The organism is Pandoraea anapnoica, assembly GCF_902459765.1.
Classification (GTDB): Bacteria; Pseudomonadota; Gammaproteobacteria; order Burkholderiales; family Burkholderiaceae; genus Pandoraea; species Pandoraea anapnoica.
The window spans coordinates 283,193-394,022 of the sequence record NZ_CABPSP010000001.1; the positions used below are offsets into that span (position 1 = coordinate 283,193).

Sequence of the window (110,830 nt, forward strand, 5' to 3'; positions counted from 1 at the left end):
CGCGTTCTCTTCTTCGAGGCGGCGCAGTTCTTCCAGACGGCGAGCTTCGCGTGCGTCGATTTCCTTCTGCTCGTCAGGCGTTTGCGTATTGTGCAGGTGGTTCTGGTAATCGATTTCGCGCGTGACCAGCACGTCGTCCGGATCGCCCTTCGGATTCTGGTCGACCGGCACGTCCGGCTTGATGCCGATGGACTGGATCGAGCGGCCGCTCGGCGTGTAGTAGTACGCCGTGGTCAGACGCAGAGCCGTGTCCGGGCCCATCTGGCGCACGGTCTGGACTGAGCCCTTGCCGAACGTCGTCTTGCCCATGATGATGGCGCGCTTCGAATCTTGCAGTGCGCCGGCCACGATTTCCGACGCGGATGCCGAGTAAGCGTTCACCAGCACGACCATCGGCACCGTCTTCCAGATCGGAGCTTCGCCCTTGAGCGGATCTTCCGGGCTGGCCGACAGACGGTAGTTGTCGAAGGTCGCCTTGTACGTCTGCTTGGCGTCTTCGATCTGACCGTTGGTGGACACGACCACCGCGCCTTCCTTCAGGAACGCAGCGGACACGCCGACAGCCGACTGGAGAATGCCGCCGCCGTTGTTACGCAGGTCGAGGATCAGGCCCTTGAGCGGCTGGTCCTTGGCCAGTTCCTGGAGCTTCTTGGCCAGATCCGGCACGGTGCGTTCCTGGAAGCTGGTGATGCGCACGTAACCGATACCCGGTTCGAGCAGCTTGCCCTTGATGCTCTGGACACGAATCTCGGCGCGCACGATCGAGACCGGGAACGTGCGCTCTTCCGACTTGCGGAAGATCGTCAGCGTGACCTTGCTGCCCGGGGCGCCGCGCATGCGTTTGACCGCCTGATCGAGCGTCATGCCGCGCACGGGCTTGTCGTCGATACGGGTGATCAGGTCGCCCGGCTTAAGGCCAGCCTTGAACGCGGGGCTGTCTTCGATCGGGGAAATCACCTTCACGAGGCCGTCTTCCTGCGAGATCTCGATACCGAGACCCGCGAAACGGCCACGCGTCTGTTCCTGGAGTTCTTTGTACTCTTCCTTGTCGAGATACGACGAATGCGGATCGAGGCTCGACACCATCCCCTTGATGGCAGCGGTCAGCAACTTCTTGTCGTCGACCGGCTGCACATATTCGCGCTTGATCTGGCCGAACACTTCAGCCAGCAGACGAAGCTGTTCGAGCGGCAACGGCGTGGTAGCGCTTTGGGCGGATGCCTGCGAGAACGCGAGGGTGGCAGCCGCACCGGTCGCGAGGCCCAGCACGATCAGGCCGATGTGTTTGAGGGTTTGGCGCATATAGGCGTGGAATTCCCGGAATTTTGGGGCGCACGCCAATGGGCGCGCGCACTTTGGCGAAGTATAACCGTTTGCCCGCGGGCGGGACATTGCCCATTCGACAGGGACTTTTCCGGAGTGGTTCTACGAAAAGTTCCGTTCCGGGCGATGTTGTACGGCGAATTTCGTCGAACGTCGCCCGATAGTGTGTCGCTTTCGCCGGTGGGACGTGCCCGAGCCAAGGATCGCCTGACCGCGTGCAGACGCAGGAAGCGTGCGGAAATCGTGTTACCGCGTATTACGGAAGCCGACGAACGCGGGGGAAAACCGGCGGCAACGCGCGGGGATTCTCCCAAGCGATTGGCGATGTCGGAACGTGTGCCCGCAGAAAGCGGAGATTGCAGTGAGCGCGGAGACCGTCTGCGTGGCGCGTGCGGAGTGATGCGTGTGAAGCGAGCGGGCGTGCGGCGAGATGGCAGGAAGATGGCGAGAATGCCAGGGAGTGGGCTGCGACGCCCGCCCGAAAGCGTGCGTCGCAGCCGTCAGCACGTTAGCCGGGACTTACTTCGACTTGCCCTGCGCCGCGACGGCAGCCAGTGCGCCGGCGATCTTGTCCTGATCGCCCAGATAGTAATGACGGATCGGCTTGAGATCGGCGTCCAGTTCATACACGAGCGGCGTGCCGTTCGGGATGTTCAGGCCCGCGATGTCGTCGTCCGAAATATTGTCGAGGTGCTTGATGAGGGCACGCAGCGAGTTGCCATGCGCGGCAACCAGCACTTGCTTGCCTGCGCGCACGGCCGGAGCGATCGACTCGTTCCACAGCGGCAGCACGCGCGCCACGGTGTCCTTCAGGCACTCGGTGAGCGGAATCTCTTCACGCTTGAGCTTGGCGTAACGCGGATCGTTGTACGAGCTGCGTTCGTCATCTGCTGCCAGCGGCGGCGGCGGCGTGTCGTAGCTGCGACGCCACACGTGTACCTGATCGTCGCCGTACTTCGCGGCCGTCTCAGCTTTGTTCAGGCCAGCGAGCGCACCGTAGTGACGTTCATTCAGACGCCAGCTGTGCACCACTGGAATCCACATCTGGTCCATTGCGTCCTGCACGTGCCAGAGCGTGCGGATCGCGCGCTTGAGCACAGACGTGTAGGCGAGATCGAATTTGAAACCGGCTTCGGCGAGCAGATTGCCGGCCTGGCTGGCTTCGGCGACGCCCTTTTCGGTCAGGTCGACGTCGACCCATCCCGTGAAGCGGTTTTCTTTGTTCCACGTCGATTCGCCGTGGCGGATGAGAACGAGCTTGTACATGAGCAAACTTCAGTCAGAGTAGGAAAGCGGGGGCAGCCGAAGGGGGCGGGGCAGTTCGTCGCATCGGGTGGAGCCAGGCCCAGTAAGGGTTTGGCGTCACTTCGCGGTGACATTCGGGGCTCCGCAAAGGGAGCTGACGACGCCCGGCGCAACGATTGGCAACGAGACCCGTCGGCGCAATCACGGAATATTTTATAATGATCGGATTCTTTTGATATTTTTCAGGTGGTTTGTGAAGTTCTTTGCCGATTACACCAACCTCGCGCTGATCGCCATCGCCCTCGTTTCGGGCGGCATGCTGGCCTGGCCGGTATTCAAGCGCGGCGGTCGCGGTCTGTCGACCGTGGAAGCAACCCAGCTCATTAACCGTAAGGGCGCAGTGGTGCTCGACGTGCGCACGGCTGAGGAATTTGCCGCTGGCCACCTGCCGTCTGCACGTAACGTGCCGCTCGACGACGTGGAGCAAAAGGTCGCGGGCGTCATCAAGAACAAGGCGGCTCCGGTTCTGATCGTATGCAAGAGCGGCCAACGCTCGGCGCGCGCTCAGACGCTCCTTCGCAATCTTGGTTATGCTGAGGCGTTCAGCCTTCAGGGCGGTGTCGCCGCCTGGCAGGAAGCCGGTTTGCCGGTGATCAAGTAATCAAGGAGTTGCAGTCATGCCGAAGATCGTGATGTACAGCACGCAAGTGTGCCCGTATTGCCAGATGGCCGAGCGCCTGCTGCGTCAGCGCGGTGTTCAGGAGATCGAGAAGATCCTGATCGACAAAGAGCCGGCTCGCCGCGAAGAAATGATGTCGCGTACGGGGCGTCGCACCGTGCCGCAAATTTACATCGACGAGCGTCATATTGGCGGTTACGACGATCTGTCGGCACTCGATCGTGCCGGTGGTCTCGCTCCGCTCTTGCAAGCTGCCTGATACCGCCTGCAAAATAGTCGCCCAGCCGCGTGATTGCGCGGCTGTCTCAATTCCAAGGAAATGAAATGTCCGACCAGAATCAGCCGTTTTTCAGCATCCAGCGCGCCTACCTGAAAGATCTGTCGCTCGAGCAGCCGAATTCGCCCGCGATCTTCCTCGAGCAGGAGATGCCGACCGTTGAAGTGCAGTTGGACGTCGCCGCCGAGCGCCTGGCCGAGGAAATCTTCGAAGTCGCCGTGATCGCCACGGTGACGGCCAAGATCAAGGACAAGGTGGCCTTCCTGGTCGAAGGTAAGCAAGCCGGGATTTTCGAAATCCGCAACGTGCCGGTCGAGCAGCTCGATCCGCTCATCGGCATCGCCTGCCCGACGATCGTCTACCCGTACCTGCGCGCCAATGTGGCCGACACCATCAGCCGCGCTGGCTTCCAGCCGATCCATCTGGCCGAAGTGAACTTCCAGGCGCTGTACGAGCAACGTCTGGCACAACTGGCCGAGCAGCAAGCGGCCAACGGCGAGACGCCGGCCCCGGGCATTGTGATGCCTGACGGCTCGTCCGCCCAGACCCACTAAGCGTTTGCGCTGCTTCGACGCCGTGGCCGGTACACGCTGACCGGCCGCTGCGTCGAGATTTCCACATGAAAATTGCAGTATTCGGTGCAGGTGCCTGGGGCACCGCGATGGCGAGTCATATGGCAACACGCCATGACGTCGTCCTGTGGGCGCGCGACGCCGCGCTCGTGACGCAACTGGCCGCCACGCACGAGAATTCCGCTTACCTTCCCGGTTCCCCGTTGACTCCCCGTCTGCGTTTCGAAAGCGATTTCGAGACGGCGATGGCGCATGGCTGCGGCGAGCATGCGTTGTGCGTGGCCGCCGTCCCGGTCGCCGGGTTGCGCGCACTGGCCGGCCATATGGCCAAGGCCATCGATGCGCCGAAAAACCTCATCTGGCTGTGCAAGGGTTTTGAAGCGGACACCGGCCTGCTGCCGCACCAGATTGTGTCAGACGTTTTTCCTGCCGTTGCTGGCGGTTCGCTCTCCGGGCCGAGTTTCGCGCGTGAAGTCGCCAAGGGCTTGCCCGCCGCGCTGACGATTGCGAGCACCGTCCCGTCCCTTTGCGAATTGACGATCGCGGCGTGCCACTTCGGTGCGTTGCGTATTTATTCGAGTGACGATCTTGTCGGCGTCGAAGTCGGTGGAGCCGTAAAAAACGTACTCGCGATTGCGACGGGCGTGAGCGATGGGCTCGGTCTGGGTCTTAACGCCCGCGCGGCGCTGATTACACGCGGTCTGGCTGAAATGACCCGGCTGGGCGTTGCGCTGGGTGGCAAGCCCGAGACGTTCATGGGGCTGACCGGCATGGGCGACCTGATTCTGACCGCTACCGGCGATCTGTCACGTAACCGCACTGTGGGTTTGCAGCTCGCGTCGGGCAAGTCGCTGGATGAGGTGTTGGCCGCGTTGGGCCATGTTGCCGAAGGCGTACGATGTGCGCGTGCGGTGCGCGATCTTGCCCGTGCGCATGGCGTCGAAATGCCGATTACGGACGCCGTTTGTGCGACGCTGTTCGATGGGCTTCCCGCGCGTGCTGCGGTGGAAGCGTTGCTACGTCGCGACGCCCGCGCAGAGCGCGAAGACGACGCCTCGCAGGACTGAGCGCAGCATTCGCAGCACATCGAAGTTTTGCCGGACTTTCCGGTCGTTCGTCTGAGCGCGAACCGCCGGAAGGTCGTTCCCCTGCCACGGCCTTTGGCCGTCGGCCCTCGCTACAAGGGAGAGATACCCATGTCGCAAGTTGCCCGCCCTCATCGTCACCTGCACGCTTCGCAGGGCGACATCACGCAATCCACGCTCGATGCCATCGTCAATGCCGCGAACGAATCGCTGCTGGGCGGCGGTGGCGTCGACGGTGCAATTCACCGCGCCGCAGGTCCGGAACTTCTGGACGCTTGCCGCATGCTTCACGGTTGCCTGACCGGTCAAGCGAAGCTCACGCCGGGTTTTCGTCTCAAGGCAAAGTTCGTGATTCACACCGTGGGCCCGGTGTGGCATGGCGGCGCGGACGACGAACCCGCACAACTCGCGAGTTGCTACCGTGAAAGCTTGCGTCTGGCGGCCGAGCAAGGGTGCCGAAGCGTGGCGTTCCCCGCGATCAGTTGTGGCGTCTACGGCTACCCGCCGGAGCTTGCGGTGCCGCTCGCGGTCTTCACTGTGAGCGACGCGTTGCCCCATTTCCCCGGCATCGAACACGTTGAATTCGTGTGCTTCGACGCGGCGATGTTCGCGCTGTATCGGCGCGAACTCGAGAATCAGGACCCGCCAGCGTAATCCTGCTGACGCCACGCTTCGAAAACGACGACAGCGACGGTATTCGAGAGATTGAGACTCCGGTTGCCGGGACGCATCGGCAGACGCACACGTTGCGTCATGGCAAACGTGTCGAGCAGGGCCGGGTCCAGTCCCCGTGTTTCGGAACCGAAGACGAACCAGTCGCCCGGCGCAAACGACAACTCGCCGAAGGGACGCGATCCGCGTGTGGTCAGTGCGAACATGCGCGCCGGGTCGGGCGCTTCGGCGGCGAGAAAAGCGGCCCAATCCCGATGCACTTTCATCTCTGCGTACTCGTGATAGTCGAGCCCGGCGCGTCGCATGCGTGCGTCGTCGAGCGGAAATCCGAGCGGCTCGATCAGATGCAGCCGGGCACCCGTATTGGCGCACAGACGGATGACGTTGCCGGTGTTCGGCGGGATTTCAGGCGAGACGAGAACGACGTTGAACATGAGCTTGGGGACTAATTTATTGAGTGAGCTGAAGGCGGCGTGCGCAACACAACCGCTGCGAGGACGTGTGCGGCACCCGCACGCTTGAGCGCTGCGGCCGCGGCGTGGCAGGTGGCACCGGTGGTCATCACGTCGTCGATCAGCACGACGTGGCGGCCCTCAATGCGCTCGCTGGCGACAAAGACGTCACGCAGATTGCGCTGGCGTGCGTCACGCGACAACCGACGCTGCGCCAGTGTTGTTCGCTCCCGGTGAAGCATCCCGACGCAGGCTGGCAGACGTGCCCGCCGCGCCGCAACGCGCGCCAACTCCCATGCCTGATTGAAGCCGCGCGAGGCCAGCCGCGAGGGTGCCAGGGGTACGGGCACAACAAGTGGCTTGGCGTCCCGATGACGGTTTGCCGGGACGACGTCTTTCAAAGCATCGCCGAGGCGTTCGCCGAATTCCCGTGCAAGCGGCAGGGCTCCGCGGTATTTCAGACGAATCATCAGCATATCGAGCGGCGGAACGTAGTCTGCGAGCGTCAGCGTGGCGTCGAACGCGGGCCGGTCGTGCACGCATTGTCCGCAGAGGGCGGATGTTGGGGTGCGACAAATTGTCGCATCATCCGCCGTTGGTGCAACCGTTCCGTCCAATGCCAGCACTGGGGGCAACAAAGCGACAGCACATCGTGCGCAGCGTGGTCTGGCGTCGGGTTGGCTCGCGTCGAATGCCGTCGCGCAAGCGTCGCAGATCTGCCTCGGCGCTCGTCGCCGACAAATCGCGCAATGATCGGGCAACGCAATGCGCAGCAACCCGCTCGCTAGCCGAGCCGGCGTCAGGAGGAGCGAAGAGAGGATGGGCACGGCGAATATCCGAGATGAAAAGCAGAGGGCGATGGACCGATATAGCTGATTTAACAGGCGCGTGGAGTGGATGTGGTGCGGGCGATGGCGTCGACGACGCTCGCGGCACAGCGTGGATGAGAACAACGTTCCGCAGCATCCACCTGGCACCCACCGTGGCCAAACGACCGTGTCCGATGCGTTCCGACAGCAGCGAGTATACTGCCGACTCGCCTTTTCGCCTGTTCCATGAAGCCTTCCGACGCCCCCCAAAACCCGTCCTCTGCGTTCTCCGCACGCTTTTTGCGCACTGCGTTCGACCGTCGCGCGCCGAACTGGCAGGACGCCGATTTCCTGATGCGGGAGGTGGCGTCGCGACTCGCGAGCCGGCTCGATTACATCAAGCTCAAACCCAAGCGTGTCCTGGACGTGGGGTGTGGCACCGGCGGTGATCTGCAAAGCTTCGGCGAACGATATCCCGATGCATACCGTGTGGGCCTAGACGCCTCGTTCGGCATGGCGAAGGCTGCTTCGGCGGCTGGCGCGACAACCGGCTGGCGACGTCTGCTGCGTAGCGCTCCCCCCTACGGGGTCGTTCAGGCCGATTTTGCTGCGCTGCCGTTTGCGTCGCGTACCTTCGATCTCGTGTGGTCGAACCTTGCGCTCCATTGGTACCGTGAACCGCATCGCGTGATCCCCGAGTGGCACCGCGTGCTGACGACGGACGGATTGCTGATGTTCTCGGCTTACGGTCCCGACACGCTGCGCGAGTTGCGTGCCGCATGGGCGGAAGTCGATGGCCTTCCGCACGCGCTGGAACCGACGGATATGCACGATCTGGGCGACATGATGGTGGCGAGCGGATTCGATACGCCCGTGACCGACATGGAGCGTCTGACGCTGACGTTCGAATCGCCGGAGACGTTGCTGCGCGACGTTCGCCTGCTTGGGGTGAATCCGCAGCCCGAGCGTCGTCAGGGATTGACGGGGCGGGCGCGACTTGCGGCATTGCGAGCGGCGCTGGAGCGCCAGCGTGGCCCCGACGGCACGATCGCACTGACGTTCGAACTCGTTTACGGTCACGCCTGGAAGATCCCCGAGAAGACCGACGCCGCAGGCAATGCTGTCGTGCGTCTTCAGGATATCGGTCGCGGCGGCCGTCCTCGCTAAGCGCCTTTTCGTTCCTCTCGTCAGCACCGCATCGGCGGCGTTCCGCCGATGCCGAAGTCTCTCCCACGCCCTTGCATCACGCCACGTGATATGTCGCGTGATGCACCGCCGCAGCTTGCGTCCTACACGACTTTGCAGGTGTTCTGCGCTCGTCCGGTTCGCTTAAATGACGCTTCACGGCGTGATTGAGCGCAGGGCATAGAAGGCATCCCTCCCTGCGCCTCTTCACGCACAAGCGTTGCTTGCGGGCGAATACTCGGGAGGTGGGCGGTGGGCTTTCAACACGAAACGTTATCGGTACGGCAAGACGTCGAACGTACGCAATGCGACGGGTCGCGTCATGCAGCCGCGTCCAAGGCGCTTCGTATCGATGGCGAGTTCCTTCGCCCGACCGTCCCCGTCTTCACGGCCATCGATGGCTTGTGCGCGGCCACTGTTCACCTGAAGCTGGAGGGGTTGAACGCCGCAGGTTCCGTCAAGCTCAAGACGGCGCTGCAACTTATCGACGACCTTGAAACTACCCATCGGATTCGGCCCGGCACTCAGATCGTGGAGTCTTCATCGGGCAATCTCGGCGTGGCGCTGGCGATGGTCTGTGCCAATCGCGGCTACCGATTCACGTGCGTGACAGACCCCAACACGTCGCGGCAGGCCATCCGGGCGATGCAGGCGGTCGGTGCGCGAGTCGTGCGCGTCGACCTCCGCGACGCACAGGGTGGCTATCTCGCAACGCGCATCGCGTGGATTCGGGAGCAAGTCGCGCGCGATCCGCAGTGCATCTGGGTCAATCAGTATGCGAATCCAGCCAACTGGCGCGCGCACTTCCGGTGGACAGCGCCGGAAATTTTCTCGGCCTACCCGGACGTCGATCACCTGTTCATCGGCGCCGGGACGACCGGCACGTTGATGGGCTGTCTTCACTATGTCCGCGCACGTCGGTTACGAACGCGCGTGGTCGCCGTCGATGCAGTGGGGTCCGTCACGTTTGGTGGCCCCCCTGGGCCGCGCTTTATTCCGGGGCTTGGCACCAGTTGCAGGCCACCGCTCAGCGAGCTTTCGGACTCGGGACCGCCGGACGCCATCGTCCATGTTCGCGAATCCGACGCCTTGCGCATGTGCCACACGCTGGCGCGACGAGGGCTGCTGGCTGGCGGGTCGACGGGGAGCGTGCTCCATGCCGTTCAGGCTTCGATCGCAGACATCGCTGCGAGCGATACCGTCGTCGCCATCGCGCCCGACATGGGGGAGAAGTATCTCGACACGCTTTACGACGGTGACTGGGCTGCGGCGTGTTTCGGCGACATGCCGGGCGTATCCGGCGTATCCGGCACTACCGCCGCTTCCATCGAAACCGTTGCACCGTCGCTGTCATGAACGCACGCCCCATTCCGCAATTCCGCGTGTTCACGGGCGAGCAGATCGACACGGCCGTTCGCCACGGAAGGCGCGCCATTCTCGACACCGTCGAAGCTGCGTATCGCGCGCATCACGAGGGCCATACCGTGAACCCGGAAAGCCAGTTTCTCCGGTTTCCCGACGCGCAGCGCAATCGCATCATCGCGCTGCCGGCGCACATTCGCGGGCGTGGCGAAGACCGCGAGAGCGTGACCGGTATCAAATGGATTTCGAGTTTCCCGGAAAACATCGAGCGCGGCATGCCGAGGGCGTCTGCGGTGCTGATCCTCAACGATGCAGCGACGGGATACCCGATGGCCTGCATGGAGGCGAGCATCATCAGCGCGGCACGCACGGCGGCGAGCGCCATCAGCGCGCTTCGATGTCTCGCGCGCGATGACTTCTCTCGTCCGCGGCGAGTGGCGCTCATCGGGGCAGGGGTGATTGCGCGTCATGTCGCCGAGTGTTTGCCATTGGCGGAACTGAGCATCGGAGACGTCACGGTCCATGACCTGAACATCGGATATGCCGAGGCGCTTTCCCGCCGAATCGAAAAGCAAATCGGGTTGAACGCTCGCGCCGAAGTGTCGCTGGAAATTGCGATACGCGATTCGGACGTGATCGTTTTAACGACCACGGCGGCGTCTCCGCATATTGAAGACCCCGGATGGTTTGCACACTGTCCGATCGTGTTGCATCTGTCGTTGCGGGATCTCGCGCCATCGATTGTCATGGCGTCGCACAACGTGGTCGACGACATCGACCATTGCTTGCGCGCCTCGACGTCGCTTCATCTCACCGAAATCGCGACCGGCCATCGGCGCTTCGTCACGACATCACTGCCGCACCTGCTGTGCGGCGGTGAGCCGCCGATGCGTAATCGGCCCATCGTGTTTTCTCCTTTCGGACTTGGCATTCTCGACATCGCCGTCGGTCGCTGGGTCTACGAGTGCCTGGCTGCCGAGCAGGCCCCCGTCCCCCGTTTCTTCTTTGACTTGCACCGCGCATGACCATAGCTTCCACCGCCTCCTTTAGTTCCTCGTCATCACCGGATCAACACGCTTCGCTCGCTGCCGAAGGGTTCGCGGACGTCCTCGTCGGACTGCAATATGGCGACGAGGGTAAGGCGAAAATCATCGACGCCCTCGCACCGGGGTACGACGTCGTTGCCCGCTTCAACGGTGGAGCCAACGCGGGCCACACCATCGACACACCGCAAGGACGCATCGCGCTGAAGCAGTTGCCGTCCGGTGTATTTCATCCTCATACCACGCTGTATATCGGGTCGGGTTGTGCCATCAATCCGTGGAAGTTGGCGGATGAGATTGGGCTACTGCGCGAGATGGGTATCGCCCTCGAAGGGCGGCTTCATATCAGCGCACGCGCGGCATTGGTGCAGCCGCATCACATTGCGATGGATCGCCGCAATGGCGACACGATTGGCACGACCGGCAACGGTATTGGCCCGTGCTACGCAGACCGCGCCTTGCGGGTTCGTAACGATATGCGCGTCAATCTGATGCTCGGCGACCTGATCGCGAACGAGTCCGAGGCTGTGGGTTCGATGCGAAACATTTTCACGCACATGGTCAACGCGGAGGGCGGCACCTCGCCGTGGATGGCCGAAATGTCCGATCTGTTAAGGGACCTGCCTCGGGTGGCAGCGTCTTTGCGGCCTTACATCCAGGTGGATCGTGGATGGCTTACGAATCGTGTCAGGGCGGGCGCGAGCGTGTTGTTTGAAGGCGCGCAGTCGGTGCTGCTCGACGTGGTCGAGGGAAGTCAGCCCTATGTCACATCGAGCCACACGGTGCCAGCCTACGCGTATGTGGGGGGCGATCTTTCGCCGAAGTACCACCGGCAGACAATCGGCGTGGCCAAAGCCATCATGTCGCGCGTAGGGCGTGGGCCATTTCCTTCGGAGCTTGGCGGAGAGCGCTCCGCAAAGTACTGTCACGATGCGTCGCAGTCCCGCATCGGAAAAGCAGAGGAGCAGTCATGTTTCTCCGCCGACACGTTGCTTCGCTCCAGCGATCCATTCGACGTGGGCACGGCGCTTCGCATGCTCACAGCAGAGTACGGAACAGGCACGGGGCGGCCGCGGCGTATCGGCATGCTCGATCTCGCTCAGTTGAGAGACGTCATCCGAACACACGCCGTGGACTGCGTGTATCTCAATAAGGTGGACTGTCTCGCGCACTTCGCAAAGTCGACGTATCAAGGCGTGCCGATGCGGGTGCATCGCGATGTCCTGACAGTGGATGCCATGCCGGATGTACTGATCTATCCCGGGCTGACGGAGCAATCGCTCGATCAGGCACGGAAAGGGACGCTGGATGCCACGATGCACGGCTTTGTCGACTTCGTCGAGCGTCACATCGGGGCACCTTTGGCCGGGCTCGGGCTCGGGCCTGAGCGCGCCAGTCTCGTGCCGCTGGCGCCGCATCCAATAGCACCCGTCGCGTCATCGATGCCACATGACGCCTAAGCAGGCCGGCATCGGCGCATATGGTGTCTCGGGCGGACACGGTGCAGTCGCATTCGAGCGCAAACCCTGGCGAGACGTTGCGGCAGTCACTCGCTGTGCTACGGAGTTGCCGTTTCCGCCGTTGCTCCCCGGACATCTGTTTTTCAATGTGTCGCTCATGCCATATGCGACGCATCCGTTGGTCTGCGCGCAAGGTCAGGCGGCGCGGCAGCGGTTGAGTGCACTGCGTCTCGAAGACTATCTGAACAAAACGGAGCGTGTCGAGTTGTTCATCGTCAACCGGGCCATTGAGCAGATGCTCGATAGGGATGACATCACGGCGGTGAGTCGCGACGATTTGCTGGCGATCTACACGGACGAAGGCTTTCACACCTGGATGATGGAGCGCTTCCGTTTGCAGATGCTACGCGTGGCGGGGCATGTCATGGAGAAGGGGAGCTCTCGGGGCGTCGGGCGAGTACTGGCTTTATGCGAATCGGTTTCGCCCGCGTATGCGGGCATCGCAAGCATTGCCGCTGCGACCGTGACGGAGACGCTGATCACCGGAACGTTGCGTCAGGCGGGCGCGGGCGACGAGATCTACCCGCCGGTGCGCACGTTGCTGTCGGAGCATGGTGCGGATGAGATGCGGCATCAGGCAGCGTTCGTTCGTTTTGCGAGCGAGTGGGTGCCTGGGCTTTCGATCGACGAGCGCGAATGCCTCGATCAACTGTTGCCGGAGCTGATGATGGCATTTCTCGCGCCCGAGATCGAGACGTGGCGCGAACACCTCTGTGTCATTGGGCTCGGCGAAATTGAGGCCGATCAGGTGCTGCTCGATAGCGTCGATCCGTTGGCGGTTGGCGTGCAGATGATGGAGGCCGCGCGGGTACCACGTCGTCTTTTCGAGCGCCTGGGACTGTCATGCGCAGAACGGTTTGCACAACAGGCGAGCCGGTGGCGGCCACCTTGACGGTGTGGAACCAGGGGTCGTAAGCGCGAAGTCTGCGCAGTGCGAATGCGAAGGTGGAAGCAGGGTTGAATCACGGCTAAATCTCGATTGAAGGACGGCGATCAGGAGGGACATGTGACGTGTCATTGGCTTGCGCCCGATTTGACGATGAGTGCCCCGGACTACCGGGCGTTGCTGAGTGCGGCGCTGTCGTTCAAGCGTCGATATCCCCTGCACACCGAGGGGGCGCTTCGTGACAGGACGATCTACTTTCTCTTCTACAACGCGTCGCTGCGCACGCGTAGCAGCTTCCAGACGGGACTGGCGAGATTGGGGGGGAACGCCATCGTCCTGGATCCACACACGGGGATTTATACGCCGGCGCTTCCTGACGCGGAGATCCCCTACACGACGGAGCGTGTGGCCGACGTCGCGCGGGTGCTGTCGTCTTACGGCGACGCGATAGCGATTCGCATGTACGGCGCCCCCGCTGGCTGGGTGTACGGCGCGGCGCACCGGCATCTCGAAGCGTTCGCCGAGTGGAGCAAGGTGCCGGTCATCAACATGGAGTGCGACCGGTTTCATCCGTGTCAGGCGCTCGCGGATGTCATGACGCTACGTGAACAACTGGACGGACTCACCGGGCGCAAGCTGTGTATCAGCTGGGCTTATTCGGGAAGTTGGCATAAACCTGTGGCGGTGCCGCAAAGTCTGTTGCTCGCCGCCGTCAAGACAGGGATGGACGTGACGCTCGCCTATCCACCGCCGTTCGCACTCGACTCTCAGGTCATGGCGGCCGCCGCGCAGTTTGCCGGGCAGACGGGGGCGCGAGTTCGCGTGACGCATGATTTGCGCGATGGCGTGACCGACGCGCACGCCGTCTACGCCAAGTCGTGGTGCAGCCTCAATCACTTGCCGAAACACTCGGGAGAGGGCGTCGACGAAACGGGCATGCGGGCGGCCTTCGAACGGCATCGAGATTGGTGCGTGGACACAGACATCATGCGGCTGGCCGAGCCGAATGCTGGCTATCTCCACTGCTTGCCGGTGGACCGGGGACAGGAGGTGTCGGATGACGTCGTGGAAAGCCCGGCGTCGTGGGTGTTCCAACAAGCAGCCAACCGGCTGCATGCGCAAAACGCCGTAATGGCGCATCTGTTGAATCCGGGGAGTCTAACTTGACGCCGTCGTTCTCTTATCGCTATACCTGCGTGCGCTGCGCGACCCCGCAGGCATGGGGGGCGATTCGCTATCGATGCCACGTGTGTGGTCAGAACTTGCGAATCCAGCGCAAGGCGGATGCAGACTCGCCGTCGGCGATGGATATCGTGACGATGTTCCGGGAAAGTGAAACGGAAGGCATGTGGCGGTACGTCGCCTTGTTACCCGTCGAAGCGCATTGGGGCAGCCGCCTACGTGTCGGCGGAACCCCCTTGATCGATTGCGGGGACGACGGCGGCGTCCTGCTTCGGATCAAGGACGAAGCGCGCAATCCCAGCGGCTCGCTCAAGGACCGGGCCACCGAGCTGGTGCTGGCTGTCGCAAAACGCGCCGGGTGCGAGGGGGCGGTGACGGCCTCGACCGGCAACGCCGGGGCGTCGCTTGCGTGCATCGCCGCCGCGCAGGCAATGGCGGCAACGGTCGTGGTGCCCGCCAGTACGCCCTTCGCGAAGCTTGCGCAGATTCGAGCGTACGGCGCGAACGTCTGCGAGATCGGGGGCACTTATGACGACGCCTTTGAGATTGCCGAACGCATGGCCGACGACGCACTCGTGTGTTGTCGGAACACTGGCGTGAATCCGTTCACGCGTGAGGGCAAGAAGACATGTGCCTACGAGATCGCCGAAGCGATGGCCTGGCGTGTCCCCGACTGGGTCATCGTACCGACGGGCGACGGCAATATTCTGTCGGGCATCGCGGCGGGATTTCTCGACTTGTTTGCGCTGGGTATCACCTCGGCAATTCCGCGCCTGATGGCCGCACAGGCCAACAGCGCCGACAGCATCTCGCGCGACTGGACGACGCACGACGAGACCGCGGCGTTGCCGGTGTCGCCCACTGCCGTTACGCCGAACACGGTGGCCGACAGTCTTTCGGTCAGCCGACCGCGGGACCACTTTGCTGCGCTGCACGCCCTCAGAGCCACGCGCGGCACCTGTGTGGTGGTGAACGATGAGTGCATCGCTGCCGCGTCGCGTACGCTCGCACAGCGTTTCGGTCTTTGGTATGAACCGTCGACGGCGGCAGGCTACGCCGCGTTGCAAGCGAGTCTCACCAGTGGGCGTATCCATAAGGGGGCGGAAGTGGTGTTGCTTGGCACCGGCAGCGGACTGAAATCACCGCAATGCTTCGATGACGTGACCCGGCCACCGGCTTGCACGTTGGCGGTGCTGCCGGAGGGACATGCGCCGGGCGACCACGGTCCGTTGCATCGTGGGGCATGCCCATGAGCGCGATGCCGGGCATGGACGTCATCGTCGTAGGCGCGGGTGTGAGCGGCCTGACGACGGCAGTGGCGATGTCACTCGCAGGTCGTCGCGTCGCCATTTTCGCGGCTGAGGGGCCATCGCAAACGACGTCGGCGTTGGCGGCGGCGATCTGGCATCCGTTCTATCAGGCCCCGGATCTCGTCTATCTCTCTCGCGCGCGGCACACGTATGCAGCGATGCATCGATTGTCGTCGGATGCATCGTCCGGGGTGAGCATGAGGCCATTGACCGAATATTTTCGACGCGACGCTGGCGTGCCCTGGTGGGCAGAATGCGCCAGCGGTCTGTGTCGGGTACCCCAGGCGCGTGTGCCATCGCGCTTCGCCTGCGCGTACCGCATGGACGTGCCGGTCGCCGTCGCCACGACTTACCTGCGTTATCTGATGAACATGTTCCTTGAACTTGGTGGCCGGTTCGTGCTGCGCCGCATCGAGGATCCTGCTGCGTTGCTCGACGAGGTAGAGATCGTAGTGAATTGCTGCGGCTTCGGCAGCCGCCAATTCGGCGACAACGCCCTGTCGCTGTCGCGGGCCGTTGTGTTGCGTGCCGCGCGTGACGACGCTGTGCAAGGATGTTTCATCGATGACTCGGATCCTTTCGCGCCGACGTACATCGTCGAGCGCGACGACGACATCGTACTCGGCGGTACGGCAGAACCCGACCTGACATCCACGGTCATCGGGCAACACCAGATCGATGACGTCGTTCATCGCTGCACACGACTTTGCGAGGGCGTTGCGGCCCTGCGTGTCATCGATGCGCGCGTCGGGTTTCGACCGATGCGTCATTCTCCACGAGTTGTCAGGGACGAGCGTAACGCGCGCTTACTGCACAACTATGGACACGGAGGTGGAGGCTTCACCTTGTCATGGGGATGCGCGAACGACATCGTTCGACTCGCGGGCGAGGTGCCGAGCGAAGCGTGAGCACTCTCGCACCGTGCTTGTCACGCACGATTCAATGCAACCGTGTAAGGAGACCCGATGGAACTGGATCCGGCGACGCTGGACGAGGCGCGCATCTACAACTTCATGATGAGCACGATTCTCCCGCGTCCGATTGCGTGGGTGAGTACGGTCGATGCGCTGGGGCGATCGAACCTCGCGCCGTACGCGTACTTCATGGGCGTGTGCTGTGTGCCGATGACGGTGCTGTTCTGTCCTGTGGTGCCGCCGCAGCCGAGACGAAAGAAAGATACGCTGCACAACGTCGAGGCGGTGCCGGAGTTCGTCGTGAATGTGGCGAGCACCTCTTGCATCGATGCCGTGAATCTCTCGGCCGCGCCTTTGCCACCCGGGGAGTCGGAATTCGACCTCACGGGCATGACGCCGGTGCCGTCTGCGCGTGTGCGGCCCCCGCGCGTTCGGGAGGCGTCCGTCGCCTTCGAGTGCGAGGTGCGCGACATCATCGAGATCAGCGCTGCCCCCGGCGGCGGATGGGTTGTGCTCGGCACGGTACTCGCCGCGCACGTAGACGACGCGCTGCTCGATCCCGTCACCTGTCATGTCGACCTGCATGCCCTCAGCCCGGTGGGGCGTCTTGGCGGTGGCTCGTTCGTGAATGCCGCTACCGATACGTTCACGTTGACACGCTACAAGACGCTTGCCGATCTTGCGTCGCGAAAGTGATCTCCCTGACCTTCGCGTGCTGCGGCAACGCGACATCGTCGAGTAGTCCGTAGTCGCTTGCCATCTTCGCGGCGCGATGGCGGCTCGATACGTCGAACTTGCGCATGGCGCTACGCAGATGGAAGACGACGCCATGTTCGGAGAGCGTGAGGATGCGACCAATTTCCCACGACGTCTTGCCGCACGCCACCCATCTCAAGCACTCGCGCTCGCGCGGCGTCAGTGCTGGCGCATAGAGACGGGCCGCATCGCACTGCACGATACGCCACACGGCTTCGTGCACATGGGCCGCGAGCACGACGCCGGCATGCGACGCCCACACATGTGCGCTCGAATCGCCGACGTCATGCGTTGGCCGCGCGTAGTAGCGTGCATCGTGGCGACCCTGAGGCTGTGCGTGATGCTGTGCCGACGGGCGAGCGCAATGCGCGGGGCGTCTCGGTGACGACAGACTCAATGTGCCAGATGCCCCCGATGGCGTGAAGACCGGATACGTGATGCCGAAGCGCAACCCGGCGGCGCGCTGTTCGTCGAGCAATTGTCGGGCCTCGGCGGACGCGTACAACCCGGCCGTCCATTCCACCGGTGTGAGCTGCCGGGCAGCGAGCGAGAGGACAGGGTCGACGGCGTCGTAGCGTTGCGCGTCATAACGTTGCTGCCACACACGGGGCAGATTGCCGAGGCGCGGTGTTGCGAAACGGCCATCGGGCAATGCGAAGTGGCCGCGATAGCTGAAGTAGCGCTGGCCGAGCGCGCTGCAAAGCGAGGGGAGCAGCGTGTGGAGGGCGTCGAAGCCGGTGGCGTCCTGCAGGGCGCTCAGACCGTCGGCAAACGAGCGAGGAGAGAGAAGGCGCGTGGCTCGCATGGCAAAGCGATGTAGGGAACATGTTTCGCTTGTAGCATGCGTCTGATGGCAGTGCGCATCGCGCTTCGCTGCAACGTGCGTGGTCCGTGAGTCGCGATGCCAAAGCGACACCGGGTGAAAGCTCGGGGCAAAGTCCCTTGATGACGCGGTGTCGCCACAGTATCGAGGCCTCGGACGAGGGCGCGACATAACGTCGCACGCGAAATCCGGCACAGCGCCTACTGTTGATGGATATCGGACGAATCCCGCATCGCAACGAAGCCCTCGATGCGAAGACGAGGTGGTGACGAGTCGCTGACGTGTCGTTCGAATGTGTCGGTTGGCAGGGTATTCAGGACACCGCAACGAGTCGCCGTGTGTTGCAATGTGTCAAACGTGCGACGCATAGGGAGTATCCCGTAGTCGCTCGGCCGTTGGGATTTTCGGCTAGGGGAATAACCGGATTTCCCTTTTGCATCAATGAGTTCAGGAGGATGCTATGGCGCGCCAAATACTCGGTATCAATGTTGTCGCTTCGAGAATGCGCGTTCTATAATGCGGCAGTTTGTCGCGGCCCGGACGCAACTAGTTCCCGGCCGTCGGACATGAAAGACCCAAAATGCCCCACGGGTGACGGCGATGCTCGCAGCCTCTTCTTCCGAGACCGGAAACGGTTCGGCGATGAAGGAATGGACGCATAAGCGCAACTGCGCGATATCGCCGCGCCAGTTTGTCCTGTTCTACCTGTCGTTGGCCGCCGTCTCACTGGGTGTTGCCTTGATTGCGGCGTGGCGCGGTGGGTGGTTGGTCTTGCCGTTCACAGGCCTGGACTTGCTCGTGGTGGGCGTTGCGTTCGTCATTCATGCCCGGCATGCCACAGATTACGAGGTCATTCGGTTGTCGCCCGTGAGCCTTGTGGTCGAGCAACGTTCAGCACAGAGGTTGACGCAGTTCGAGTTCAATCCCCGCTGGGTACGCATCGACATCGAGAAGCCGCCGCGAATGCGCATCGTCTTGCGCTCGGGTAGTCGCTCGGTCACTGTCGGTGCCTATCTTGCGCCGCATCGCCGCGAAACGTTTGCGCGCGAGCTGCGCCGTTGTCTTGCCCAACAGGCCTGAGAGAGATGGAGACGATCTCGGGCGACCGCCAGGGAGGATTTGGATGGTAATTTTGGGTAAGGAAGCTATGAAAAAAACGAAACACGCCTTGGCGGCTTTCCTTGCGGGCGCCTCACTGCTCGCCGGTGCTCCGGCTATCGCGGCGGGCGTCACAGACATGCCGGGGGGGCCGGCCGTCAACGAGCTCAACTTCCAGCCGCCGGTCACGAAACTCGCGCAAGAGCTTCACAGCCTGCACACCATGATGCTGATCATCTGTCTGGTGATCTTCATCGCTGTGTTCGGCGTGATGTTCTACTCGATCATCAAGCACCGCAAATCCAAGGGCCATCAGCCTGCGAATTTCCATGAAAGCACCACGGTCGAGGTGATCTGGACGGTCGTGCCGTTCATCATTGTGATTCTGATGGCGTTGCCCGCGACAAAGACCGTCGTGGCCATGAAGGACACCACCAACGCCGATATCACCATCAAGGTGACCGGCTATCAGTGGAAGTGGGGCTACGACTACCTGAAAGGCGAAGGCGAGGGCATCAAGTTCCTCTCGACGCTCACCACGCCGCGCAGCCAGATCGACGGCACGGCGCCGAAGAGCAACACGTACTTGCAGGAAGTCGACAACCCGATGGTCGTGCCGGTCAATAAGAAGGTGCGTCTGATCACCACGGCCAACGATGTCATCCACTCGTTCTACGTGCCTGCGTTCGGTATCAAGCAGGACGCCATTCCGGGCTTCGTGCGCGACACGTGGTTCAAGGCGGAGAAGGTTGGCGAGTACCGTGGCTTCTGTACCGAGCTGTGCGGTAAGGAGCACGCGTTCATGCCGGTCGTGGTGAAGGTGGTCTCGGAAGACGATTACAACAAGTGGGTCGACACGCAGAAGAAGCAGATGGCGGCCTCGGCGGACGATCCGAACAAGACCTACACCGTGCAGGAACTGATGGAGCGCGGCCAGAAGGTCTACGCCTCGAATTGCGCGGTGTGCCACCAGCCGAACGGCAAGGGCGGCGGTGCATTCCCGGCGCTTGATGGCGGCAAGATCGTGACGGGCCCGGTGGCCGATCACATCAGCATCGTGCTGCATGGCAAGAATGCGATGCCGAACTGGTCGCATCTGAACGATGTGGAGCTTGCGGCCGTCATCACGTTCGAGCGCAACTCGTGGAGCAACAAGACCGGCGACGTGATTCAGCCGGCACAGGTGCGCGAAGCACGCGGTAACAAGTCGGCGAATGCCGCCGGTGCCGCCGCCGACGCAGCGAAGAACAGTTAAGTCGTTCGACCAGTTCGAAGCAAGGAGATTGGGTATGAGTTCCATCGCTCACGATCACGTGGCGGGTCACGACGATCACGCGCACGACCATCCGCACGGATGGCGTCGCTGGCTATTCGCGACGAATCACAAGGACATCGGCACGTTGTACATGATCTTCTCGTTCGTCATGCTGCTCTCAGGCGGCGTGATGGCGTTGATGATCCGTGCGGAATTGTTCGAACCGGGCCTGCAGTTCATTCGTCCGGAGTTCTTCAATCAGCTCACCACCATGCACGGGCTGGTGATGATTTTCGGCGCGATCATGCCGGCGTTCGTGGGATTCGCGAACTGGATGATCCCGCTGCAAATCGGTGCGTCGGACATGGCGTTCGCACGCATGAACAACTTCAGCTTCTGGCTGCTGCCGGTGGGCGGTCTGCTCCTGATTTCGTCGTTCCTCGTGCCGGGCGGTGCGACCGCAGCAGGCTGGACGATGTACGCACCGCTGTCGGTGCAGATGGGGCCGGGCCAGGATCTGGCGATCTTCGGGGCGCACATTCTGGGCGCGTCGTCGATCATGGGCGCGATCAACATCATCGTCACCATTCTGAACATGCGCGCACCGGGCATGACGCTGATGAAGATGCCGATGTTCGTGTGGACGTGGCTCATCACCGCCTACCTGCTCATCGCCGTGATGCCGGTGCTCGCCGGCGCGATCACGATGCTGCTCACGGACCGTCACTTCGGTACGTCTTTCTTCAACGCAGCGGGCGGCGGCGACCCGGTCATGTATCAGCACATCTTCTGGTTCTTCGGACACCCGGAGGTGTACATCATGATCTTGCCGGCGTTCGGGATCGTGTCGCAGGTGATTCCGGCGTTCTCGCGCAAGCCGCTGTTCGGCTATAGCTCGATGGTGTACGCCACGGCGTCGATCGCGATTCTGTCGTTCATGGTGTGGGCGCACCACATGTTCGTGACGGGCATGCCGGTCACCGGCCAGCTGTTCTTCATGTACGCGACGATGCTGATCTCCGTGCCCACGGGCGTGAAGGTCTTCAACTGGGTCGCCACGATGTGGAAGGGCTCGCTCACGTTCGAGACGCCGATGCTGTTCTCCGTCGGCTTCCTCTTCGTGTTCACGATGGGCGGCTTCACGGGCCTGATTCTCTCGCTGGCCCCGCTCGACATTCAGATGCACGGTACTTATTACGTGGTGGCGCACTTCCACTACGTGTTAGTGGCCGGCTCGCTCTTCGCGCTATTCGCCGGGTTCTATTACTGGGTGCCGAAGTGGACGGGCCATATGTACAACGAGTGGCGCGGCAAGTTCCACTTCTGGGGCTCGCTCATCACGTTCAACGTGACGTTCTTCCCGATGCACTTCCTGGGTCTGGCGGGCATGCCGCGACGTTATGCCGATTACCCGGCGCAGTTCACGGACTTCAACCAGATCGCCACCATCGGCGCGTTCGGCTTCGGCCTGATGCAGGTGTACTTCCTGTTCTGGGTTGCGATTCCGACGTGGCGTGGCGGTAAAGCGGCCGAAGCCAAGCCGTGGGACGGTGCGCAAGGGCTGGAGTGGACCGTGCCGAGCCCGGCGCCGTTCCACACGTTCGAGACGCCGCCGAAGGTGCATTGAACATGGCACTCAGTCCTGAACAGCGGGCGAGAAACCTACGCACCGGGCTGATTCTAGGCTCGGTGGTGCTGGTGTTCTTCATCGGCGTGATGATCAAGACCAAATTGTTAGGCGGTATCTGATGGCTGGCATGCGACGCCTCAACGTGCGCACCTTCAGCAAGCTCTTGCTGCTGGTCGCGGTGATGTTCGGATTCGGGTACGCGATGGTGCCGTTTTACCGCGCGTTCTGCGATCTCGTGGGCATCAACCAGTTGGGAGATCGCACCACCGAGATCAGCGCGCGCAATTCGCAGGTCGACGAGAGCCGCACGATCACCGTTGAGTTCGACGCCAATGCGCAGGGACCGCTGCGCTTCAAACCGGCGAAGAGCAGCTTGACGGTGCATCCGGGGGAGATCGCGACCATCGAATATGAAGTGGCGAATCAGCAACCGCATGAAGTCCGCGCGCAGGCGATTCCGAGCTACGCGCCCGCCCAGGCGGCGAGCTACTTCAAGAAGATCGAGTGTTTCTGCTTTACGCAGCAAACGCTCAGGGCCGGAGAGGCCAAAGAGTTTCCGGTGGTATTCGTGGTCGACACGAAGCTGCCTAAAGATGTGAATACGATCACGCTGTCCTATACTTTTTTCGATCTCGGCAAGAACGACGCCAATCAACGTGCGGACGCCCCGACGGGTTCCCATGTTGGAGTGGTGAACGCAGGAACAAGGGCTGCAGATTCGATAGGGGGAGGCAAGGACGGCAATGGATGACCTGAAGGAGGCGACCCGGCGCAAGCTGTCTTTCTTCCAGACCATCGGTGCGGTGTTCTGGTCGTTTTTCGGTGTGCGCAAGGGGCGTGATCACGACCGCGACATGGCACAGCTTAACCCTGTGCATCTGATCGCGGCGGGGTTGATCGGGGGCATTCTGTTCGTTGTGGCGCTGGTGTTTCTGGCGAAGCTCGCCATCCGGCTCGCGACGTGATTGGTACAGACAAAGAGAACCAAGCCTGGAGAGATAAGAATGAGTGGTCAACACCAAACGGCGCCGTACTACTTCGTGCCGGCCCCCTCGCGTCACCCGGTGAGCTGCAGTGTCGGCCTGCTGGTGGTGCTCGGCTCGGCCGCTGCGTGGGTCAACGGACTATCGTGGGCCCCGTGGACGGCGCTGGCTGGCCTGCTGTGGGTGCTGTGGGTGCTACGCAGCTGGTTCGGCGACTCGATCGCCGAGTCCGAGGGCGGTCTGTACAGCAAGCGCATCGACGTGTCCTATCGCTGGGGCATGAGCTGGTTCATCTTCTCCGAAGTGATGTTCTTCGCGGCATTCTTCGGCGCGCTGTTCTACGCACGTACGCTGGCCATGCCGTGGCTCGGCGACCTCGATAACAAGCTGCTGTGGCCCGACTTCAGCGCCGTGTGGCCGAACACCGGCCCGGCAGGCGTGGTCGATGCGTTCGAGACGATGGGCCCGTGGCCGATCCCGACGCTCAACACCGCACTGCTGTTGACCTCCGGCGTCACGCTCACGATCTCGCACCACGCGCTGCGTGCAAACCACCGTGGCAGCGCGATCTTCTGGTTGTTCGCCACCGTCGTGCTCGGTTTCGTGTTCCTCGGCTTCCAGGCGTACGAATACCACCACGCTTACACCGAACTGAACCTCAAGCTGACCTCGGGCGTGTACGGTTCGACCTTCTTCCTGCTCACGGGCTTCCACGGTTTCCACGTGATGCTGGGCGCGATCATGCTCTCCGTCATGCTGGTGCGCCTGATGAAGGGCCACTTCACGCCGGATCATCACTTCGGTTTCGAAGGCGCCGCGTGGTACTGGCACTTTGTGGACGTGGTGTGGCTGGGGCTGTACGTCGTGGTCTACTGGCTCTGACGTCGGCATCGAAACACACTTCAGGGGCGCCGCCGGATTCCGGCGGCGTTTCCATTTGATGCGGCCTTATGTCGCACAGTTGGCGGGATACCGGTGGTGACGGCATTGCGCCACCGCCGTGAATGTCGGCAGACGTTATTCGGCGTAAAGCAGCGTGGCAGAGAGGGGGTGCGGCGATTTGCCGCAGGAGACTGGCGCGGGACTCAGTATCGTATGCCCGTGCTGTGAATCCAGCCCATCCAGTTGGCGAACAGGATGAGCAGGAACAGCGTCACCGACAGGCCGACGCGCACCATCAGCGATTGCACGGTGCGGTTCGATCGGCCCTTGTCCCGCATCATGAAAAACAATGCGGACGCCAGACTGCCGAGAATCAGGACGAAGGCGATGGCAACGATGATGCGCATGATCTGTCCGATGACGGGAATTCGTCATTATCGGGCAACGCACACGCGCTGGCACGCTGCAATGCAGTGTGGACAGCCAACGCTGTGCAACATCAGGCGGCAGCCGGACAAGGAACGTACGTGTTGAAAACTCTCTTGCGCGGCATGCGGCCTGTGCCCGCCGTGCTGATACTGCTGGGCGTGATGCTCACCGCCGCACTCGGCGTGTGGCAGTACCAGCGTGCGCAGATGCGTCTGGCGCGTCAGGCGCAGATCGAGCAGGCCGAGCGCGCGCCGGTCATCGCGCTCGGTGCGCGGGCCTATTCGCTGGACGACGTGAGCCATCGGCGCGTGCGCGTCACGGGTCGATTCCTGCGTAATCGCGTGGTGTATCTCGATAACCGTCCGCGTAACGAACTGCCCGGCTTCTATGTGGTGATGGCGCTGCAAGTGGCGCCCGATCACGTGGTGCTCGTCAATCGCGGATGGCTGCCGCGCGACCTGCGCGACCGCGCGTCGATCATGCCGTATGCCACACCGGCGGGCGATATCACGGTGGAAGGCCTTGCCATGCCCGACCCGTCGCGCGCCTTCGAACTGGGGCACGGGGGCTCGGCGGCGGGGCTGTCGATTCGTCAGAACCTCGACGTGACGGAATATGCGCGTGAGGCGTCGCTGCCGCTGCAACCGTTCGTCATCATGCAGACAAACGACACGGGTGATCACCTGCTGCGCGACTGGCCGCAACCGGCGAGCGGCGCGGATCGCAACTATGGTTATATGGCGCAGTGGTTCGGCATGTCGCTGATTCTGGCGCTGCTGGGACTGCGCCTGGCGTATCGACGCGGCCGTCGCATGGCGACAGCGACCAACAAATTCACGCGGGCATAAGACGCGCATAAGGCCAACATGAGTGCAAATGTGAGTACGGATCGGAGTGGAAGTCCTGCCGTCGACCCGGTGCAACGACGCCGCGCGAGGCGTATGCTCGTGCTGCTCTTCGTGGTGTGCGCCGCGCCAGCGGTGGCGGCGTATCTGATGTATTTCGTTTTCAAGCCGCAGGGCGGCACATCCGCCTACGGCAAGCTGATCGAGCCGCAGCGTCCGTTGCCGACGCTCGTTGTGCACGACGACGAGACGGGCGAGGACCTGCCGTTGTCGTCGCTCAAGGGCAAATGGCTCATGATCAGCGCCGACACGGCCACATGCGACGAGAATTGCGTCAGCAAGCTCTTCTATATGCGGCAGATCCGCGTCCTGCAGGGCAACGAGCGCACGAGAGTGGAAACGCTGTGGCTGGTGACAGACGCCTCGAAGGTGTCGCAACAGATCGACGACGCTTACCCTGATACGCGCCGCCTGCGTGCCGATCCGGTCGCGCTCGCCTCGTGGCTGCCGACGCAGGAGGGCACCGGCCTGCGCGATCATATCTATCTGGTCGACCCGCTGGGCAACCTGATGATGGCGTTCCCGAAGAACGCCGATCCGGGCAAGATCAAAAGCGATCTGTCGCGACTGCTGAAGTGGTCGGGGACGGGTTGATGGGACGAGGGAACGTCCCTCTCACGATGAATGAAACGAATGGCCCCGGGGCGCACGTGCGCCCCCGACTTGTTGAAGAACTGACGTAAAACCGATGCTTTACCTTCTGGAACTGGGCTTCATCGGCCTGTGTATCGCGGTGCTGCCGCTCGGCTGGGTACTGCTGCGCCGCGACGCGAACAAGTACCGCAAACTGGCCTGGGTGACGACCTTTCTCACGCTCGACCTGATCATGTTCGGCGGCTTCACGCGTCTGACGGATTCGGGTCTCGGATGCCCCGACTGGCCGGGGTGCTACGGCACGTCGTCGCCGTTCGCCGCCCATGCCGACATCCATGCGGCGCAGTTGATGCTGCCCAGCGGCCCGGTGACCTTCGTCAAGGCGTGGATCGAGATGATCCACCGGTATTTCGCGATGGCCGTGGGCGTGCTCATCATCACCCTGATGGTGATGGCGTGGGTCAAGCGCCGCGAGCTGAAGCAATCGCCGTGGCTGGCCACGTGGCTGCTGGTGCTCGTGTGCGTGCAGGGGGCGTTCGGGGCGTGGACCGTCACGATGAAGCTGCAGCCGGTGATCGTCTCCATTCATTTGATGTTGGCGCTCACTTTGCTAGGGTCGCTGGCATGGCTGGCATGTCGGCAGATGCCGTTGGCTAGCGTTGCGGCCGATGCCGGGGCCTTGCGCTGGCGGTGGGCGGCGCTGATCGGGCTGGCGTTGCTCGTCTTCCAGATTGCCCTTGGCGGATGGGTAAGCACCAACTACGCTGTATTGGCATGCACTGACTTCCCGACGTGCCAGGGGCAGTGGATTCCGTCGATGGACTTGCATAACGGATTCAAGCTATGGCGAGAACTGGGCAAGACGGCGGGTGGCGAGGTGATTCCGATGGATGCGCTCGTGGCGATCCATTGGGTGCACCGGACGTTTGCCGTGGTCGTGGTGCTGTATCTGGCGTGGCTGGCGAGTCGGCTGCGACGTCATGCCGCGCTCAGAAAGCTCTCGATTCTGGTATTTCTACTGGTGCTCGTGCAATTTGCGACCGGATTGTCGAACATCGTTTTCCAATGGCCGCTGCTCAATGCCATTGCCCACAACGGCGGCGCGGCGGTCCTGCTGCTTTTGCTTGTCATGTTAAACTACCGCATTCGCGCCGCCCGCTTAGTCGCAGCGGCGCCCATTGCGGCCAGCCTGATAGATCAGGCAGACGTCCCGGCCCGCCAGAAGCCTTTCTCCGCAGCGGAGCCGGCTGCCGCACCGCTCGGCGCCCCGTCTGGCCCGGCGTAGCGCATTGCCTTCAGAGTGTATGAAAAGCACGACCCTTCCCCATCCGCCGGCTAGCCGTATCGCGCAATATTGGGCGCTGACCAAGCCCCGCGTGACGCAGCTCGCCGTCTTCTGTGCCGTGATCGGCATGTTCCTGTCCACGCGCGGCATGGTGCCGTGGCAGGTGCTGATCGGCGGCACCATCGGCATCTGGCTGCTCGCCGGATCGGCCTTTGCCGTGAACTGCCTGATTGAGCAACGCGTCGACGCCCTCATGCGTCGCACCGCGTGGCGTCCGTCGGCACGCGGCGAGATCGCACCGTGGCAGATCATCGTCTTCTCGACGATTCTGGGTGCCGCTGGCATGGTGGTGCTCTACACGTTCACGAATCCCCTGACGATGTGGCTGACGCTCGGCACGTTCGTCGGCTACGCGCTTATTTACACCATTATCCTCAAGCCCTCGACGCCGCAGAACATCGTGATCGGCGGCGCGGCAGGTGCGATGCCCCCGGCACTCGGCTGGGCCGCTGCGACCGGCGCGGTGCCAGCCGATGCGTGGATTCTGGTGCTGATCATCTTCGTCTGGACGCCGCCGCACTTCTGGGCGCTCGCGCTTTACCGCCGTCAGGACTACGTGAATTCGGGGCTGCCGATGCTGCCGATCACGCATGGCGAGAAGTACACGCGTTTGCAGATTCTGTTGTACAGCGTCGTGCTGTTTGCGGTGTCGCTGCTGCCGTTCGCGCATCGCATGAGCGGCTATCTGTATCTCGTCTCGGCGGTCGTGCTCTCGGGCATCTTCCTCGGTTACGCGGTCAAGCTATGGCGCAAGTATTCCGATGAGCTCTCGCGCTCGATGTTCCGCTATTCGATCGTCTACCTCTCGCTGCTGTTCGCGGCGTTGCTGGTCGATCATTACGTGCAGATCTACCTGCTGGGCTGAACTTCCGGGGCATTTGCCCATCACAGGCTGAGTCACGACGACAGGCGCGTTACGGTATTCTTCGCCGGCGCGCCTGTTGTGTTTTCCGAAGGCGTTTTTTCCATACGTTCTGGGGTCATTCGTTCATGAATCTTGCTGTCATCTGGTTGCGCCGTGCGATGTTGCTGATGGGGCTGACGGTGCTTCTCGCCGCCTGCGGTAAGGAAGGGCCGACGTTCACGAGCCTCGATATCACCGGCAACAAGGAATTCGCCAAGGACTTCTCGTTGCAGGATCCGCAGGGCAAGACGCGCACGCTCGCCGATTACAAAGGTAAGGCCGTGGTGATGTTCTTCGGCTACACGCATTGCCCGGACGTCTGCCCGACCACGATGGCGGAACTCAATCAGGTGATGCAGAAGCTCGGTGCGGACGACGCTCAGCGCGTTCAGGTGCTGTTCGTGACGGTCGATCCGCAGCGCGATTCGGCCGAACTGATGGGCCAGTACGTACCGGCGTTCAATCCCGCTTTCGTGGGGCTGCGGCCTGCGGATGACGCCGCGCTCAAGGAAGTGACCAAGTCGTTCCGCGTCGTGGTCAACAAGGTGGAAGGGTCGACGCCCAACAACTACACCATCGATCACACGGCCGGGATTTACGTCTTCGATCCGAACGGGCAACTGCGTCTGTTCATGCGTCCGGACGAGCCGGTCGATGCGATGGCCAAGGACCTGAAGACGTTGCTGAGCTAAGACGCCGATCCGTCGCAGGATCTCATCGCATAAAAAAATCGCGCCCCTGGAGGCGCGATTTTCGTTTCTACGTTCACTACGACGCCGACCTGTGAGGGCTCAGCGTCGTCAGGCTCAACTGCCTTCCTGACTGCGACGTTCGAGGTCGTCGTGCGCTTCGAACCACATCACGTTGATGATGCCGAACGCGAGCGCGAGGCCAAGGCCGAGAATCCAAGAGAAGTACCACATGTCGCGACTCCTTGATCAGTACATCGTGTGCGGGTTGTCGTTGACCGCGTCGATCGTCACGCGGCCACGGATCACGCGGTACACCCATCCGGTGTAGAGCAAAATGATGGGCAGGAAGACGATCACGGCGATCAGCATGATTTGCAGCGTGAGCTGGCTCGACGTAGCGTCCCACACCGTGAGGCTGCTGCCCGGCGCAGTGGCCGACGGCATGACGAACGGGAACATCGAGAAACCGGCGGTGAGGATGATGCCTGCGATCATCAGGCCTGTGACGACGAACGTCCACGCATACGCGCGGCTCGTGGCGAGCAGGGCAGCCAGCAACGCGCACAGACAGGCGACGACCGGCGCCGCAATCATCCACGGGTAGGTGTGATAGTTCGTGAGCCACAAGCCCGGGCCGGTGGTGACCTGCTTCATCAGCGGATTGGCCGGGGAGTCGGTCGCGCCCATCTGCGTGATGGCGAAGCCGTCGACGTGCGTGGCGACCAGCACTCCGGCCACGAGGAACAGCAGCAGCGTACCCAGTGCGGTTAGACGCATGATGCGTCCGGCGCGCTCGGCCACGAGCGGATCGGCCTTCATGCGAAGGTGCGCCGCACCGTGCGTGACCAGCATCAGCAGGCTCACCAGTCCGCACAGCAGCGCGAACGGGTTGAGCAGGGCCCAGAACGACCCGGTGTAGGTCGAGCGCAGCGTGTTGTCGAACGAGAACGGCAGGCCGAGCAGCAGGTTGCCGAAGGCCACGCCGAACACCAGCGACGGCACGGTGCTGCCCACGAACAGTGCCCAGTCCCAAGAGTTACGCCAGCGTGCACTCGGCAGCTTGTTGCGGTAGTCGAAGCCGACCGGTCGCAGGAACAGCGCGAAGAGCACGAGCAGCAGCGCCCAGTACAGGCCCGAGAAAGCGGCGGCATAGACGAGCGGCCACGCAGCGAACATCGCACCGCCTGCCGTCACGAACCAGACTTGATTGCCTTCCCAGGTGGGGGCGACGGTGTTGATGATGACGCGTCGTTCCGCGTCGGTCTTGCCGAGGAAGGGCAGCAGCGTGCCGGTGCCCATGTCGAAGCCGTCGAAGAAGGCGAAGCCGATCAGCAGAACGCCGACGAGCACCCACCAGATCAGCTTGAGTACGGTGTAATCGATCATCATGATGTGTGTCCCCCTGACGATCAGACCGAAGTTGCCGGACGGTCGCTCGCAATCGCGGCCCCGCTCGACCCTTCCGTCTCGAAGTGATAGCGGCCAGTGTGCAGCGACGACGGGCCGAGCTTGACGTACTTCACCATCAGGAACATCTCAATGATGAGCAGCGCGGTGTAGAAGATGATGAAGCCCGCGAGGCTCATGTACAGATCGGTGGCAGACAGCGACGACGTGGAGAGGTGCGTCGGCAGAATGCCGGCGATGGTCCACGGCTGACGTCCCATTTCGGCGACGATCCAGCCGAACTCGGCGGCGAGCCACGGCAGCGGAATCGCCCACACGCACCAGCGCAGGAACCACGCCGAGCGCGGCTTGAGCAGACGGCGTCGTGCGCACAGCCAGAACGCCCACAGGAACGTGAAGAGGAACAGGAAGCCGAGGCCGACCATGATGCGGAACGACCAGAACACGGGCGCCACTGGCGGGATCGTGTCGTTGGCCGCCATCAGAATCTGCTCCGGCGTGGCGTCGACGACGTTCGGCGTGTACTTCTTGAGCAACAGGCCGTAGCCGAGGTCGTCCTTGTACTTGTCGAACTCGGCGCGCACCGCTGGCGACGTATCGCCGCCACGCAGCTTTTCGAGCGCTGCGAAGGCGATCATGCCGCGCTTGATGTTGTCCTTATGCTCGTCGCGCAATTGCGTGAGGCCGATGACCGGCGTGTCGACGGAGCGCGTAGCGATCAGACCCATCGCCCAGGGAATCTTCACCGCATAGTCGGTGCGTTGTTCCTTCTGATTCGGGAAGCCGAACAGCGTGAACGATGCGGGCGGCTTGGCCGTCTCCCATTCCGCTTCGATGGCCGCGAGCTTCACCTTCTGCACTTCACCCGTGGTGTAGCCCGATTCGTCGCCCAGCACGATGACGGACAGCGTGGATGCCAGACCGAAGCCCGCGGCGACCGCGAACGAGCGCAGCGCGAACGGCACGTCGCGACGCTTGAGAAGGTACCACGCGGAGATGCCGAGCACGAACATGGCGGCGGTCACGTAACCGGCCGAGAGCGTGTGCACGAACTTCACCTGAGCGACCGGGTTGAACACCACTTCCCAGATGCTGCTCAGCTCCATGCGCATGGTTTCGTAGTTGAAGTGCGCTCCGATCGGATTGTTCATCCAGCCGTTGGCCACGAGAATCCACAACGCCGAGAGGTTCGAGCCGAGTGCCACCGCGAAGGTGGTGGCGAGGTGGCCGATGCGCGAGAGCTTGTTCCATCCGAAGAAGAACAGGCCCACGAACGTGGCTTCGAGGAAGAAGGCCATCAACCCCTCGATTGCGAGCGGCACACCGAAGATGTCGCCGACGTAATGCGAGTAGTAGGCCCAGTTGGTGCCGAACTGGAATTCGAGCGTGAGACCCGTGGTCACACCCATCGCGAAGTTGATCAGGAAGAGCTTGCCCCAGAACTGGGTCATGTCCTTGTAGATCTGCTTGCCGGTCATCACATAGACCGATTCCATGATGACGAGCAGCCACGACAGGCCCAGTGTGAGCGGGACGAACAGAAAGTGATACAGCGCCGTTATGGCGAACTGCAAGCGCGAGAGGTCGACGACTTCGCTACTGATCATGGCGGACACCTTGATTTTTGGTGGGGGACTGCGCTTCGACGGCCTGCGGCCCGATCAGGGCGCGGGCCACGACGTCCGGCGGCAATTGCATGTGCTTGGCCATTGGAGCGTCGAAGAACGCGTGCTTCAGGATGAACAGGAGTACTACCTTGATCGCGAGAACGATCAGGATTTCGAGGGCAAAACGGGAAGGGCGGGTGCGCCAGCGCCGGATCGTCCAGGCGACGATACCCGTGGCTGCCGGTGAGGCCGTGGCGTGAGGCTTCAGACTGCTAGGAGAGTGGGTGTCCATCCGTGACGGCTCCTGGCGTCGAAAGTCGTGTTGTTGGGAACAGCGTCGACTTTCGGCGCATTTTGCCTTATCGCTTGAAAATGTCAAACCGCAGCGCACGGGGGCGGATGACACGCAGGTGACGCTGGCTCGATGCGGATCTGCCATTGCGAGCAACGGCGGATGAGAAGCAGATTCGACACAAGGGTCCGGCGCGGCGAACGGCCCCCGGGCCGTCCTTCGCACGCAGCATGGCTACGTACGAGCCGATTCTATCGACTGGATCAGTAGCAGACCTTGCGATGCATCAAGTCGCGATCAGATGGCGGATGAACTTTCGAAGTCCAATAAAAAAGCCCCGCGAACCTCTCGGGGCTTCACGGGGCTTGGCTGCCGACGATGTTCCGTCGACTTGGATGGCAGTGTCGTGTGGCAATTTGTCGCTGCCTTCGACACTCGATCCCAGTATTACGCGTAGGCCTGCAACGCGCCTTTCATCTTCTTCATCGCGGCCACTTCGATCTGACGGATACGCTCGGCGGAGACGCCGAATTCGTCTGCCAGTTCGTGCAGCGTGGCACCACCGCTGCCGTCGTCGGCGACCGACAGCCAGCGCGCTTCGATGATGCGGCGGCTACGCGGGTCGAGACGACCAAGCGCCGTTTGCAGACCGTCGCTCTGCAGATGGTCACGCTCGCGTGCGGCGATCACGGCGGTCGGCTCCTGGTGGGAGTCGGCCAGATAGGCGATGGGGGCGAAGCTCGCGCTTTCGCCGTCGTCGCTGTGACCTTCGAGGGCGATATCGCCGCCCGACATGCGGGTTTCCATCTCGATGACGTCTTCACGCTTGACGTTCAGATCGCGTGCGACCTGATCGATCTCTTCCGGCGTGAAGGCCTGCAAGCCTTGCTTCTGGCTACGCAGATTGAAGAACAGCTTGCGCTGGGCCTTGGTCGTGGCGACCTTGACCGTGCGCCAGTTCTTCAGCACGTATTCGTGAATCTCGGCCTTGATCCAGTGCATGGCGTACGAGACGAGCCGGACACCCTGCGTGGGATCGAACCGTTTGACGGCCTTCATCAGGCCGATATTGCCTTCCTGAATCAGGTCGGCGTGCGGCAGACCGTAACCGAGGTAATTGCGCGCGATCGAGACCACCAGACGCAGGTGCGAAAGCACGAGCTGGCGGGCGGCTTCGAGATCGTCGTTTTCACGCAGACGCTTGGCGAGCGACTGCTCTTCCTCGGCGGTGAGCAGGGGAATGCGATGGACAGCCTGAATGTAGCTGTCGATATTGCCCAGACTGCCCGGCAGCATCAGCGCCGACGGGGCAAGTGCAAGGGCACGCGAATTCGGCGCCGTGCCGGTGGCCGGCGTCGTCGGATGCTTGGTGGCGGCAGTACTCAAGTGGTGGACTCCTGGTTAGCCTCTGGGAAAGCATTTTAGCACTCTCTTTCGATGAGTGCTAAAGACGTTAGAACCCTTACCGGACGGGAAGTTTCCGGCTTCTTGGGGTTTTCCAGCACCCCCCGTCAAACGGGAGAAGTCACTGGCGCAAACGTGACTCGGATGGTGTAAATTGCAACCCAAGCCACGAGCGTAAAGTGATGGCGAAGGATGGGAGGTCAGCATGGCGGGAAAGCACATTGACGCGGTACGACAACTCGAATCGGCCCGCTTCGAAGCGATGATCGAAGGTGATGTCGATGAGCTGGAAAAGCTCCTCGCGGACGATCTGTTCTACGTGCATTCGAATGGCAAACGCGAGACCAAGCGCGAATTTCTCGACGCGATCAGCTCCGGCCGCCGCCGTTACCTCGACATCGACGTCGACCCGAAAGCGCAGGAACTCCGCCAGTTCGGCGACACGGTGGTCGTCACCGGCAAGCTCAAGGTCGAACTGGAAACCGCGACCGGTTCGCTCGCGTCGCAAATGACCTACACGGCAGTGCACAAGCTGCTGGCCGAAGCCTGGCTTGTCATCTCCTGGCAGGCAACCCGCATGGCGTCGGCCGACTGACCCGCCCGGTACTCTCCGGGCGTCCTCTCCAAAACAGAAGATTGGATGTGTTTCGGGACGAAATGTTCCGAAAATATCGTATTTTTCGATGGCTTTTCGACTTTGTGACGAAATTCGCGCGAGTTATCCGACGTTGCGCGCGTATTTCGTTTCAATGCGTCGATGACGCGTTTAGCCCGATGGCCTGACGGATCACTTCGACCTGACGGGCGATGGGGGCTGGCACCGGAATCTCTCCGGCGAGTACCGCTGCAGTCCATCGTGCGGTGGCGGGGGCGTCGGCGGCAGGTAGCGATGGCGGAGCGCCGGTGGCACCGTCTTCCGCCTCCTGCCACGACCGGTATGTCCCATCCGAAAATCCATCGATCGCCGCCTGACGGCGGGCGTCCGCAACCGGTTCGCCTTCCGTGCCGCGTGCGAGCAGCACGCCCGGGGCGGCGCTATTGGTCGCGTCGGCAAACATTTCGCTCAGCGTCTCCCGATACTCCGGATGCGTGTAGTTCACGAGCCGCAGCGCTGGTCCGGCAAACGGCTGCAAAAGCTTGACGATGGTGTGCCCGGAATTTCGCACGCCGAGCGCCGCACGCATCTCCAGGAGTCGTTCCAGCGCAGGCGACAGCGCCGCAATCGGCAGATAGGCGACGCGGCGAGTGCGCAGGGCCTCCTCCGCCTCGGCGGCCGATCGGCTCGCGGGATGACCGAGTTCCGCGAAGATCGCCTGCGTGCCGACGCGATTCGCGCCGCTGTGATGTTGTCCGTGCACCAGCACCGGGATGCCGTCGCGCGCGAGCAGCAGCGCCAGCAACGGTGTGAGGTTCGGCTGTTTGCGCGCGCCGTTGTAACTCGGTAGCAGCACCGGTGGCGGGGCGTCGGCCGGTGCGACGAGCGGGGTGAATGTGGCATGCGCGGCGTCGAGCATGGCGCGCAGTTCGACGGGCGTCTCGCCCTTGATGCGGTACGCGATCAGCACACCGCCCAGCTCGGCGGGCGAGACCCGTTCGGCGAGGATGGCGTCGAACAGCGTGCGGGTTTCGTCCGCGCTCAGCGCGCGTGCACCTTTCGCACCACGGGCGATGATCTTGAGCAGCGGGGCGCAGGCAAAGGGGGCGGCAGAGGTCATGACGCAGTGATCTGTGGAATGCGGCTTCTGGTTCGTGGGCGAGTCGTTATCCATCATACGCAATCAGGTGTCATCGGGGCCAGCGCTTGCAGTACCATCTCGTGTTCGGGCGCGCTTGCGGGCCCCTTGGATCCTCACGATCCCTGGTCGCCGCGTCGCCCCCCAATTTCCGCTTTCGAGGTCAGCCCCATGTCCACGCTCACGCTGTACAGCTATTTCCGCAGTTCCGCGGCCTATCGGGTGCGTATCGCCCTGAACCTCAAGGGACTCGACTACGACATCGTGCCGGTACATCTGGTGCGCGACGGTGGCGAACATCTCAAACCAGCCTACCGTGCGCTCAATGTCAATGCTCTGGTGCCGACGTTCGTCGACGGCGACGTCAACATTCATCAGTCGCTTGCCATCATCGAGTATCTGGAAGACGTGCATCCCACGCCCGCGCTGCTGCCGTCCGACCCGGCTGCGCGCGCGCAGGTCCGAGCACTGGCGCTGGACATTGCGGCCGACATTCACCCGATCGACAACCTGCGCGTGCTGCGTTTCCTCAAGCACGACATGGGCGTGACGGAAGAGCAGAAGAACGCGTGGTACGTGCACTGGATCGTGGAAGGGTTCAAGGCACTTGAAGCGCGTCTCGCGGCACAGACGTCGCCGGGCAAGTTCATCGTTGGCGATACGCCGACGCTGGCGGATTGCTGCCTCGTGCCGCAGATCTACAACGCCAATCGCTTCAAGGTCGACATGACGCCATTCCCGCGCATCTCCGCCATCCACGCGCATTGCCAGACGCTCGAAGCCTTCCAGCGCGCTGCACCCGAAGCGCAACCCGACGCCGAGTAAGTCCCTAGATGATCGATCCGGCTTTCTGGCGGGGCATGGCGCTTGGCGCCAGTCTCATCATGGCAATTGGCGCGCAGAATGCGTTCGTCTTGCGTCAGGGGATTTTGCGACGTCACGTGGGCATCGTCGTGACGGTCTGCGCGATTTGCGACATGGCGCTGATCGCGGCGGGTGTGGCGGGTATGGGCGGCCTGATTGCCGCCTATCCGCGTTTCATCACGATCGTGACATGGGGGGGCGCGGCGTTCCTGTTCCTCTACGGCTTGCGGGCGTGGCGCGCGGCATTTCGCGGTGCGGGGGCGTTGCAGGCGGACGGCAGTCGCGCGGCGACGCAAGAAATGTCGTGGCAACGCGCCATCGGCCTTGTGCTGATGCTCTCGCTGCTCAACCCGCACGTTTATCTCGACACGGTGATCCTGCTCGGTGGCATCGGCGCACGCGAGCCGTCGCCGGGGAACATGTGGTTCGCGGGCGGCGCGATGATCGCGTCCATCCTGTGGTTCACGGCGCTCGGTTACGGCGCACGTCTGCTCGCACCGCTCTTTTCGCGTGCCCGCGCGTGGCAGATTCTCGACGGCGTGGTCGGCCTCATGATGTGGGGGCTTTGCGCAGGACTCGTCGCGCAGCAGATGTAACGTCGTCACGCAGACGAAAAGCAAAGAAAAGCAAACGGCCCGCCACCTAAGTGTGCGGGCCGTTTGTCTTGATGCGTTGGCTTCGCGGTGTTGTTCGCGGCTTAGCCCAGCAGGGCGTCGGCGAACTCGCGGGCCGAGAACGGCTGCAGGTCTTCCACCTTCTCGCCCACGCCGATGAAGTACACCGGCACCGGACGCTGACGGGCGATGGCCGCCAGAATACCGCCTTTGGCCGTGCCGTCGAGCTTGGTCACGATGAGACCGGTGAGCTGGAGGGCGTCGTCGAATGCCTTGACCTGCGTAAGCGCGTTCTGGCCGGTGTTGGCGTCGATGACGAGCAGCACCTCGTGCGGCGCGCCGTCGGCCGCCTTGCCCAGCACGCGCTTGATCTTCTTGAGCTCTTCCATCAGATGCAACTGCGTGGGCAGACGGCCTGCCGTGTCCGCCATCACGATGTCGATCTTGCGCGCACGGGCGGCGCTCACGGCGTCGAACACGACGGCTGCCGGGTCGCCGCTTTCCTGAGCGACGACGGCGACGTTGTTGCGTTCGCCCCAGATCGCCAGTTGTTCACGGGCTGCCGCGCGGAACGTATCGCCTGCCGCGAGCAGCACTGACTGGCCGTAGTGCTGGAAGTGCTTGGCGAGCTTGCCGATGCTGGTCGTCTTGCCTGCACCGTTCACGCCCGCGATCATCACGACCATCGGCGCTTCGCGGCCCAGCACGAGACTCTGTTCGAGCGGTTGCAGCAGGTCGACGAGCAGGTCGTGCAGCGCGCGCTTGACCTGTTCGCCTTCGGTCAGACGCTCGGCCTTGACCTTCTTGCGCAGGGCGTCGATCAGATAGGTCGTGGCTTCCACGCCCGCGTCGCTCATCAGAAGCGCGCCTTCGAGCTCTTCGAACAGGTTCTCGTCGACCTTCACGCCGACGAAGATGCTCGTGATGCCCGAGCTCGTCTTCGACAGCCCGGCCTTCAGCCTAGTGAGCCACGAACGCTTGGCCGCCGGTTCGGGGGCCGGGGCTGAGACGATCTCGCCGATGGCTTCGCCTTGCGCGTCCTTCACGACGACCGGGGCGACAGGTTCAATGGGTTCGACGGGTTCGGCAGGTTCAACGGACGCACTTTGAACGACAGGGGGGATCGGTGTCGGCTGCGGGGCAGGCGCCGGCGCAGCTGACGCCGGTGTGGGTGCCGTTGGGATATTGCCCCGCGCTGGCTCGGACTGTGCCGAATTTTCGGCAGGGCTGACGGCCGGTTGTGCGGGCTGGACGGCTTGCGTCGGCGCAACCGCGGGGGCGGACGACGTAACCGGTGCGGGCGCACCAGACTGAGCCGACGTCGTTGGCTGGCTTGTGGACGGCAGCGGATCTTGTGTCTGCGAAACGTCTGCGGAAGACGCTTCGGGTTCGGGCGATTCGGGCGATTCGGGCGATTCGGTCGGTGCGGGGCTCGTTTCGGCGGCTTTGCTGCCGCCCGACTTGAAGCGCTTGAAGAAACTGAACATGGGGTGAGGAACTCGACGTGGGGCGCGCTATCGGCGTGCGACTATGATTTGTCCTGCCATTCGCGTCGCACAAAACGCCCTACAATGGGCAGGTCGTTATTTCCGACGCGGGAAATGCGACGTATTTTATCAGACGCGAATCGACGTCCATGATGGGCGAAAGGGGATCCATGACGGGAACCATGCGCTGGCGACACGCCTTGGCCGGACTGGCACTGGCGGGTGTAATGAGCCTGGGCCACGCCGCTGACACCGGCGGCAGCAAGACAACGGATAACACTTCGGAATTCACGCTCTCGAACGGTCTGCGGCTGATCGTGCGCGAAGACCACCGGGCACCGACGGTCGCCCACGTGGTCTGGTACCGCGCTGGGTCGCTCGACGAGTTCAACGGCACCACCGGCGTCGCCCACGCGCTTGAGCACATGATGTTCAAGGGCACCAAGACCGTTGGCGCGGGACAGTTCTCCCGTCAGGTCGCCGCCCTCGGCGGGCGCGAGAACGCTTTCACGAGCAAGGACTACACCGGTTACTTCGAGCAGACGGAGAAGTCGCGTCTGCCGGAAATGATGCGTCTCGAAGCCGATCGCATGGCGAATCTGACGCTCTCCGCCGACGAGTTCGCGAAAGAGATTCAGGTGGTGATGGAGGAGCGTCGTCTGCGCACGGACGACCAGCCGCGCGCGCTGCTCTATGAGCAATTGATGGCTACCGCGCTCGTGGCGAATCCGTATCGTCGCCCGATCGTCGGCTGGATGGACGATCTCCAGCACATGACCGTGCAGGATACGCGCGACTGGTACGAGCGCTGGTATGCGCCGAACAACGCCGTGGTCGTGGTGAGCGGTGATGTCGACCCCGCACAGGTCAAGGCGCTTGCCGAGAAGTACTACGGCCCGATCAAGTCGCACACGCTGCCGGAACGTCGCCCGCAGAACGAACCGGCGCAGATGGGCGTGCGCCGCGTGTTCGTGAAAGCACCGGCCGAGAACCCGAACGTGATGCTTGCGTGGCGTGCGCCGCGTCTGAACGATGTCGAGAAGGACGACGACGTCTACGCGTTGCAGGTGCTCTCCGCCGTGCTCGACGGGTACGGCAACGCGCGTCTGACCAGCCGTCTGGTGCGCGAGCAGCGCATTGCGAACGACGTCGGCGCGAGCTACGACGGTGTGGGCCGCGGCCCGCAGTTCTTCATCATGGACGCGACCCCTGCGCAGGGGAAGACGCCGGAGCAGATCGAAAAGGCCTTGCGTGCGCAGATCGCCGACATCGCAGCACACGGTGTGACGGAGGCCGAGCTTAAGCGCGTGAAGGCGCAGGTGGTGGCGTCGCAGATCTACAAGCGCGACTCGGTGTTCGGTCAGGCGATGGAAATCGGGCTGAACGAGATGTCGGGCATTTCGTGGCGTCAGATCGATCGCATGCTTGAAAAGGTGAAGGCAGTCACGCCCGCGCAGGTGCAGGCGGTGGCGGGTAAATACTTCGGCGACGAATCGCTGACGGTTGCCACGCTCGTGCCTCAGCCGATCGACGAGGCGACACGCAAGCGCCGCGCCCAAGGGGCGCAAGACCTGAAGAACATGCGCTGAGAGGGCCACACACGATGATGAAAATATCCGCACTGTTGCGTGCGTTCTCCGTGCCCGCGCGAACGGGTGTCATGGCTTGCGCAGCCGCTGGCGCGCTGGCGGCCTGTCTGCCGCTCACGGCCGGCGCCGCGCTGCCGATCCAGACCTGGGTCGCGCCGTCTGGTGCCAAGGTGATGCTGGTGGAGAGCCGTTCGATCCCGATGATCGACGTGAACATCGATTTCGATGCAGGCAGCCGCTACGACCCGAAGGGCAAGTCGGGGCTGGCGTTGCTGACGGCCGGGTTGCTCGACGCTGGCGCGGCGGCCGCAGACGGGCGTCCCGCGCTGAGCGAGGCGCAGATTGCCGACCGTTTCGCTGACGTGGGCGCGATGGAAGCGACGAGCGCCGGACGCGACGCGGCGACCGTCACCATCCGCACGCTGTCGTCGGCGGCCGAGCGTGATGCGGCCGTGAGTACGCTGGCGCAATTCCTGCAACATCCGACGTTCCCCGATGTTGTGCTCAAGCGCGAAACGGCGCGTCTGTCGTCCGCGATAGCCGAATCGGATACGAAGCCTGAGGCGATTGCCGAGAAGGCCTTTCGAAGCGCGATATACGGCAGCCATCCGTATGGCGTAACGCCGACCGTGGCGAGCGTCAACGCCGTGAAGCGCGACGATCTGATGCGCTTCTATCGTGATATGTACAGCCCGAAGCGGGCGGTCGTTTCCATCGTTGGCGACATCGACCGCGCGCAGGCCGAGAAGCTTGTCGCCCAGTTGACGGACGCGATGCCTGTCGGCGTTACGCCGCCCACGATGCCGCCGGTGGCGGCGCTGCGCAGCGCGGTGCAGATCGATCTGCCGCATCCCGCCGAGCAGGCACACATCGCGACCGGGCAGGCGTCGATGGCGCGCAGCGATCCCGACTACTTCCCGTTGCTCGTGGGGAACTACGTGCTGGGCGGCGGCGGCTTCGTGTCGCGTCTGACTGCGGAAGTGCGTGAGAAGCGCGGTCTGACGTACGGCGTATCGAGTGGCTTCGTGCCGCAGTTGCAGGAGGGTCCGTTCGAGATCAACTTGCAGACGCGTCGCGAGCAAGCGCCCGAAGCGCTCAAGGTCGTGCGTGAAACGCTGGCCCGATTCGTTGAGGACGGCCCCACTGCCGAGGAAATGCAGGCAGCGAAGGACAACCTGACCAACGGTTTCCCGCTGCGTCTGGACAGCAACCGCAAACTGCTGGCGAACGTGGCGGCCATCGGCTTCTACAACCTCCCGCTCGACTACCTCGACACATGGACCGCCAAGGTCGAGGCCGTGACGGCGGCGCAGGTGAAGGACGCGTTTGCGCGTCACGTGCAGCCGGATCGCCTCGTGACTGTCGTCGTCGGGCCGAGCGATGTGTTCGGTGGGGCGAGCGCAGGCGCGACCGCACCGAGCGCTACGCCGACAGCGAGCAAGCCTGTGAAGTGACGACAGCGTGTAGTTCGCACGTCTGATCACGTCTGAAAAAACGGCACCGGGATTTCCGGTGCCGTTTTGCTTTGCGGCCGACGTGTCGGATTCGCTCGCGAATGCTAGCGAAGTATCCGGCGACGCAACAGCGCCAGCGCGACACAGAAGCCGACGACGGTGTAGACCACAAGTGCGCTCACATGCAGCCACGGCAGGTCGATGGCGCGCCCCAGCATGGCAGGACGAATCAGCGCGACCGCATGCGCGAGCGGTAACCATTCCGTCACGTGACGTGCCGCCGCCGGTAGTTGCGACAACGGGAAGAACACGCCGGAGAGCAGCAACATCGGCGTCATCACGAGCGTCTGGTAGAACATGAAGAAGTCGTAGCTCGGTGCGAGCGCCGTCATCACCATGGCAAGACTGGCGAACGCCAGCCCCGCGAGCAAAACGGCAGGCAGGACCACAGCGAGACTGTCGATGCGCGCGTATCCGAGCACGCTCGCGACCAGCAGAATCGCAACGCCCGAGAGCACGGCTTTGCTGGCGGCCCAGACGACCTCGCCGAGTACGATGTCGCCCAGCGTCAGCGGGGTATGCATCAGCGCCTCCCAGGTGCGTTGCACATGCATGCGAGAGAAGCCCGAATACATCGATTCGAAGCTCGCCGAGAACATCACGCTGGAGCCGACGGTGCCCGCTGCGAGAAACGCGATGTACGAAGTGCCGTCGACATTGCCGACCATCATGCCGAGACCGAAGCCCAGCCCGAAGAGGTAGATCATCGGGTCTGCGAGATTGCCGAACATCGAGGCAATCGCGAGCTTGCGCCAGACCAGAAAGTTGCGTCGCCAGACACCCATCCACGGCGTGACGCCCGGCAGGTAGCGAGGCGCATCTGCCGACATGTGGTGCTCAGTCATCGCGCATCTCCCGTCCCGTTAGCTTGAGAAAGACATCCTCCAGATTGGCCCGACGATGCAGATACCGCACCCCCGGCTGGTCCTGCAAGGCATTCACGACCGGCGCGGCGTCGCGAACGTAACAGAAGTGGGTTTCGCCGCTGGTTTCGATGCGCTCGGCGAACGGCGCGAGGCTGGCGAGCAGGGCGTGCGGAACGTCGCCGAAGACTTCCACGACATCGCACCCGATTTCGCGCGCCACGAGTTCCGGCGGAGTACCTTCGGCGATCTTGCGTCCGGCGTCGATCACGCAAAGCCGATGGCACAGTCGCTCGGCTTCCTCCATGAAGTGCGTGGTGAGCAGAATCGTCTTGCCCTCGTTCATCAGCGATTTCAGCCGTTCCCAGATCAGATGCCGGGCCTGGGGATCGAGTCCGGTCGTCGGCTCGTCGAGCACGAGCACGTCGGGATTGTTGATGAGGGCGCGGGCGAGCGTGAGGCGTCGCTTCATGCCGCCCGAGAGCTGGGCGACGCGAGCATTCGCCTTCGATTCGAGACGGGCGAACGCCAGCAGCGCGGGAACGCGTTCCTTGATATCGGCCGAGGCGAGTCCGAAATAACGTCCGAAGACCGCCAGGTTCTCGCGCACCGTGAAGTCGGGGTCCAGATTGTCGAACTGCGGCACGACGCCGACGCGGCGTCGCGCTTCCGGAGCGAGTTTCGGGACGGGCAAGCCGCCGAGCCGGATCTCTCCGGCGTCGGGCGTGACGAGGCCCAGCAGCATGCGTAACGTGGTCGTCTTGCCCGCGCCGTTGGGCCCCAGCAGGCCGAAGCACTCGCCCGGCGCGACGCGCAGCGACAGGTGATCGACCACGGGGCGGCCATCATAGGCCTTGCATAGCTCGGTTACCTCGATGGCTGCATCGGTCATGGCGGATCTGCGGTCTCCTGTCGCGTGGCCGGGCAACAACGGTGGTTAAGCGATGAACCAACGTTGGGACTGCGTCGCAAAAGTGGGCGTTCACCTGCCGGGATTTGTGCATCGCCGCGCGCCGCCATCCCTTATGGGGCATGGCCTATGGGGCATAAGGCTCGGGCGATGTGGTATGTTTCGCCTCAACAATGTAGCGTGAATTGTCATGATTTTGGATTCTCTGCGTGCGCAACGACGCGCGCGCCCCCATTTTTCCACCGTCAGCGGTGCCCCCAGTCAAACCGTATTGCGGAGGACACCATGAAGTCCGGTGCAGGTAACGTGGCGCGCGGCGCGCCGCAGCAGGTCCGTATCATCGGCGGTCAGTGGAAGCGCACGCCGCTGCCGGTGCCGCCGGGAGACGGTCTGCGCCCGACCCCCGATCGTGTGCGAGAGACGCTGTTCAACTGGCTCGGGCAGGACCTGACGGGCATGCAGTGCCTCGACGCCTTCGCGGGCAGCGGTGCGCTTGGTTTCGAAGCCGCTTCGCGCGGCGCGCAGCGGGTATTGCTGGTCGAGTCCGCCGCGCCGGCCATTCGTCAGTTGCGCGCGAATCAGGCCAAACTCGACGCCAATCAGATCGAGATCGTGCAGGCGGACGCCAGACGCCTGATAACCACACTCTCGCCCGGGGTTTTCGATGTCATTTTCCTCGATCCGCCGTTCGCGAGTGGCTGGCTGAACGATCTGCTGGCGCCCGCCGCCCGTCTGCTCGCGCCGAACGGCGTGATCTATGCCGAGTCGGACGTCCCCCTGGAGGACGATGCGCTCGCCGAGCTGGGCCTCGTGTGCTTGCGCCGGGCGAAAGCCGGAGCGGTGCATTATCATTTGCTTGAATCGATTCCGAAAACCTAGAGACCACAATGAATAAGTACGCAGCAGCGGTCCCCAGCCGCGAGGAGACGTTGGCATGGTAGTGGCGATCTATCCGGGGACGTTCGACCCGTTGACCCGAGGCCATGAGGATCTGGTCCGCCGTGCGGCGGGCATCTTCGACAAGCTCGTGGTCGGAGTGGCCGACAGCCGAAACAAGAAGCCGTTCTTTTCGCTCGAAGAGCGGATCGACATCGCGCGCGAAGTGCTCGGTCACTATCCGAACGTGAGCGTCGAAGGCTTTTCCGGCCTGCTCAAAGACTTCGTGCGCAAGCATCAGGCGCGCGTGATCGTGCGCGGGCTGCGCGCTGTGTCCGACTTCGAGTACGAGTTCCAGATGGCGGGTATGAACCGCTACCTGCTGCCCGACGTCGAGACGATGTTCATGACGCCGTCCGACCAATACCAGTTCATCTCGGGCACCATCGTGCGCGAGATCGCCCAACTGGGTGGCGACGTCAGCAAGTTCGTGTTCCCGTCCGTTGAAAAGTGGCTGGTTACGAAAGTCGGCGAAATGACGCCGAAGAGCTGAGCAGGCGTACGTCGTTACCGGTTGTTTCGCGTGACGTCAGCAAAAACCCCGCAGCGTGTTTCGACACTGCGGGGTTTTTTGTTGCGGACATGTTTAAGCGCAATTACTTAAGTCCGATTACTTAAGCGGCGCATCGCGTTGCGATTCAGGCCGCGAATCGAAGCGACGGTCTGGCCGTGCATTCGTCCGCGCTGTGCATCAGAATCCCTGCGGCAACGGTGCCTGCATCCACTTGACGGACATCGCGTTCAGCCGACCATCGGCCTTTGCCTTGTCGATGATAGCGTTCAGCTTTGCCACCATCGCCGTTTCACCTTTGCCAACACCGATGTAGCACGGCGTTTCTTCAACCGGGAATTTCAGATCGAAGGCGCGCTGTTTGCTCTTCTCGCGTACGGCGTTCGCCACGATGTTGCCCAGCGTCACGAGCTGAACCTGACCGGCGAGATACGACGCCGCCGTGGCGTTGTTGTCCTCATATCGCTTGATGTTCGCGCTCGGTGGTGCGACGGCGGTCAGTGCGAGATCCTCCGTCGAGCCGCGCGTCACCGCAATGGTTTTGTTGGCGAGGTCGGCGGGCACCTTGATCGCAATGTCTTGCGGACCATAAACACTCTTCGGGAACGGCGCGTACGCCTTCGTGAAATCGATCGCCTTCTCGCGCTCCGCATTCTTGCCGAGCGACGAAATGACGACGTCGACTTTGCCCGTCGTCAGATAAGCGATACGGTTCGTGCTGATGACCGGCACCAGTTCGACTTTTGCGCCGATCTCCTTGCCGATCAGCTCTGCCATGTCGATGTCGTAGCCGTGCACCTTGAGGTCGGTGCCGATCGAGCCGAACGGCGGGAAGTCTTGCGGGATGGCAATGCGGATGACACCGGTCTTGGCGATGGTCTGGAGGGCATCGGCATGGGCGAGGCCTGCGAGACCTCCCAGCGATGCAACGACAACCGCTTGCAGCATCCGGCGACGACCGGCTTGATGAAGGAACGCAGACATGACTCGAACTCCTTGGCTTTATCAACGACGATGACGTGAAAACGGGGTTGCATACGCGATAACGCACGCAGCTCACAGCGGTCGAACTGGTACGACCAGTAGTGTTCAGTGATAAAGCACTAACCGTGCCAGCCGGTTGGGAGCGTTGACGGCGATAGCCTGGAAGTCGAAACGGGGCGGTGCGCAGGACTGACGCGCGCTCGTGCATGTACATGCACTCCGCCCAGCGGTGCGTTGTGCACCAAAGTGGGACGGTCCGTGGACGAACCGGTGCATGACGCGGGGTGCGAAACGAGGTGCATCACGGCGTCCGGCGCGGCGACGCCAGGTGGACACCCGCTAACTTTCGTATAATCGAGGGATTGTTCCAGGAACCGTCACGGCTGCCGTTCGCCGGGGTTCATGCAAGTCAATGAACGGCCAGAGGAAAGCGAGTCAACAGTGGCACTGATGATTACCGACGAATGCATCAATTGCGACGTGTGCGAGCCTGAGTGCCCGAACGACGCAATTTCGATGGGGGTCGAGATCTATGAGATCGATCCGAACAAATGCACGGAGTGTGTCGGACACTTCGACGAACCGCAGTGTGTGCAGGTGTGTCCGGTGGAGTGCATTCCCATCAATCCGGAGCATGTCGAGACGCCCACGCAACTGCTGGAAAAGTACACCCATCTGCAAGCGGCCAAGTCAGCCTGAATGGCCTGAGCGCCAGGCGCGGCATGAGCGGCACCTGACCGCTCATCCTGCTTCGCCAGCGATTCCAGATCTCACCGGCCGGTTCACTTCCCCGGCGTCGCGTGCAGACGCATCATCGCTTTTTCCATCTCACCCTTGACGACCAGGTCGACGATGTCGAGCGATCGCGACATGGCGTCGTCGATCTGTTCCTGCTCTTCCTTGCGCGGTGGCTTGAGCACGAAGTCCACGACTTGCTGCTGGCTGCCGGCCGGTTGCAGCGTACGCGGGTGTCCGATGCCCAGACGCAGGCGCCAGAATTCGGGCGTCGTCAGATGCGCGGCAATATCCTTGAGGCCGTTGTGCCCACCGCTGCCACCGCCACGCTTGAGCTTGACGGTGCCGGGCAACAGATCGAGTTCGTCATGCACGACGAGGATTTCGTCCGGCAGAATCTTGTAGAAGCGAGCGAGTGCCACGACCGACTGCCCCGAGCGGTTCATGAACGTCTGTGGCTCCAGCAGCCACACTTCCTGTCCAGCCACGCGTGCACGCGCGGCGAAGCCGTGAAAGTTCTTCTGGTTGGTGAGCGATGCGCCGCATTGCTGCGCCAGCGCGTCGACGAACCAGAAGCCCGCGTTGTGACGCGTCGCTGTGTATTCGGCGCCCGGATTGCCGAGCCCTACGATCAGCTTGATCATTTCGGTATCAGGATCTTGGCACGCACCATCGTGGCATGCGCACCGCCATAAAAAAACCCGCCGGACATGATGTCGCGGCGGGTCTTGCGTCCAGCGTCGCCGCTGAAAGCTAGCGAACGAGGCTTAGGCAGCCGGCGTTTCGCCTTCAGCCGAAGCAGCCGCTTCGTCAGCAGCAGCGCCAGCCGGTTGAACGGCTTGTGCCACCACCGGGTTTTCTTGCTCGACGTGCAGCGTCAGCGTCACGCCGGCGGGCAGCTTGACGTCCTTGGCGTGAACCGTCTTGCCAGCTTCCAGCGTCGACAGGTCGACTTCCAGGAATTCCGGCAGCTTGCCCGGCAGGCAGCTAACGTCCAGATCGTTCAGGGTGTGGCTGATCACGTTCGAAGCCAGCTTCACGGCCGGGGCGTTTTCTGCGCCCAGGAAGTGCAGGGGCACCTTGACGTGGATCGGCTTGTTCGCGTCGACACGTTGGAAGTCAACGTGCAGAACCAGTTGCTTGAACGGGTGGTACTGCACATCGCGCAGCAGCACTTGTTCGGTCTTGCCAGCCACTTCCAGCTCGAGAATCGACGAGTGGAAAGCTTCCTTGCGGAGGGCGTGCCACAGGGCATTGTGATCCAGCTCGATCAGTTGCGGATCAACGTTACCACCGTACACGATGCCCGCGGTCTTGCCGGCATTGCGCAGGCGGCGGCTCGCACCCGTACCTTGCAGATTACGCTCAAAAGCGACGACTTTCATAACAACTCCTTGAACTGCCCGCGACCAGGCAGCGATTTCTTCCTGATTTTTCCGTCGAAAAACACGGGTTTCAGGAACGACAAAGGCGGGGATAGGCTCCCCGCCGACATAACAACGGCGCCACACAGGCGCCGTCGCAAAATTATACCGAACGCTTATTCCGCGAACAGCGACATCACCGAGTCGCCGCGACGGATACGCGAGAACGTCTCGGCCAGCAGGTTCGCGCAGCTCAGTTGGCGAATCTTGCCGCCCTTCGAGTCGTCGCGCAGCGGGATCGTGTCGGTGACGACCACTTCATCCAGCTCCGAGGCGTTGATGCGCGCTGCGGCACCGCCCGAAAGCACCGGGTGCGTACAGTAGGCATACACCTTCTTCGCGCCACGTTCCTTCAGCACTTGTGCGGCCTTGCACAGCGTACCGGCGGTGTCGACCATGTCGTCCATGATGACGCAGGTACGGCCTTCGACTTCACCGATGATGTTCATCACTTCAGCGACGTTGGCCTTCGGACGACGCTTGTCGATGATGGCCAGATCGCAATGCAGTTGCTTGGCGAGGGCACGGGCACGGACCACGCCGCCGACGTCGGGCGACACCACCAGCAGGTTTTCGTGGTTCTGCGCACGCACGTCTTGCAGCAGCAGCGGCGAAGCGTAGATGTTGTCGACCGGGATATCGAAGAAGCCCTGAATCTGGTCGGCGTGCAGGTCCATCGTGATGATGCGTTCGACGCCTGCGATTTGCAGCATGTTAGCTACGACCTTCGCCGAGATCGCCACGCGCGCCGAGCGGGGGCGACGATCCTGACGGGCATAGCCGAAATACGGGATGGCAGCGGTGATCCGGCCGGCAGAAGCGCGCTTGAGCGCGTCGACCATGATCATCAGTTCCATCAGATTGTCGTTGGTCGGAGCGCACGTCGACTGGAGGACAAAGACGTCCTTGCCGCGCACGTTTTCCTGAATTTCGACTTGAATCTCACCATCCGAGAACCGGCTGGCCATGGCTTTGCCAAGCGGGATACCGAGGGTGTCGACGACCGCTTGGGCCAGGGCGGGATTGGCGTTCCCGGTGAATACCATCAGGTTATCACTACTCATCTGGCTACCTGCGGGACGATTGGATGCTGAGACTTTACGACAGAAGAAATTGGCAGGGGAGGAAGGACTCGAACCCTCGTATGCCGGAATCAAAATCCGGTGCCTTAACCAACTTGGCGACTCCCCTACACTAACCGATACCTTCGCTGCGTTGTAGGAAACGCAACAAAGTAAAAACTCTTTTACGCGAACGCGAACATTGGATGTTCGGCCAGGCTAGTGGTCACTTGACCCATCCAGCGCTCTGGCAATCGCTTGCATGCCGCTTCCGCATCTGCTTTTGTGTCGAATACACCAAACACGCTAGCGCCGGATCCCGTCATGCGTGCTGTGGTGAAGGTTCTGAACCAGTCAATCACAGCAGCGACTTCCGCGTATTCTCGAGTGACAACCGCCTGCATGTCGTTACGGAAGATTTCATCCGTTTCGAACACGTTTTTGTTGGCGTGCTCAAGAAAGAACGCCATTGTGACGATCTTCGTATCCCTTGTCAACAGGGGATCCGTAAATATTTTGTTGGTCGCGACGTGCACGCGCGGGTTCACCACGAGGAAGTGGCGCTGCGGCAGATCCACGGCGTGCAGCTCTTCGCCGAGTCCTTCTGCGAAGGCATTGCGGCCGAAAACGAAGAACGGCACGTCCGCACCCAGTTTGAGGGCCAGTGTCTGGAGAGTCTCGCGCGGCAGATCGAGTTGCCACATGCGGTTGAGCGCGAGCAGTGTTGTCGCCGCGTCCGAGCTGCCGCCGCCAATGCCGCCACCGGCCGGCAGACGCTTCTCGATGCCGATATCCACGCCGAAGCGCACGCCGCAGTGTTCTTGCAGCAGGCGCGCGGCGCGCACCGTCAGATCGGTCTCCGGCGGCACGCCGGGCAGCGGATTCGTATGAACGATCTGTCCGTCGTCGCGGCGCTCGAAATGCAGCGTGTCGGCCCAGTCGATCAGTTGAAAGACGGTTTGCAGTTCGTGATACCCATTAGGCCGTTGTCCGACGATGTGCAGGAACAGGTTCAACTTGGCCGGGGCCGGGCAGTCACGCAGAATTTCGTACATGGCGGGGCAAAAACGGAAGACTGTGAAGGGGAGGGGGCATCGGGCGCGGGCTTATTCGTCGATTACGAGTCGCACGGCGAGCGGCGAGCCGTCGAGATCGCGTGACAGATCGACACGTTTGACGCGCAACGGTGTGCCGTCGAAATATGCCTGATAGTCGATAGTCCAGCCGTCCTGCTTCAGGTGGGTGGGGCGCTGCGTCTGCGGATCGCGTTCGATGCTCGCCTGCGACCCCGGCGCACCCTGCATACGAAGCCAGTAACGCAGACCGCCGACAGGCAGCGCGAAGCCGAGCGCATCGTGCATCACATCTTCAAGACGAGGCCCGGTGAGCGGTGCCTTGCCCGGCAGTTCCAGCGAGGCACTTCGCGGATTTTCGCGCACAATCGCTTGCGTCTGACCCAGCGGGTCGAGCAGTTGGACGGTGGCGTTCTCGCCGTTCTGCTGCCAGTCGAAATTGCCGTACGTGTTGCGTGCTTCGCCGTTCTGCTCGTAGCGCACCGAGAAACGGCCGCGATAGTGTTCGACGGTTGCGCCCGCGCTCGGCTCAACAGGTGTCGGCGGCGTGAGGCTGGCACATCCTGTCGCGATGACGCTCGCCGTGCAGGCCACCACGAGGGCGGCCGCACGAATGAATTTCGATGCGTCGGCGCGGCGTATCGCCGGGCGCGACGCAATTTGAGACTTCTCGACCATGCGCGTTACCGTCATTACGGCGCTACGTTGTAACGCTTCATCGTCGAGCGCAGCGTGTCGTCGTCGCCATCGAGCTTGAGCGCTTCGCGCCAGGTCTTGCGCGCTTCGTCTTGCTGACCCGACTCCCACAGCACTTCGCCCAGATGCGCGCCGATTTCCGCCTGCGCCTGAATGCCGTAAGCACGACGCAGCAGTTCGAGCGCCTGCGACTTGTCGCCAAGGCGGTACTTCACCCAGCCGAGGCTGTCCATGATGTACGGATCTTCCGGCGAGAGCGACGATGCCTTTTGCAGCAGCTTGAGTGCTTCCGGCAAGCGCGTATTGCGCTCCGTGAGCGAGTAGCCCAGCGCGTTGTACGCCTGCGCGTTATCCGGCTGCGATGCCATCACGCGACGCATTGCCTTTTCCATGACCTCGTAATGCTTGTTCAGTTCGGCCACCATGCCGTACTGATAGAGCAGGTCGGCATCGTCCGGATTGTTTTTGACTTCGACGGCGAGCAACTTCTCCGCATCGTCGTAACGCTTCGATTTGACCAGAAGATCCGATTCGGCACGCTTGAGCGCAAGTTGCTCACGCGGCTCGCTCGACTTGATGCCATGCAACAGCGCACGGCCCTCGTCGAGCTTGCCCTGATCGGCCAGCAACTGCGCGCGGCCGATTTGCGCCGGCAAATAGGCGTTGCTGTCTTCGCGAATTTTCGAGAGCCACTTGTCGGCCGCCGGATAGTCCTTGCGGTCCTGCGCAATCTGCGCAAGGTAGACGTATGCCTGTGCGCCGTCGGTGTTCTGCTGCTCGGCTTCCGTCGCGTACTTCTGCAGATACTGTTCGGCCTGTTCCGGATGGTTGGCGTGCAGGTTCAGCAGCGCGAGCGCCATCAGCGTCGACAGTTCGTGCGGGTAACGCTTTTCGAGCGTTTCGAATTGCTTTTGCGCCGCGTCGAGCTGATTGTCGGCGAGCAGCAGCTTGGCGTAGGCGAAGCGAGCTTCCTTGGCGTTCGGATTCCGGTCGAGGAACGACTTCAGGCTGGCGATCGCGCCGGTGCGCTCCGCCGGGCCCATCTGCCCGTAGAGCAGCGCTGCGGCCTCGTAATCGGGTTTGAGCTTGAGCGCGGTTTCGAGCGATGAGCGCGCGCCGACGGTGTCGCCTGCGTCGAGCTGCGAACGGGCGATGGCCAGTTGCGCTTCCGGACGCTGCATATCGTTCGCCAGCATGCGCTTGAGCGAGTCGATGCCCGTGGCGCGCTCCGGACTGCGGGCGATCATCTGCTGCAATTCGAGGATGGCCTGACCGCGACGCGCTTCGGGCACCTTGTTCAGTTCGTCGACCAGCAGCGGTTCGGCCTCTGCCAGATGGCCGGTGCCGACTTCGAGGCTCGCCAGCAGTTGGGTCGCCGGACGCCACGACGGGTCGAGCTGATGCCACAGCTTGGCGGCAATCAGGGCGTCGCCGAGCTGGCGTGCGCCGAGTGCGATCTCAACCGCGCGGCGCGCCATGCGCGGATCCTTCGTGCGGTTGGCGAGGGCGACGTAGGTATTGAAAGCCGGGGCCAGATTGCCTTGCTGCAGACTCAATTCGGCGGCCATCACTTCGAAGACGATCTCGCTGCTGAGCGCAACATTCGGCAGCTTCTCACGCGGGACGTTCGCATTCGGTGCGACGTCTTCGCTGTCGACATCGGCGTCCGCACCGCTCGCGGCACCCGGTGCGCTGGCCTTGGCGGGCGCGGAAGGCGCCTTGGGCGCGGTCTGCGCCGCCGGTCCGGATTGGGCGAAGGCGTTCGAAGATGGCAGGAATGCCATGATTGCGCTGGCGCATGTCACGCCAAGCGCCGTGGCTCCGGCCCAGGCCCCGCGAGCCAGGGCGCCGCGCAGGCGCAAAACCACGGGTGCCACGGTTTCCGCAGTACGGTCAGCGGCGGGAATGGACTGGAATCGGGTGTTCGGCATAGGGATCCACGGCAGGTTTCGAGCGATTGTAGCGCGCCCGATACAATAGAGTCTAAATCCTCAGCAAACGTTCGCAGGCATGCCTGAACTCCCAGAAGTCGAAGTCACCCGCCGCGGTATTGCGCCGCACGTAGCCGGAACGCGTATCGAGCGCATCGACGTGCGCAACGGGGCGTTGCGCTGGCCGGTGCCCGACGGGCTCGACGCCCTCCTGCGCGGAGAAACGCTCATTGGCGTCACCCGTCGCGGCAAGTACCTGCTGCTCGAATACGCGCCCGGCTGGTTGCTCGTGCATCTGGGCATGACCGGGACGTTGCGCGTCATGCCGGAACCGCAGTCGCTGCCGAGCGCGGGCGTTCACGATCACATCGACCTCGTCTTCGAACGTTGCGCGCTGCGCTATCGCGACCCGCGTCGCTTCGGGGCAGTCCTCTTCCATTCGCGTGCGTCGGGCGACGTGCTGCTGCATCCGCTGCTCGCCAGCCTCGGCGTCGAGCCGCTGACCGACGACTTCGACGGCGCGTGGCTTTACGCGGGCACGCGCGGACGCACTGTCTCCATCAAACAGGCGCTGCTCGCGGGCAGCATCGTCGTGGGGGTGGGCAACATTTACGCCTCGGAGAGCCTGTTCCGTGCAGGCATCCATCCCCGCATGGCGGCGGGCAAGCTGTCGCGACCCCGCGCCGAGAAGCTTGCGCAAGCCGTCAAGACGGTACTCGCCGCAGCGATCGAGAAGGGCGGCAGCACGTTGCGAGACTTCGTCGGCAGCGACGGCCAGAGCGGCTATTTCCAGCAGGAGTATTTCGTCTACGATCGTGCGGGCCAGCCGTGTCGCGTGTGTGGCACGACGATCCGGCAGATCGTGCAGGGACAACGTTCCACGTTCTTCTGCCCAAAATGTCAGAAATAACGCAGACGTTTACCGCAGATTGAGTCGACGTTGGTTTGACGAAGCGCGGCCTTATCTACGCTAGAACGCAGCACAAAAAGCTTCCCCAAAAACGCTATGAAAGACGCCCCCAACGACATCACTGCAGGCACGCTCGCGGACACTTTCGCGCAGCGTCTGATCGCCTGGCAGGCCGAACACGGCCGTCACGATCTGCCGTGGCAGAACACGCGCGACGCCTACCGCATCTGGCTGTCCGAAATCATGCTTCAGCAGACGCAGGTCGCCACGGTGATTCCGTATTACGGCCGCTTTCTCGAACGCTTCCCCGACGTTGCCGCGCTCGCCAGCGCTCCGCAAGACGATGTGATGGCGCTGTGGAGCGGCCTTGGCTATTACTCGCGCGCGCGCAACCTGCATCGCTGCGCGCAGGTCGTCGTCGAGACCCATGGCGGACGTTTCCCATCAGACCCCGAAACGCTCGCGACGCTGCCGGGCATTGGCCGATCCACTGCGGCGGCGATTGCCGCATTTGCGTACGACGCGCACGCCGCCATCCTCGACGGCAACGTCAAACGGGTGCTCGCGCGCGTGTTCGGTATCGAAGGCTTCCCGGGCACGCCGAAGATCGAGCGGGAGATGTGGACGCTGGCGGAATCGCTGTTGCCGCAAAGCGACTTGCCAGCCTACACGCAAGGGATGATGGACCTCGGGGCCACGCTGTGCGCCCGCGGCAAGCCACGCTGCGGCGAGTGCCCGTTCGACAGCGATTGCGTCGCGCATGCGACCGGGCGCGAGCGGACGTTACCGACTTCCAAGCCGAAAAAGGCGCAGCCGGAGCGCTACGTCGACGTGCTGGTCATCCGCGCAGGCGATCGCGTGTTGTTCGAGCGACGTCCCGACAGCGGTATCTGGGGTGGTCTGTGGAGCTTGCCGGAACTCACGCCGCCGACCGACGCACGCGACGCCGACGACGCGTTATTGCGCGAGCGTCTGACGGGGCATGCGGCGGCACTTGGTGCGAAGGTTGGCGCAGTGCAGTCGCTTATGCCGCTGCACGGCCTCACGCACGTCTTCACGCACTTCAAATTGCATTTGCGACCGTGGATGGTGACGCTGTCCGCGTCGTCGGCAACATCGATCAACGATGCAAACCGTGCATGGCTGGATGGGGAGGGTGTCGCGGCCGCCGGGTTGCCGTCACCGATTCGCAAGATTGCCGACGCGCTGTCGCTGCACGGTATGAACGGCGCTCAGTTGTCGCTTCCGGCCTGAGCGCGCCGACGACCTTTCACTTCGTGTCGACGGGAGCGAGTTCGCGGTGACGCACGAGCACGCTCGCTTCGTCGCGAAAGCGCGCGCCGAGCGTCTCGGAGATGAACACGGAGCGATGTTGCCCGCCGGTACATCCGATGGCGACCGTCAGATAGCTGCGGTTGTCGCGCATGAAGCTCGGTAACCACTTTTCCAGATACGCTCCGATGTCGTTGATCATCTCATCCACTTCGGGAATGGCGGACAGGAAATCGATCACGGGCTGATCGCGTCCGGTCAGCGGGCGCAATTGCACGTCGTAATACGGATTGGGCAGCGAGCGGACATCGAAGACGAGGTCGGCGTCGAGCGGCACGCCATGTTTGAATCCGAACGATTCGAACATCAGCGTGAGGCCGGTCTGATCGTGTTGCACGAATTCACGAATCCAGCGGCGCAGTGCACTCGCGCGCAGATTACTGGTGTCGATCTGGTGACCCAGCTCGGTGACGCTGCTGAGCATCTCACGTTCTTTCTCGATGGCTTCGACGAGCGAGCCGGTGGCCGAGAGCGTGTCGTCGCCAGTTGCGGAGAGCGGGTGACGGCGACGCGTCTCCGAGAAGCGTTGCACCAGCGTTTGTGTGGTCGCATTGAGGAACAGCACACGGACGTCATGGCCGAAACGGCGCAGGCCGCCAATGATCGGCGGCAGTTCGGCGAGCGAGCCGCCGCTGCGCGCGTCGATGGCGACCGCGAGGCGCGTGTGATGCTGTGTTCCGAGGTAGACGGCGAGTTCAGGCAAAAAGCGCGACGGCAGATTGTCGACGCAGTAGTAACCCGCATCCTCAAGGACGTTCAGGGCGAGCGATTTGCCCGAGCCGGATACGCCGGTAATCAGTACGATCTTCATGACATTTCCCGAATACAACCATCATGGTAAGCGATTGTGTCGAACGGGTGTCGCGAGGGCAAAAACAAGGGCATTCCTGCTGCTTTCGCTGCGTTTTCGAGAATCCCGATCTGCAAGCGAAAACGGCGCCCGCATGGGGCGCCGTCAGGCTCGTCAGGCGTAAGCGCCCGGCGTCAAAGTCAGGCTGCCGGAGCGTTCGACAGGCACTGCTTCATGAATGCCTTGCGATCGTCGCCCTTCTTGCCGGTCGCTTGCGTGTTGCAGGTCTTCATCTTTTCCTGCTGCGTTTGCTTGGCGGCGGGTGCGGCGCCGCCGGCGGACAGGCATTGCTTCATGAAGGCCTTGCGGTCGTCACCCTTCTTGCCGGTCGCTTGCGAGTTGCAAGCCTTCATCTTGTCTTGTTGGGAGTTGGTCGCCTTGGGGGCAGATGCCGGGGCGGCGGCCGTTTGAGCGAACACGGGCGATGCGAGCAGCGGGGATACCAGAAGCAGTGCAGCGAGTGCTTTTTTCATGATCGTCTCTCCAAAAGGTCGTGACGCACGGGCACGGGGATGAACCGCGTTGCGATTACAACATGTTAGAAAACGCGCCGCAATCGCGCGGCGTTGACAGAAAAACGCAAAAGTGGGGCAAAACTAACGGTATACCCCGACGCTTTCGACGGTTTGGGGCCGTCGATTCACCGATAGCCGACGCTCAGAGCAATTTGCCCTGCATGCCATCCGGGTCCTGCATGGCCTGGCGCTGACGCTCCATGAAGTCCTTGAGCGTATCGATGCCGCGCAGTTGCAGAATCGTGTTTCGCACGGCGGCTTCGACCAGCACGGCGAGGTTTCGCCCGGCGGCCACTTGCAGAATCACCTTGTTGATCGGCAGGCCCAGCACGTCCACCGTCTGCGCTTCGAGTGGCAGGCGCTGGAATTCGCCATCGGGACGGCGCACCAGTTGCACGATCAGCTTGAGCTTCATCTTCCGGCGCACCGCCGTCTCACCGAAGATGGTCTTGATGTCGAGCAGACCGAGACCGCGCACTTCCAGCAGGTTTTGCAACAGCGGCGGGCAGCGGCCTTCGACGAAATCCGGCCCGAGACGCACGAAATCGACTGCATCGTCGGCCACCAGGCCGTGTCCACGGCTGATCAGTTCCAGACCGAGTTCGCTCTTGCCGAGACCGGAGTCGCCGGTGAGCAGCACGCCCATGCCCAGAATGTCGATGAAAACGCCGTGCATCGTGCAACGCGGCGCGAAAACGCGAGAAATGTACAGACGCAGGCTGTCGATGACGGAGGCCGTCGACAGCGGCGTGGTGAACAGCGGGGTGGAGGAGCGTGTACAGCGCAGCACCAGATCGGGCGGCGCTTCGAGGCCGTCTGCCACCACGAGGAACGGCGGTTCCAGCGCGATGACTTCGCCCATGTGACGCTTGCGATTCTCGTCCGTGAGACGCTGGTAGTAGCGCAGCTCGGCTTCGCCTAGCACCTGAATCCGGTTCGGGTGGATGAGGTTCAGGTGGCCCACGAGGTCGGCGCTGGAGGTGGCCGTGGCCACGCTTTCCGGCGTGAAGCCGCGCTCCCAGCCCTCATGGCCCGTAAGCCACGACAGACGCAATGTCGCGGCGTTGTCATCGAAAATGCTTTGCGCGTTGATGCCGGTCAGTTCCACCGCGTCGCCTCGTTCGGTTGGGTGTGGGAGCTACGGAATTCGTGTGTGTTCGCGGCGATTCGTACCGGTGCGCAGACGACTCGGAACGACTCAGGGCTTCCAGTTCGTCAGCGCGGTGTGGACGTCTTTGGCGCTGGGCGCGTTGATCAGGATACTGCGCATCTCCGGGTCCGAGAGCAATTGGGCAATTTCGGACAGGATTTCGAGGTGCTGCTGCGTCGCCTGCTCGGGCACGAGCAACACGAACAGGAGGGAGACCGGCTGACCGTCGGGCGCTTCGAACGGAATGGCCTCTTCCAGGCGGATGAACGCGGCGGCCGGAAACTTCAGGCCCTTGATGCGTCCATGCGGAATCGCCACGCCTTCGCCAAGCCCCGTCGAGCCGAGACGCTCACGGGCGAACAGATTGTCGGTCACCACAGCGCGAGAAAGCCCGGCGTTGTTCTCGAAGAGGAGGCCGACCTGTTCAAACAGGCGCTTCTTGCTGGTAACGGACAGTCCAAGCAGGATGTTGGACTCGAGTATGAGTTTGGCTAAACGGTTCATCTTGTAATGCGGGCGAACGCTTAGTCGCCCTCCAACCCCCGATTGACCTCGCATTATAGACCACTCGCCGCCGCGCTCGCGGCAAGTCACGGAAGTGGGGCGAACCATACAAAAGGGGCCGTTCAACGGCCCCGCGGTGGGTGATGCCAGACTTACGACAGACGGATATGCGCTCGGGTGGTTCCTTGCGGATTTTCGTCGGTATCAGCCAATGCGATTACCACGCCTGAACGCGCTATTGCAGCGGTTCCGCCTCAGGAGGAAGTTCGTGGTGCTTGATGGCCTCGCGACCGTGATCCTGAACCTTGTCCTTGTACTGCATTACCTTGCGGTCGAGCATGTCGATCAGCTTGTCGATGGCGGCATACATATTCTCGTCACACTTCTCGACGAAAATTTCCTTGCCCTTGAGAAACACCGTGACGCTCGCGATCTGGCGTCCGCTCTTCTCCTTGGTCTTGTCGACAGAGAGGATCACCTCGGCGCCAATTAGCTGGTCGAAATGATTCAACACGCGGTTAAGCTTGTTGACGACAAATTCGCGCAGCGAAGGCGTGAGTTCGAGATGGTGTCCACTGATCTTCAGATTCATAGCTGCTCTCCTTGCTGAAATGCCGAAGTGCAGGCCGCGTCGACGTTGACGCTGGCTAGCGAGGGTGCGAGCCATTGACGTGACGCAATGTCGCACTGCGGCGTTATGCCCCAGCGGCCAACATGGCGCACCAGGACTGTCCTACAAAGATTTGCGCAAGTTCACTGCGGGGATTCGCATGGCCTCGCGGTACTTCGCGACAGTGCGCCGCGCCACCACAAAACCTTGCTCTGCCAGCAGTTCCGCGATACGGCTATCGGAAAGGGGGCTCTGCGGGTCTTCTGCTCCTATGAGTTGCTTGATGAGTGCGCGGATAGCGGTCGATGACGCAGCGCCTCCGGCTTCCGTTGCCACGTGCGATCCAAAGAAGTACTTGAGCTCGAAGGTTCCAAATGGAGTGAGCATGTACTTACTCGTCGTCACCCGTGAAATCGTGGATTCATGTAAACCCAGCGTATCAGCAATCTCGCGTAAAACCAAGGGCCGCATGCCGATTTCGCCATGCGTGAAGAAGTTCTTTTGACGCTCGACAATGGCCTGCGCCACCCGCAGGATCGTGTCGAAGCGTTGCTGGATGTTCTTGATCAGCCAGCGCGCTTCCTGCAACTGCTGTTGGAGGTTGCCGGTTCCCGGATCGTTCCGGTTATTTCGGAGAATGCGCGCATACATCTCGTTGATGCGTAGACGCGGCATCACTTCCGGATTCAGCTCCGCCGTCCAACCGCTTCCTTGCTTGCGTACCAGCACATCGGGCACGACGTAGTCGGCCTGAGGCGCGCCGTACGCCGCACCCGGGAAGGGGTCCAGCGAGCGAATCAACTGATGCGCGGCGCGCAGGCCGTCTTCGCCGACACCCAGCAGGCGGCGCAGACGCGTGTAATCGCGCGCGGCCAGCAGTTCCAGGTGATCGGTGACGATGCGCAGCGACAGGGTACGCACACCGCTTGCGGGCAGTCGCTGGAGCTGTAGACGCAGGCACTCGGCCGGGCTGCGGGCACCCACGCCCGCCGGGTCGAAGCTTTGCAGCAGCGCCAGCGCCGCGTTGATCTCTTCCGTTTCGAGCGCCAGCTCTTCGGGCATTTCGGCCTGAATCTCGTCGAGCAGGCCACCGAGGTAGCCGTCTTCGTCCAGCGATTCGATCAGGAATTCCACCAGCGCGCGGTCGCGCGGCGCGGCCTTGGTCAGGCGCAGTTGAGCCAGCAGATGTTCGCGGAGATTGGGATGGTCGACGTGCAGTTGTGGACGCGCATTGTCGTCGTCGTCCGATGCGCTGCCGGAGCGGGCGAAGTCGTTCAGGCTCCAGTCGCTGCCGTTGTCCGACGCGTTGTCGTCGAAGCGGGCCTCGCCATCGAATTCGCGCGCTTCGTCGTGACCGTTGGTGGCCTCGGGGCCGTTGTCGTTCGAACTGCTGGACGACGAACCACGCTCGTTGCGCAGCGACCCGTCTGTGCCCACACGTACCGAGCCAGCGAGCCAATCGTCCTCGCGTTCGAGCATCGGGTTCTGGGTGAGGGCGTGCTCGACTTCCTGCTGAAGTTCGAGCGTCGACAGTTGCAACAACCGGATCGATTGCTGCAACTGGGGCGTGAGGGTCAGGTGCTGCGAGGTGCGGAGTTGAAGAGTCGGTTTCATAGCGGTCTCGCCTTCATTGTAGAGGCTTTGTCACGCCAACGGAACCGTCCCTGCCTCCTATCGGAGGCAGGGTTTACATGCGAAAAATCTGCTTTACATCCGGAAATTTTCGCCCAGATAAACGCGGCGGACGCTTTCGTCGGCAACGATCTGGTCAGGCGTGCCGGCGGCGAGCACCGAGCCTTCGCTGATGATGTACGCGTGATCGCAGATACCCAGCGTCTCGCGCACGTTGTGGTCGGTAATCAGGACACCGATACCTCGGTCCTTGAGAAAGCGCACGATCCGCTGAATTTCCAGCACGGCGATCGGGTCGACGCCCGCAAACGGTTCGTCGAGCAAAATAAAGCGCGGCTGCGTGGCCAGGGCGCGCGCGATTTCCACGCGACGACGCTCGCCGCCGGAGAGCGACATCGCCGGGTTCTCGCGTAGATGGCCCACCTGAAGCTCGTCGAGCAGGGCTTCAATGCGGCGTTCGATTTCGTCGCGCTTGAGGGGCTTGCCCTGCGCATCGACCTGCAATTCGAGCACGGCGCGAATGTTGTCTTCGACCGTGAGCTTGCGGAACACCGACGCTTCCTGCGGCAGATACGAGACGCCCATGCGGGCGCGCTCGTGGATCGGCAGTTCGCTGATGAGGTTGCCGTCGAGCTGGATTTCGCCGTCGTCGGCAGGCACCAGCCCCACGATCATGTAGAACGACGTTGTCTTGCCCGCGCCGTTCGGGCCAAGCAGACCCACGACCTCGCCGCTCTTTACGTCGAGCGACACGTCCTTGACGACGGTCCGCGCGCCGTACTGCTTCTTGAGCGAGCGCACGACGAGCGCGCTGGGCTTGCCCACCGGGGCGGTGCCCGGGTTGATGGTCGAGGCGTTGCTATTGGCAGAATTACTCACGCGGATTCCCGATGTTCTTGGAAGGCGACAGCGGCGGCAGGTCACCCTTGGGCGCGGCAGCGGGCTTGCTGGCACCGCCCGGCGCCTGCGCCTGTGCGCCCGTGGCGTTGCGCGGCGCGAGCGTGGCGCGCACGCGACCGTTCGGATTGTTGGGGTTGACCTGATCGGCACCGCTGTTGGCTGTGTAGACCTCATTGTAGGTGTCGTACGTGATCACGCTGCCGTGAATCTCGTCGAGTACCTTCGTGCCACCGGCCAGACGCTTGAGCGTGGCCTGCGTGGTAAGCGTCGCGACTTCGGTCTTGCCGTTGTAATAGATGGTCTGGCCCCAGCCGTCGATGTACTCGTCCATGCCGTCGCGCTTCTGACGCATGTAGGCGAGCGGGCCGCCCGGCTTGTAGTAAGCGGTGGCGTACTGGTAGCCCTCCGGATCCTGAGTCACTTCGACGCGATCGGCCTTCAGGAGAATCGTCCCCTTGGTCATCGTCACGTTGCCGGTGAAGATGTTGACCTGCTTGAGGTCGTCGTAGCTCATGTGGTCCGACTCGATATTGAGCGGCTTGTCGCGGTCGGCGCGTTCGGCGTGAGCCAGTGGTGCGGCCAGTGCGCCAAGAATGGCAAAGGCGGCGGCCAGCGCGCGAAGCGCACGCAGCGATATAGAAGCGGGTCGCAGTGAAAGGCGATCGGTCATGGGGTCTTGGGGCCCTGTGGAGTCTGAGATGGCGCGCGTGGAGCGGTGGGCGCAGCGGACTGGCCGGTCGGCGGCGGGCCCTTGGCGCCCAGTTCCGCCGGTTGGATCGTGCCGTGAACATTGCCGAGCAATTGTACGGCGCGCGAGATGTTATTGAAAATCATGCCGTCGCCATACATCACGGATGACCCGCGGAACAGCTGCACCGGCTTCTCGGTGCGCACGATGTCTTCGTTCACGAGCACCTGGAAGTGCTCGGACAGCGCTCGCATTTCGGGATCGCGCGGCCCCGGCTGACGCACCACGACCGCGTCGTCGTACAAATCGACGATCGACATATCGGCGTTGAGCGTGCCGCGCTTGCTCGTGGCGGTCACTTCGGGCTGATCCGGCGTGAAGGCGCGCACGGCAGGCATCGTCATGGCCGTGGTCTGATCGTCTTCGAAGTGCGTCATATGGACGGCGTTGACGCGGTACTGCGTCACGCCGTTGGGCGCGAGCATGGAGATCACCATGTCGTCGGCGTAGTAATCGGGGATGTGCTGCTTCACGTACGGCGCGCGGTCGGCGTCGGACGGCAGCGTGCGCTGCACGAGCCAGTACGTGCCGGCTGCAAGGCATGCCAGGACGGTGATCGCGATCAGCGAAGCGGGCGAGACGCGTTGGATGGCCATGAGTGGATCGACTCTCCCGGCGCGTCAGGCGATGGCTTCGGCGAGCAGGGCGTCGTAACGCCCCTGCGCGCGCAAGATGAAGTCGCACAACTCGCGTGCAGCCCCTTCACCACCGCGTGTGCTCGCGATCCAGTGACAGCGTGTCTTCACTTCGACATGCGCATTGGCCGGGCAGGCGGCAAAGCCCACGCGCGTGAGCACGGGCAGGTCGGGCCAGTCGTCGCCGATATGTCCGCAGACGTCGGCCGTCACGCCCACTTTGGCGCATAAGTCTTCAAACGCGGTGCGCTTGTCGTGCACGCCCTGATAGACGTGCGCGACGCGCAGATCCGCCGCGCGTTTGGCGACGATATCCGACTGGCGTCCCGTGATGATGGCGGTGACGATGCCGGCTTCACCCAGCAGCTTCAGGCCGTGGCCGTCGAGCGAATCGAAGGTCTTGATGACTTCGCCGGCCGGGCCGTAGCGCAGGCCGCCGTCGGTCAGCACGCCATCGACGTCGAACACCATGACGCGCAGACGCGCCGCGCGAAGCGTGGCGGCCGCTGCGTCGAAGGAGACGATGTCGGAGGCGTTGGGGGGATTCGTTGGACTCGGATGACTCATTGGCAGACGGCTCTGGGCAGACAACTCACACGACCTTGGCGGCGAACAGGTCGTGGACGTTCAGCGCGCCGACAAGGCGGCCGTTTTCCGTCACGAGCAACTGCATGATGCCGAAGCGTTCCATCAGCTCGGCGGCTTCTGCGGCGAGCTTGTCCGGATCGATGGTGCGCGGATCGGCCTTCATGACGTCGGCCAGCTTCAGCGAGGTGAAATCGAGTGTACGCTTGAACAAACGACGCAAGTCGCCGTCCGTAAAGATGCCGACGACGCGATCGTCGGCATCCACGATAGCGGTCATGCCGAGACCCTTGGCGGTCATCTCGATCAGGGCGTCGGAGAGATTGGCGTCGGAGCGCACGCGCGGCACGGCGTCGCCGGTGCGCATGACATCGCGCACGAAGGTCAGCAGTCGGCGGCCCAGTGCACCGCCTGGATGCGAGCGGGCGAAGTCTTCCGCGCCGAAGCCGCGTGCGTCGAGGAGCGTGACGGCGAGCGCGTCACCGAGAGCGAGGGCGGCCGTGGTGCTGGCGGTGGGCGCGAGGCCCAGCGGGCAGGCTTCCTTCTCGACGTGCGCGTCGAGATGCACGTCGGACAGACGGCCAAGGCTCGATGCGGCGTTGCCGGTCATGGCGATGAGCTTCGCACCGATGCGCTTGATCATCGGCAGGATGCTGACGAGCTCACCCGTTTCGCCGGAGTTGGACAGGGCGACAACGACGTCGTCGGCCGTGATCATGCCCAAATCGCCGTGGCTGGCTTCTGCGGGGTGAACGAAGAATGCGGGGGTGCCGGTGCTGGCGAATGTGGCAGCGAGTTTGCGGCCGATGTGGCCGGACTTGCCCATCCCGGTGACGACCACGCGCCCGCGGCAGGCAAGCAGCAGCGAGACCGCTTCGAAGAAGCTGTCGTCGAGGTGCGCGGACACGCGTTCGATGGCGTCGGCTTCAGTGCGCAACACCTCCCGGGCGACCTCTAGTGCCCGGCCTGGATTGATTTTCGCTATCATGCGCGGAGTATATCAAAACGGACGTGGCGTCGAAGGACAGCCGCGCCACGTATGGCCCCGCGCCCCGCCCAGCGCCGTTCGGGACATCGCCCGAACCGGTCCGGTTTCCTCTCTCGGGGCCGCCGTCCGGACGTACGCTGGCACGGCCCTTGCGTGACATTGGCAAGACAATGCACCCCGCTCACCCGGAATCACTCAGGAAACCGACCCTAGCTGATGGCATCGCCGCTCGAACTCACTCTCGTATTGTTGTTTGCCGCCTGCGTCGGGGTGGTGTTGTTTCGCATGCTTCATCTGCCGCCGATGCTGGGCTATCTCAGCGTGGGCATCGTCATCGGTCCGCATGCGCTGGGGCTGGCGGCCGATTCGCAGCGCGTGCAGTACCTCGCGGAGTTCGGCGTCGTCTTCCTGATGTTCTCCATCGGCATCGAATTCTCGTTGCCCAAGCTAAAAAGCATGAGACGGGTGGTGCTCGGACTCGGCGTTTCACAAGTGATGGGGACGTTGCTCGTCGCGGTCGGGCTGGGCGCACTCGTCAACCTGTTCTGGTCTTTCTCATGGCAGGCTTCGGTGGCACTGGGGGGCGCGCTGGCCATGTCCTCGACGGCCATCGTCACCAAGATGCTTGCCGAGCGACTCGAACTGGAGACGGAGCACGGCCGCAACATCATGGGCGTTCTGCTGTTCCAGGATCTGGCCGTGGTGCCGTTGCTGATCGTGATCTCCGCGCTCGGCGGCAACTCGAAGGCGCTGGTGCTGGCGCTCTCGCTGGCGGCACTCAAGATCACCGGTGCACTCGCATTGCTGCTGTGGATCGGGCAGAAACTGGTCGGGCGCTGGTTCCACATCGTGGCTGCGCGCCGCTCGCAAGAGCTCTTCATGCTCAACCTGCTGTTGCTCACGCTGGGCCTGGCCTACATCACCGAGCATTTGGGCCTGTCAATGGCGCTGGGCGCGTTCATCGCGGGCATGCTGATTGCCGAGACGCCGTTTCGCCATCAGGTGGAAGACGACATCAAGCCGTTTCGCGACGTGCTGCTCGGCCTGTTCTTCATCACGACCGGCATGCTGCTCAATCCGGGCATCGTGCTCAAGCAGCCGTTGCTCGTGCTGTTGTTCTTCGTCGGTCCGCTGATCGTCAAATTCACGCTCATCGCGGGGCTGGCGCGTCTGTTCGGCAGTCCGCCGGGCACGGCAATCCGCACCGGGCTGGGACTGGCGCAGGCGGGCGAATTCGGCTTCGTGCTGCTCAATCTTGTCATCGACCGGAGTCTGCTCGACCCGTCGCTGTCGCAGGCGGTGCTCGCAGGCATGTTGCTCTCGATGCTGTGCGCGCCGTTCCTCATCATCAACGCCGACCGCATTGCGCTGCGCTTCGTCGCCAACGAATGGATGATGCAGTCGTTGCAGATGACCAAGATCGCGACGCAGAGCATCAAGACATCGGGGCACGTGATTATCTGCGGCTACGGGCGATGCGGTCAGAATCTGGCGCGCATGCTGGAGCAGGAGGGCATCGGCTACGTGGCGCTCGACCTCGACCCCGACCGCGTGATGGAGGCCGCCAGCTCCGGCGAGACCGTGGTGTTCGGTGACGCGGCCCGGCGCGAAGCGCTCGTCGCGGCAGGGATTCACCGGGCGGCGGGCATTGTGGTGACGTACGACAGCACGCCGGCGGCGCTCAAGGTCCTCGCACAGGTGCAGGCGCTGGAGCCGACGCTGCCCGTGGTCGTTCGCACGGTCGACGACACGCATATCGACGACCTCATCGCCGCCGGGGCCACCGAAGTCGTGCCGGAAATCGTGGAGGGCAGCCTGATGCTCGCCTCGCACGCGCTGGTGCTCATGGGCGTGCCGATGCGCCGCGTGTTGCGCCGGGTGGCGCAGGCGCGTAACGAGCGCTACAGCCTGTTGCGCGGCTACTTCCACGGGCTCGACGACGAAGACGAAGGCGGCGAGCGCGAGCAGGTGCGCCTGCAATCGGTGCCGCTCACGCTCAATGCGGCGGCGGTGGGCCGTACGCTCGGCGAGCTTCGGCTGGACAAACTCGGGGTGACGGTGACGGCGATCCGCCGCCACGGCATTCGTGGCGTGGAGCCGGTGGCGGAGACGCGTCTGATGGCCGAAGACATCGTGGTGCTGCGCGGCCTGCCCGACAAGCTGGTCGCAGCGGAAACGCGGCTGCTGGGGCACGAGTAGGACGACAAACTGCGCGGAAAGTCGGACGGTCACAGGGAGGCCGGGCCTTTTTGGCATAATGTGGCGTGTTCCCTATCCGTGCCGAAAGAAGGATCCCCTTGCAGATCGACGAGTCCCCTGCCGCCTATATCAAAAGCCAGATCCGCACCGTGCCGGACTGGCCCGCTCCCGGCGTGCAGTTCCGCGACATCACCCCGTTGCTCAAGAACCCGCGCACCTTGCGGGTGCTCATCGATGTGTTCGTGCATCGCTACATGGCGCAACGTCCCGACTATATTGCGGGCCTCGATGCGCGCGGCTTCATTCTCGGCTCGATCCTCGCGTACGAGCTGAACATCGGATTCATCCCCATTCGCAAGAAGGGCAAGCTGCCCTATCAGACGGTGGCCGAAGAGTACGAACTGGAATACGGCAGTGCGACGGTCGAGATTCACGCCGACGCCTGCGGTCCCGGCGACCGCGTGCTGCTGATCGACGATCTGGTCGCCACGGGCGGCACGATGCTCGCCGGTAAGAAGCTGCTGGAGCGCCTCGGCGCGACGGTCATCGAGGGGGCGGCCATCGTCGACCTGCCGGAGCTGGGCGGGTCGAAGCTGATTCGCGATGCTGGCCTGGACCTCTTCCTGCTGTGCTCGTTCGAAGGGCACTGAGCGCACTGCGCACACCGACCGATTTCTGACTTTCCGACCCGGACGCACCGATGCCCAATCTCTGGCTGTTCCTGCTGACCTCGGTGGCTATCACGCTTGCGCCCGGGCCCGACAACATGCAGGTCATCGCACGCGGTATTGCGCAGGGACGCCGCGCGGGACTGGCCGCTGCGGCCGGTTTCACCTTCGGCTGCCTCTTCCACACGACGATTGCCGCAGTGGGCCTCGCGGCCGTGCTGCGCTCGTCGCCGTGGGCTTTCGAGGCGATCAAGCTGCTCGGTGCGGCCTATCTCATCTGGATCGGCATCAAGGCGCTGCGTGCGCGTGGTGCGCTGACGCTGGCAAACGACACCGAACCGCAGTCGCTCGGTGCCGTCTTCCGCCAGAGCGTGTTCGCGAACATGCTCAACCCGAAGGTCACGCTGTTCTTCCTCGTATTCCTGCCGCAATTCGTGAGCGCCGACGCCGCCCATCCGGGCTGGCAGATGGTGCTGCTCGGCCTCGTGTTCATGGCGCAGACCATCGTCGTGTTTAGCGCCTACGGCTGGTTTGCGGGCGTGCTGGGAACGTGGCTCAAGCGCCGTCCCGGGGCGGGGCGCTGGCTCGATCGCGTGGCCGGCGCAATCTTCATCGGTCTGGGATTGCGTGTCGCGTTACAGGGGTAATGCACGACACGTGACGTTCCCGGTTTCGTGGACGTCGTCCCGTCATTCGTAGTCCAACTGATATTGCTCGATCATGCTTGCCGAACAACGCCAACAATACGTGCTCGAACAACTTGCCAAGACCGGGGCGCTGGCGATCAGCGATCTGGTGCGGGAACTGGGTGTGTCGCGCGAGACCGTGCGACGCGACCTCAACACGCTCGCGGCGCGCGGTCTGTTGCTCATGACCCACGGCGGTGCGCTGGCCGCCGACCGGAGCGAGCCTGACTGGACGCTGCGTGAGAACGTCAATGCCGTGGGCAAGCGCGCCATCGGCGTGCGCGCCGCAGAGCTGGTGCCCGACGGCGCGTCGGTGATCATCGACTACGGTACGACCACGCGCGCTGTAGCACAGGCGCTGCTCTCCAAGCACCGTCTTCGCATCTACACCAACGACTGGCAGATCGCGCGCCTGCTCGGACGCCATCACGACAATCGCGTGACGCTGCTCGGCGGCGAGTTGCAGGACAACGAAGACGCCGTGCAGGGCTGGGACGCCATTAACCAGATTTCGCAATATCACGCCGACTTCGCGTTCATCGGGGTGGGCGGCGTGACGGAAGATGGAGGCATCACCGATTTCAACCGTGCCGCTGCTGAGCTTCGCGCACGCATGCTGCTGTGCGCGAACGTGTCGGCCGTCGTCGCGGACCACACCAAGTTCGGTCGCGTGACGCCCGTGCGTATCCGTCACTTCGAGGCGGCCCGCTATCTCATCAGCGACGCCGCCCCGCACAAGAGCATGCTGGCCCAGCTTCGCGCGCGCGGCCCGGAATTGCTTATCGCCTGACAACGACCGGTCCGCCCGGGACCGGTCGTCTTTCCCTCTCGTCCCGTCACTCAGTGGCACGTCGCCGCACCTGCTTGCACACGTGTGCCTTAGGTCGCCACAGCACGCCACACGTCGCCAAGACGCGCTTCGCTCCCTGAAAATCTTTCCCGCCAAACGCGCCGCAAGGGGCTTGTCGCACGGCCTTATGCGGTGGTTTTTCCTGTCGATACGTGTTCGTCAGGATGCCAAAAATATGTAGACAAAGTTGGGGCATGGCAGCGACGACGCCTCCGCATCATGTCACCGATCCTGACGTCGTCAGCTTTTCTTCGACACGTTGCGTCGCCCCGAAAACGTTGCCAAGCCATTGAACACATGAGGGTTTTGGCCGTGCGGAAAAAAGCTGGTCGATTGTCACTGTCTTGTCATCCGGGCTTTTTAGACTGCGTTCACTTTTGGCACAAATTGCCACAAAACAGCTAGTCGAGCGATGCGAGCGACAACGCCTCAACGAGGACGTCGCAACTCACAGAGCATCCGGGCCGACCGGCGAACTGACTCACAGGTGAACCGTGGACGAAGCGATTCGAATCGAGCGACTGACCAAGACCTTCGGGAGCCGCCGTGCGCTCGACGAAGTGGCGCTCAAAGTCATGCCAGGCGAAATGATCGCCCTGATCGGGGCCTCCGGCTCGGGCAAGTCGACGCTGATGCGTCACATCGCGGGCTTCGTGCCTGCAGACCAGCAGCCGGGCAGCATCGAAATTCTGGGTCGTCCGATCCAGCGCGACGGCCGCATCGTGCGCGAGGTGCGTCAGATTCGTCGCGACATCGGTTTCGTCTTCCAGCAATTCAATCTGGTGGGCCGCCTGCCGGTCATCACCAACGTGCTCACGGGGCTGCTGGCCCGCGTGCCGCTGTGGCGCAGCCTGATGTTCCGCTTCACGACGGCTGAGCGTCAGGCCGCCCTCAAGGCACTGGCCGAAGTCGGCATCGCCGACTTTGCCTACCAGCGCGCCAGCACGCTCTCGGGCGGTCAGCAACAGCGCGCAGCACTCGCACGCACGCTCGTGCAGGGCGCGAAGATCATTCTCGCGGACGAGCCGATTGCGTCGCTCGATCCGGAATCGGCGCGCAAGGTGATGGACATGCTCGCGCGCATGAACCGCGATCACAAACTGACGGTGGTCGTCTCACTGCACCAGGTGGACGTTGCCATGCGCTACTGCGTGCGCACCGTGGCGCTGCATCAGGGCCGCGTGGTGTACGACGGCCCGTCCTCGGCGCTCACGCCGGACCTGCTGCGCCGTTTGTATGGCGTGCAAGCGGGCGAACTGTTGAACGAAAACTCGGAAGATTCCGAAGCCTCGGCGATTGGCGAAGCGAAGCCGGCCGATGCGGAAGCCCCATTCCTCACCTCGATGTCCCTAAGCCTCACTTAAGTCCTATCTGACCAGGAGCTTGCTCTCATGAAACTGTGGAAAACCCTGCTGGCCGGCGCGGCCATGTTCGCCTCGGTAGCGGCGGCACACGCGCAGGAAATCAACTTCGGCATCATCTCGACGGATTCCAGCGCAGCCCTGCGTCAACGCTGGCAGCCGCTGATCGACGATATGGAGAAGCAAACGGGCATCAAGGTGACCCCGTTCTTCGCCACCGACTACGCTGGCGTGATCGAAGGCATGCGCTTCAACAAGGTGCAGCTCGCATGGATGGGCAACAAGGGCGCGATGGAAGCCGTTGACCGTTCGCAAGGCGAAGTCTTCGCGAAGATCATGTACGCCGACGGCACCGAGGGTTATTACTCGCTGCTGATCTCGAACGCATCGAGCCCGTACAAGACGCTTGACGACGTGATCAAGAACGGCAAGAAGATCAACTTCGGTCTGGGCGATCCGACGTCGACGTCGGGCACGCTGGTGCCGGGCTACTACGTGTTCGCGAAGAACAACATCGATCCGCGCACGTACTTCAAGACGGCACGTAGCTCGAACCACGGCGCGAACCTGATGGCGGTGATCAACAATCAGGTCGACGTCGCGACGAACAACACCGAAGAGCTCAACAAGCTCGAAGCCACGCAGCCGGAGAAGGCCAAGCTGGTGCACGTGATCTGGAAGTCGCCGCTGATTCCGTCGGACCCGCTGCTGTGGCGCAAGGACCTGCCGGACGGCACGAAGAAGAAGATCCGCGACTTCTTCCTCTCCTACGGCAAGGACGCGCACGAGAAGGAAGTGCTGAAGAACATCTACAACTACGGCGGTTTCCGCGCGTCGTCGGATGCTCAACTGCTGCCGATCCGTCAGCTCGAACTGTTCAAGCAGAAGGTGCAGCTTGAGTCGGACGCCAACATCGACGCCGCCAAGAAGAAGACGCAACTGGCCGACCTCGACAGCAAGCTGGCAGCACTCGACAAAGAGCTGAACAAGACGAAGTAAGCCATTCGGCGGACCCGGTACCCCCGGGGCCGCCGTCTCCTCAGTGGTCCGAAATTTCGCCGGTGGCAGCAGCGCCGGTATGACATGTGGTACTCGACATGAACACCAGCGCATCAATCACTGCCAATGGCCGCCTGCCGGGCGAGCCGCCCAAGCGTTCGTGGCTGTCCCTGATCAGTTGGGGCATCTTCTTTCTGGTCCTGGTGTGGTCGTGGAGCGGCGCCGACATGCGTCCGCTCGATCTGATTCGCGATTCCGGCAACATGAGCCAGTTCGCGCACGATTTCTTCCCGCCCGACTTCCGCGACTGGCGCGTGTACGTCAACGAGATGCTCGTGACGATTCACATCGCGGTGTGGGGAACGGCGCTCGCTGTTGTCTGCTCGATTCCGATGGGTTTGCTCTCGGCGTCGAACATGGTGCCGGCATGGGTGTATCAGCCGGTGCGTCGCGTGCTGGACGCATGCCGCGCGATTAACGAAATGGTTTTCGCGATGCTCTTCATCGTGGCGGTGGGCCTCGGGCCCTTCGCCGGTGTGCTCGCGCTGTGGGTGCACACGACGGGCACGCTCTCGAAGCTGTTCGCCGAGGCGGTCGAAGCAATCGATCCGCGTCCGGTGGAAGGCGTGCGCGCGACGGGCGCTCGCGCCATCGACGAAATCCTGTACGGCGTGCTGCCGCAGGTCATGCCGCTGTGGATCTCGTACACGCTGTACCGCTTCGAGTCGAACGTGCGTTCGGCGTCGGTGGTGGGGATGGTGGGCGCAGGCGGCATCGGTGTGGTGCTCTACGAAGTGATTCGCAGCTTCCAGTATGCCCAGACGTGCGCGGTGATGGTGATCATGGTGATCGTGGTGACGTGTATCGACGTCTTCTCGGCCCGCGTGCGCAAGATGGTGATCTGACGGATTTAGCACGAATGATGTGATGAATGGGGAATAGGGCGCTTCGGCGCCCTATTCCGTTTCTTACTTGCTGGGGCCGACGATCTCGCGCCTGCCGAGATTCATATGCAGTGCGGTGGGCCGATTCGGCCATGGAAACACAGTTAGTACGAGATGCCGGGGCCCGGATGGCGGGTGCCGACCGGCCGATGGACCGACCCGGAATAAGCCTGCTCTGGAACGTGTGAGATGTCATGGCGATGCCCCTGTCGATAGTGGCCATTACGCAGGCCGTCGCAAATCTGCCGCGTGCCCGCCAGGGGTTGCCCGCCGCTTCGGCGCTGTTTTTGCGTTCAGCGGCTGGGCGGAAGGACGTCAAAACTCCCTACTACGAAGAACTCCCTCATGCTTGGGTTCGGGGATGGAACCATCTGCACGTCCAGCAACGAGGTCGTGAAAATCTCCGTGTAGCCCTGTTCGTAGAGTCCGCTATAGGCACCCGGGTCGATCTTCACGCTGACCGGTCCGTTCGCCAGTCCGTCGAGTCGGTACTCGCGAGCCTGGATCGTCGTGTAGGACGGCGGTTTCCAGCCGACCACGCCGAAGCGAAGAATCGGCAAGTGGTAGGGCTCGAGCGTGGGAATTCGGCGAACCGTGGACAGAATGCCGTCCGGAAATTTCTCCGGGTCCAGCGCCTCACCATCAGCCAATCCTTCGAAATGGACCTGCTGCGGGTTCAGAAACGGCGTGATGAGGAAGTCAATTCCGGGCCCGGGATAGCGTTGCCCGTCGGGCCACTCGACTTCGTAGTGGATCGTTGCGTGCTTTCCGATGAAGGGAGTGAGCCAGGCATTGGGTAGCGTCATTGTGGCGATGGGCTCGGGGCCAAGGTAAAGCTGACGCGCCTCTTGGGCACCCGTCCCGTCTTCCGACACGAAATGCAGAATGAACGTAGATCCGAAGGGAACGCGGTGGGCGTCCATCTCAACATAGATCGGAAAGAAAGAATCGACAAACTCGCCGGGCAAGACAAATCCCCATGGCGCTACGGATTGAATGGCGAAGGGACGTTCTGCCGGGTAAGGGTTGGAAAGCAGACGTATCTGATCGAGTGTTCTTTCCGGGCGCCTTGCCGCATTCATGAACGTTCCGGCCTGAAACGATCCCCTGATTCTGTTCGATGTCATCGCGATACTCCTGTCGATCCATTGAGGGTGCGAGTCATGAGCCGACGCTCGTCATGAGTGCGCTGCGCGGCGCTGTACGGCATCAGGATGCGCCGGTCATCAAAGTGTAGAGACGCCGTGCATTGCGGGTCTAGCTGTCAACCTTTGCATTGACAATCGCGACGAAATTTCCTAGCGGGACTTCCGACCGCAGCGCATCGGAGTCGACGAAACGAAAAAAGGGCGCCGAAGCGCCCTTTCATTTTTACGGCTTGCCTGCCACCGCGACAGTCTTCCGTCGCGATACCGTCACATCAGGCGATCCGCTGCCCCACCATATACGTCTCACGCGGAATCGGTGGCATGCCGGGGCGCACGGCCACGCGCACCATGTCGGCGCGCAGGCCCGGCTTGATGCCGCCACGATCCGTGAGACCTGCCGACTGCGCCGGATTCCACGACACCGTGCGCATGGCCTTGGAGAGTGTCCAGCCGCAGTCGGCGTGGTCGTTGTGCAACTGGAACGCCGCTTGCAGCAAACTCGCCGGGACATAGTCCGACGACAGAATGTCGAGCACGTCTTCACGTGCTAGTTCCGCAGCCGCCACATTGCCCGAGTGCGAACCGCCACGCACCACGTTCGGTGCCCCCATGATCACGCCAATCGACTTGTCGTGCGCTGCACGTGCTGCGACCAGCGTCGTCGGAAATTCCGACAACGCCACACCGTCACGCTCCGCTTCTTCCACGTGTTCGAGCGACGTGTCGTCGTGGCTTGCGAGCGGCAAGCCGCGTGCACGGCTCATCTCGACAATCGTGCGGCGATGCGGAATCGCATACATTTCCTGCTGCGCACGCAGATCGGCCAGCATCGCGTCCCACTGCGCGTCCGGCACCTTGCCGTTGCGCTCGTGGTACTGACGGTGCAGCACAGGGTCGTGCCACTGACGCTGACCCGGCGTGTGATCCATCACCGATACGAGACGCAGCAGCGGGTGATCGCACATGTCGGCGAACGTGTCGGCCGCGTCCTGCGTCGCGATTTCGCAGCGCAAATGCAGGAAGTGGTCCGCACGGAACAGCCCCGCATCGATGGTGTCGAGCAGTGCCTGACCGCACTCGGCCTGCAGCTTGCGGCTGCGCAGACCCGACGCGTCGCGCTCGCCGATGACCAGCGAGTCGAACACCGTCGTGATACCTGCAGCGGCGACCTGTGCGTCGTGAATCGCAAACGCGGCGTGCGTGTTCCAGTACACGCCGGGGCGCGGCGCGAGGTGCTTCTCCAGATTGTCGGTGTGCAACTCGACAAGCCCCGGCACCAGATAGTCGCCTTCCCAGTCGACGGCTTCAGTGGACTGCGTCGTCCCTTCCTCCACCGCGTGGATGAGACCCTCGCGGACCTCGACCACGCCGGTGAAGGTCGTGTCGGGTGTGACGATGCGAGCGTTCTTGATAAGCATGGACAGACTCCGGGGGATCAATGTGCGGGACGAAGCACCGGACGCATGGCGAGCGTTCGCGTCGCCACTTCGTCGCGGGTCGCCTCGTCGTGGAAGATGCCCACAATGGCGCTCCCCGCTGCACGGGCTTCGGTAATCAGTTGCGAGACCACGGCGCGGTTCTGCGCGTCGAGCGACGCCGTCGGCTCGTCGAGCAGTAGCACCGGTGCTGCGGCGATCAGCCCGCGCGCGATGTTGATGCGTTGTTGTTCGCCGCCGGAGAACGTCGCCGGGGCAAGCGACCAGAGGCGCTCGGGGATGTTCAGGCGCGCGAGCAGATCGCGCGCACGACCGGCCGCGTCGGCGTCGCCATGACCCAGACGTCGCAGCGGCTCCGCCACGATGTCGAGCGTGGTGACGCGCGGAATCACACGCAGAAACTGGCTGACATAGCCGAGTGTCGTGCGTCGCACGGAGAGCACTTCGCGGGCGGTAGCGGTCGTCAGATCGACCCAGTGTTCGCCCTGACCCGCGTCGTGACGAATCTCGATACGGCCTTCGCCCGCGAGATAGTTGCCGTACAGACAACGCAGCAGCGTGCTCTTGCCCGAGCCCGAAGGGCCAACGAGCGCTACGCACTCGCCGCGTCGCACCGTGAGATCGACACCTTCGAGTGCCGGAATCGCCGCGCCGCCCTGTGCGTGCAGTCGGAAGGTCTTGTGCAGTCCTTGTGCGCGCAGCATGACGTCGTCTTCGCGTGTGCCGAGCGAGAGTGCCGCGCCACCGAGCGACGTTGCAGACGTAGTAAGGTTCGTTCCGGAGTTCATACGGGCAGTACCGAGGAAACCAGCAATTGCGTGTAGGGATGTTGCGGGTCGTCGAGGACCTGATCGGTCAACCCGGCTTCGACCACGCGCCCCGCCTGCATGACGATCAGGCGATGCGCGATGAGTCGCGCCACCCCGATATCGTGCGTGACGATGATGGCGGCAAGATGAAGGCGCTCCACGAGCGAGCGCAGCAGGTCCAGAAGACGTGCCTGCACCGACACGTCGAGTCCGGCGGTCGGCTCGTCCATGAACACGAGACGCGGCTCGGTCACGAGGTTGCGGGCGATTTGCAGACGCTGCTGCATGCCCCCCGAGAACGCACCGGGCATCTCGTCCACGCGCGCCGGATCGAGTTCGACCTGCGCCATCCAGTGACGCGCCTTCTCGCGGATGTCCCCAAAGTGACGCGCACCGACGGCCATCAGACGGTCGCCGATGTTGCCGCCGGCCGACACGTTCATGCGCAGCCCGTCGCGCGGGTTTTGCTCGACGAACCCCCACTCGGTGCGCAGCAGACGACGCTTGTGCGCTTCGTCAAGCGCCTGCAGGTCGTGCAACAGGCCGTCGGTGCCGCGATAGTGGAGCGATCCGGCGTCGATCTCGTGCCGGAGAGCCAGCGCGTTAAGCAGCGTCGACTTGCCCGAGCCGGACTCGCCGACCACGCAGACCACTTCGCCCGGCCACAGATCGAAGCTCACGTCGGCGCAGCCGATGCGATCGCCGTAGTGTTTGCCCAGTCCCGCCACGCGCAGCAGCGGTTCGTCCAGTTGTGCCGCATGACGTTCGACCGGTTGCGCGGCATCCATCACGGCGTTCATGCGCGCTCCTTCGCGGCGTGCGCCACATCTGCCATGTTCGCGGACGTACGGTCACCGCAGTAATCGCTGTCCGAGCACACGTACATGCGCGTGCCTTCGTCGTCGGTGATGACTTCGTCGAGGAAGCTGTCGGTTGCGCCGCACAGGGCGCAATGCGCGTCCCACTTCTGGATTTCGAACGGGTAGTCGTCGAAGTCGAGACTCTCGACCGACGTGTACGGCGGAATCGCGTACAGACGTCGTTCGCGTCCCGCACCGAAGAGTTGCAGCGCCGGATTCATATGCAGCTTGGGGTTGTCGAATTTCGGAATCGGGGAGGGCGACATCAGATAGCGCCCGTTGACGATGACCGGGTAGTCGTAAGTCGTCGCGATTGCGCCGTGACGCACGATGTCTTCGTACAGACGCACGCGCATCAGGCCGTATTCGCCGAGCGCATGCAGCTTGCGCGATTCAACGATGCGCGGCTCCAGACGGAACATCGGTTCGGGCATCGGCACCTGAAACACGAGGATCTGGCCGTCGTGCAGCGAGACTTCGGGAATGCGGTGACGTGTCTGGATGACGGTCGCCTCCGACGTCTTCGTCGTGGTGGCGACACCGGCCGTGCGCGCAAAGAAGCGACGGATGTTCACGGCGTTGGTCGTGTCGTCAGCGCCCTGATCGATGACCTTGAGCGTGTCGTCGGCCCCGATTACGGCGGCGCTGACCTGAATTCCGCCCGTGCCCCAGCCGTACGGCAGCGGCATTTCACGGCTGCCGAACGGCACCTGATAGCCGGGAATGGCCACCGCCTTGAGCAGGCTGCGGCGGATCATGCGCTTGGTGTGTTCGTCGAGGAACGCGAAGTTGTAGCCGTCGGCTGTGGCGGCGCTGGCCGCAGACGGTTGGGCGGTGTCTTGCAACGTGGCGGCGTCGTTCATGCGGCCTCCTGAGTGTTCTGGGCGGCAAGGGCAGTGGCGTCGTCGCTTGCTTGCGTGCCGTTCGTGCCGTATTTCGTGGCGTGCTCGGCGCGCAGACGGCGCACCAGTTCCAGCTCGGCCTGGAAGTCGACGTAGTGCGGCAGCTTCAAGTGCTGCACGAAGCCCGACGCTTCGACGTTGTCGCTGTGATAAAGCACGAATTCCTGCTGCTGCGCGGGCGAGGTGGCTTCGTCGCCAAGTTCGTTCGTCCGCAGTGCGCGGTCGACGAGCGACATGGCCATCGCCTTGCGCTCGTTGTGGCCGAACGTCAGTCCGTAGCCCTGCGTGAACTGCGGCGGGGTGTCCTGATTGCCACCGAACTGCGTGACCATCTGGCACTCCGTCACCGCGATCTCGCCGATGTCGATGGCGAAGCCGAGTTCTTCCGGTTCGATCTCGATGGACACCTGACCCAGGCGGATTTCGCCCGCGAACGGGTGATCGTTGCCGTAACCGCGCTGTGTGGAATAGCCGAGCGCGAGCAAAAAGCCTTCGTCGCCGCGCGCGAGGTTCTGCAACCGAGCCGTGCGCGACGCTGGCGTGAAGAGTGGCGAGTGCACGAGGTCGTGCGGCTCGGGGTCGGCGCCGTCGGTGTTCAGCGGTTCGAGCAGACCGTCGCGCTTCATGATGTCGGTGACGCGCGTGGTGGCCGCGATGGGCGGCACGTCCGGGATCTCAGCGGCGGCGCACGGTTGTGGCGCTGCGGCCGGTGCGGCGTTCGTGCGCAGTTCGCCAGCGAGCGGTGCGTCGGACGTTGCGCCTTCGGCGAGCAACGCGAAGTCCAGCAGACGCTGCGTGTAGTCGTACGTTGCCCCCAGTACCTGACCGCCGGGCACGTCCTTGAACGTGGCCGAGATGCGGCGCGACAGACGCATCGACGCCGTATCGATCGGCTTCGTAGTACCCAGACGCGGCAACGTCGTGCGATACGCACGCAGCAAGAAGATCGCTTCGACCAGATCGCCCGATGCCTGCTTGATGGCCAGCGCTGCGAGTGTTTCGTCGTACAGCGCGCCTTCGCTCATCACGCGCGAGACCGCGAGACGCATCTGCTCGCGAATTTGCGTGACGGTGAGCGCGGGGACGTCGGGATTGCCGCGTCGCGCTTTGGCGAGCAGGTCCCAGGATTGTTCGATGGCGCGCTCGCCACCTTTGACTGCGACGTACATCAGCAAACCTCCACATGCGTGGTGCGCGGCAGCCCGAGCACCGTGTCGCCAGCGGCGATCAACAGATCGAGACCGGCGGGAAAGCGCGGTGCGAGTGCGGCGCGCGCCTGCCAGAAGGCGGTGTCGAGACCACCGACGGTGACGTCTGCATGGGTCTGAATGCCCGGGCCGCGCAGCCGCAGATGCAGTCCGTCGCTGGTGTGGCCGACGCTCAACGTCGGAACATCGACGACCAGCGTGGCGCTGTGTTCAGGCGATTCGGCCGTGCCGAAGGCGAAGCGCTCAAGGGCAGGGCACCTGGCGGGATCGGTGAGCAGCGCGAATTGCGCTTGCGCAAGACTGGCTTCGCCGCTGAGCAGCGGAGCCCCGGTGTGAAAGCGTAGGGCGCTGGCGACTTCGCCCAGCGAGGCTTGCAGCCAGACGGGCGTTGTGGCGTCGGCCAGTGCGAGCAGCGTGGCGCGCGCGGCAACGCTGGCTTCCTCGCTATGGGCGAGACGTTGACCGACCTGGCGCAACTGGCCGGGGCGGGCGAGCGCGTCGAGAACAGCGCGGAAGACGCCTTGAGCGTCGTGGACCGGATCGTCGAAACCGGGTTGCAGTGCCGACCAGTCGGGCATGGTTGCCGTCAACATTCAGGCCTCCCGGACCATAGTGAAGAACTCGACGCGGCTGGCGGCCACGTCGGCGTCGCTCTGTGCTGCGGTGGCAGCCAGACGTTGAGAGATCGCCGTGAGCGGACCGGCGGCAAGCACGCCGCGGTGCTGCGGCATTTGCATCAGGGCGTCCAGACGCGCCACACGAACGGCGCGCTCGGCGTCGCGGCCCAACACATAGCCGGTGCCGACTACGCCGTCCTGCTGGCGCAGCGTGCAACGCGTGACGGTCGTCTCGCCGAGGTTGAAGCGATCGCCGCTGCCACCCACGCGGCCCTGCACCAGCACGAGGCCGGTCTGCGGGGCGCGCAGCCAAATGAACTGCGGGGCGTCGGGGCAATGGGTGATAGCGTCGTCGAGTTCGTCGCGCGTGGCGCGGGCAAACAACGCAAGCCATCGGGCGCGGTCTGCCCTTTCCTGCGGGGCGGCGCCGTCCTCGTCACGGGGGGTGTCGGGAGATGTGATTGGCATAATTGTCTAGTCGTATAGACGTGTGTATGATCGCAATAACTTCAGATGGGGTACTGCTCGCGGCCTCATTACAACTTTGCGGGGTGTCAATTTGATGACAGCACAACTCGAACGTGGCGGCGGTGTTGCGGTCTGGCGGCAGATCGCGCAGATTCTGGCCACGGAAATCGGCGAGCGTCGTTATGGCGACGGCTCGCCGGACGACCGTCTGCCGAGCGAGACTGACCTTGCGCAGCGCTTCGGGGTGAATCGTCACACGGTACGCCGCGCGATTCTCGGTCTGGCCGAGCAAGGGCTCGTGAACGTCGAACACGGACGGGGCACCTTCGTGCAGGCGGCCGCCATCGGTTATGTGATCGGACGCCGTACGCGCTTCACCGAGAACTTGTCGCAGAACAATCTGAAGACCGCGCAGCAGATCATTTCCGCGCACAAGCTCAAGGCCGAAGGCAGTGTTGCGCACGCGCTCGGCCTGCGCGCGGGCGCAGCGGTCTATCGGCTGGAGCTGGCCCGTCGCAGTCTTGACACGCAAGGCATCGAATTGCCGCTGGCGTACAGCGAGAACTGGTTTCCTGCGTCGCGCTTTCCCGACTTTCCGGATGTGTTCGCAGAGCACGAGTCGATCAGCGCCACGCTCGCTATCTTTGGGGTGAAGGACTACACGCGTCTCGAGAGTCGGATCGGTGCACGCATGCCGGACGCCGACATCGCCCGTCACCTTGGGATCAACCGTCAGCAGCCGGTGCTGAGCGTAGAAAGTACGGATGTGGACGAAGCAGGTAAGCCGATCAAATACGGCATTGCCTACTTCCCGGCAGACCGTATGCAGCTTGTGGTGCAGGGGGCGACAGAATGAACGAAGTACAGCAACTGCAACAACAGCAACTCGACTTCTCGGTGGCGCGTTTTGCGATCTACTACGCACCGCCGTCTGGCTCGTGCTGGTGGAACGAGGGCAGCCGCTGGCTCGGGCGTGACGCGATCACGGCGCGCGCGCTTCATGCGCCGACGGTGGAAGGTTTGTCGCGTTCGTTGCACGACCTGACCGTCGATCCTCGACGCTATGGATTGCATGCCACGCTCAAAGCCCCGATGCGGCTCGCCCCGCAGGCGCGACTGAGCGATCTGTCGGGCATTGCGGCGGCGGTGGCGGCGCGTCACGTGCCGTTCGATCTGACGGTCCATACCGACGTGATCGGGACCGATAACGGCAAGTCGCCCGGCTTCGTCGCGTTGCGTCCGAAGGCAGGCGCCGCCGACGATAAGGCGGTGAACGCGCTGGCGGCCGATTGCGTGCAGGCGTTCGACACGCTGCGTGCACCGATGAACGACACCGAACTGGCCAAACGAAATCCGCATCTGCTAACGTCGCGTCAGCGCGAGTGGCTGGCGCAGTGGGGATATCCGTACGTGTTCGACGAATATCGTTTTCACGTCACGCTCTCCGACCGTGTGACGGCGGGTGACGCCACGGTCATCACCGACTGGTGGCAGCCGCGCGTGCAGGCGCTCGGGCCGATGCGCGTCGACAGTCTCGCCATATTTGTGCAACCGACGCCGGGCGAGCCCTTCCTCATGTTCGAACGTTTTGCCTTCAGGGAAGCTGCATGAATCACGCACGTCTGTTTTACGTGATGGGGCCGTCCGGTGCGGGCAAGGACTCGTTGCTGGCGTACGCACGAGCGAAGCTCGATCACGCGTCGCCCCCCCGCGCGCCGGTGTGCTTCGCGCATCGTTACATCACGCGTCCGCCCTCGGAGGGAGAGAACCACATCGCGTTGTCGCATGCTGAATTCGCGGTGCGGCATTCGCTCGGTTGCTTCGCGCTCGATTGGGAAAGCCACGATTACCGTTACGGCATCGGCATCGAAATCGATGCATGGATGCATGCGGGCGCGAATGTCGTGGTGAATGGCTCGCGCGCGTTTCTCGCACAGGTCGTCGCGCGCTATGCCGAACGTCTGCATCTGGTGGAGATTCGCGTCGACCCGGAAGTGCGGGCGCAGCGTCTCGCAAAGCGTGGCCGAGAATCCGGCGACGCACTCGACAAGCGTGTCGCGCACAGCGTGGCATGGACGCCGCCTGAAGGGATTCCGCTTTCGGTGGTCGATAACGACGGCGCACTCGAAGCGGCGGGCGATACGCTGCTCGCCTTATTGACGTCGCGGCCCGAGCGCTGACAACAGAGCGTCGAGCGCCCGCCGATAGTCGCCATCGTCCGGTGGCGTCGCGGCGGGCGCGACGTTGTGCGCAACGGGCAGGCCACTGCCGTGCGCATGATCGATAAGGATGTCCCGCCACAGGAGCGGTTCCGTCGTCATGGCTTGCAGCAGCCGGGTCAGACGGTCGGTGATCTCGCGCGTCACACCGGCAAACGCCTCGGGTGTGGCGAAGATCGCGAGCGTTAGTTGCGGATGGCGACGCACGGCCGCGTGATACCGGATCAGAATCTCGCGCACTTCCTCATGGCATGCGAGGCCCGCTTCGATGTCTTTGAGTACGTCGGCATACACCGCGTCCGACAACGCGCGCAGCAACCCGGCGTAATCCTCGACGTGATGGTAAAGACTCATGGGCGTGACGCCGAGCCGACTGGCCAGCGCGCGCATGCTCAGTCCCTTTCCACCGTTACTTTCCGTCTCATCGAGCAGCGCGAGCGCCGTCGTCAGAATGGCGTCTCGCGTGACCCCGGTGCCTTGTGCAGGCCTTCCGCGTGGCCGCCTCATGCCACAACCCGATAGGCCGACTGCACCAATCCCGACGCAAAGCGCTGGCTGTCGATCAACTGTAAGTTCACGTCATCCGACAATGCGCCGAATAGCGGTCTCCCCACACCGATCAGCACCGGCACCGTCGTGACCACGATGTCCGCGATCAGTCCTTCGCGCAAAAACGATTGCACCACTTTTCCACCGTCCACATAGATCCGGTCCACGTTCTCCCGCGCCAACGCCTGCATCAGCGCACCGGGTGCCAGGTTGGAGAAGCGCACTTTTCCATCGAGCGCATCGGGTACCGGCGTGTTCGCCAGTTGCGTCGACAACACCGTCACCGGCAGATCGTAGGCCCAGGGGCCCATCGTTAGTACCTTCTCGTACGTACCGCGCCCCATCACGATCGCGTCCTTGTCGGCGATGAAGGCGGCGTAGCCGTGATCCTCGGTGGGATCGTCGCGTTGCAACAACCAGTCGATGTCGCCATCGGTACGGGCGATGAAGCCGTCAAGGCTGGTGGCGATGAAAGCGTGCGCTGTCGTCATGGCGTTGCTCGTCATTATTTATACGACGTATATTTTTGCGTAAACGACCACCAAACACAAGGCATACGGGCGAGGGCATGTCGGCGCAGGCATGGCGCACGTGTGACCGCGGCATTGATGTCGCCAATGTGTCCGTCAATTTTGTGTTGCATTGTGTGTTGTAATGTTGCAAATTATTGCAATGATTTTGAAGTTTGAGTAGTCTCGCGTCATCGCTCATGTCATTGCCCGGCGTCGGTCGGTGCAAGCCTTTCCGGAGTCCATCCATGCCTTCAGCCTTGCCCACTCATGCCCGTGTCGTCATCGTCGGCGGCGGGATCGTCGGCTGTTCCGTCGCCTATCACCTGGCCAAGCTCGGCTGGACCGATGTCGTGTTGCTGGAACAAGGACAGTTGTCGTGCGGCACCACGTGGCATGCCGCCGGGCTGGTGGGGCAATTGCGTTCGCAGGAAAGCATGACGAAGCTCATCCGCTATTCCACGAAGCTCTACAGCGAACTGGAAGCGGAAACGGGGCTTGGCACGGGATGGAAGCAGTGCGGGTCGCTGTCGGTGGCACGTAGCGCCGAGCGTATGACGCAGCTCAAGCGCACGGCAGCCGTGGCGCGCGCTTACGGCGTGCAGTGCGACGTGATCTCGCCGCGCGAAGCGGGCGAACTCTGGCCGGTCATGCGCACCGACGATCTCGTGGGGGCCGTGTGGCTGCCCGGCGACGGCAAGGCCAACCCGACCGACCTGACGCAGGCGCTCGCACGCGGTGCGCGCAGCCGGGGCGTGCGCATCGCGGAGAACACGCGTATCACGCAGATTCACACGGCGTCGCCCAATGGCATTCGCACAGCGACGGGTGTGTCGTGGCAGAACAAGGACGGCGAGCACGGACGCATCGACGCCGAGATCGTCGTCAACTGTGCCGGTCAGTGGGCCAAGGCCGTGGGGCGCATGTGCGGCGTGACCGTGCCGTTGCATTCCGCCGAGCACTACTACATCGTCACCGACCGTATCCCGGGCGTGCATACCGATCTGCCGGTCATGCGCGATCCCGACGGCTATATCTACTTCAAGGAAGAAGTCGGCGGTCTCGTGATGGGCGGTTTCGAGCCGAACGCCAAGCCGTGGGGCATGAACGGCATTCCCGAGAATTTCGAATTCCAGTTGTTGCCCGACGACTGGGATCAGTTCGAGATCCTCATGGAGAACGCGCTCATTCGCGTGCCCGCGCTGGAGACGGCGCAGATCCGCCAGTTCTACAATGGGCCGGAATCCTTCACGCCGGACAACAACTTCATCCTCGGCGAAGCACCCGAGCTCCGGAATTTTTACGTCGGCGCGGGCTTCAATTCGATGGGCATCGCGTCGGCAGGCGGCGCGGGGATGGCGCTTGCCGAGTGGATCGTGGCGGGCGAGCCGACAATGGATCTCTGGCCGGTCGACATCCGGCGCTTCGCGGGTTTTAACGGCAACGACGCATGGCTGCACGATCGCGTGAAGGAAACGCTGGGTCTGCATTACGCCATGCCGTGGCCGAATCGCGAACTCGATACGGCGCGTCCGTTCCGACGCTCGCCGCTGTACGCGACGTTGCTCGCGAAGGGCGCGTGCTTCGGCAGCAAGATGGGCTGGGAGCGGCCGAATTTCTTTGCACCGTCGCCCGAACAGGCGAGCATCGATTACAGCTTCGGTCAGCAGAACTGGCACGCGTGGAGTGCGGCGGAGCATCATGCGTGCCGCGACGCCGTAGCGCTTTTCGACATGAGTTCGTTCTCGAAGCTGCTGATCAAGGGACGCGACGCCGAACGCGTGTTGCAGACCTTGTGCAGTAACGATGTCGCCGTCGCGCCGGGTCGCACCGTGTACACCGCCATGCTCAACGAGCGCGGCGGCTACGAATCGGACTTCACGCTCACGCGCCTCGCGCCGGACCAATATTTGATGGTCACGGGCTCGGCGCAGACGACACGCGACATGGACTATCTGGAGCGGCGCATCGCGAGCCTGCCCGACGATCCGCGCTGCACGGTGGTTGACGTCACCGGCCAGTACGCCGTGCTCGCGCTGATGGGACCGAACTCGCGCGCGCTGTTGCAGCAGGTATCCAAAGCGGATTTCTCCAACGAGGCCTTCCCGTTCGGCACGAGCCGCGAGATCGATCTCGGCTACGCGACGGTGCGCGCGACGCGCCTGACCTACGTGGGCGAACTTGGCTGGGAGCTGTACGTGCCGGTCGAATTCGCGGTTGGCGTCTACGAGACGTTGCATGCGGCGGGTGTTGCGTTCGGGTTGAAGGACGCGGGCTACTACGCCATCGATTCGTTGCGCATCGAGAAGGGCTATCGCGCATGGGGACGCGAACTGACGCCGGATGCGAACCCGGTCGAGGCGGGTTTGACGTTTGCCTGCAAGCTGGCGAGCGACATCGCCTTCACGGGACGCACCGCCGTCGAACTTGCGAAGTCGAAAGGCGTGCGCCGTCGGCTCGTCAGCGTCGCGCTCGACGGGGCGAGCGACAAGATGCTGTGGGGCGGTGAAGCGGTGTTGCGTGACGGTCAGCCTGTTGGGTTCATCTCCTCGGCGGCCTTCGGTCACACCATCGACGCTCCCGTGGGCCTCGCCTATCTGACGAACCCGGACGGGCCGGTGTCCGCCGAGTACATCGAGGCCGGTCGTTATCAGGTCGATCTCGCGGGCGAACTACTCGACGCGCGGGTGCAGCTGCGCGCGCTGTACGACCCGAAAGGCGAGCGGGTGAAGGGCTGAGCGGCGAACGTCTGTGTGGTTGCACCGTACGCCGGGGCCGAAATCGGTAAGCCTTGGCCGACGGCCGATGTGTGCGGGCGCGGGGCGGTCATTCCTCGCGCTTCGGGCGAACTCTTCGCCGCTTCTGTAAAATGCCGCTTTTGCCTCGATTTCGTGCGCCAACGCCTGGCGCGCGTCCGGTCTCTGACGTATGTCTTTTGCTTGTATTGCGGCGGCGCGCCGCTTCGACGACCGAGCGCATCTGCCGCTCGTGATCGGCTCGCAGCGTTTTGGATGGATTCGCCGTAGCGACGTCGGGTCGCTGTGCCGCTGGCCCGACGTGTTCGAGGTCAGCTCGCTCGCCGTGCGCATTCATCCGCGTCACGATACGTGCGAAGCCCGCACGGCGGCGCTGGCACCCGTGATCGAAGCCCTCGCCGCCGAGGGACGCATCACCGGCTGGCGCAACGAGCATTACGCGATCCGTCAGCGTCTTTACGACACGCCGCTCGCATGGATCGAACGCGCCGCCTCCCGTTTTTTCGGCACGCGCACCTTCGCTGTGCATGTGAACGGCTACGTGCCCGCTCGCTTCGTCGGCGAAGCGCCGAAGATGTGGATCGCGCGTCGCAGCGTGCTCAAGGCCACCGATCCCGGTTGTCTCGACAATGCGGCGGCCGGGGGCATCGGTAACGGCATTGGTGTGGGCGACACGCTGGTCAAGGAATGCTGGGAAGAAGCCGGTATTCCGGCGCATCTGGCAAACGAGGCGCGTCCGGGCCGCACGCTGCACATCCTCGCGGAAATTCCCGAGGGCGTGCAGTCCGAGCAGATTTTCGTCTACGATCTTGCGCTGCCGCGCGGGTTCGTTCCCGAGAATCAGGACGGCGAGGCCAGCGCCCACTGGCTGTGCTCGGCGGGCGACGTACGCGATGTGATCGCGCGCGGCAAGATGACGGTCGATGCAAGCCTCGCGAGCCTCGATTTTCTGCTGCGCGAAGGCGCGATTCGCGTGAAGGACTGCGCCGGTATCGAGGCGTTGTTCAAGCCAGCGGACGAGTGAGCCCGCGCCGGACTGCGCCGAATGCCGAGTGTGCGTCTGGCCGACATCGAAGCACCGAATTTCAACACTGCAACGCTCATTGCAAGCCTTTGCCCAGGAGCAATCATGGCACCGATCGAAAATAGCTACATTCTGAAGTTGTCCTGCCCGGACCGTCCCGGCATCGTCCACACGGTGGCCGGTTTCCTGGTCGAGCGCGGCGGCAACATTCTCGACTCGGCGCAGTTCAACGATCGCTTCACGGGCGGCTTCTTCATGCGCGTGCATTTTCAGCAACTGCCGGGCCAGACCGATCTGGCGTCGCTCCAGCGTGACTTTGCACCGCTGGCTGAGCAGTTTGAGATGGAATGGGAGTTGGTCGACGCGTCGATCAAGCCGCGCGTCATGCTGATGGTGTCGAAGATCGGCCATTGCCTGAACGACCTGCTGTTCCGCTACAAGACCGGCCAGCTCAACGTCGAAATCCCGGTGATCGTCTCAAACCACAAGGATTTCTACCAACTGGCGGCGAGCTACAACATCCCGTTCCATTATCTGCCGCTCATGAACGCGACGCCCGAGTCGAAGGCTGCGCAGGAAGCCAAGGTGTTCGAGCTGGTCGAAGACAACAACATCGATCTGGTGGTGCTGGCCCGTTACATGCAGGTGCTCTCCAGCGACCTGTGCAAGAAGCTTGCGGGCCGCGCTATCAACATCCACCATTCGTTCCTGCCGAGCTTCAAGGGCGCGAAGCCGTACTATCAGGCGTTCGACCGCGGCGTGAAGCTGATCGGGGCGACGGCGCATTACGTGACGTCCGACCTCGACGAAGGTCCGATCATCGAGCAGGAAGTCGAGCGCGTCGACCACACGATGGACCCCGAGCAACTGACCGCCATCGGTCGCGACGTGGAATGTGTGGCCCTCGCGCGCGCCGTGCGCTTTCATGCCGAGCACCGCATTCTGCTCAACGGCCACAAGACGGTGATCTTCCGCTAAGCGATGCGCTGACGTTTGTGTCGCCCGATGCGGCACATCGCGCAAAAAAAAGCCCGGGACGTGAAGTCTCGGGCTTTTTTTATGCGTTCGTGAAGCGTATCAGGTGCGCTGCGCCAGCTCACTGCCCGCATCGCGCGAAAGCCGCGCAATCGAAATGGTCGAGCTGACGGCGATCAGGCCGACGACGAGGAACGCCCACGGGAAGTCGACGTTCGTCACATGGTCGCGCCCATGCAGCCACGACGACGTCTGCAACACCGCCGCGCCAATCGTAATCCCGAGCGTGAGCGACACTTGTTGTGCGACGCTGGCAAGGCTCGTCGCCTGACTCATGCGATGCCCCGGCACGTCGGCGTAGGAAATCGCATTCAGACTCGTGAATTGCAGCGAGCGGAAACAACCGCCGACCAGCAGCGTGCCGAGAATCACCAGGTGCGACGTCTGGTCGGTGAAGAGTCCATACCCCCCGATGGTCGCCGCGGCAATGACCGCATTCGTCATCAGTACACGGCGGAACCCCCAGCGCTGAAGAATGCGCAGGGAGAGCGTCTTCATGAACATCGCACCGGCCGCGGAGATGAAGGTCAGTGCGCCCGACTCCAGCGGTGTCATGCCGAAGCCGAGTTGCAGCATCAGCGGCAGGAGAAACGGTGTCGCGCCCACGCCGATGCGAAACAGCGTGCCGCCACCGACACCGGCGCGGAACGTGGGGATGCGAAAGAGATCGAGCCGCAACAATGGATGCGCAATCCCTTTCGCGTGACGCAGATACGCGACGATCAGCGCAGCGCCAATGGCGACCAGTCCGAGGGCGAGCGGCGTCGGAATCAGGTGACGACCGATGGTCGACAGGCCGAGCATCAGGATCGACAACCCGGAGCCCGAGAGCAGGAAGCCCTTGACGTCGAGCGGCGGCACTTCGTCTTCATAAAGATCGGGGATGAATTTCGTCGCGAGGATGAAACCGAGCACGCCGATGGGGATGTTGATGAAGAAGATCCAGCGCCAGTGCCAGTACGTCGTGATGAAGCCGCCGAGCGGCGGACCGAGCACCGGACCGACCAGCGCCGGGATCGTGAGGTAGTTGAGCGCGCGCACCATGTCGCGCTTCTCCACCGACTTCAGCAGTGCGAGTCGCCCCACGGGCACCATCATGGCGCCCCCCATGCCCTGCACGAAGCGTGCAATCACCAGCTCCGACAAGTTGGTCGAGATGCCACAGCAGATGGAACTGACGACGAACACGCCGATGGCGGTGCGAAAGACGTTACGCGTGCCGAAGCGATCGGCGATCCATCCACTGACCGGAATGAAGACCGCGAGGCTGATGAGGTACGTCGTGAGGGCGAGCTTGAGCGTGATCGGGCTCTCGCCGAGATCTTTCGCGATCAACGGCAAGGAGGTGGACAACACGGTGGAATCCATGTTCTCCATGAACAGCGCGCAGGCAACTATCAGTGGAACGAGCATGAGGCATGACGCTGCCGTCGCGGCAACGAGAGTAAGCGAACGAGGTACGGCAAGAGGTGCAGCACGGGGGTGCCGGGGTAAAGCGCAGACGATGTAGCAGATGACGCTTTCTGCGTTTATAGCAAATTCCGGTGCGGCTCGTCCCGTTGATGGTTGACGCGAGGCGTGATGCGGGTTTCGGACGAGGTGATGGCGCGACGCGTCGTTTTAAGCAGCGGAATGCTGTGCTACACCGCGATATGGTGTTTTATCTGTCGAACTTTGTAAGTCCTCAACGCGACTCAAGAAAGTCACGGAGGACGTGAAGGTGCGTATGTGCTTCGTCGTCTTCCAGTCGATGTGCGGCCGTGAGTAACGTGACCGGGCCTTCGGTCAGACGCGTGCGCAACTCGGTAAGCATCGCGTTGTGGTCGGCTTCCAATGTCGAAAGCTCTTCGAGGAAGCGAGTACGGAACGCCGCGAACGCCTCGGGATGCTCGTGAAACCACTTGCGAAGCGGTGTACTCGGCGTGACGTCCTTTGCCCAGAAGTCGATGTGCGCTTTGACCTTGGCTAACCCGCGCGGCCAGAGGCGGTCGGCGAGAACACGCTGGCCGTCGGCAGCGTCGGGGGCGTCGTAGACGCGCTTGAAGCGAATGTTGTAGGACGGCATGGGGGACGGCCTCCGGTAGTGATCGAGTGAGCGCGCGCCGCTCGCGCTGAGCGGGCGCGCAATACTTCGGAGCTTACCGGACGCGCTCGTTACAGGCGAGTCCCCACGACAGGACGCATCAGAAGCGCCAATTGACGTTGCCGTACACCGAGTTGTCGCTGACCTTGCCGCCAAACTGACCCGAATAGCTCACGCCGAGCGTGATGGCATCGCCGACGAAAGCATCGATACCCGCGCTGACGACCGCTGCGTCACGGGCAATCGGCACGCCCCCCACGGTGAAGACCGCAGGCGTCCTGCCGCCACCAACCCGGCTCCGGTGGCAAAGGGGATCTCACCGCGCAGGCCGGCGGTGGAGAACGTGACACCGTGTGACTGTTCGTCGGCATGAAGCCCGGCAATGCCGCCAGACCAATCGATAGAGGTGCTTGTTCATCGTGCTCCGGTTCCCCATGGCATGGAGTGCAGAAAGGGCGACATGGCGCTGACGAGGCCCGCCGAATGACATTGCGGGACGCGGGATTTGGCAGGGGAATCAAGACCATGCGCGGCCTTGTAAAGCATTAGGCGACGCCATTGCAGCGCCGCAAGAAAAGCAAAGTGTCGGACGATTCCCTGAATCATCGACGGCGAGCGACCGCTTGGGTCACTCGCCGACACACGATGGAAGACGACGAACAACGACGTGTTGCTACCTACGCAGCGCGCGTGAGCGGCGCGACCTGACGAATGCCCAGCGACGCCAGCGACTGCGAGATCGCCGTGACGACGTTACGCATCTCGTTGTCGTCGATGGCACCGATGCAGCCGACGCGGAACGTCTCGATCTGGGTGAGCTTGCCGGGGTAGAGGATGTAACCGCGCTCGCGCACGGCCGCGTAGAACGCCTTGAAGTCGTACTTGCTGTCGGTTGGCGCATGGAACGTCACGATGACTGGCGCTTGTACCTCTGCTTCGAGGAATGGACGGAAGCCCAGCGACGCCATGCCGTCCACCAATGCACGGCAGTTCTTCTGGTAGCGCCCGCCGCGAACCGGCTGTCCGCCCTCGGCGAGGAACTGATCGACGGCGGCACGCAGCGCGGCGACCACGTGCGTCGGCGGTGTGAAGCGCCATTGCGTAGTCTTCTGCATGTACGTGTACTGGTCGTGCAAGTCCATCGCCAGCGAGTGACTGTTGCCGCCGCTCGCTTCGAGCACCGTCTTCTTCGCAATGACGAAGCCCATGCCCGGCACGCCTTCGAGACACTTGCCGCTCGCGGCGATCAACGCGTCGAACGGCATCGAACGCACATCGATTTCCACCGCGCCGAACGAACTCATCGCGTCGACGATCAGCCCCTTGCCGTGCTTCTGGCAGACCCGTGCGATGTCGGCCAGCGGGTTCAGCACGCCCGCGCCGGTTTCGAGATGGACCTGTGCGACGTGCGTAATCGACGGATCGCGCGAGAGCGCTTCGTCGATAGCCGCCGCGCTGGCTGCCTGATCTTCGGGGATGGGCAGGGCGACGGCGTCGCGGCCCAGATAGCGGCAGATCTTCAGAATGCGCTGGCAGTACGCACCGTTATCCGGCACGAGAATGCGGGCGTTGCGCGGCGTGAGCGTACCGATGGCCGCTTCGACGGAGAACGTTCCGGAACCTTGCAGCGGGACGCAGACGTATTCGTCGCCACCGTGCACGATGTCCACCAGATCGCGGCACAGCGACGCGGTGATGCGGTTGAACTGGGCGTCCCACGAACCCCAGTCGCGCAGCATGGCCTGTCGGGTGGCCGGCGACGTGGTGAGCGGGCCGGGGGTGAGCAGAATCGGTTCCTGACCGAGAATCATGACCGCCTCCTATTAAGCGGGGAAACTACCGAAATGAGTCAGCAAAATGAGCGACCAAAACCAACTTCAATGTCCGTTCCGCGTACCCGGCACCTTCCCGGACGGCCGACGCCACGCCTGCGTGTAGCGTTCCACCACGATCTGCACGCCGTGATAGAGCAGGCAGACCAGCATCGACGTGAGCACCACGAGCGTGGCCATCGCGGCGGCGGGTCCGATGGACCCGGTCTCATCCATGTTGACGATGGCGACCGACGCGAGCGACGTATCTGCGGAGTAAAGGAAGACGACGGCGGAGACCGTCGTCATGGCGTTGACGAAGAGATAGCGGCTGATGTCGATGATCGACGGCAGGCAGATCGGCGCGGACACGCGCCAGAATGTGCGATAGAAGGGCACCTTGAGCGACGCCGACACATATTCGAACTCGGGGTCGATCTGTTTGAGCGCGGTGACGGCCGTGAGGTGACTCGACGAGTAGTAATGCACGACGTTGACGATCACCAGAATGGCAAGCGTGCCGTACAGGTTGTGCAGCGGGTTTGCCTCGGAGACGAAGAAAAAGATATAGCCCAGACCCAGCACCAGCCCCGGCACGCCCATCGGCAGCACCGCCATCATGCGGATGAAGCCGCGCACCCACGCCATGCCACGCGTCTTCTCAAGCAGGTAGGCGATGACGAAGATCGCCGCTGTTCCCCACACGGCGCACCAGAACGCCATCTGCAAGCTGTTGACGTACGAGTCCACTGCACCGCTTTCGATCAGCCCGAAGCGATAGTGGCCGAGCGACAGACTGAAGTTGTACGGCCAGAACTTCACGAACGACGCGTACACCGCCATGCCCAGAATTGCGAGCATGATCGCGGCCATCCCCCAGCACATCGTCGCCATGAGCCAGTCGAATCCGCGTGAGGGCTTCGGCACATAGGGCACCGCGCGCGCGGAGAGCAGCGCCTGCTGCTTGCGCTGTACGACCGAGTCCACCAGATACGTTATGCCGACGGGTACCAGCAGCACCAGCCCGACGACCGCACCCTTGGAGAAGTCCTGCTGTCCAATCACCAGCTTGTAGATGTCGGTGGCCAGCACATTGAAGTCACCGCCAATCACCTTGGGAATACCGAAGTCCGATATCGCGTAAGTGAAGACGATCATCGCAGCGCTGATGACCCCATACTTCGCGCCGGGCAGCGTAATCGTGAGAAAGCGTCGCAATGCAGGGGTGCCGAGCGCGTCGGCCGCCTCATACAGCCGCGCGTCGGTGAGCGAGAGCGCCGTGATCAGAATCATCAGCGCATGCGGGAACGTGGCGTTCACGAGCGACATCACGATGCCCAGCGGGCCGTAGATGTCCACGTCGCCCATGAACGGACGGAGCAGTCCCTGATTGCCGAACCAGAAGATGAACGAGATGGCGGGCAGCAACGTCGGGCCGAGAATCGGAATCAGCGCAATGTTGCGCAGCAGCGTCTTGTGACGGATGCAGCTGCGCGTGAGCGCGTACGCAAAGATGAAAGCGAGCGGAACAGTAATGCAGGTCGTCACCATCGAGATCCATACGCTGTTCCAGATCGAGCCGAAGAGCGCAGGGGAGTGGAAGTACTCGCGAAAGTGTCGAAGACCGACGAAGTGTCCGTCGTTGTCCTGCACGCTCTTGACGAGAATCGCGGCCATGGGCGCGAGCAGAAAAAGCACACCGGCCGCTGCAGCCACCAGCAGCAACGCTTGCGCGAGGCGATCCGTCCAGTGCGAGGCGAGCCTCACCGGACGCACCGCTGACGGCGGCGGACGATCCGCCGTCGTGGGCGATGCTGACGCGCTGTGACCTTGCGGGTTGGCCGTCAGTGTCGAGCCTGCTGAACTTAGGGAACTCATCGTGGCTACCCCTGACGGAAGACGCGCACGGCGGCGCTCGGGACCGAGAAGCGCAACGCGCCGCCAGTCGCCGGTTGCAGGGCCTGCATGTCCGCAGGCGAAAGGTCGGCGTAGAGCGCGTGGTCACAGGCGTGCATGCGCAGCGTCACGCGCGAGAAGGCGCCGAGAAACTCGATCTTCTCGACGTTGCCGTCGAACACGTTGGCGGTGTCGTCGAGGTCGTCCAGATCGCGCACGCGCACGTCCTCCGGCCGGAAGAAGACGCGAATGTCTTCGCCCGAGTGGCAGCCGTTGAGCGTGCCGCACGTCAGCTCGTACTGACCGACGTGAACGCGTCCTGCGTCGCCCAGACGCGCGGGGAGGATGTTCGTCTTGCCCACGAAGTCCGCGACGAACGGCGTGGCCGGATGCTGATAGATCTCGCCGGGCGTGCCAACCTGTTCGATGACGCCGTTGTTCATCACGACGATGCGGTCGGCCATCGACAACGCTTCTTCCTGATCGTGAGTGACGAGAATCGTGGTGATGCCCAGCCGTTGTTGCAGCGCACGGATCTCGCTGCGCAGGCGCACGCGCACGCGGGCGTCGAGCGCGGATAGCGGTTCGTCGAGCAGCAACAGGCCGGGCGAGGTTGCGAGTGCCCGTGCAATCGCAATGCGTTGTTGCTGACCGCCGGAGAGCTGACCGGGAAACTTGGCGCCTGCATCGGGTAACCCGACCATCGCCAGCAGTTCGGCCACGCGCGCGCCGCGCTCGGCGCGCGGCACGCGACGGTTCGTCAGTCCGTACGCCACGTTTTGCGCGACGCTCAGATTCGGAAAGAGTGCGTACGACTGGAAGACGATGCCGTAATCGCGCTGCATCGGCGGCAACGACGAGATGTCCCGTCCGTTTTGCGACAGCGTGCCCTGCGTCTGCGCCTCCAGCCCGGCGATGATGCGCAACAGCGTGGTCTTGCCGCAGCCCGACGGACCGAGGAAGCAGAGCATTTCGCCGCGCCGCACGGTGAGATGAATGTCATGCAGCACAACGGTGCTGTCGAAGCGCTTGTGGATGCCTGCTAGGTGGAGATACGTGTCGTCGCTCATTCGGGAGACCTCCTGCATGGTTGTGCCGGTGTGCGTGAGTGCGCGTGCGGCGCGCTTGTTTCGGGCCGCACGCTGCGTCATCACGTCGTCACTTCTTCTCCGACTTCGCGCCGTAGCGTTTCTGCCACTCGGCAAGCACCGACTCGCGGCTCTTCGCAATGTCCGTGAAGTCATTTTTCACGAGCATGTCGGGGTAGTTGGCTGGAATGGTCTCGAACTTCTTCGCCACGCCCGGGTAAGCCACGATGGCCCAGTCCTTCGCGTACATCTCGTTGGCTTCCTTGCTCGCGAGCCAGTCCATGTAACGCTTGGCGGCGTCGAGCTTCTTGGTCGTCTTCACGATGCCCGCGGCTTCGATGTCGTAGCCCAGCCCTTCCTTGGGGAACACGAGATCGATGGGCGCGCCCGCAGCCTTGGTGCGATGCGCATTGAATTCGAACGAGATGCCGATCGGGTACTCGCCTGCGCCGGCGTCACGACACGGCTTCGAGCCCGAGTGCGTGTACTTGACGATGTTCTTGTCCAGCGCGTCCATGTACTTCCAGCCGCCGTCCTTGCCGAACATCTGCAACCAGGCTGTGACGTCGAGAAAGCCTGTGCCGGACGTGGCCGGGTTGGGCATCACGATCATCCCCTTATAGATGGGCTTGGCGAGGTCCTCCCACGACGTGGGCTTTGGCAGATTGCGCTTGGCCGCTTCCACCGTGTTGAAGCAGACGGTCGCGCCCCACACGTCGAGGCCGACCCACGATGGCGGATTCGCCTTGTCGCTATAGGCGCGCGTGAGCTGATCGAAACCCTTGGGGGCGTACGGCGTGAGCAGGCCTTCCTGCTTGATGAGTTCGAGACTCGACGCGGCAAGCCCCGCGATCACATCTGCCTGCGGGTTGGCCTTTTCCGCGAGCACCTTGGCGGTGACTACGCCAGTGGAGTCGCGCACGTACTTGATCTCGATGTCCGGATTCGCCTTCTGGAACGCTTCGGCGTACGGACGCATGACCTCGACTTCCCACGCGGTATAGACGGTCAACGTGGTCTTCGCGAGCGCGTGACCGGCCTGTGCAGCGCAGACGAGTCCTGCGGCGAGGACGGCGGCAGCGCGCATGGCACGGCGCAATGATGAATTCATGGATGGCTCCTGTGGGTCGCGATCAGGGTCGCGTTGTAAGTACACTCGACAGCCTTCTGTGAGGCGATTTGTTGCATAATATTGGCAAATTATGTCGTTTTCTTGAAACCCTTGGCTTTTGTCATCTGCTCGTCAAATACCTCCAATAGTATGGAAATCATTGATTCAGATAGGGTTTTGTCGTTGCCGCAATCGACTCGACCCGACGGTGTTGCAAAATCTGTCTGCAATGTCGGATGTGTTTTGTTGACAATCTACAAATTGCTGTGCTTGAATGTCAACAACAAAAATAATCACGTGATGCCACAAATTGCCAAGTCCCGATGGAGCGGCGGTTTGTGGTCCGGTGCGAAGGCGCCGACGTCGCGCGATGGCATCAATGTCCAGAGCACAGTTTTGAAAAAGGGAAGGCCGGTATGACCCCGAAGCCCACGTCGCCAACCGCAATCGAGTTGTTGCAGAGCCAGTCGCTCACCACGCTCGTCCAGCACGAAATCGAGCGTCAGATCATGGCGGGCACGCTCACACCCGGGACCAAGCTCAACGAGATCGAGGTCGCCGGCAGCCTTGGCGTGTCGCGCGGTCCGGTGCGCGAGGCGTTCCGGGCACTCGAAGAGGCAGGACTGCTGCGTACCGAAAAGAATCGCGGCGTCTTCGTGCGGGTTATCTCGATTGAAGAGGCCGAAGAGATTTACGCGCTGCGTGGGGTGCTCGACGAGTACGTCGCCCGCACGCTGGCCGAGGTGATCACATCCGCGCAACTCACGCGCTTGCGTGAATCCGTTGAAGCGATGCATCACGCAGTGGAAACAGGCGACAGCGAGGGCTACTACCAACTGAACCTGGCGTTTCACGACGCGCTCGTCGAGATGGTCGGCAACCGCAAGTTGCTGGAAACGTATCGCCGTCTGGTCAAGGAACTGAGCCTGTTCCGTCACGAAGCGCTGACGGGCGACTCGTCCGCGCCGCCGAAGTCGGAGCGTGAACACCGGGATATCGTGAGCGCGATTGCGTCGCGCGATCCCGAGCGTGCCGCGCAAGTTACGCGCGATCACCTGGTGCGAGGCCGTACGCGTATTCGCGAAATGCTCGCGCGTACGCCCGGTGCCTCGGGGGCTGCGCCGCAGGCGAAGGCGGGCTAAGCGCGACCGGCGCAAAGCCCTTGAGGGCCAAGGATTTGTCTTGTTGATATTTGGGCCGCATGCAGGCCATCGCACGAAGCGCGATGCCCATTACGGTCAACCGAGTGGTTATTGAGGAGAACCGACGTGAACCAGCCCGCACAGATTCAAGTGAACGGCCGTCAGTACCGCCTGCCGAAGCAACCGACCGTCATCGTATGCGTCGACGGTTGCCAGTTCGAATACATCGAAGCCGCTGCCGCCGCAGGCGTTGCGCCCTATCTGAAGCGCTTGCTCGCTGAGGGCGCCGTCTTCCAGGGCGACTGTGTCGTGCCGTCGTTCACCAACCCGAACAACCTGTCGATCGTGACCGGCGCGCCCCCCGCCGTGCACGGTATCTGCGGCAACTACTTCTTCGATCCGGCCGCCAACGGCGGTCGTGGCGCGGAAGTCATGATGAATGACCCTGCCTACCTGCGTGCGGGCACCGTGTTTGCAGCGGCTGCCGATGCGGGCGCGAGCCTCGCCGTCGTGACCGCCAAGGACAAGCTGCGTAAGTTGCTCGGCTATCGCATGAAGGGCATCTGCTTCTCGTCGGAGAAGGCCGATCAGGTCACGCTCGAAGAGAACGGCATCGAAGACGTGGTCGACCTCGTCGGCATGCCGGTGCCGGACGTCTACAGCGCAGAACTCTCGGAGTTCGTGTTCGCGGCGGGCGTGCGCCTGCTGGAGACGCGTCACATCGACCTGATGTATCTCTCGACGACGGACTACATCCAGCACAAGTGGGCCCCGGGCACGGACGGCGCGAACGCCTTCTACGCGATGATGGACAAGTACCTCGCGCGGATGGACGAACTGGGCGCGGTCATCGGGCTGACGGCCGATCACGGCATGAACGCCAAGCACGATCCGAAGACCGGTCAGCCCAACGTCATCTATCTGCAAGACCTGCTCGACGACTGGTTCGGCAAGGGCGTGGAAGCGGGCGGTGCGCGCGTGATCCTGCCGATTACCGATCCGTACGTGGTGCACCACGGTGCGCTCGGCTCCTACGCCACGATCTATCTACCGAAAGACGCGGATCGCGACGCCATTCGCGCACGCATCGCCGCGCTGCCGGGCATTGAAGTTGTGCTGACCAATGCCGAGGCCTGCGCACGTTTCGAGTTGCCGCCCGATCGCGTGGGCGATCTTGTGGTCGTAAGCGACCAGTCGGTGGTGCTGGGCACCAGCGCGAGCCGCCACGATCTGTCGGGACTGACGGTGCCGCTGCGCTCGCACGGTGGTATCTCGGAGCAGACGGTGCCGTTGCTCTTCAATCGCAAGACCGAAGGGATTCCGGGCAAGGCGCGACTTCGCAACTTCGACATTCTCGATGTGGCACTCAATCACGTTTGAGCCACGTTGGATTGACGTCTGACCCAAGAGCAGAGCATTAGCGCCAGGGTCGAGCGAACCTCAGAACGTTCGAACGACCCGGCCCCTGTCCAGTTAGAGACGCAGTGGAGAACCCCATGAACGCGCCGCACAAGCTGCACCCCGAGTTCCGCGCCGAAGCGCTTCGCATCGGTGGCGAAAAAGTGACCCGCGAACGGATCATCGAAGTTTTCAATCCGTATTCGGGCGATCTGGTCGGCACCGTGCCGAAAGCCTCGCTCGACGATGTGCGTCGCGCGTTCTCGATCGCCAAGCAGTACCGCTCCACGCTCACGCGTTTCGAGCGCGCCAACATTCTGGAGAAGGCGGCCGCACTGTTGCGCGCACGCACTGCGGAGGCGGCGGCCATCATTACGATGGAATCGGGGCTCTGCAAGAAAGACGCCGTCTACGAAATCGGCCGCGTCGCCGACGTGCTGGGTTTCGCCGCAGGTGAAGCGCTCAAGGACGACGGACAGGCGTTCTCATGCGATCTCACACCGCACGGCAAGAAGCGTCGTGTGGTCACGCAGCGCGAGCCGCTGCTGGGCGCGATTGCGGCTATCACGCCGTTCAATCACCCCATGAATCAGGTGGCCCACAAGGTCGCGCCGTCGATTGCGACGAATAACCGGATGGTGCTCAAGCCGTCCGAGAAGGTGCCGCTCTCGGCTTTCTATCTGGCCGACACACTGTACGAAGCCGGTCTGCCGCCGGAGATGCTGCAAGTGATCACGGGCGATCCGATGGAGATTGCCGACGAGCTGATCACGAACGAGAACATCGACATGATCACGTTCACGGGCGGCGTGTCGATCGGCAAGTACATTGCGTCCAAGGCGGGTTATCGCCGCATCGTGCTGGAGCTGGGCGGCAACGACCCGCTGATCGTGATGGAGGACGCCGATCTGGAACGCGCCACCGATCTCGCGGTGCAAGGGTCGTACAAGAACTCGGGTCAGCGCTGCACTGCGGTCAAGCGGATGCTGGTGCACAAGGACATCGCCGCGCAGTTCACCGAACTCGTGGTCGAGAAGACCCGTGCGTGGAAGTACGGCGATCCGGCCGATGGCGACAACGACATGGGCACGGTGATCGACGAAGCGGCCGCGCGCCTGTTCGAGTCGCGCGTGAACGAAGCGGTGTCGCAGGGCGCGCGTCTGCTGGTCGGCAACAAGCGCGAGGGTGCGCTGTATTCGCCGACGGTGATCGACCGCGTTGACCCGAAGATGACGGTGGTGCGCGAAGAGACCTTCGGGCCGGTGTCGCCGATCATCACGTTCGGCAGCATCGACGAAGCCATCGCCATCTCCAACGGCACCGCGTTCGGCCTGTCCTCCGGCGTTTGCACGAACCGGCTTGATTATGTGACGCGCTTTACCAACGAATTGCAGGTCGGGACGGTCAACGTGTGGGAAGTGCCAGGGTATCGCATCGAACTGACGCCGTTCGGTGGTATCAAGGACTCCGGACTTGGCTATAAGGAAGGGGTTCAGGAGGCGATGAAAAGCTTCACGAACACCAAGACTTTCACCTTGCCGTGGGGCGTGTGAGCGAGGCGTAGCAGAACCAGCGCAAAAATTGTGACAATTTGATGACAGGATTGTTGCGCTGGTCAAATTGGTGTACGGTGTGTCGATTGGGGATTCGCATGACGCGTGAACTTCATACGCATCCCGACGCCAGTGTTGGACTGACGCGGGATGCCGGTTTGGCAAACCGGTGTACGCGTCATGTTGGCGGCGCGAAGCGCTGCCTGTCCCGTCGACAATAAGATCACGGAACACTGGCATGCTGACTCTGCTCAACTTACTTTCCGGCGTGGCGATGCTGATCTGGGGGACGCACATTGTGCGTACCGGGGTCCTGCGCGTCTACGGTGCCGACCTGCGACGCATTCTGTCGCACAGCATCTCGAACCGCTTCCTCGCCTTTGCGGCTGGCGTGCTCGTCACGGGCCTGGTGCAGAGCAGTAACGCGACGGCGCTCATCGTGTCATCGTTCGGCGCGCAAGGGCTGATCGCGCTGGCACCCGCCCTGTCGATCATGCTGGGGGCCGACGTCGGTACCGCCCTCATGGCGCGGATTCTGACGTTCGATCTGCACTGGCTCTCGCCGCTGCTGATCTTCTTCGGCGTCATCTTCTTCCTCTCACGAAAACAAACGCGTGCAGGCCAGTTGGGACGCGTGTCTATCGGCCTCGGGCTGATCATCCTGGCGTTGCAGCTGATCGTGGGCGCGACCACGCCGATGACCGAAGCCGCCGGGGTGAAGGTGCTGTTCGGTTCGCTGACGGGCGATGTGATGCTCGACACGCTGATCGGTGCGCTCTTCGCGATGGTGTCGTATTCGAGCCTCGCCGCCGTGCTGCTGACGGCGACGCTGGCGTCTTCCGGCGTCATCTCGCTCAAAGTGGCGCTGTGTCTCGTAATCGGTGCGAACCTCGGCAGCGGCATGCTGGCGATGCTGACGTCGGCCGGTCAGAACGCAGCGGGCCGTCGTGTGGTGTTCGGCAGCCTCATCTTCAAGCTGATCGGCTGCCTGATCGTGCTGCCGTTCGTCGATTACGCACCGATGCTGGTGAACTGGCTCTCGGACGCCCCCGCACAAGCTGTCGTCAACTTCCACGTGCTGTACAACCTCGTTCGCTGTCTCGTCTGCCTCGCGTTCACCGAGCCGATGGCGCGTCTGTGCGTGCGGCTGCTGGCAGAAAAGCCGGAGGCGGACGGTGTGACGCGTGCCCGACATCTCGACGAGAGCGCGCTGGAAATGCCTTCGGTGGCGCTGGCCAATGCCACGCGCGAAACGTTGCGCATGGGCGACCTCATCGAACAGATGCTCAACGGGTTGCTTTACGTCATCAAGAGTAACGACGTGGCGCGCGCCAGAGAGACACGCCGTCTGGACGACGACGTCGATCATCTCTACACCGCCGTGAAGATGTACCTGACGCGCGTGTCGCGCGAGAACCTCAGCGAGCAGGACAGCCGCCGCTGGACGGACATCATCTCGCTCACGATCAATCTGGAGCATGCGGGCGACATCATCGAGCGCATGGTAGTGGAGGTCGAGGAGAAGAAGATCTCGCACAAGCTGTCGTTCTCGGAGGCCGGTTTGCAGGAAATTTGCGACATGCACGCGCGGCTGGTGACGAACCTGCAACTCGGCTTGTCGGTGTTCCTGAATACCGATCTGCGAAGCGCCCAGCGGCTGATGGCCGAGAAGGAAAGCTTCCGCGATCTGGAGCGTGCGTATTCGTACACCCACCTGAATCGTCTGGCGGGCCAGTCGGTGCAGAGTATCGAGACGTCCTCGCTGCATCTGGACATCATCAGCGACATGAAGCGCCTGAACTCACTGTTCTGCTCGACGGCGTATCCGGTGCTCGACGATGCGGGCGCGCTGCGCAAGAGCCGCATGCGCGACAAACCGAAGGAAGCCAAGGACGGCAAAGACAATAAGGATATGAAGACGCCGAAGGAAACGAAGGCGTCGAAACTGGCGGCGTTTGCCGATGTCGCGACGGCCGCTGCCAGGGCTGCCCCCGATTCTCGCGACGACAACGAGAGTTCTCACGATGGCCCTGAGCCTGCCGGACATCCGCACCCTGTTCGATAAATTCGGTTCGATCGCATACAGCGGCGAACCTGTCACCCAACTCGAGCACGCGCTGCAAAGCGGCGCGCTTGCCGAGAGCGAGGGCGCCGACGAGGCGCTCGTCGCCGCCAGCTTCCTTCACGATCTCGGTCATCTGCTCAATCTTCAGGGCGAAACGCCCACCGAGCGTGGCATCGACGATCTGCACCAGTACTTCGCGTTGCCGTTCCTCAGACCGCTCTTCAGCGACGCGGTCCTCGATCCGATCCGTTTGCATGTGGACGCCAAGCGTTGCCTTTGCGCGATCGATCCCGAGTACTACGGCAAGCTGTCGGTAGATTCGGTGCGCAGTCTCGCCCTGCAAGGGGGGGTGTTCAGTGACGACGAAGCGAAGACGTTTCTCGCGCGCGAGCACGCCGATGCGGCACTTCGCCTGCGTCGCTGGGACGACCGCGCGAAGGTCGCAGGGATGCAGACGCCGCCGCTCGACCACTACATGAAGGTGCTGGAGCGCGTGACGGTTCAGTGATACGGGTGAGATGAGCGTGAGATGAAAAAAGGCCGCGCCGGGTCGAATCCGGTGTGGCCTTTTAGCTTTTGACGTCAGATGCGTTTCAATGTGGCAATTTTGCGCGCCATGCCGATGGCAGCAGGCGAAGCACGGCTCGACGCGACGGTTGCCAGAACACCGAAAGCAACAGAAGCACGCCGCCGACGATCACGGACGTGGCTGGCAGCGACATGCTGGAGTGCGTGTAAAGTTCGTCGCCGTTCGCGGCAGGCGTCATGAACATCCGCAAGATGGCGCTCATGACGTACAGCAGCGACGACAGCATCAGCGCGCGACGGTCGATGGCGAGCGACACGGCCGTGAGCAGCACGAACACGGCGATGACCGCGCCAGGGTGATTCGGTGCGAGCATCCAGAAGATCGGATGCGTGACCATGCAGGCGGCGAGCAGGTGAAGCCAGAACGCGACGTCGGAGCGGATGGTCGTGCGTTGCGGATCCTGCGCATCCCAGCGCAGTGCCCAGATGAAGATCGCCAACCCGACGACGACGTTGGCCACCAGCAACCAGCCATCGTTCTCGGTGAGTACCAGCACGTGCGCCCACACGACGGCGACAACGCCCGCGACGCCCATGGCAATGACTGCAGGAACGCGGAAGCGCCACCAGAAGAGGGCGGCGCCGAGCGCCGTGCAGACGCAGGTGCCGACGAGCGTCCACCAGCTCATCGATGCACGTACGCTTTCTCCACCCTGATGCAGCAGCGAAGCGTTCCCGAAACCGAGCATTGCAGCCGTGCTCACGAAGCTGAACGAAAAGCAGAGCGCGGGCAGGGCCATGCGGCGACGTCGCACGAAGATCTCCGAGAGTCCCCACGTGATGGCGGCGGCGATGAGCATCTGCAGCCACGAAGGCAGCGATGCCGTGAGCCACACCGTGCCGAACGAGAGCAGCCATGAAGCGATGACGACGAAGATGTCGTTAAAGCTCGTGACCAGCCGCAACGGTTCGTCATCGACCCGTTGCTGAGTCAGCGGTGAAGATGGAGGAGCGAAGGGGGCATCGGAAGGCGCGCGTGTCGGTGTCTGGAAATCGGGTGTCGTCATGTTTCGATGAACTTTGGGATTCGTAGAGCGAAGTGTAACGGTCTGATCGCTCGACTCGCCTCGAATTCCCGGGATTCATCGCAAGTTTCACCCCGCCAGCGCCGTCGCCTCGATCTCAACGGCGACGCCATGACTGAGGGCGGGCACTGGCACCACGCAGCGTGCGGGTTTCGCGTCGCCCGCCCACTCGGCGTAGACCTCGTTGAACGGACCCCAGTCGTCGACGTTCGTGATGTACACGCGCACCTGCACCAGACGGCTGACACTCGTGCCGCAGGCGGCAAGGATGGCGGCCACATTGTCCAGCGCCTGCTTTGCCTGCACGGCGAACGGCGCGCCGACCAGGCGCTCGCCCTCCGGTGTGACCGGCAACTGTCCCGAGACGAAGACGAAACCGTTCGCGCAAACCCCGTGCGAATAGTGGCCTCGCGGCGGTTGCAATGTCGGTACGTTCACCGATTCGATACCTCGTTCCTGCGTGCTCATACGGCCTCCCCGAGCGTAAGTTTTGCAAAACGTGCGAGATCGACGTTGCCGCCGGACAGGATGACGCCCACGCGCTTGCCGCGAACGTCGACCTTGCCCTGCATCGCGGCGGCGGCTGCGAGACACCCCGTCGGCTCGACCACAATCTTCATGCGGCTCGCGAAGAACTTCATCGTCTGCACGAGTTCATCGTCGGTCACGGTCAGGATGTCGTCCACCAGCGAGCGAATCACCGGGAATGTGTACTGACCGAGATGCTGCGTCTGTGCGCCATCGGCGATGGTGCGGGGCGTCTCGATGTGAACGATTTCGCCCGTGCGGAAGCTCTGCTGCCCGTCATTGCCAGCTTCCGGCTCCACGCCGTAGATTTCGATATTCGGATTGAGCGCGCGCGCCGCGACGGCGCTGCCCGAAAGCAAACCGCCACCGCCAAGACAGACCAGCAGCATGTCGAGTTCACCGGCGTCTTCGATCAGTTCCTTGACGGCTGTGCCCTGACCGGCCATCACGTGCGGATGATCGTACGGCGGGATCAGCGTCATGCCGCGTTCCTCGGCGAGACGCTTCGACAGCGCCTCACGATCTTCCTTGTAGCGATCGAACAAGATCACTTCCGCACCGTACCCACGCGTGGCGTCGATCTTCATTTGCGGGGCGTCCTGCGGCATCAGGATGACGGCAGGCACGCCCAACTCGCGCGCCGACAATGCGATGGCCTGCGCGTGATTGCCCGACGAGAACGCCAGCACGCCGCCGCGCTTCTGCTCCGCAGTGAACTGAGAAATCGCGTTGTAAGCGCCGCGAAACTTGAACGCGCCCATGCGCTGGAAGTTCTCGGCCTTGAAGAACAGGCGGGCACCCGTCATGGCGTCGGCTGTGCGGGACGTGAGCACCGGCGTGCGGTGCGCGGCTTCGCGAATCCGGTCGTGAGCGGCGACGACGTCGCCATACGTAATCGCCAACGTGGGGGAAGTCATGAGGAACCTTTCGGGTCGGAGAGATAGGTGTAGACGGTCGAACGGGCGACGCCCAGCGTGCGCGCCACTTCGGCATGCGCGTGACGCAGGTCCAGCAGGCCGCGCGCCTCGATCAGACGGATCGCTTCGCGGCGTTGTGCAAGCGTCAGACCCTGCGGCGTGGTGTTACGCTGCGCCGCGAAGTCGGCGATGAGCGGGCGGATGTCGTCGAGACGTCGGCTGGCAAGTGTTTCGCTAACGGTGGACGGTGCCTGATTCGGCACGCTCACCAATTGCTGAACGCTCGCCGCTGCTGCCGCCAGCATCGAAATGTCCATGTTCAGGCAGATGGCGGCGACATACTCGCCCTCGCTGTTCTTCAGTCCGATGGACGTGCTCTTGGCCGGACGCCCATCCGGAAACCGGTTCGCGTAGTTCGCAATGACCTCGGGGAATGCCGGGTCGGCGATACGGGCAAGCCCCATCTCCGTGACGGCGTCGCCCGGCTCGCGGCCTGACAAGTTGTTGGCGATGGCCACGATGGCATGGTCGGGATCGGTCAGGTCGTGCAGCACCACTTCCACGAGTGGTGCGAAGGTCTGGCCGAGCGCTTCGACGATCTTGCGTCCCTCACGCAACAGCAGCGTGTTCTCGTCGAGCTTGCCCGTGGCGGGAGATTTGGCGGATTTCATGATTTGACATTATGTCACTGGGTGACGAAATGTCAAATTTGCGACAAAAAGCACGCCCGGTGCCCGTTTGTCTCCGGTGAGACGTCGGACAGCGGGCGTCGCTGTGTTCAGTCAGACGCTCAGACGAGCTTCTTTTCCGCCAGTTCGCTCTTGAGGTAACCGTAATAGATGGGCGCGGCGATCAACCCCGGTAGTCCGAATGCGGCCTCCATCACGATCATGGCCAGCAGCAATTCCCAGGCACGCGACTGAATCTGTGTGCCGACGATGCGCGCGTTCAGGAAGTATTCGAGCTTGTGGATGACGATCAGGAAGACCAGCGCCGAGATCGCCACGTACAGCGACACCGACAGACCGAGCACCACGATGAACGTGTTGGAGATCAGGTTGCCGACGACCGGCAGCAGGCCGACCACGAACGTCACCACGATCATCGTCTTGCGCAGCGGCAGATGGATGCCAAACAACGGCAGGATACCGATCAGGAAGATGGCCGTGAAAACCGTGTTGATGAGCGAGATCTTCACCTGGGCGAAGACGATGCGGCGGAAGGCGTCGCCGAAGAGCGTCACCCGGCGGGTGAGCGCGGCGGCCAGCGGGCGCATGTGCTGCACCGGACGCACCGTCGACAGCGCCACGAGCGCGCCGAGCACCAGCCCGACGATGATGTGCACCATCGCGTTCAGTGCTTCCTTGCCGACAAGCGACATCTCCTGCGTGTGATCCTTCAGGAATTCGGTCACGGCCGAATGGATGTCTTCGGTATCTGCCGGAAGCCGATCCGTTACCCACATCGGTAGTTGCGAGCGCGCCTGCTCGATCGCGTCCATCATGCGGCCGTTGATGTGTTCGAGGTGCCCCGCGTCGCTGCGGAAGAAGGTGATGATGCCGAACACCAGCGCCGTCATGAGGGCGACGATGAGTGCGGAGAGCAACGCCACGGCGACCAGCCGTGCCCGCTCGCTGGAGATGCGCAATTGCAGGCGCGGCCCCAGCACATGGACAAGCTGATACACCACCATGCCCGCCAGTACCGCCGACAGCAGGTGGATGCTGAGGATCAGCCAGAGGGCCACTGCCGCGAAGACGTAGCTTGCGGCTTCGACCCAGAAGTTCCGGTCCGGGGTCCAGCCAGAGCGCGGTTCCATGAGATGAGTCCTTTTCCGATGAAGCTTTACTTGCCGCGCTTGAGCAACGGCGCCAGATATTTGCCCGTGAAGCTGGCCTTGCTCGCCGCCACCTGCTCGGGCGTGCCTTGGGCAATGATCTGCCCGCCACCCGCGCCACCTTCCGGCCCGAGGTCGATCACCCAATCCGCCGTTTTGATCACGTCGAGATTGTGTTCGATGATGACGACCGTGTTGCCCTGATCGCGCAACCGGTGAATCACCGTCAACAGCAGTTCGATATCGTGGAAGTGCAGACCCGTGGTCGGTTCGTCAAGGATATACAACGTGCGGCCCGTGTCACGCTTGGACAGTTCGAGCGAGAGCTTCACGCGCTGCGCTTCGCCGCCCGAGAGCGTGGTGGCCGACTGACCGAGACGGATGTAGCCGAGACCGACGTCGAGCAGCGTCTTCAACTTGCGCGCGACGACCGGCACCGGCTTGAAGAACTCATGCGCTTGCTCGACCGTCATGTCGAGCACTTCCGAAATGTTGCGTCCCTTGTACTGGACTTCGAGCGTTTCGCGGTTGTAGCGCTTGCCGTGGCAGACGTCGCACGGCACGTACACGTCCGGCAGGAAGTGCATCTCGACCTTGATGACGCCGTCGCCCTGACAGGCTTCGCAGCGTCCGCCCTTCACGTTGAACGAGAAACGGCCCGGGTCGTAGCCGCGTTCCTTGGCCTGCGGTACGCCCGCAAACAGTTCTCGAATCGGCGTGAACAGCCCCGTGTAGGTGGCGGGGTTCGAGCGCGGCGTGCGTCCGATAGGCGACTGGTCGACGTTGATGACCTTGTCGAAGTGCTCCAGCCCGTCGATCTGCTCATACGGTGCAGGCTCGGCCGACGAGCCATACAGATGGCGTGCGACGGCGTGATACAGCGTGTCGTTGATGAGCGTGGACTTGCCCGAGCCTGAGACGCCCGTCACGCACGTCAGCAGACCGACAGGCAGGTCCAGATTGACGTTCTTCAGATTGTTACCCGTGGCGTCGACGATGCGCAGATAGTCCTCACCCGGTGCGCGACGCTCTGCCGGCACTTCGATGCGCCGTGCGCCAGAGAGGTACTGACCCGTCAGCGATTCTGCGGCATTCTCGATCTGCTCGGGGCTGCCCTGTGCGATGACGGTGCCGCCGTGAATGCCCGCGCCGAGTCCCATGTCGACGACGTAGTCGCTCGCGAGAATCATGTCCTCGTCGTGCTCGACCACGATCACTGAGTTGCCGAGATCGCGCAGGTGCTTGAGCGTGCCGATAAGACGGTCGTTATCGCGCTGATGCAGGCCGATGGACGGCTCGTCGAGCACATACATCACGCCCGTCAGACCCGAGCCGATCTGCGACGCGAGACGAATCCGCTGTGCTTCGCCGCCCGAGAGCGTATCGGCGCTACGTTCCAGCGAGAGGTAGTCGAGACCGACGTTGTTCAGGAACGTGAGACGCGCCACGATTTCCTTGACGATCTTGTCCGCAATCTCGCGCTTCGCGCCGTGCAGTACGAGTTCGTGGAAGTAGCCGAGCGTTTCGCGCAGCGGCAGATTGCCGATCTCGTAGATGGCGCGTGCCTGCTTGTCTTCGCCGACTTTGACGAAGCGCGCCTCGCGACGCAGGCGACTGCCTTCGCAATCGGGGCAGGCGCGATTGTTCTGATACTTGGCGAGTTCTTCGCGCACGGCGACCGAATCGGTTTCGCGATAGCGCCGCTCAAGGTTCGGGATGATGCCTTCGAAGGCATGCGAGCGCACCGACGTGCGACCCTTTTCGTTCACATAGGTGAACGGAATCTCCTGCTCGCCGGAGCCGTACAGCACGATCTTCTGAGTCTCTTCCGGCATTTCCTCGAAGGGCGTATCGACGTCGAAGTCGTAGAACGCCGCGAGGCTTTGCAACATCTGGAAGTAGAACTGATTGCGCCGGTCCCAGCCCTTGATCGCGCCGGATGCGAGCGACAGTGCAGGGAAGGCGACGACGCGCTTCGGATCGAAGAACGTCATCTGTCCCAGACCATCGCAGGTCGGGCAAGCGCCCATCGGGTTGTTGAACGAGAACAGACGCGGTTCGAGTTCCTGCAACGAATACGAGCACACCGGACACGCGAACTTCGAGCTGAAGACGTGTTCCTTATTGGTGTCCATTTCCAGCGCAATCGCGCGGCCGTCGGCCAGACGCAGCGCTGTCTCGAACGACTCGGCCAGACGTTGCTTCAGATCGGCGCGCACCTTCACGCGGTCGATGACCACGTCGACGGAATGCTTTTCCGTCTTCTTGAGTTTGGGCAGCGCTTCGATGTCGTACACGCGCGCGGTGCCTTCGTTGGCCGCGCCGCCGCCCGAGCGGATGCGAAAGCGCACGAAGCCCTGTGCCTGCATCGATTCGAAGAGGTCCGCATGCTCGCCTTTACGATCCACGACGATCGGCGCGAGGATCATGAGCTTGGTGTCTTCGGGCAGCGCGAGTACGGCGTCGACCATTTGCGAAACGCTTTGCGATTCGAGCGGCAGTCCGTGATCGGGGCAGTACGGCGTACCCACGCGTGCATAGAGCAGACGCAGGTAGTCGTGAATTTCGGTGACCGTGCCGACGGTCGAGCGCGGGTTGTGCGACGTTGCCTTCTGCTCAATCGAGATTGCTGGCGAAAGGCCTTCGATGAGGTCGACGTCGGGCTTTTCCATCAGTTGCAGGAACTGACGGGCATACGCCGACAGGCTTTCGACGTAGCGGCGCTGACCTTCCGCGTAGAGCGTATCGAAGGCGAGCGACGACTTGCCGGAGCCCGACAGGCCGGTGATCACCACAAGCTGGTGACGCGGCAGGTCGAGATTGACGTTCTTGAGGTTGTGGGTACGAGCCCCACGAATACGGATGGTTTCCATTGACGGTTCCGGGTCGTCGCCGAGGAATCCGCGCGGCGAATTGTCGCGGGGCGGCTTCCGGCCCCCAAGAGCCTGAGTTTCCCGGGACGTCGGACCGCGCCGGCACGGCGTTGGCCGGGCATCGACGCAGCAGGCGGCGGGAGCGGTCGGGCGGGCCGCTGGGGGGAAATCAGGGCGGCTAAACCTGCTAATATACCTAAGTTTGATTGCCGGGGCTGATCCCTGCTGACGGGCTGCCTCGGGCGCCGATGCGGCATTGGAGGGAGATGGGGACGAACCGCCCGATTTCCAGAGGCTGGCGTCCGGCCGTTGTGCCAGGCCTACCGGGCATTCCGGACCCTACCGGGTCTCATGTGCGAACCCGCCAGGCGGGGCGACACACCCGGTCGTCCGAACGCAAACATCAGACAATTCCGAGGCCGCAAGCGCTTTTTTCATCTCTCAGGACGTAATGTCGACTGATTCCGTGACTTCCGCATCTCCTGCCTCGACACGCGGCCGAGGGGGCCGCATGACCCCGCTAGAAGTGCGCGCCAGCGCGTCGCTCGCGGGGATTTTTGCTTTGCGCATGCTCGGGTTGTTCCTGATCATGCCGGTGTTCTCGGTCTTCGCGCAGACGATTCCGGGCGGCAACGACACCTTCCTTGTCGGCCTGGCCATCGGTATCTACGGTCTGACGCAATCCCTGCTCTATATCCCGTACGGGTGGGCGTCCGATCGCCTCGGACGCAAGCCTGTGATCATCTTCGGCCTGATCGTGTTCGCGATCGGTTCGCTGGTGGCGGCCATGGCGCACGATCTGACGTGGATCATTGTCGGCCGGGCGATTCAGGGCGCCGGGGCGATCTCGTCGGCCGTCATGGCTTGCGTGGCGGATCTGACGAGCGACGCGAACCGTACCAAGGCGATGGCCATGATCGGCGGCAGCATCGGCGTGTCGTTTGCCGTGGCCATCGTGTGTGCGCCGTTCCTGTATCACTGGCTGGGCATGAGCGGCTTGTTCTCGGCCATCGGCATTCTCGCGGTGCTGGCGATTTTCGTGGTGCTGTGGGTGGTGCCCACGCCGCCCGTGCATGCCAAGGCCGGGCCCGCGCCGTTCTCCGAAGTCCTGCATAACCCGGAACTGCTGCGTCTGAACTTCGGCGTGTTCGTGCTGCACGCCACGCAAACGGCGCTTTTCGTTGCGATGCCGCGGATGCTGGTCGCAGCCGGATTGCCGGTGGCGCAGCACTGGGAGATCTATCTGCCGGTGATGGGGTTGTCGTTCATAGCGATGGTGCCCGCGATCATCGCTGCCGAAAAGCGCGGCAAGATGAAGGCCGTGCTGCTCTCGGCGATTGCACTGGTGGCCGTGGCGCAGGTGGCGCTGGGCGGATTGCCGCCGACGGTCGGTGTGATTGCCGTGGTGCTGTTCGTGTACTTCCTGGGTTTCAATGTGCTCGAAGCGTCGCAACCGTCGCTGGTGTCGAAGCTGGCGCCGGGACAGCGCAAGGGCGCGGCCGTCGGAGTGTACAACACGACGCAAGCACTCGGACTTTTCTGCGGTGGGGCGCTCGGGGGTTTTCTGATGACCCACTACGGTCAAAACGCAATCTTCCTGACTTGCGCAGCCGGGGCTTTCGTGTGGCTTATAATCGCCGCACCGATGAGGACGCCTGCGCCTCGTCAATCCTGATCGGATTTCAGCAATACCGGAGAAAGATTTATGGCATCAGTCAACAAAGTGATTCTGGTCGGCAATCTGGGTGCCGACCCCGAAGTCCGCTACATGCCGAGCGGCGATGCGGTTGCGAACATTCGTCTGGCGACGACCGACCGTTACAAGGACAAGCAGTCCGGCGAATTCAAGGAAATGACGGAAT

Annotated in this window: 112 protein-coding genes, 1 tRNA gene and 1 pseudogene (2 of these 114 cut by a window edge); 57 read left to right on the forward strand and 57 right to left on the reverse strand. The window is 62.9% G+C overall.

Annotation, left to right across the window (positions count from 1 at the left end):
• Positions 1–1,302 carry the 5' portion of a S41 family peptidase gene (locus tag PAN31117_RS01365; RefSeq protein ID WP_150736608.1) on the reverse strand. It extends 255 nt beyond the left edge of the window, so the window shows 1,302 of its 1,557 coding nt (coding positions 1–1,302); its start codon is at positions 1,300–1,302; its stop codon lies beyond the left edge, outside the window.
• Between the two features lie 540 nt (positions 1,303–1,842).
• Entirely contained in the window at positions 1,843–2,589 is a 747-nt protein-coding gene (gene gpmA, locus PAN31117_RS01370; protein ID WP_039395373.1) for a 2,3-diphosphoglycerate-dependent phosphoglycerate mutase, read from the reverse strand.
• A 232-nt stretch (positions 2,590–2,821) separates the two neighbouring features.
• Here gpmA and PAN31117_RS01375 point away from each other — a divergent pair, with 232 nt between their 5' ends.
• From PAN31117_RS01375 to PAN31117_RS01395, 5 genes are all read left to right on the forward strand, one after another.
• Complete coding sequence (locus PAN31117_RS01375; RefSeq protein ID WP_039395376.1) at positions 2,822–3,229, forward strand: rhodanese-like domain-containing protein; 408 nt, start codon at positions 2,822–2,824, stop codon at positions 3,227–3,229.
• A 16-nt stretch (positions 3,230–3,245) separates the two neighbouring features.
• Positions 3,246–3,506, forward strand: a complete 261-nt coding sequence (gene grxC, locus PAN31117_RS01380) for a glutaredoxin 3 (protein ID WP_150736609.1) — start codon at positions 3,246–3,248, stop codon at positions 3,504–3,506.
• Positions 3,507–3,571: 65 nt separating this feature from the next.
• On the forward strand, positions 3,572–4,078 hold the full coding sequence (gene secB, locus PAN31117_RS01385) for a protein-export chaperone SecB (protein ID WP_039395381.1): 507 nt from the start codon (positions 3,572–3,574) through the stop codon (positions 4,076–4,078).
• Between the two features lie 65 nt (positions 4,079–4,143).
• Positions 4,144–5,163, forward strand: coding sequence for an NAD(P)H-dependent glycerol-3-phosphate dehydrogenase (locus PAN31117_RS01390; RefSeq protein WP_150736610.1), 1,020 nt, complete (start codon positions 4,144–4,146; stop codon positions 5,161–5,163).
• Positions 5,164–5,292: 129 nt separating this feature from the next.
• Positions 5,293–5,835 carry an O-acetyl-ADP-ribose deacetylase gene (locus PAN31117_RS01395; RefSeq protein ID WP_150736611.1) on the forward strand — a complete coding sequence of 181 codons (543 nt, stop codon included), beginning with the start codon at positions 5,293–5,295 and terminating at the stop codon, positions 5,833–5,835.
• Here the strand turns inward: PAN31117_RS01395 and trmL are convergent.
• Positions 5,817–6,287, reverse strand: coding sequence for a tRNA (uridine(34)/cytosine(34)/5-carboxymethylaminomethyluridine(34)-2'-O)-methyltransferase TrmL (trmL, locus tag PAN31117_RS01400; protein ID WP_150736612.1), 471 nt, complete (start codon positions 6,285–6,287; stop codon positions 5,817–5,819). The genes PAN31117_RS01395 and trmL overlap by 19 nt on opposite strands.
• 11 nt (positions 6,288–6,298) lie before the next feature.
• On the reverse strand, positions 6,299–6,844 hold the full coding sequence (locus PAN31117_RS01405; protein WP_150736613.1) for a ComF family protein: 546 nt from the start codon (positions 6,842–6,844) through the stop codon (positions 6,299–6,301).
• Between the two features lie 516 nt (positions 6,845–7,360).
• On the opposite strand from PAN31117_RS01405, the gene PAN31117_RS01410 reads away from it, so the two are divergent.
• The 9 genes from PAN31117_RS01410 (at position 7,361) to PAN31117_RS01450 (ending at position 17,212) form a co-directional block, all read left to right on the forward strand.
• A complete protein-coding gene (locus PAN31117_RS01410; RefSeq protein ID WP_150736614.1) occupies positions 7,361–8,281 on the forward strand; it encodes a methyltransferase domain-containing protein in 921 nt (306 codons plus the stop codon).
• A 270-nt stretch (positions 8,282–8,551) separates the two neighbouring features.
• The gene (sbnA, locus tag PAN31117_RS01415; RefSeq protein ID WP_150736615.1) at positions 8,552–9,655 is read left to right on the forward strand and encodes a 2,3-diaminopropionate biosynthesis protein SbnA; all 1,104 of its coding nucleotides are present in this window, start codon (positions 8,552–8,554) and stop codon (positions 9,653–9,655) included.
• Positions 9,652–10,686 carry a 2,3-diaminopropionate biosynthesis protein SbnB gene (sbnB, locus tag PAN31117_RS01420; RefSeq protein ID WP_150736616.1) on the forward strand — a complete coding sequence of 345 codons (1,035 nt, stop codon included), beginning with the start codon at positions 9,652–9,654 and terminating at the stop codon, positions 10,684–10,686. Before sbnA ends, sbnB begins: the two co-directional genes overlap by 4 nt.
• Positions 10,683–12,164: an adenylosuccinate synthetase gene (locus PAN31117_RS01425; protein ID WP_150736617.1), complete on the forward strand. Its 1,482-nt coding sequence runs from the start codon at positions 10,683–10,685 to the stop codon at positions 12,162–12,164. Before sbnB ends, PAN31117_RS01425 begins: the two co-directional genes overlap by 4 nt.
• Complete coding sequence (locus PAN31117_RS01430) at positions 12,154–13,116, forward strand: diiron oxygenase (protein WP_150736618.1); 963 nt, start codon at positions 12,154–12,156, stop codon at positions 13,114–13,116. The genes PAN31117_RS01425 and PAN31117_RS01430 overlap by 11 nt, the downstream gene beginning before the upstream one ends.
• A 147-nt stretch (positions 13,117–13,263) precedes the next feature.
• Complete coding sequence (locus PAN31117_RS01435; protein WP_150736619.1) at positions 13,264–14,277, forward strand: ornithine carbamoyltransferase; 1,014 nt, start codon at positions 13,264–13,266, stop codon at positions 14,275–14,277.
• Positions 14,274–15,545: a threonine synthase gene (locus tag PAN31117_RS01440; protein WP_150736620.1), complete on the forward strand. Its 1,272-nt coding sequence runs from the start codon at positions 14,274–14,276 to the stop codon at positions 15,543–15,545. The genes PAN31117_RS01435 and PAN31117_RS01440 overlap by 4 nt, the downstream gene beginning before the upstream one ends.
• Positions 15,542–16,510: an FAD-dependent oxidoreductase gene (locus tag PAN31117_RS01445; RefSeq protein WP_174990754.1), complete on the forward strand. Its 969-nt coding sequence runs from the start codon at positions 15,542–15,544 to the stop codon at positions 16,508–16,510. The genes PAN31117_RS01440 and PAN31117_RS01445 overlap by 4 nt, the downstream gene beginning before the upstream one ends.
• A gap of 57 nt (positions 16,511–16,567) precedes the next feature.
• Positions 16,568–17,212 carry a flavin reductase family protein gene (locus PAN31117_RS01450; RefSeq protein WP_150736622.1) on the forward strand — a complete coding sequence of 215 codons (645 nt, stop codon included), beginning with the start codon at positions 16,568–16,570 and terminating at the stop codon, positions 17,210–17,212.
• On the opposite strand, the gene PAN31117_RS01455 is transcribed toward PAN31117_RS01450, so the two are convergent.
• A complete protein-coding gene (locus PAN31117_RS01455) occupies positions 17,163–18,077 on the reverse strand; it encodes an autoinducer binding domain-containing protein (protein ID WP_174990756.1) in 915 nt (304 codons plus the stop codon). The genes PAN31117_RS01450 and PAN31117_RS01455 overlap by 50 nt on opposite strands.
• A gap of 618 nt (positions 18,078–18,695) precedes the next feature.
• On the opposite strand from PAN31117_RS01455, the gene PAN31117_RS01460 reads away from it, so the two are divergent.
• The 7 genes and pseudogenes from PAN31117_RS01460 (at position 18,696) to PAN31117_RS01485 (ending at position 23,943) form a co-directional block, all read left to right on the forward strand.
• Positions 18,696–19,175 (forward strand): DUF2244 domain-containing protein, encoded by a 480-nt coding sequence (locus PAN31117_RS01460; protein ID WP_150664138.1) that lies wholly within the window; start codon positions 18,696–18,698, stop codon positions 19,173–19,175.
• A 43-nt stretch (positions 19,176–19,218) separates the two neighbouring features.
• A pseudogene (coxB, locus tag PAN31117_RS01465) lies at positions 19,219–20,436 on the forward strand (cytochrome c oxidase subunit II); the annotation flags it as partial.
• Between the two features lie 46 nt (positions 20,437–20,482).
• Complete coding sequence (ctaD, locus tag PAN31117_RS01470) at positions 20,483–22,075, forward strand: cytochrome c oxidase subunit I (RefSeq protein ID WP_039395417.1); 1,593 nt, start codon at positions 20,483–20,485, stop codon at positions 22,073–22,075.
• Positions 22,076–22,077: 2 nt separating this feature from the next.
• Positions 22,078–22,197 (forward strand): cytochrome oxidase small assembly protein, encoded by a 120-nt coding sequence (locus PAN31117_RS27330; protein WP_211279338.1) that lies wholly within the window; start codon positions 22,078–22,080, stop codon positions 22,195–22,197.
• The gene (locus PAN31117_RS01475) at positions 22,197–22,829 is read left to right on the forward strand and encodes a cytochrome c oxidase assembly protein (RefSeq protein WP_150736624.1); all 633 of its coding nucleotides are present in this window, start codon (positions 22,197–22,199) and stop codon (positions 22,827–22,829) included. The genes PAN31117_RS27330 and PAN31117_RS01475 overlap by 1 nt, the downstream gene beginning before the upstream one ends.
• On the forward strand, positions 22,822–23,043 hold the full coding sequence (locus PAN31117_RS01480) for a DUF2970 domain-containing protein (RefSeq protein WP_046290644.1): 222 nt from the start codon (positions 22,822–22,824) through the stop codon (positions 23,041–23,043). Before PAN31117_RS01475 ends, PAN31117_RS01480 begins: the two co-directional genes overlap by 8 nt.
• 39 nt (positions 23,044–23,082) lie before the next feature.
• Complete coding sequence (locus PAN31117_RS01485; protein WP_046290645.1) at positions 23,083–23,943, forward strand: cytochrome c oxidase subunit 3; 861 nt, start codon at positions 23,083–23,085, stop codon at positions 23,941–23,943.
• 203 nt (positions 23,944–24,146) lie between these two features.
• Here PAN31117_RS01485 and PAN31117_RS01490 read toward each other — a convergent pair whose 3' ends face one another.
• Positions 24,147–24,350 (reverse strand): twin transmembrane helix small protein, encoded by a 204-nt coding sequence (locus PAN31117_RS01490; RefSeq protein WP_039395424.1) that lies wholly within the window; start codon positions 24,348–24,350, stop codon positions 24,147–24,149.
• A gap of 144 nt (positions 24,351–24,494) precedes the next feature.
• Between PAN31117_RS01490 and PAN31117_RS01495 the strand changes: the two genes are divergently transcribed.
• From PAN31117_RS01495 to PAN31117_RS01515, 5 genes are all read left to right on the forward strand, one after another.
• Positions 24,495–25,220, forward strand: coding sequence for an SURF1 family protein (locus tag PAN31117_RS01495; protein ID WP_150736915.1), 726 nt, complete (start codon positions 24,495–24,497; stop codon positions 25,218–25,220).
• Positions 25,221–25,238: 18 nt separating this feature from the next.
• Positions 25,239–25,871: an SCO family protein gene (locus PAN31117_RS01500; RefSeq protein WP_150736625.1), complete on the forward strand. Its 633-nt coding sequence runs from the start codon at positions 25,239–25,241 to the stop codon at positions 25,869–25,871.
• Between the two features lie 94 nt (positions 25,872–25,965).
• Positions 25,966–27,156 (forward strand): COX15/CtaA family protein, encoded by a 1,191-nt coding sequence (locus PAN31117_RS01505; protein ID WP_150736626.1) that lies wholly within the window; start codon positions 25,966–25,968, stop codon positions 27,154–27,156.
• Positions 27,157–27,175: 19 nt separating this feature from the next.
• Entirely contained in the window at positions 27,176–28,081 is a 906-nt protein-coding gene (gene cyoE / locus PAN31117_RS01510; RefSeq protein WP_150661057.1) for a heme o synthase, read from the forward strand.
• Between the two features lie 125 nt (positions 28,082–28,206).
• On the forward strand, positions 28,207–28,812 hold the full coding sequence (locus tag PAN31117_RS01515; RefSeq protein ID WP_150575368.1) for an SCO family protein: 606 nt from the start codon (positions 28,207–28,209) through the stop codon (positions 28,810–28,812).
• Between the two features lie 114 nt (positions 28,813–28,926).
• Here the strand turns inward: PAN31117_RS01515 and cydX are convergent, their stop codons facing one another.
• From cydX to rpoH, 5 genes are all read right to left on the reverse strand, one after another.
• Complete coding sequence (gene cydX, locus PAN31117_RS01520) at positions 28,927–29,043, reverse strand: cytochrome bd-I oxidase subunit CydX (protein ID WP_042114280.1); 117 nt, start codon at positions 29,041–29,043, stop codon at positions 28,927–28,929.
• A gap of 15 nt (positions 29,044–29,058) precedes the next feature.
• Complete coding sequence (cydB, locus tag PAN31117_RS01525) at positions 29,059–30,195, reverse strand: cytochrome d ubiquinol oxidase subunit II (protein WP_150736916.1); 1,137 nt, start codon at positions 30,193–30,195, stop codon at positions 29,059–29,061.
• A gap of 26 nt (positions 30,196–30,221) precedes the next feature.
• Positions 30,222–31,826: a cytochrome ubiquinol oxidase subunit I gene (locus PAN31117_RS01530; protein WP_150736627.1), complete on the reverse strand. Its 1,605-nt coding sequence runs from the start codon at positions 31,824–31,826 to the stop codon at positions 30,222–30,224.
• On the reverse strand, positions 31,816–32,118 hold the full coding sequence (gene cydP / locus PAN31117_RS01535; protein WP_150664146.1) for a cytochrome oxidase putative small subunit CydP: 303 nt from the start codon (positions 32,116–32,118) through the stop codon (positions 31,816–31,818). Before cydP ends, PAN31117_RS01530 begins: the two co-directional genes overlap by 11 nt.
• 447 nt (positions 32,119–32,565) lie before the next feature.
• Positions 32,566–33,504: an RNA polymerase sigma factor RpoH gene (rpoH, locus tag PAN31117_RS01540; RefSeq protein ID WP_150664147.1), complete on the reverse strand. Its 939-nt coding sequence runs from the start codon at positions 33,502–33,504 to the stop codon at positions 32,566–32,568.
• Between the two features lie 223 nt (positions 33,505–33,727).
• On the opposite strand from rpoH, the gene PAN31117_RS01545 reads away from it, so the two are divergent.
• A complete protein-coding gene (locus PAN31117_RS01545; protein WP_039395446.1) occupies positions 33,728–34,117 on the forward strand; it encodes a nuclear transport factor 2 family protein in 390 nt (129 codons plus the stop codon).
• A 151-nt stretch (positions 34,118–34,268) separates the two neighbouring features.
• On the opposite strand, the gene ybiB is transcribed toward PAN31117_RS01545, so the two are convergent.
• Positions 34,269–35,294, reverse strand: coding sequence for a DNA-binding protein YbiB (gene ybiB, locus PAN31117_RS01550; protein WP_370855709.1), 1,026 nt, complete (start codon positions 35,292–35,294; stop codon positions 34,269–34,271).
• A gap of 132 nt (positions 35,295–35,426) precedes the next feature.
• Here ybiB and maiA point away from each other — a divergent pair, with 132 nt between their 5' ends.
• Together maiA and PAN31117_RS01560 are read left to right on the forward strand one after the other, a co-directional pair.
• Positions 35,427–36,080, forward strand: coding sequence for a maleylacetoacetate isomerase (gene maiA, locus PAN31117_RS01555; RefSeq protein WP_150736629.1), 654 nt, complete (start codon positions 35,427–35,429; stop codon positions 36,078–36,080).
• 8 nt (positions 36,081–36,088) lie between these two features.
• Positions 36,089–36,715, forward strand: coding sequence for a LysE/ArgO family amino acid transporter (locus PAN31117_RS01560; RefSeq protein WP_150736630.1), 627 nt, complete (start codon positions 36,089–36,091; stop codon positions 36,713–36,715).
• A 101-nt stretch (positions 36,716–36,816) separates the two neighbouring features.
• Here the strand turns inward: PAN31117_RS01560 and ftsY are convergent, their stop codons facing one another.
• The gene (ftsY, locus tag PAN31117_RS01565) at positions 36,817–38,220 is read right to left on the reverse strand and encodes a signal recognition particle-docking protein FtsY (protein WP_150736631.1); all 1,404 of its coding nucleotides are present in this window, start codon (positions 38,218–38,220) and stop codon (positions 36,817–36,819) included.
• A gap of 170 nt (positions 38,221–38,390) precedes the next feature.
• On the opposite strand from ftsY, the gene PAN31117_RS01570 reads away from it, so the two are divergent.
• Positions 38,391–39,809 carry a M16 family metallopeptidase gene (locus PAN31117_RS01570; RefSeq protein WP_150736632.1) on the forward strand — a complete coding sequence of 473 codons (1,419 nt, stop codon included), beginning with the start codon at positions 38,391–38,393 and terminating at the stop codon, positions 39,807–39,809.
• A gap of 14 nt (positions 39,810–39,823) precedes the next feature.
• Positions 39,824–41,263 (forward strand): M16 family metallopeptidase, encoded by a 1,440-nt coding sequence (locus tag PAN31117_RS01575; RefSeq protein ID WP_150736633.1) that lies wholly within the window; start codon positions 39,824–39,826, stop codon positions 41,261–41,263.
• 104 nt (positions 41,264–41,367) lie between these two features.
• On the opposite strand, the gene PAN31117_RS01580 is transcribed toward PAN31117_RS01575, so the two are convergent.
• Both PAN31117_RS01580 and nodI read right to left on the reverse strand, forming a co-directional pair.
• A complete protein-coding gene (locus PAN31117_RS01580) occupies positions 41,368–42,168 on the reverse strand; it encodes an ABC transporter permease (protein WP_246188865.1) in 801 nt (266 codons plus the stop codon).
• Positions 42,161–43,078 carry a nodulation factor ABC transporter ATP-binding protein NodI gene (nodI, locus tag PAN31117_RS01585; protein ID WP_150736634.1) on the reverse strand — a complete coding sequence of 306 codons (918 nt, stop codon included), beginning with the start codon at positions 43,076–43,078 and terminating at the stop codon, positions 42,161–42,163. Before nodI ends, PAN31117_RS01580 begins: the two co-directional genes overlap by 8 nt.
• 303 nt (positions 43,079–43,381) lie before the next feature.
• Between nodI and rsmD the strand changes: the two genes are divergently transcribed.
• Together rsmD and coaD are read left to right on the forward strand one after the other, a co-directional pair.
• Complete coding sequence (gene rsmD / locus PAN31117_RS01590) at positions 43,382–43,975, forward strand: 16S rRNA (guanine(966)-N(2))-methyltransferase RsmD (RefSeq protein ID WP_150736635.1); 594 nt, start codon at positions 43,382–43,384, stop codon at positions 43,973–43,975.
• A gap of 55 nt (positions 43,976–44,030) precedes the next feature.
• Positions 44,031–44,525: a pantetheine-phosphate adenylyltransferase gene (gene coaD / locus PAN31117_RS01595; RefSeq protein ID WP_150575378.1), complete on the forward strand. Its 495-nt coding sequence runs from the start codon at positions 44,031–44,033 to the stop codon at positions 44,523–44,525.
• A 198-nt stretch (positions 44,526–44,723) separates the two neighbouring features.
• Here the strand turns inward: coaD and PAN31117_RS01600 are convergent, their stop codons facing one another.
• Entirely contained in the window at positions 44,724–45,491 is a 768-nt protein-coding gene (locus PAN31117_RS01600) for a transporter substrate-binding domain-containing protein (RefSeq protein WP_370855716.1), read from the reverse strand.
• 477 nt (positions 45,492–45,968) lie between these two features.
• Between PAN31117_RS01600 and PAN31117_RS01605 the strand changes: the two genes are divergently transcribed.
• Entirely contained in the window at positions 45,969–46,226 is a 258-nt protein-coding gene (locus tag PAN31117_RS01605) for a YfhL family 4Fe-4S dicluster ferredoxin (protein ID WP_039395480.1), read from the forward strand.
• 83 nt (positions 46,227–46,309) lie between these two features.
• On the opposite strand, the gene pth is transcribed toward PAN31117_RS01605, so the two are convergent.
• The 5 genes from pth to ispE form a co-directional block, all read right to left on the reverse strand.
• Positions 46,310–46,906, reverse strand: a complete 597-nt coding sequence (gene pth / locus PAN31117_RS01610; RefSeq protein ID WP_150736637.1) for an aminoacyl-tRNA hydrolase — start codon at positions 46,904–46,906, stop codon at positions 46,310–46,312.
• A 123-nt stretch (positions 46,907–47,029) separates the two neighbouring features.
• The gene (locus PAN31117_RS01615) at positions 47,030–47,647 is read right to left on the reverse strand and encodes a 50S ribosomal protein L25/general stress protein Ctc (RefSeq protein ID WP_150736638.1); all 618 of its coding nucleotides are present in this window, start codon (positions 47,645–47,647) and stop codon (positions 47,030–47,032) included.
• Positions 47,648–47,802: 155 nt separating this feature from the next.
• Positions 47,803–48,750 (reverse strand): ribose-phosphate pyrophosphokinase, encoded by a 948-nt coding sequence (locus PAN31117_RS01620; protein ID WP_039395490.1) that lies wholly within the window; start codon positions 48,748–48,750, stop codon positions 47,803–47,805.
• Between the two features lie 50 nt (positions 48,751–48,800).
• Positions 48,801–48,877 (reverse strand) — tRNA-Gln (locus PAN31117_RS01625).
• A gap of 55 nt (positions 48,878–48,932) precedes the next feature.
• Positions 48,933–49,751, reverse strand: a complete 819-nt coding sequence (ispE, locus tag PAN31117_RS01630; RefSeq protein WP_246188887.1) for a 4-(cytidine 5'-diphospho)-2-C-methyl-D-erythritol kinase — start codon at positions 49,749–49,751, stop codon at positions 48,933–48,935.
• Here ispE and PAN31117_RS27395 point away from each other — a divergent pair.
• Positions 49,635–49,907, forward strand: coding sequence for a hypothetical protein (locus PAN31117_RS27395; RefSeq protein WP_246188894.1), 273 nt, complete (start codon positions 49,635–49,637; stop codon positions 49,905–49,907). The two genes, ispE and PAN31117_RS27395, sit on opposite strands and share 117 nt — an antisense overlap.
• On the opposite strand, the gene PAN31117_RS01635 is transcribed toward PAN31117_RS27395, so the two are convergent.
• Complete coding sequence (locus PAN31117_RS01635) at positions 49,854–50,498, reverse strand: outer membrane lipoprotein LolB (RefSeq protein ID WP_150736639.1); 645 nt, start codon at positions 50,496–50,498, stop codon at positions 49,854–49,856. The genes PAN31117_RS27395 and PAN31117_RS01635 overlap by 54 nt on opposite strands.
• A gap of 14 nt (positions 50,499–50,512) precedes the next feature.
• The gene (locus tag PAN31117_RS01640) at positions 50,513–52,447 is read right to left on the reverse strand and encodes a tetratricopeptide repeat protein (protein WP_150736640.1); all 1,935 of its coding nucleotides are present in this window, start codon (positions 52,445–52,447) and stop codon (positions 50,513–50,515) included.
• Between the two features lie 79 nt (positions 52,448–52,526).
• Here PAN31117_RS01640 and mutM point away from each other — a divergent pair, with 79 nt between their 5' ends.
• Both mutM and mutY read left to right on the forward strand, forming a co-directional pair.
• Positions 52,527–53,357, forward strand: a complete 831-nt coding sequence (gene mutM / locus PAN31117_RS01645; protein ID WP_150736641.1) for a bifunctional DNA-formamidopyrimidine glycosylase/DNA-(apurinic or apyrimidinic site) lyase — start codon at positions 52,527–52,529, stop codon at positions 53,355–53,357.
• A gap of 96 nt (positions 53,358–53,453) precedes the next feature.
• Entirely contained in the window at positions 53,454–54,611 is a 1,158-nt protein-coding gene (gene mutY, locus PAN31117_RS01650) for an A/G-specific adenine glycosylase (protein WP_150736642.1), read from the forward strand.
• A 16-nt stretch (positions 54,612–54,627) separates the two neighbouring features.
• Here the strand turns inward: mutY and rapZ are convergent, their stop codons facing one another.
• From rapZ to PAN31117_RS01705, 11 genes are all read right to left on the reverse strand, one after another.
• A complete protein-coding gene (gene rapZ / locus PAN31117_RS01655) occupies positions 54,628–55,500 on the reverse strand; it encodes an RNase adapter RapZ (RefSeq protein ID WP_150736643.1) in 873 nt (290 codons plus the stop codon).
• Between the two features lie 179 nt (positions 55,501–55,679).
• Entirely contained in the window at positions 55,680–56,012 is a 333-nt protein-coding gene (locus tag PAN31117_RS01660) for a PsiF family protein (protein ID WP_150736644.1), read from the reverse strand.
• 184 nt (positions 56,013–56,196) lie between these two features.
• Positions 56,197–57,162, reverse strand: a complete 966-nt coding sequence (gene hprK / locus PAN31117_RS01665) for an HPr(Ser) kinase/phosphatase (RefSeq protein ID WP_039395509.1) — start codon at positions 57,160–57,162, stop codon at positions 56,197–56,199.
• Positions 57,163–57,252: 90 nt separating this feature from the next.
• The gene (gene ptsN / locus PAN31117_RS01670; protein WP_039395512.1) at positions 57,253–57,708 is read right to left on the reverse strand and encodes a PTS IIA-like nitrogen regulatory protein PtsN; all 456 of its coding nucleotides are present in this window, start codon (positions 57,706–57,708) and stop codon (positions 57,253–57,255) included.
• Between the two features lie 235 nt (positions 57,709–57,943).
• The gene (gene hpf / locus PAN31117_RS01675) at positions 57,944–58,300 is read right to left on the reverse strand and encodes a ribosome hibernation-promoting factor, HPF/YfiA family (RefSeq protein WP_039395515.1); all 357 of its coding nucleotides are present in this window, start codon (positions 58,298–58,300) and stop codon (positions 57,944–57,946) included.
• A 141-nt stretch (positions 58,301–58,441) separates the two neighbouring features.
• The gene (locus PAN31117_RS01680) at positions 58,442–59,932 is read right to left on the reverse strand and encodes an RNA polymerase factor sigma-54 (protein WP_150736645.1); all 1,491 of its coding nucleotides are present in this window, start codon (positions 59,930–59,932) and stop codon (positions 58,442–58,444) included.
• Positions 59,933–60,025: 93 nt separating this feature from the next.
• Complete coding sequence (gene lptB, locus PAN31117_RS01685) at positions 60,026–60,796, reverse strand: LPS export ABC transporter ATP-binding protein (protein ID WP_150736918.1); 771 nt, start codon at positions 60,794–60,796, stop codon at positions 60,026–60,028.
• 25 nt (positions 60,797–60,821) lie between these two features.
• Positions 60,822–61,520: a lipopolysaccharide transport periplasmic protein LptA gene (gene lptA / locus PAN31117_RS01690; RefSeq protein WP_150736646.1), complete on the reverse strand. Its 699-nt coding sequence runs from the start codon at positions 61,518–61,520 to the stop codon at positions 60,822–60,824.
• Positions 61,517–62,194, reverse strand: coding sequence for an LPS export ABC transporter periplasmic protein LptC (lptC, locus tag PAN31117_RS01695; RefSeq protein WP_150736647.1), 678 nt, complete (start codon positions 62,192–62,194; stop codon positions 61,517–61,519). The genes lptA and lptC overlap by 4 nt, the downstream gene beginning before the upstream one ends.
• Positions 62,195–62,218: 24 nt before the next feature.
• Positions 62,219–62,800 carry a KdsC family phosphatase gene (locus PAN31117_RS01700; RefSeq protein WP_150736648.1) on the reverse strand — a complete coding sequence of 194 codons (582 nt, stop codon included), beginning with the start codon at positions 62,798–62,800 and terminating at the stop codon, positions 62,219–62,221.
• A gap of 25 nt (positions 62,801–62,825) precedes the next feature.
• Positions 62,826–63,806: a KpsF/GutQ family sugar-phosphate isomerase gene (locus PAN31117_RS01705; RefSeq protein ID WP_039395525.1), complete on the reverse strand. Its 981-nt coding sequence runs from the start codon at positions 63,804–63,806 to the stop codon at positions 62,826–62,828.
• A gap of 216 nt (positions 63,807–64,022) precedes the next feature.
• Between PAN31117_RS01705 and PAN31117_RS01710 the strand changes: the two genes are divergently transcribed.
• The 7 genes from PAN31117_RS01710 (at position 64,023) to phnE (ending at position 71,474) form a co-directional block, all read left to right on the forward strand.
• Positions 64,023–66,005 carry a monovalent cation:proton antiporter family protein gene (locus PAN31117_RS01710; protein WP_150736649.1) on the forward strand — a complete coding sequence of 661 codons (1,983 nt, stop codon included), beginning with the start codon at positions 64,023–64,025 and terminating at the stop codon, positions 66,003–66,005.
• Between the two features lie 98 nt (positions 66,006–66,103).
• On the forward strand, positions 66,104–66,655 hold the full coding sequence (locus tag PAN31117_RS01715) for an adenine phosphoribosyltransferase (protein WP_084009576.1): 552 nt from the start codon (positions 66,104–66,106) through the stop codon (positions 66,653–66,655).
• 50 nt (positions 66,656–66,705) lie between these two features.
• Positions 66,706–67,320 carry a LysE family translocator gene (locus PAN31117_RS01720; RefSeq protein ID WP_150736650.1) on the forward strand — a complete coding sequence of 205 codons (615 nt, stop codon included), beginning with the start codon at positions 66,706–66,708 and terminating at the stop codon, positions 67,318–67,320.
• 73 nt (positions 67,321–67,393) lie between these two features.
• Positions 67,394–68,149, forward strand: a complete 756-nt coding sequence (locus PAN31117_RS01725) for a DeoR/GlpR family DNA-binding transcription regulator (RefSeq protein WP_039395533.1) — start codon at positions 67,394–67,396, stop codon at positions 68,147–68,149.
• Between the two features lie 554 nt (positions 68,150–68,703).
• Positions 68,704–69,573 carry a phosphonate ABC transporter ATP-binding protein gene (gene phnC / locus PAN31117_RS01730; protein ID WP_150736651.1) on the forward strand — a complete coding sequence of 290 codons (870 nt, stop codon included), beginning with the start codon at positions 68,704–68,706 and terminating at the stop codon, positions 69,571–69,573.
• A 27-nt stretch (positions 69,574–69,600) separates the two neighbouring features.
• Positions 69,601–70,569, forward strand: coding sequence for a phosphonate ABC transporter substrate-binding protein (gene phnD, locus PAN31117_RS01735; protein ID WP_150736652.1), 969 nt, complete (start codon positions 69,601–69,603; stop codon positions 70,567–70,569).
• Positions 70,570–70,667: 98 nt separating this feature from the next.
• Positions 70,668–71,474: a phosphonate ABC transporter, permease protein PhnE gene (gene phnE, locus PAN31117_RS01740; RefSeq protein ID WP_150736653.1), complete on the forward strand. Its 807-nt coding sequence runs from the start codon at positions 70,668–70,670 to the stop codon at positions 71,472–71,474.
• A 332-nt stretch (positions 71,475–71,806) separates the two neighbouring features.
• Here phnE and PAN31117_RS01745 read toward each other — a convergent pair whose 3' ends face one another.
• From PAN31117_RS01745 to phnG, 8 genes are all read right to left on the reverse strand, one after another.
• Positions 71,807–72,640: a hypothetical protein gene (locus PAN31117_RS01745; protein WP_150736654.1), complete on the reverse strand. Its 834-nt coding sequence runs from the start codon at positions 72,638–72,640 to the stop codon at positions 71,807–71,809.
• A 293-nt stretch (positions 72,641–72,933) separates the two neighbouring features.
• Positions 72,934–74,079: an alpha-D-ribose 1-methylphosphonate 5-triphosphate diphosphatase gene (locus PAN31117_RS01750; protein ID WP_150736655.1), complete on the reverse strand. Its 1,146-nt coding sequence runs from the start codon at positions 74,077–74,079 to the stop codon at positions 72,934–72,936.
• Between the two features lie 17 nt (positions 74,080–74,096).
• A complete protein-coding gene (gene phnL, locus PAN31117_RS01755) occupies positions 74,097–74,801 on the reverse strand; it encodes a phosphonate C-P lyase system protein PhnL (protein ID WP_052253167.1) in 705 nt (234 codons plus the stop codon).
• An 80-nt stretch (positions 74,802–74,881) separates the two neighbouring features.
• Complete coding sequence (gene phnK / locus PAN31117_RS01760; protein WP_217429626.1) at positions 74,882–75,694, reverse strand: phosphonate C-P lyase system protein PhnK; 813 nt, start codon at positions 75,692–75,694, stop codon at positions 74,882–74,884.
• A gap of 8 nt (positions 75,695–75,702) precedes the next feature.
• On the reverse strand, positions 75,703–76,629 hold the full coding sequence (locus tag PAN31117_RS01765; RefSeq protein ID WP_150736657.1) for an alpha-D-ribose 1-methylphosphonate 5-phosphate C-P-lyase PhnJ: 927 nt from the start codon (positions 76,627–76,629) through the stop codon (positions 75,703–75,705).
• Positions 76,626–77,837: a carbon-phosphorus lyase complex subunit gene (locus tag PAN31117_RS01770; RefSeq protein WP_150736658.1), complete on the reverse strand. Its 1,212-nt coding sequence runs from the start codon at positions 77,835–77,837 to the stop codon at positions 76,626–76,628. Before PAN31117_RS01770 ends, PAN31117_RS01765 begins: the two co-directional genes overlap by 4 nt.
• Positions 77,837–78,469 carry a phosphonate C-P lyase system protein PhnH gene (phnH, locus tag PAN31117_RS01775; RefSeq protein WP_150736659.1) on the reverse strand — a complete coding sequence of 211 codons (633 nt, stop codon included), beginning with the start codon at positions 78,467–78,469 and terminating at the stop codon, positions 77,837–77,839. The genes PAN31117_RS01770 and phnH overlap by 1 nt, the downstream gene beginning before the upstream one ends.
• Positions 78,470–78,961 carry a phosphonate C-P lyase system protein PhnG gene (gene phnG, locus PAN31117_RS01780; RefSeq protein WP_150736660.1) on the reverse strand — a complete coding sequence of 164 codons (492 nt, stop codon included), beginning with the start codon at positions 78,959–78,961 and terminating at the stop codon, positions 78,470–78,472. It lies immediately after the preceding gene.
• Positions 78,962–79,055: 94 nt separating this feature from the next.
• Between phnG and phnF the strand changes: the two genes are divergently transcribed.
• From phnF to phnN, 3 genes are read left to right on the forward strand one after another with little or no spacing between them, the layout of a single operon-like run.
• Entirely contained in the window at positions 79,056–79,817 is a 762-nt protein-coding gene (gene phnF / locus PAN31117_RS01785; protein ID WP_150736661.1) for a phosphonate metabolism transcriptional regulator PhnF, read from the forward strand.
• Positions 79,814–80,572, forward strand: a complete 759-nt coding sequence (locus tag PAN31117_RS01790; RefSeq protein ID WP_150736662.1) for a DUF1045 domain-containing protein — start codon at positions 79,814–79,816, stop codon at positions 80,570–80,572. The genes phnF and PAN31117_RS01790 overlap by 4 nt, the downstream gene beginning before the upstream one ends.
• Positions 80,569–81,141 (forward strand): phosphonate metabolism protein/1,5-bisphosphokinase (PRPP-forming) PhnN, encoded by a 573-nt coding sequence (gene phnN / locus PAN31117_RS01795; protein WP_150736663.1) that lies wholly within the window; start codon positions 80,569–80,571, stop codon positions 81,139–81,141. The genes PAN31117_RS01790 and phnN overlap by 4 nt, the downstream gene beginning before the upstream one ends.
• Here the strand turns inward: phnN and PAN31117_RS26995 are convergent.
• Both PAN31117_RS26995 and PAN31117_RS01805 read right to left on the reverse strand, forming a co-directional pair.
• Positions 81,115–81,687, reverse strand: coding sequence for a TetR/AcrR family transcriptional regulator (locus tag PAN31117_RS26995; protein WP_174990760.1), 573 nt, complete (start codon positions 81,685–81,687; stop codon positions 81,115–81,117). The genes phnN and PAN31117_RS26995 overlap by 27 nt on opposite strands.
• The gene (locus PAN31117_RS01805; RefSeq protein ID WP_150736664.1) at positions 81,684–82,220 is read right to left on the reverse strand and encodes a dihydrofolate reductase family protein; all 537 of its coding nucleotides are present in this window, start codon (positions 82,218–82,220) and stop codon (positions 81,684–81,686) included. Before PAN31117_RS01805 ends, PAN31117_RS26995 begins: the two co-directional genes overlap by 4 nt.
• Positions 82,221–82,486: 266 nt before the next feature.
• Here PAN31117_RS01805 and PAN31117_RS01810 point away from each other — a divergent pair, with 266 nt between their 5' ends.
• The 3 genes from PAN31117_RS01810 (at position 82,487) to purU (ending at position 86,996) form a co-directional block, all read left to right on the forward strand.
• Complete coding sequence (locus PAN31117_RS01810; RefSeq protein ID WP_150736665.1) at positions 82,487–84,976, forward strand: GcvT family protein; 2,490 nt, start codon at positions 82,487–82,489, stop codon at positions 84,974–84,976.
• A gap of 190 nt (positions 84,977–85,166) precedes the next feature.
• Entirely contained in the window at positions 85,167–86,018 is an 852-nt protein-coding gene (locus PAN31117_RS01815) for an NUDIX hydrolase (protein WP_150736666.1), read from the forward strand.
• A gap of 105 nt (positions 86,019–86,123) precedes the next feature.
• Positions 86,124–86,996: a formyltetrahydrofolate deformylase gene (gene purU / locus PAN31117_RS01820; RefSeq protein ID WP_046290690.1), complete on the forward strand. Its 873-nt coding sequence runs from the start codon at positions 86,124–86,126 to the stop codon at positions 86,994–86,996.
• 99 nt (positions 86,997–87,095) lie between these two features.
• Here the strand turns inward: purU and PAN31117_RS01825 are convergent, their stop codons facing one another.
• From PAN31117_RS01825 to PAN31117_RS01855, 7 genes are all read right to left on the reverse strand, one after another.
• Complete coding sequence (locus PAN31117_RS01825) at positions 87,096–88,466, reverse strand: DHA2 family efflux MFS transporter permease subunit (RefSeq protein WP_150736667.1); 1,371 nt, start codon at positions 88,464–88,466, stop codon at positions 87,096–87,098.
• A gap of 271 nt (positions 88,467–88,737) precedes the next feature.
• The gene (locus PAN31117_RS01830; protein ID WP_150736668.1) at positions 88,738–89,118 is read right to left on the reverse strand and encodes a DUF488 domain-containing protein; all 381 of its coding nucleotides are present in this window, start codon (positions 89,116–89,118) and stop codon (positions 88,738–88,740) included.
• A gap of 118 nt (positions 89,119–89,236) precedes the next feature.
• A complete protein-coding gene (locus tag PAN31117_RS01835) occupies positions 89,237–89,386 on the reverse strand; it encodes an autotransporter outer membrane beta-barrel domain-containing protein (protein WP_174990762.1) in 150 nt (49 codons plus the stop codon).
• Between the two features lie 427 nt (positions 89,387–89,813).
• On the reverse strand, positions 89,814–90,947 hold the full coding sequence (locus PAN31117_RS01840; protein WP_150736670.1) for a 2-aminoethylphosphonate--pyruvate transaminase: 1,134 nt from the start codon (positions 90,945–90,947) through the stop codon (positions 89,814–89,816).
• A gap of 66 nt (positions 90,948–91,013) precedes the next feature.
• Positions 91,014–92,825 (reverse strand): putative 2-aminoethylphosphonate ABC transporter permease subunit, encoded by a 1,812-nt coding sequence (locus PAN31117_RS01845; protein WP_150736671.1) that lies wholly within the window; start codon positions 92,823–92,825, stop codon positions 91,014–91,016.
• 5 nt (positions 92,826–92,830) lie between these two features.
• Positions 92,831–93,913: a putative 2-aminoethylphosphonate ABC transporter ATP-binding protein gene (locus PAN31117_RS01850; RefSeq protein WP_150736672.1), complete on the reverse strand. Its 1,083-nt coding sequence runs from the start codon at positions 93,911–93,913 to the stop codon at positions 92,831–92,833.
• A gap of 88 nt (positions 93,914–94,001) precedes the next feature.
• The gene (locus tag PAN31117_RS01855; protein ID WP_150665372.1) at positions 94,002–95,042 is read right to left on the reverse strand and encodes a putative 2-aminoethylphosphonate ABC transporter substrate-binding protein; all 1,041 of its coding nucleotides are present in this window, start codon (positions 95,040–95,042) and stop codon (positions 94,002–94,004) included.
• A 416-nt stretch (positions 95,043–95,458) separates the two neighbouring features.
• Here PAN31117_RS01855 and PAN31117_RS01860 point away from each other — a divergent pair, with 416 nt between their 5' ends.
• From PAN31117_RS01860 to PAN31117_RS01880, 5 genes are all read left to right on the forward strand, one after another.
• Complete coding sequence (locus PAN31117_RS01860; RefSeq protein WP_150736673.1) at positions 95,459–96,184, forward strand: phosphonate utilization associated transcriptional regulator; 726 nt, start codon at positions 95,459–95,461, stop codon at positions 96,182–96,184.
• A gap of 126 nt (positions 96,185–96,310) precedes the next feature.
• The gene (phnA, locus tag PAN31117_RS01865; RefSeq protein ID WP_150736674.1) at positions 96,311–97,564 is read left to right on the forward strand and encodes a phosphonoacetate hydrolase; all 1,254 of its coding nucleotides are present in this window, start codon (positions 96,311–96,313) and stop codon (positions 97,562–97,564) included.
• 116 nt (positions 97,565–97,680) lie between these two features.
• Entirely contained in the window at positions 97,681–99,135 is a 1,455-nt protein-coding gene (phnY, locus tag PAN31117_RS01870; protein WP_150736675.1) for a phosphonoacetaldehyde dehydrogenase, read from the forward strand.
• A gap of 238 nt (positions 99,136–99,373) precedes the next feature.
• A complete protein-coding gene (locus PAN31117_RS01875; protein WP_150736676.1) occupies positions 99,374–101,200 on the forward strand; it encodes a Na/Pi cotransporter family protein in 1,827 nt (608 codons plus the stop codon).
• The gene (locus PAN31117_RS01880; RefSeq protein ID WP_150736677.1) at positions 101,160–101,708 is read left to right on the forward strand and encodes a phosphonate degradation HD-domain oxygenase; all 549 of its coding nucleotides are present in this window, start codon (positions 101,160–101,162) and stop codon (positions 101,706–101,708) included. Before PAN31117_RS01875 ends, PAN31117_RS01880 begins: the two co-directional genes overlap by 41 nt.
• A gap of 85 nt (positions 101,709–101,793) precedes the next feature.
• Here PAN31117_RS01880 and PAN31117_RS01885 read toward each other — a convergent pair whose 3' ends face one another.
• The 6 genes from PAN31117_RS01885 to uvrA all read right to left on the reverse strand — a co-directional run bounded on the left by PAN31117_RS01885 (position 101,794) and on the right by uvrA (position 108,968).
• Complete coding sequence (locus PAN31117_RS01885; protein WP_150736678.1) at positions 101,794–102,795, reverse strand: hypothetical protein; 1,002 nt, start codon at positions 102,793–102,795, stop codon at positions 101,794–101,796.
• Between the two features lie 87 nt (positions 102,796–102,882).
• The gene (locus tag PAN31117_RS01890) at positions 102,883–103,281 is read right to left on the reverse strand and encodes a RidA family protein (RefSeq protein WP_150736679.1); all 399 of its coding nucleotides are present in this window, start codon (positions 103,279–103,281) and stop codon (positions 102,883–102,885) included.
• Entirely contained in the window at positions 103,278–104,258 is a 981-nt protein-coding gene (locus PAN31117_RS01895) for a threo-3-hydroxy-L-aspartate ammonia-lyase (RefSeq protein WP_150736680.1), read from the reverse strand. Before PAN31117_RS01895 ends, PAN31117_RS01890 begins: the two co-directional genes overlap by 4 nt.
• Positions 104,255–104,929, reverse strand: coding sequence for a helix-turn-helix transcriptional regulator (locus PAN31117_RS01900; RefSeq protein ID WP_150736681.1), 675 nt, complete (start codon positions 104,927–104,929; stop codon positions 104,255–104,257). Before PAN31117_RS01900 ends, PAN31117_RS01895 begins: the two co-directional genes overlap by 4 nt.
• A gap of 119 nt (positions 104,930–105,048) precedes the next feature.
• On the reverse strand, positions 105,049–106,077 hold the full coding sequence (locus PAN31117_RS01905; RefSeq protein ID WP_150736682.1) for an AI-2E family transporter: 1,029 nt from the start codon (positions 106,075–106,077) through the stop codon (positions 105,049–105,051).
• A gap of 26 nt (positions 106,078–106,103) precedes the next feature.
• Positions 106,104–108,968, reverse strand: a complete 2,865-nt coding sequence (gene uvrA / locus PAN31117_RS01910) for an excinuclease ABC subunit UvrA (protein WP_150736683.1) — start codon at positions 108,966–108,968, stop codon at positions 106,104–106,106.
• Positions 108,969–109,479: 511 nt separating this feature from the next.
• Between uvrA and PAN31117_RS01915 the strand changes: the two genes are divergently transcribed.
• On the forward strand, positions 109,480–110,643 hold the full coding sequence (locus PAN31117_RS01915; protein ID WP_150736684.1) for an MFS transporter: 1,164 nt from the start codon (positions 109,480–109,482) through the stop codon (positions 110,641–110,643).
• A 30-nt stretch (positions 110,644–110,673) separates the two neighbouring features.
• A protein-coding gene (locus tag PAN31117_RS01920; protein ID WP_150736685.1) for a single-stranded DNA-binding protein crosses the window boundary here: on the forward strand, positions 110,674–110,830 show its beginning. 362 nt of this gene lie beyond the right edge of the window; only the first 157 of its 519 coding nucleotides appear in the window; the start codon lies at positions 110,674–110,676; its stop codon lies beyond the right edge, outside the window.

Excerpts from the sequence above, each read along its gene's own strand:
- phnY (WP_150736675.1), top strand. The coding sequence starts at position 97,681 with ATGAACGCGCCGCACAAGCTGCACCCCGAGTTCCGCGCCGAAGCGCTT.
- PAN31117_RS01815 (WP_150736666.1), top strand. The coding sequence starts at position 85,167 with ATGTCTTTTGCTTGTATTGCGGCGGCGCGCCGCTTCGACGACCGAGCG.
- PAN31117_RS01435 (WP_150736619.1), top strand. The coding sequence starts at position 13,264 with ATGAGTGCCCCGGACTACCGGGCGTTGCTGAGTGCGGCGCTGTCGTTC.
- uvrA (WP_150736683.1), bottom strand. The coding sequence starts at position 108,968 with ATGGAAACCATCCGTATTCGTGGGGCTCGTACCCACAACCTCAAGAAC.
- PAN31117_RS01790 (WP_150736662.1), top strand. The coding sequence starts at position 79,814 with ATGAACGAAGTACAGCAACTGCAACAACAGCAACTCGACTTCTCGGTG.
- PAN31117_RS01840 (WP_150736670.1), bottom strand. The coding sequence starts at position 90,947 with ATGATTCTCGGTCAGGAACCGATTCTGCTCACCCCCGGCCCGCTCACC.
- PAN31117_RS01620 (WP_039395490.1), bottom strand. The coding sequence starts at position 48,750 with ATGAGTAGTGATAACCTGATGGTATTCACCGGGAACGCCAATCCCGCC.
- lptA (WP_150736646.1), bottom strand. The coding sequence starts at position 61,520 with ATGACCGATCGCCTTTCACTGCGACCCGCTTCTATATCGCTGCGTGCG.
- PAN31117_RS01895 (WP_150736680.1), bottom strand. The coding sequence starts at position 104,258 with ATGACTTCCCCCACGTTGGCGATTACGTATGGCGACGTCGTCGCCGCT.
- phnD (WP_150736652.1), top strand. The coding sequence starts at position 69,601 with ATGAAACTGTGGAAAACCCTGCTGGCCGGCGCGGCCATGTTCGCCTCG.
- PAN31117_RS01395 (WP_150736611.1), top strand. The coding sequence starts at position 5,293 with ATGTCGCAAGTTGCCCGCCCTCATCGTCACCTGCACGCTTCGCAGGGC.
- ftsY (WP_150736631.1), bottom strand. The coding sequence starts at position 38,220 with ATGTTCAGTTTCTTCAAGCGCTTCAAGTCGGGCGGCAGCAAAGCCGCC.
- PAN31117_RS01390 (WP_150736610.1), top strand. The coding sequence starts at position 4,144 with ATGAAAATTGCAGTATTCGGTGCAGGTGCCTGGGGCACCGCGATGGCG.
- PAN31117_RS01810 (WP_150736665.1), top strand. The coding sequence starts at position 82,487 with ATGCCTTCAGCCTTGCCCACTCATGCCCGTGTCGTCATCGTCGGCGGC.
- PAN31117_RS01845 (WP_150736671.1), bottom strand. The coding sequence starts at position 92,825 with ATGAGTTCCCTAAGTTCAGCAGGCTCGACACTGACGGCCAACCCGCAA.
- PAN31117_RS01485 (WP_046290645.1), top strand. The coding sequence starts at position 23,083 with ATGAGTGGTCAACACCAAACGGCGCCGTACTACTTCGTGCCGGCCCCC.
- PAN31117_RS01490 (WP_039395424.1), bottom strand. The coding sequence starts at position 24,350 with ATGCGCATCATCGTTGCCATCGCCTTCGTCCTGATTCTCGGCAGTCTG.
- PAN31117_RS01580 (WP_246188865.1), bottom strand. The coding sequence starts at position 42,168 with ATGACTGAGCACCACATGTCGGCAGATGCGCCTCGCTACCTGCCGGGC.
- PAN31117_RS01450 (WP_150736622.1), top strand. The coding sequence starts at position 16,568 with ATGGAACTGGATCCGGCGACGCTGGACGAGGCGCGCATCTACAACTTC.
- hpf (WP_039395515.1), bottom strand. The coding sequence starts at position 58,300 with ATGAATCTGAAGATCAGTGGACACCATCTCGAACTCACGCCTTCGCTG.
- phnF (WP_150736661.1), top strand. The coding sequence starts at position 79,056 with ATGACAGCACAACTCGAACGTGGCGGCGGTGTTGCGGTCTGGCGGCAG.
- PAN31117_RS26995 (WP_174990760.1), bottom strand. The coding sequence starts at position 81,687 with ATGAGGCGGCCACGCGGAAGGCCTGCACAAGGCACCGGGGTCACGCGA.
- PAN31117_RS01880 (WP_150736677.1), top strand. The coding sequence starts at position 101,160 with ATGGCCCTGAGCCTGCCGGACATCCGCACCCTGTTCGATAAATTCGGT.
- pth (WP_150736637.1), bottom strand. The coding sequence starts at position 46,906 with ATGATCAAGCTGATCGTAGGGCTCGGCAATCCGGGCGCCGAATACACA.
- PAN31117_RS01905 (WP_150736682.1), bottom strand. The coding sequence starts at position 106,077 with ATGGAACCGCGCTCTGGCTGGACCCCGGACCGGAACTTCTGGGTCGAA.
- PAN31117_RS01720 (WP_150736650.1), top strand. The coding sequence starts at position 66,706 with ATGCCCAATCTCTGGCTGTTCCTGCTGACCTCGGTGGCTATCACGCTT.
- PAN31117_RS01600 (WP_370855716.1), bottom strand. The coding sequence starts at position 45,491 with ATGCTGCAAGCGGTTGTCGTTGCATCGCTGGGAGGTCTCGCAGGCCTC.
- phnE (WP_150736653.1), top strand. The coding sequence starts at position 70,668 with ATGAACACCAGCGCATCAATCACTGCCAATGGCCGCCTGCCGGGCGAG.
- PAN31117_RS01770 (WP_150736658.1), bottom strand. The coding sequence starts at position 77,837 with ATGTACGTCGCAGTCAAAGGTGGCGAGCGCGCCATCGAACAATCCTGG.
- PAN31117_RS01725 (WP_039395533.1), top strand. The coding sequence starts at position 67,394 with ATGCTTGCCGAACAACGCCAACAATACGTGCTCGAACAACTTGCCAAG.
- coaD (WP_150575378.1), top strand. The coding sequence starts at position 44,031 with ATGGTAGTGGCGATCTATCCGGGGACGTTCGACCCGTTGACCCGAGGC.
- PAN31117_RS01860 (WP_150736673.1), top strand. The coding sequence starts at position 95,459 with ATGACCCCGAAGCCCACGTCGCCAACCGCAATCGAGTTGTTGCAGAGC.
- PAN31117_RS01500 (WP_150736625.1), top strand. The coding sequence starts at position 25,239 with ATGAGTGCAAATGTGAGTACGGATCGGAGTGGAAGTCCTGCCGTCGAC.
- PAN31117_RS01700 (WP_150736648.1), bottom strand. The coding sequence starts at position 62,800 with ATGAGTCATCCGAGTCCAACGAATCCCCCCAACGCCTCCGACATCGTC.
- PAN31117_RS01830 (WP_150736668.1), bottom strand. The coding sequence starts at position 89,118 with ATGCCGTCCTACAACATTCGCTTCAAGCGCGTCTACGACGCCCCCGAC.
- PAN31117_RS01445 (WP_174990754.1), top strand. The coding sequence starts at position 15,542 with ATGAGCGCGATGCCGGGCATGGACGTCATCGTCGTAGGCGCGGGTGTG.
- PAN31117_RS01635 (WP_150736639.1), bottom strand. The coding sequence starts at position 50,498 with ATGGTCGAGAAGTCTCAAATTGCGTCGCGCCCGGCGATACGCCGCGCC.
- PAN31117_RS01460 (WP_150664138.1), top strand. The coding sequence starts at position 18,696 with ATGCTCGCAGCCTCTTCTTCCGAGACCGGAAACGGTTCGGCGATGAAG.
- secB (WP_039395381.1), top strand. The coding sequence starts at position 3,572 with ATGTCCGACCAGAATCAGCCGTTTTTCAGCATCCAGCGCGCCTACCTG.
- PAN31117_RS01615 (WP_150736638.1), bottom strand. The coding sequence starts at position 47,647 with ATGAAAGTCGTCGCTTTTGAGCGTAATCTGCAAGGTACGGGTGCGAGC.
- PAN31117_RS01560 (WP_150736630.1), top strand. The coding sequence starts at position 36,089 with ATGATCGATCCGGCTTTCTGGCGGGGCATGGCGCTTGGCGCCAGTCTC.
- cyoE (WP_150661057.1), top strand. The coding sequence starts at position 27,176 with ATGAAAAGCACGACCCTTCCCCATCCGCCGGCTAGCCGTATCGCGCAA.
- PAN31117_RS01805 (WP_150736664.1), bottom strand. The coding sequence starts at position 82,220 with ATGACGACAGCGCACGCTTTCATCGCCACCAGCCTTGACGGCTTCATC.
- PAN31117_RS01890 (WP_150736679.1), bottom strand. The coding sequence starts at position 103,281 with ATGAGCACGCAGGAACGAGGTATCGAATCGGTGAACGTACCGACATTG.
- PAN31117_RS01900 (WP_150736681.1), bottom strand. The coding sequence starts at position 104,929 with ATGAAATCCGCCAAATCTCCCGCCACGGGCAAGCTCGACGAGAACACG.
- PAN31117_RS01515 (WP_150575368.1), top strand. The coding sequence starts at position 28,207 with ATGAATCTTGCTGTCATCTGGTTGCGCCGTGCGATGTTGCTGATGGGG.
- PAN31117_RS01455 (WP_174990756.1), bottom strand. The coding sequence starts at position 18,077 with ATGCGAGCCACGCGCCTTCTCTCTCCTCGCTCGTTTGCCGACGGTCTG.
- nodI (WP_150736634.1), bottom strand. The coding sequence starts at position 43,078 with ATGACCGATGCAGCCATCGAGGTAACCGAGCTATGCAAGGCCTATGAT.
- PAN31117_RS01680 (WP_150736645.1), bottom strand. The coding sequence starts at position 59,932 with ATGAAACCGACTCTTCAACTCCGCACCTCGCAGCACCTGACCCTCACG.
- PAN31117_RS01505 (WP_150736626.1), top strand. The coding sequence starts at position 25,966 with ATGCTTTACCTTCTGGAACTGGGCTTCATCGGCCTGTGTATCGCGGTG.
- PAN31117_RS01640 (WP_150736640.1), bottom strand. The coding sequence starts at position 52,447 with ATGCCGAACACCCGATTCCAGTCCATTCCCGCCGCTGACCGTACTGCG.
- PAN31117_RS01855 (WP_150665372.1), bottom strand. The coding sequence starts at position 95,042 with ATGAATTCATCATTGCGCCGTGCCATGCGCGCTGCCGCCGTCCTCGCC.
- gpmA (WP_039395373.1), bottom strand. The coding sequence starts at position 2,589 with ATGTACAAGCTCGTTCTCATCCGCCACGGCGAATCGACGTGGAACAAA.
- mutM (WP_150736641.1), top strand. The coding sequence starts at position 52,527 with ATGCCTGAACTCCCAGAAGTCGAAGTCACCCGCCGCGGTATTGCGCCG.
- phnL (WP_052253167.1), bottom strand. The coding sequence starts at position 74,801 with ATGCTGCGCGCACAAGGACTGCACAAGACCTTCCGACTGCACGCACAG.
- maiA (WP_150736629.1), top strand. The coding sequence starts at position 35,427 with ATGTCCACGCTCACGCTGTACAGCTATTTCCGCAGTTCCGCGGCCTAT.
- PAN31117_RS01850 (WP_150736672.1), bottom strand. The coding sequence starts at position 93,913 with ATGAGCGACGACACGTATCTCCACCTAGCAGGCATCCACAAGCGCTTC.
- phnN (WP_150736663.1), top strand. The coding sequence starts at position 80,569 with ATGAATCACGCACGTCTGTTTTACGTGATGGGGCCGTCCGGTGCGGGC.
- PAN31117_RS01425 (WP_150736617.1), top strand. The coding sequence starts at position 10,683 with ATGACCATAGCTTCCACCGCCTCCTTTAGTTCCTCGTCATCACCGGAT.
- PAN31117_RS27330 (WP_211279338.1), top strand. The coding sequence starts at position 22,078 with ATGGCACTCAGTCCTGAACAGCGGGCGAGAAACCTACGCACCGGGCTG.
- lptC (WP_150736647.1), bottom strand. The coding sequence starts at position 62,194 with ATGGCCATCCAACGCGTCTCGCCCGCTTCGCTGATCGCGATCACCGTC.
- PAN31117_RS01750 (WP_150736655.1), bottom strand. The coding sequence starts at position 74,079 with ATGCTTATCAAGAACGCTCGCATCGTCACACCCGACACGACCTTCACC.
- PAN31117_RS01885 (WP_150736678.1), bottom strand. The coding sequence starts at position 102,795 with ATGACGACACCCGATTTCCAGACACCGACACGCGCGCCTTCCGATGCC.
- PAN31117_RS01430 (WP_150736618.1), top strand. The coding sequence starts at position 12,154 with ATGACGCCTAAGCAGGCCGGCATCGGCGCATATGGTGTCTCGGGCGGA.
- PAN31117_RS01530 (WP_150736627.1), bottom strand. The coding sequence starts at position 31,826 with ATGATCAGTAGCGAAGTCGTCGACCTCTCGCGCTTGCAGTTCGCCATA.
- PAN31117_RS01410 (WP_150736614.1), top strand. The coding sequence starts at position 7,361 with ATGAAGCCTTCCGACGCCCCCCAAAACCCGTCCTCTGCGTTCTCCGCA.
- cydP (WP_150664146.1), bottom strand. The coding sequence starts at position 32,118 with ATGGACACCCACTCTCCTAGCAGTCTGAAGCCTCACGCCACGGCCTCA.
- purU (WP_046290690.1), top strand. The coding sequence starts at position 86,124 with ATGGCACCGATCGAAAATAGCTACATTCTGAAGTTGTCCTGCCCGGAC.
- rsmD (WP_150736635.1), top strand. The coding sequence starts at position 43,382 with ATGAAGTCCGGTGCAGGTAACGTGGCGCGCGGCGCGCCGCAGCAGGTC.
- PAN31117_RS01875 (WP_150736676.1), top strand. The coding sequence starts at position 99,374 with ATGCTGACTCTGCTCAACTTACTTTCCGGCGTGGCGATGCTGATCTGG.
- PAN31117_RS01495 (WP_150736915.1), top strand. The coding sequence starts at position 24,495 with ATGCGGCCTGTGCCCGCCGTGCTGATACTGCTGGGCGTGATGCTCACC.
- phnH (WP_150736659.1), bottom strand. The coding sequence starts at position 78,469 with ATGTTGACGGCAACCATGCCCGACTGGTCGGCACTGCAACCCGGTTTC.
- ctaD (WP_039395417.1), top strand. The coding sequence starts at position 20,483 with ATGAGTTCCATCGCTCACGATCACGTGGCGGGTCACGACGATCACGCG.
- mutY (WP_150736642.1), top strand. The coding sequence starts at position 53,454 with ATGAAAGACGCCCCCAACGACATCACTGCAGGCACGCTCGCGGACACT.
- PAN31117_RS01570 (WP_150736632.1), top strand. The coding sequence starts at position 38,391 with ATGACGGGAACCATGCGCTGGCGACACGCCTTGGCCGGACTGGCACTG.
- ybiB (WP_370855709.1), bottom strand. The coding sequence starts at position 35,294 with ATGATGGATAACGACTCGCCCACGAACCAGAAGCCGCATTCCACAGAT.
- PAN31117_RS01475 (WP_150736624.1), top strand. The coding sequence starts at position 22,197 with ATGGCTGGCATGCGACGCCTCAACGTGCGCACCTTCAGCAAGCTCTTG.
- PAN31117_RS01705 (WP_039395525.1), bottom strand. The coding sequence starts at position 63,806 with ATGATAGCGAAAATCAATCCAGGCCGGGCACTAGAGGTCGCCCGGGAG.
- trmL (WP_150736612.1), bottom strand. The coding sequence starts at position 6,287 with ATGTTCAACGTCGTTCTCGTCTCGCCTGAAATCCCGCCGAACACCGGC.
- PAN31117_RS01765 (WP_150736657.1), bottom strand. The coding sequence starts at position 76,629 with ATGAACGACGCCGCCACGTTGCAAGACACCGCCCAACCGTCTGCGGCC.
- PAN31117_RS01545 (WP_039395446.1), top strand. The coding sequence starts at position 33,728 with ATGGCGGGAAAGCACATTGACGCGGTACGACAACTCGAATCGGCCCGC.
- PAN31117_RS01710 (WP_150736649.1), top strand. The coding sequence starts at position 64,023 with ATGGCATCGCCGCTCGAACTCACTCTCGTATTGTTGTTTGCCGCCTGC.
- rapZ (WP_150736643.1), bottom strand. The coding sequence starts at position 55,500 with ATGAAGATCGTACTGATTACCGGCGTATCCGGCTCGGGCAAATCGCTC.
- PAN31117_RS01825 (WP_150736667.1), bottom strand. The coding sequence starts at position 88,466 with ATGCTCGTTCCACTGATAGTTGCCTGCGCGCTGTTCATGGAGAACATG.
- PAN31117_RS01660 (WP_150736644.1), bottom strand. The coding sequence starts at position 56,012 with ATGAAAAAAGCACTCGCTGCACTGCTTCTGGTATCCCCGCTGCTCGCA.
- phnK (WP_217429626.1), bottom strand. The coding sequence starts at position 75,694 with ATGGATGCCGCGCAACCGGTCGAACGTCATGCGGCACAACTGGACGAA.
- PAN31117_RS01745 (WP_150736654.1), bottom strand. The coding sequence starts at position 72,640 with ATGACATCGAACAGAATCAGGGGATCGTTTCAGGCCGGAACGTTCATG.
- ptsN (WP_039395512.1), bottom strand. The coding sequence starts at position 57,708 with ATGAACCGTTTAGCCAAACTCATACTCGAGTCCAACATCCTGCTTGGA.
- cydX (WP_042114280.1), bottom strand. The coding sequence starts at position 29,043 with ATGTGGTACTTCTCTTGGATTCTCGGCCTTGGCCTCGCGCTCGCGTTC.
- PAN31117_RS27395 (WP_246188894.1), top strand. The coding sequence starts at position 49,635 with ATGAACGATCTGTCCGTCGTCGCGGCGCTCGAAATGCAGCGTGTCGGC.
- PAN31117_RS01480 (WP_046290644.1), top strand. The coding sequence starts at position 22,822 with ATGGATGACCTGAAGGAGGCGACCCGGCGCAAGCTGTCTTTCTTCCAG.
- PAN31117_RS01915 (WP_150736684.1), top strand. The coding sequence starts at position 109,480 with ATGACCCCGCTAGAAGTGCGCGCCAGCGCGTCGCTCGCGGGGATTTTT.
- phnG (WP_150736660.1), bottom strand. The coding sequence starts at position 78,961 with ATGCCAATCACATCTCCCGACACCCCCCGTGACGAGGACGGCGCCGCC.
- PAN31117_RS01575 (WP_150736633.1), top strand. The coding sequence starts at position 39,824 with ATGATGAAAATATCCGCACTGTTGCGTGCGTTCTCCGTGCCCGCGCGA.
- sbnB (WP_150736616.1), top strand. The coding sequence starts at position 9,652 with ATGAACGCACGCCCCATTCCGCAATTCCGCGTGTTCACGGGCGAGCAG.
- grxC (WP_150736609.1), top strand. The coding sequence starts at position 3,246 with ATGCCGAAGATCGTGATGTACAGCACGCAAGTGTGCCCGTATTGCCAG.